This window comes from Bradyrhizobium liaoningense (genome assembly GCF_018130785.1).
Lineage (GTDB): Bacteria > Pseudomonadota > Alphaproteobacteria > Rhizobiales > Xanthobacteraceae > Bradyrhizobium > Bradyrhizobium liaoningense_A.
On the sequence record NZ_JAFCJT010000028.1, the window covers coordinates 1 to 88,181 of the forward strand.

An 88,181-nucleotide genomic window follows, 5' to 3' on the forward strand; every position below is an offset into this window, starting at 1 on the left:
ACGCCTCAAGCTCAAGCGGGCCGGCTGGAACGATGCCTTCCTCTTCGAACTCCTCGGCTACATGCGATAGCCCTGCCCTCCAGGGGAGGGTGAACGAACGCCTACTCCGCCGCCAGCGACTTTTGCTTGAGCGGCAGGCCCAGGCGGTCCCACACCTGCAAGAGCGCTTCGGCGAGCTGATCGATCAAGCCGTCGTCATGATAGGGCGAGGGCGTGATGCGCAGGCGTTCGGTGCCTTTGGCTACCGTCGGATAGTTGATCGGCTGAATGTAGATGCCGTGCTGTTCCAGCAGCAGGTCGGACGCCTGCTTGCATTTCTCGGCATCGCCGATGAACAGCGGCACGATATGGGTGTCGCTCGACATCACCGGCAGGCCGGCGGCATTGAGGATCGCCTTGACGCGGGCGGCGCGGTCCTGGTGGCGCTCACGCTCCCAGTTCGAGGTCTTCAGATGCTTGATCGCGGCGGTTGCGGCCGAGCAGATCGCCGGCGGCAGCGCGGTGGTGAAGATGAAGCCCGGCGCGTAGGAGCGCACGGCGTCGATGATCTGGCCGTTGGCGGCGATGTAGCCGCCGAGGCAGCCGAACGCCTTGGCCAGCGTGCCTTCGAGAATGTCGATGCGATGCATGACGCCGTCACGCTCGGCGATGCCGCCGCCGCGCGGGCCGTACATGCCGACGGCGTGGACCTCGTCGACATAGGTCATCGCGCCATATTTCTCGGCGAGATCGCAGATCTTGGCGAGCGGGGCGACGTCGCCGTCCATCGAATAGAGGCTCTCGCAGGCGATCAGCTTCGGCCGGTTCGGACCTGCCGCCTTCAACTTCTCTTCGAGGTCGGCGAGGTCGTTGTGGCGGAACACCACGCGCTCGCAGCCGGACTGGCGGATGCCCTCGATCATCGAATTGTGGTTGAGCTCGTCCGACAGGATCAGGCAGTTCGGAATGAGCTTCGCGATGGTGGCGATGCCGGTCTGGTTCGAGACATAGCCCGAGGTGAACAGCAGCGACGCTTCCTTGCCGTGGAGATCGGCGAGCTCGGCCTCGAGCTGCACCAGCGGATGATGCGTGCCGGCGATGTTGCGGGTGCCGCCCGCGCCGGTGCCGACTCGGGTCGCGGTTTCGACCATGGCGCCGACCACCTTCGGGTGCTGGCCCATGCCGAGATAATCGTTGGAGCACCAGATCACGACGTCGCGCTTGCCCTTGGGCGAGTGCCAGAGCGCATGCGGGAACCGGCCGGCGATGCGTTCGAGATCGGCGAACACGCGGTAGCGCCGCTCGGTATGGAGACGATCGAGGGCGGTATTGAAGAACTGGGCGTAATCCATCGGCAAAACCTAAGACGGAACTGACCAAAAGGGCGCATCTTCTTAGAGCTTTTCCAGCTCTAATGTCTATGCGGTATCCCACATTTGGGCATGGGGAGCATTTGGGCAAAATGCCCTATCGTGCGATTTGAAACTTGATCCCGATCAAGTGCGCGCGAGAGGCAATGTTGCTTTGCATCATCCGCGGCGGTGCTGACCTGACCGGCCTTTCTTGGCCAACCTTTCTTAGCCAACCCTGGCTTTCTTCCGCGGCTCGGCGCGCGCGTCCTTGACGGCGACTGCCGGCTTCAACCAATCCGAATTGCGCAGGGCATGCGCGACGCAATCGTGGATGTGGGTGTGCAGCACTTTTGCGGCGCCCCTGGCGTCGCGCGTCAGCGCCAGCTCCTTCAGCTCGCGATGTTCGGCCGCCGCCATCTCGCCGCGGAACACCACCGCGATCATCTGGTAGCGCAGATAGCGGTCATAGACCGCGGCATGTGCATCGAGCAGCACCTTCGAACCGCAGGCCGCGACGAGCGCGCGGTGAAACTGGAAGTCGCACTGTTTCCAGCTCTCCGCGTCGGACCGCTCGCCGGACAGCAGCATCCGCTCCATCGCCGCAAGCTTGTGATGCGCGGAGACGATGCGGGCCTCCCAGTCGAGATCGCCGGCCGCAAACGACTTCTCGATCATGTGGCCTTCGAGCAGCTCGCGCAGCTCCGCGATCTCCTGGAATTCGGTCGCCGAGATCGGCGCGACCTCGAAGCCGCGCTGGCCTTCGGCGACGACGAATCCTTCCGAGCACAGCCGGTTCAGCGTCTCGCGCAGCGTGGAGATGCTGGTGCCGTAGGCGCCGCTCATCCGCTCGAGCTTCAGCTTCTGACCCGGCGTCAGCTTGCCGAAGATCAGGTCGGTGCGGATGCGGCGATAGGCGCTGTCGCCCACCGTCTCGGCTGTCGTGTCGGGAAGGGAGTCCATGCCTCATCCTAACGCTTTCGACGTGTATTTTGGCAAATTTCGCAACTTTATCAAGCGTTTCATGTAATATCATAGAAAATCAAAAATGTAGGTTGATTTATAATTCGTCATATAAGACTGTCCCGCCCCTAAGAATGAGATCAACAAGGGAGGGGACGATGCCCGTTGGGTTCAAAGGTCTGGCTTTCGCGGCGGCGGTCGGCGCGATCGCCTTGGGCGGGATGGCGCCGGCGTCGGCGCAGGCCATTCAGGAGCGCACCATCCGCTGGGGGCATCTCAACAACACCGACCATCCCGTCAGCAAAGGCGTGCAGAAATTCGTCGAGATCGTCGCGGCAAAGAGCGGCGGCAAGATCAAGGTGCGCGAATATCCGGCCAATCAGCTCGGCAGCGAGATGCAGCAGCAATCCGCGCTGCGCGCCGGCACCCAGGAGATGCAGTCGCCGGCGACGACGTCGCTGGTCGGCATCGTCAAGGATTTTGGCCTGATCGACTTCCCGTTCATCGTCTCGACGCCGCAGCAGGCTGACGCCCTGCTCGACGGTCCGCTCGGCGCGGCGCTGCTGGCGAAGTTGCCGGAGAAGGGGCTCGTCGGCCTCGCTTACTGGGACCTCGGCTTCCGCAACGTCACCAACAGCAAGCGTGCCATCACGAAGGGCGAGGACCTTAGCGGCATCAAGATCCGCGTGATCCCGAACCCGGTCTATCTGGAGACCTTCAAGGCGTTCAACGCCAACCCGGTGCCGATGAGTTTTTCGGAGCTCTACAGCGCGCTGGAGACGGGCACCGTCGACGGCCAGGAGAATCCGTTCTCGGTGATCCTGTCGAACAAGTTCTTCGAGGTGCAGAAATATCTCAGTGTCACCAACCACACCTATTCGACCAACATCATTCTGATCAGCAAGAAGTTCTGGGACACCCTTTCACCCGACGAGCAGAAGATTTTGCAGGACGCCGCCATCGAGGCCCGCGACTACCAGCGCCAGGTCAGTCGTGAGCAGGCCAAGGCCGCGATCGACGAGCTCAAGGCCAAGGGCATGGCGGTCAACGAGATCGCGCCCGCCGAGCTCGACCGCATGCGCGAAAAGACAAAACCGATCGCGGAAAAATTCTCCGCCGATTACGATCCAGGGATCGTCAAGCTGTTCAACAGCGAGCTCGACCGCGTGCACGCGCTGAAGCCCTGAGCCGTCACGCCCGGAGCAGGCCAGACATGATGAAAGCGATCGTCAACGCATATTTCTGGCTGCTCCGCGCGGTCATCGCCGTGCTGCTCGCCGCTATGGTGGTGCTGGTGTTCGGCAATGTGGTGCTGCGCTACGGCTTCAACTCCGGCATCGCCATCTCGGAAGAGCTGTCGCGCTGGCTGTTCGTCTGGATGGTGTTCCTGGGTGCGATCATCGGCATGAAGGAGCACGCCCATCTCGGCGTCGACAGCCTGGTAAAAGTGCTGCCGCCGCTCGGCCGCAAGCTCTGCTACGGTCTCAGCCACGCGCTGATGCTTTATGCCTCGGTGCTGCTGACGGAAGGCTCGTGGAAGCAAACGGTGCTGAACTGGGACACGGTGGCGCCAGCCTCGGGGCTTTCCGTTGGCTTGTTCTATGCCGCCGGCGTCGTGTTCGGCGCCTCCTCCTGCGTGATCATCGTGTACGAGCTCTGTCGGCTCGTGACCGGACAGATCGCCGACGCCGATCTCATCGCCATCAGCGAGTCCGAGGAGCTTCCTCACGCGCCTGACGCCACGGGCGGAAAGCTTCAGGCATGACCGTCGCGGTCTTCACCTTCTCGTTGCTGGGCGCCATGGCGCTCGGCATGCCGATCGCGTTCGCGCTGATCATCTGCGGCATCGCGCTGATGACGTATCTGGCGATGTTCGATTCCCAGATCATCGCGCAGAACGTCATCAACGGTGTCGATTCCTTTCCGCTGATGGCGGTGCCGTTCTTCATCCTCGCCGGCGAGGTGATGAACACCGGCGGGCTGGCACGCCGCATCCTCAATTTTGCCATCGCGCTGGTCGGGCACTTCCGCGGCGGGCTCGGCTATGTCGCGATCCTGACCTCGTGCATTCTGGCTTCGCTGTCGGGTTCGGCCGTCGCGGATGCCGCGGCGCTCGGTGCACTGCTGGTGCCGATGATGGCCGCCGCCGGTCATAATCGTGCCAGTGCGGCTGGCCTCGTCGCGGCCGGCGGGATCATCGCGCCCGTCATTCCGCCCTCGATCGGTTTCGTCATCTTCGGCGTCGCCGCCAATGTCTCGATCTCGAAGCTGTTTCTGGCCGGCATCGTGCCCGGCCTCATGCTCGGCGTCGGCCTGTGCTTTGCTTGGTGGTGGGTGGTGCGCAAGGAGAATCCAGCGCGCCTGCCGCGCAAGAGTTTTGCGGAGATCTGGCGCACGCTGATCGACGGCTTCTGGGCGCTGATGCTGCCGATGATCATCATCTTCGGCCTGCGCTTCGGTATCTTCACGCCGACGGAAGCGGCCGTCGTCGTCGCGGTCTATTCGCTGGTGGTGGCGATGGGCGTCTATCGCGAGCTCAAGCCGTCGCAACTGCCGGCGCTGCTGGTCTCGACCGCGCAGACCACGGCGGTGGTGATGTTCCTCGTTGCCGCCGCGCTGGTCTCGTCCTGGCTGATCACCGTCGCCGAGATTTCCGACCAGATCGTGGCATTGACAAAACCGTTCGCCGGCAACCAGACGCTCCTGACCATCGTGCTGATGATCATCGTCGTCATCGTCGGCACCGCGCTCGATATGACGCCGACGATCCTGATCCTGACACCGATCCTGATGCCGATTGTCAAGCAGGCCGGCATCGACCCCGTCTATTTCGGCGTGCTCTTCATCATCAACAATGCGATAGGCCTGATCACGCCGCCGGTCGGTGTCGTGCTCAACGTCGTCTGCGGCGTCTCGCGGGTGTCGATGGACGATCTGATCCGCGGGGTCTGGCCCTTCATGATCGCGCAGCTCGTCGTGCTAGCTTTGCTGACGCTGTTTCCCGTTCTCGTCACCGGACCCGCAAAATGGTTCGGTGGCTAACTCCCAGAAGGACCTTCCATGAAGCGCGTGATGATCCTCAACGGTCCCAACCTCAACATGCTCGGCATCCGCGAGCCGCACATTTACGGCACCACGACGCTCGATCAGGTCAATGCGAGCTGCGAGGACGTGGCAGTGAAGCTCGGGCTCAAGCTCGCGTTCCACCAGTCTAACCATGAAGGCGTGCTGGTCGATCTGATCCAGTCAGCACGGCAGGATGCGGACGCGATCGTCATCAATCCGGCCGGCCTCTCCTTCACCTCGGTCTCGATCATGGACGCGATCAAGACATTCGAAGGCCCGGTGCTGGAAGTCCACATTTCCAACATCCACGCCCGCGACGAATATCACCGCCACTCCAAGATCTCGTTCGTGGCGACCGGCGTGATCTGCGGGCTGGGCCCGTTCGGATACATTGCGGCGCTGCACGCGATTGCGAATATGAAGTGAGCCGCTTCCACAAACTCGTCATGCCCGGGCTTGCCCCGCCTGCGCGGCCGAAGCCGCTTCGGCGAGGCGAAGGCCCGGGCATCCACCAACTCGTTTCGACTTGAAAGAACGTGGATGGCCGGGACAAGCCCGGCCATGACGCCGTGGCTCAAGTCGTGCTGAACTGCAGCACGCCGTCCCTTGTCTCCGCCGTCAGCCGGCCTTCCACGAGCATGTAGTTGACATGGGCGACGAGTTCGCCGGCGGCAAAACCCATCTGGTGTTCGTCCAGCACGTGCTTGTTGAACACGACCGGCACCAGGGCGCGCGAGGTTTGCGGCACCTCGCGGCAGGCTTCCGCGATCAGGCGGCAGCGCTCCTCGTGGTGATCGGCGAGCTGCTTGATGCGGGTCTTCAAGCCGTAGAACGGCACGCCGTGGCCGGGCAGTACCAGCAAATCATAGGGCAGGGTGGTGGTGAGGCTCGCGAGCGAGGCCAGATATTCGCCGAGCGAGTTCTGGTCGGGCTCGACCGCCCACACGCTGACATTCGGCGAGATCTTGCTCAGCACCTGGTCGGCGGAGAGGAACAGCTTGTCGTCGGCGCAATACAGCATCACCTGGTCGAGCGCGTGGCCGCCGCCGGTGATCACCTTGAAGCGGCGGGTGCCGATCACGACCTCGTCGCCGTGCGAGATGCGGCGATAGGACGGCGGCAGCACCGAGACGCGCTTGAGATAGTCCTGGCCGCGGCCGAGCAGCTTTTCGGTGAGCGACTCGTCCATGCCGTGGCGGCGGAAGAACAGCCGCTGCGCCTCGCGCCGCTCCTCGGTGCCGCGGTTCTGGTGATAGACCGATTGCAGATATTCGACCTGCGACATCACCAGCGGGCAGTTGAACCGCTCGACGATCCACCCCGCAAGGCCGACGTGATCGGGGTGCGAATGCGTGACGATCAGGCGCGTGATGTTGACGCCTTTCAGCGGCCCCTCGAACAGCTTGGTCCAGGCCTCGATGGTTTCCTCGTTGCCGAAGCCAGCATCGACCATGGCATAGCCGTCGCCATCGGCGAGCAGGTAGATGTTCACGTGGTTGAGGCGGAACGGCAGTTTCAGCCGCGCCCACAACACGCCGGGCCTGATCTCCACGACCTCTTCGGGGCCGGGATGCTGTTCCCAGGGGTAGCGCAGGGCCTCGGCCGAGGACTGCACGGTGTCGGTTTTTGCGTTCATGTTACCGGCTTAAACCCACCGCGGGCGGGGCGCCAGCCGAAAAAGGACGGGCCGTGGCCTCCGCATGGCCGTCATACCGGCAGTTTTCCGTAGCCCGGATTACGCTTCTCGCCATCCGGGCTACGGGCCGGCGTCTTACGCCGCCCGCATGTTGTTGAGGAACGCGTCGATCTCCCCGCGCAGCATGTCGGCCTCGCGGCGCAGTGCGTCGGAGGCGCCCAGCACTTCGCTCGCTGCGGCACCCGCCTCGGCCGAAGCCGTGGAGACGCCGACGATATTGCTGGAGACCTCGCTGGTGCCGCGGGCGGCATGCTGGATGTTGCGGGCGATTTCGCGGGTGGCGGCGCCCTGTTCTTCGACTGCGGCGGCGATTGTGGTGGTGACGTCGTTGATCTCGCCGATGATCCGGCCGATGCCCTGGATGGCGCCGACAGCGGAGGTCGTGACCGACTGCATGCTGGCGATCTGGGTGCGGATCTCTTCCGTCGCTTTCGCGGTCTGGCTTGCGAGGCTCTTCACCTCGGAGGCGACCACGGCGAAGCCGCGGCCGGCCTCGCCCGCGCGCGCCGCCTCGATGGTGGCATTGAGCGCGAGCAGATTGGTCTGCGAGGCGATGGTCTGGATCAGGTCGACCACGACGCTGATGCGGCTCGCGCTGTCGGCGAGGCTCTGCACCGTGGTGTCGGTGGCGCCTGCTTCGTCCACCGCCTTCCTGGCGATCGCGGCCGAGGTGACGACCTGCTTGCTGATCTCCTCGATCGAGGACGACAGCTGCTCGGTGCCTGACGACACGGTCTGCACGTTGACCGAGGTCTCCTCCGCGGCGGAGGCGACCGCGTTCACCAGTGCGTTGGACTGGTCGGCGGTGTTCGACATGCTCTGCGCGGTGGACTGCATCGAATTGGCCGACTGCGCGAGATTGTCGAGCGCGTTGCGAACCGTGCCCTCGAACTCGGCGATCTTGGCTTCCATGCGCGCGGCACGTTCGGCCTTGGCGACACGGTCCTTGTCCTGCTCGCTCGACATCGCGCGGGCCTCGATCATGCTCTCGCGGAACACCTGCAGCGTGTTCGCCATCACCGAGATCTCGTCATTATGGTTCTTGGAGCGGTAGGTTTCGGTCTCGAGGTCGCCGTTCGCGAGCAGTTGCATCGATTGGTGCAGGGCGCCGATCCGTCGCAGAATGTTGCGGCCGACATAGAGCCAGACGAACAGCGCCGAGCCGACCAGCATCAGCGCGCCCAGCGCCAGCATCGCGGTGGTGGCGAGCGAGATCTCCTGGCGCGCCTGGAAGGTCGACGCGTTGGTCTCCTTCTGCACGCCGTCGACCAGCTGCTGCACGCTGATGCCGAGACCGACATTGAGTTTGCGGGTTTCGTCCAGAATGGTCTGTCCGTAGTCGATGGCGTCGAGCTCCTTCTGGCGGATCTTGAACACGCCGGTCTTGCCCTCGCCGAACGCGAACAGTTTTTGCACGGCATCGCGCATGGACTGCATCGAGGCAACCTTCGGCAGGTCCTCGAGGTTCGACTTGACGCGATCGCGCGTCGCCTTGAATTCCTTCTCGATCACCTCAAGCGTGTCGCTGTTGTTGGCCGACAGCGCCGCCATCATGTCGGCGGCCATCAGATTGCCGTTGGCGGAGATCGTCGCGATCTGGGCGACGGTGCGCGCGGCTTCAGTGGCGTCGTCAGCAGAGACGTCCGCCGCGCCGAGGATCGCGTTCAGACGCGTCTGTGCGTCGAGCATCGCTGGGCCGGCCGCGCCGACGAAGGCGAGCTGCGACTTGCGCAACGCCTCATACTGCTTGTCATGCAGCGCGCCGGTCTCAAGCCGCTCGCGCGCGGCCGACACCAGGCTCTGGGTCGCCTCGTCGATACTCTTGGCGGTGTCGCGCAGCGCGGTCGCGATCTGCTTGTCGGCGCCGAGCTCGATGATCTCGCCGAGCTTGGCCATGGCGAGCTGCTGGATGTCCTTCACGCTCTTGGTGCGTTCGTTCAGCGCCTCGTCGGACGGCGATGCCAGCAGGCCCGGACCTTGCGCCGCCAGCGTCGCGCTTTGAGAGGCGAGCTGAAGGCTGGCGGAGAGGCGCGGAATGTCGCGGCCGCTCAGATCCATCATGGTCGCACCGAGATGATTGAACACGAAGCCGGCGCCGGCTGCGATCACGAGGCCCATGCCCGCGATCAATGCGAAGGCGGAGAACAGGCTGCCGCGCACGCCCCATTTCGGCATCTTGAAGCGAGGCCTGAAACGGCCAGGGACGCGGCCAAGCAGGCCACCAAAACGGATCGCCATCGAAATTCCCCCACGTGTGATCTTTATATTTTCGCGGCGGAGTATCCTTCGGCCGGGTTAAAAAATCGCAAGTTGCACAATTGGTTGCGCTCGTTCCGCACAGCGAAAAGAGAAAGGGCCGGCAGAGTTGCCGGCCCTTGATGATGAAGAGATTTTTGAGGCGCGATCAGTAGCGCGCGACCGCCGAATTGGCCCAGTTGAAGCGGTAGTTGACGCCGGCCTTGACGGTGTGGTCGTCGGTGGTGAAGCTGCCGGTGCCCGCCAGCGGACCGCCGGTGAAGCTCGCGTCGCCGAAATTGTAGTACTGGTACTCGGCCTTGGCCGACCAGTTCGGGGCGAACATGTATTCGAGGCCGGCGCCGACGGTGTAGCCGTTGCGGTGATCGCCGGTGATGAGGAAGGCGGTCGGCACGCCGCCGACGGTCACCTTCTCGTTGTTGTCGGAATAGGCGTAGCCGCCCTTCACGTAGAGCAGGCCCGGACCCCAGGTGTAGCCGACGCGGCCGGTGATCGAGCCGAGGCCACGCTGGTCGTTGCTGTAGGCGATGCCGCCCGGAAACACGGCGCCGACGCTGCCGGAAAGCCAGGAATATTGGCCTTCGACGCCGACCACGAAGCTCGGGTTGAACTGCCAGTCCGCACCGACCTGCACGCCGCCGAGGAAACGGCCGTTGCCGTTGTTGCCGGTGGAGAGGCCGTTGAAATTGTTGTCGCTGGAGAACGCGCCGCCGACATGGCCACCGAGATAGAAGCCCGTCCAGTTGTAGATCGGCGCGGCATAGGCCGGCGCGGGCGCCTTGTAATAGTTGCGATTGCCGAGATCGGCGCCGACGGCCGGCGCGGCAGCGCCCACCACGAGCAGCGCAACGGTGGCAAACAGAAACTTCTTCATCGTCTTGAACTCCAGCACTTTGGTCCCCGGCAGGCGCGCTGTCCGCGCCGTCGTTGGTTTTGCAGATAGCTCGCTTTTGACGAAAATGCTGTCACATGCATGGCACAACGGCTGCCAACCTAACTTATTGGGCTGCAAATGATTTTCGTGCTTAATGCCGGCTTAAGAAATGCTGAAGGAAGGCTTAATCTGTCGCCTTCACGGCAAGCTGCGTGCGTCTTGCGCTAACCAAGACGCCGCCGCGCTTCATCGCGCATCTGCTCGCGGAAGGCCGCGCGCTTTGCGGGCCGGTCTTCCTCGCGGACGTCGTGGCGATCGAAGACGTCGAACTTCTCCATGATCGGATAGCGCTCGCTCGCCATCGCGAGCACGCGCAGTACCTTGGTCGCGGACGGCGTCGGCCCGCTCACCTCCCAGCGCCGGATGGTATCAGCGCCGCCCTTCTCCGGCAGTCCGCAAAGCTTCGCCATGTCGGCCGCGGTGAGCTTGCGCTCGAGGGCATCGGAAAGGTCGTTGCGGAGCTGCTTCAGTTCGGGGCCGGTCATGCTGCTTGCGTCCAGGAAAGTCACCGAAGGCAATGCACTAGCGCTGATTCGGGTCCATCCGAAGGCGCGTCATGATCGTGATAGTGTGTCCGTGCCGGTCGAGCGTCAGCGAGGGGAAATCGTATGCCCGTGTTCAAGCTGCCCCTGTCGGGGGATGTCGTCCAGTCCATCTATCCGTCGTTCTTCAGTCCCACCGGCGGCCAGTTCGGCCTCGTCAACATCACGGTGGGGCAATCCTCGGCGCCAGATGTCGAGAAGGACGTGCTGTCGGATGTCGCCGGTTATGGCAAGCAGATCGGACAGATCGCGGACGCGCTGCTCACCGTGGTCGAGCATCTGGAGTCGCGGCCCGACCACGCGCTCGCTGACGATCCGGCGATAGTCGCCTTCAAGGAACTGATGCACTCTGTCGCGACAGTCAAGGAGCGACACGGCCGCAAGGCGTGTCGCCCGAAGCGACGATGACCACGGCGGCGGTGCCGGGGTCAGGCACATTCGGGCGTGCACGAAGTTATGAACGAGTGCCTATGGAAATCTTGCGATGAATGAACACTTGCGACAATGGGCTCGCAGCCAATGAAGGGAACCGCCATGACAAGCATCAAACCCGCCATTGCCGCACTCATCACCGTCGGACTGCTCGCCGCGCCCTTCGCAGCCGAAGCGAAGAAGGTCCGGGCGAGCCGGCATCACAGCACCAGCGTGGTAGCCCCGACTTATGGCGGCGCCGCATCGCCGGTCGCGCAGCCCCGGGCCGCTTACGGGGCGTCCGGACAGACGGTCGGGACGGTCACGGCACCCTCGGTCGGATCGTACAATTGGCCGTCGGTCGGCGTGACCAATTCGGTACCGACCTGGAACAACACCACGAGATAGAGAGCACGTCGCCAAGCCGCGCCGGCGACCGTCAACGCGTACCCGCCGCGAGGCCGGAGAGCAGGTAGAGCGCGACCAGCAATGTCGCGACCGACAGCATCGTCGTGACCGAGACGGTGGCCGCGACCAGCTTCTCCTCGATCTTGTGCTCGTGCGCCAGCACATAGACGGTCTTCGCCGTCGGCACGGCCGCGCATATGACGGCGGCGACCGTGTAGAGCGGATTGAGGCCGGTGACCACGCAAAGTCCGTAGACGATCAGCGGCATCACCACCAGCTTCACGGTCGCAAGCGCGAACGATGCCTTCAGGTTGGATCGCAGGCCGTCGACCGACAGGCCAAGCCCGATGGCAAACAGCGCGCAGGGCGTGAGCGCAGCGGCAATCATGTTCAGATATGCCGCGACCGGCGCCGGAATCGGCAAACCCGAAATCGCCCAGACGAGACCGATGAGCGTCGACAGGACCATCGGATTGAGCAGGATCTGCTTCACCAGTCCGGTGGAATGCTCAGCGCCGCGCACCTCCCTTTCCAGCAGGATGACCGTGAGCGGAAACATCACGCCGGCGACGAACACCGTCGCCACCGCGGCGGGCAGGACGGCGGGCTGGCCGTAGATCGCGTGCAGGATCGGGAGCGCCACGAAGCCGGTATTGGTCATCGCGGCCGCCATGCCTTGGATCGTGCTGCTGGCGAGATCGTGCTTGCCGCCCGCGCGGACCGCCAGGAACACCAGCGCGAAGCAGACGAGGGAGCCGCCGCCGAACGCGAGCAGGAAACGCCATTCCAGCAGGTTGCGCGCCGGCTCCTGGGCGATCGTGACGATCAGCAGCGCCGGCATCGCCACGTTGTAGGCAAAATGCACCAGCGCGTCCGCAAGCGAGCGGGAGAGATAGCCGAGTTCGCCGGCAAGCCAGCCGGTGACGATGATTGCGAACACGGGAAGAACGAGGCTGGCGACCTCCATCCGGCTTCCCCCTCTGCCAAGCAGCGCCGCCATTCTATCCTGGCGATGCATGCTCGTCACGGTTCAACTGGATGGCGCCGTCCTCGACCAGACGGCCGGTGGCCTCAGGCGCCCCTGCCGGCCTGTTGGCCGATCACGCAGCGCCATGCGGCCAGGCGTTCGGCCGGATGCTGGTTCATCCATTCGGCGAGCTGTGGCGCGCCCATCAGGCACGACTGCACCGAGATGTTGGCGAAGTCCGAGGTGGTGACGATCTGCTCGTGGCAATTTGTCGGAGACGAGAGACTGCAGAGCACGGCGATGATCTTGATCACGACAGATTTCCGGCGTCGCCGTTGGCCGCGCGGCCGATCGTTGCGTTGTCATGCTGCTCGCCGCTCGGATCAGCCGGCGGAAAAATGCTGTCGTAGATCGCGCGCGCCTCTTTGATCAGGCGAACGCGCTCGCGCTCGGATTTCGAGACAAACTGAATAACCTGGCCCATATCGGCTCCAATAGTTCGAAAATCCATCATCAGATGATGGAAATCATTCCAAGCGAATGTGGGGTGCCGACTTTGGCTTTGCAGCTGTGCAGGCGGTCACGAAGGATAAAAAGCCCGTGACGATTCTGTTCCTGCGCGGAACGGAATACCGGAGCAATGCGCCGATCTCGCGCCGCCGGTCCGCGCTCCCGTGACCGGCCACCGGCGCAAGCAAGGCGAGTTAAGGTTGCCGCGCGTGCGTCCCTGTCCGGCCGGAGCCGCTTGTGGTGGCATCGTGACGGAGTGTTGAGATCCACCGTATGACCCTGCTGCGGCACATTTTCGCGCACGCGGAGTTGTAAGGTTGCTCAGTGCAGCGGTTCGACAACCGAATGACTGACGCGACTGAGCGACCGCGATCGAAAGGATCACCCATGACAAGAATGAGACGCTCCCTTGCTACACTTATCGCTCTCGGATTGGCGGCGGCGCCATTCGCTGTCAGTGCGCAGACGTCGGGGACGAGCACACAAAACCGCACGAGCGGAAGCTCCGGAGCACCGGCACAGCAGGGCGCGACTTATGGAAGCTCCGGACAGACAGTCGGGACCGTTACGGCGCCGTCGGTCGGAACGTCTAATCAACCCTCGGTCGGCGTGACCAACTCAGTCCCCACCTGGAAGAACACCAACCCTCCGGCCAAGTAGCAGCCGCGATCGGCCGACTCACGCCGCCGGCGCGCGTTCCTTGCGTCCCGGCACCGCCGCCAGCAGCTCGCGCGTATAGGCGTGCTCCGGCGCGGCGAACAGTTGCGCGGTCGGCTTCAACTCGACGATGGCGCCGCGCTGCATCACCGCGATGCGGTCGCAGATTTGCGCGGCGACGCGCAAATCGTGGGTGATGAACAGCATCGAGAGGCCGAGGCGCGCCTTGAGGTCTTCGAGCAGTCGTAGCACCTGCGCCTGAACGGAGACGTCGAGCGCGGAGACGGCTTCGTCGGCGACGATGATCTCGGGTTCGAGCGCGAGCGCACGCGCGATGCCGATGCGCTGACGCTGGCCGCCGGAGAATTCATGCGGGTAGCGGTCGAGCGCGCCGGCGTCCAGCCCGACCATCTTGAGGAGTTCGCGGGCGCGGTCGAATGCGACCTTCGGATCGGTGCCGGCTGCGATCGGACCGTCGGCGATGATGTGACCGACCTTGCGGCGCGGATTGAGCGAGGCGAACGGATCCTGAAAGATCATCTGGATGCGATGGCGCTCGGCGCGCAGCGCCTTGCCAGAGAGCGAGGTGAGATCGGTTTCGCCGATCCGCACGGTGCCGCGATCGGCCTCGATGAGGCGCATCACGAGCCGCGCCACCGACGATTTGCCGGAGCCGGATTCGCCGACGAGGCCGAGCGTCTCGCCCTTGAGGATGCTGAAATTGACCTCGCGTGCGGCATCGACGCGGCGGTCCTCGCGAAACCAGCCGCCTGGCGTGACGTAGGTCTTGTCCAGCCCGATCACCTCGACGGCCCTGGCCTGGTCGTCGAGCGGCTCGCGCGCCGGCGGCTCCACCGACGGCACAGCGGCGAGCAGCGCCTCGGTGTAGTCGTGCTGCGGCTGGTTGAAGACGGTCGCGGCGGGTCCTTCTTCCACGACCTTGCCGTGCCTGAGCACCACGACCTGGTCGGCGATGTCGGCGACCACGCCGAAATCATGGGTGATGAACATCACCGCCATGTTGCGGTTGCGCTGGAGGTTGCGGATCAGTTTCAGGATCTGTGCCTGCGTGGTGACGTCGAGCGCGGTGGTCGGCTCGTCAGCAACCAGCACCGCGGGCTCGAGCGCGAGCGCCATCGCGATCATGGCGCGCTGGCGCTGGCCGCCCGAGAGCTGGTGCGGATAGGCGCGCACGATGCGCTCGGGGTCGGGCAGGCCGACCTCGCGCGCCAGCGACAGTGCCTTTGCGCGGCGCTCCTTCGGCGACAGCAGGCCGTGGGCCTCGAACATCTCCGCCATCTGGTCGCCGATCCGCATCAACGGATTGAGTGCGGTCATCGGCTCCTGAAAAATCATTGCAAGCCGGCGGCCGCGCAAATCGCGCCAGCCGTCGTCATCCAGCTCGAGCAGGTCGCGGCCCTCGAACTGGATCTCGCCGGAGGTGACGGTGACCGTATCAGGCAACAGGCCCATGAGCGCATGCGCGCACATCGACTTGCCGGAGCCGGATTCGCCGACGACGCAGACGATCTTGCCGGGCCGCAAATCGAGCGAGACGCCGTCGACGGCGAACGGACGCTCGGCACCCTTCGGCAGCGCGATCCGCAAGTTCTTGATGGAGACGGCGGGTGGGGCGGTGGTCATCAGCGACCCTCCCGCGACAGGCGCGGATTGAGCGCGTCATTGAGGCCTTCGCCGATCAAATTGAGGCCCAGCACCGAGATCAGGATGGCGACACCGGGAAACACGGTGATCCACCAGGCCTGGCGGATCACGGTGCGGCCGGCGCCCACCATGTAGCCCCAGGAAATCAGGTTGGGATCGCCGAGGCCAAGGAACGCCAGCGAGGATTCCAGCAGGATCGCGGTCGCCACCATCAGCGAGGCCAGCACGATCACCGGCGACAGCGCATTGGGCAGGATCTCGCGCAGGATGATCCAGGTGTTGCTCTGGCCGGTGACGACGGCGGCCTGGACATACTCGCGCGTGCGCAATGACAGCACCTCGCCGCGCACGAGGCGGGCGACCGGCGGCCAGCTCACCACCGCGATCGAGGCCACGATCGAATAGATCGAGGGCTGCAGGATCGCGACCAGCACGATCGCGAGCGCGAAGCTCGGAATGGTCTGGAAGAATTCCGTGAAGCGCATCAGGGCGTCGTCGACCTTGCCGCCGAAATAGCCGGCCATGGCGCCGATGGGAACGCCGACGACCAGCGCGACCAGCGTGGAGACCAGGCCGACCAGCAGCGACACGCGTGCGCCAAAGATCATGCCGGCGAAGACGTCGCGTCCGAGCGCGTCGGTGCCGAGCGGCACGGTCGAGAGCGTGAACGGCGGCAGGAACGGCCGTTGCACCATGCGCCAGGGCGAGTTCGGGAATAGCATCGGCCCGAACACCGCAACCGATATCGCAAGGAGAAGGATGATGAGCCCGATGATGCCGCTGGGGCTCTTCAGCATCGATTTCCAGAACTGTTTCATGAGGCGAATTCGATGCGCGGGTCGACCAGGCGGTAGACGAGGTCGGTGATGAGGTTGAAGATCAGCACCATGGCGGAGCAGATCACGAAGACGCCGAGCAGCAGATTGTAGTCGCGCTGCAGCAGCGCGTCGTACATCAGACGCCCGATGCCGGGCCAGGCGAACACGGTCTCGGTGATGACGGCGCCGCCGATCAGCGTGCCGGAATGCACGCCGGCCAGCGTCACGACCGGCAGCAGCGCGTTGCGCAGCACGTGGCGGCGCTGGATCACGGCGTCGGAAAGGCCTTTCGCGCGCGCCGTCTTGACGAAATCGAGCCGCTTCACTTCCAGCATCGAGGCGCGCGTCATGCGGGTGTAGGTCGCCATGAAGAATAGGCCGAGCGTCATCGCGGGCATGATCAGGTGCGCACCGACGTCGAGCGCGTGGGCGACGCCGGTGAGGTTGGCGCCGACTGTCTCGTAGCCGAAGCTCGGCAGCCAATCCATGGTGACCGAAAACAGCAGGATGCCCATCAGTGCCACCCAGAAGATCGGCATGGCGTAGAAGATCAGAGCGAACACGGTGATGGCCGTGTCGAGAAATGTTCCGGCAAAGCGCGCGGCAAACGTGCCGAAGAGAACGCCGAGCATCAGCGAGATCGCGAATGCCGTCAGCGTCAGCAGCAGTGTGGCCGGTAGCCGCTCGCCGATCAGCTTCGCGACCGGCGCCTGCTGGCGGAAGGAGAAGCCGAGGTCGAGGGTGACGACGCCCTTGACGTAGATGAAGAGCTGCTCCGGCAGCGGCTTGTCGAGGCCGAACTTTTCCCGGAGCTGCTTGACGAAGACCTGGTCACTGGCGCCGGCCTCGCCCGCCATCACGACCGCGGGGTCGCCGGGCGCAAGCCGGATCAGGAAGAAATTGAGGACGACGATCGCGAGCAGGACGATCACGCCCTTCAGGGCACGCTGAGCGACGAAGGAGACCATATCTAGAGCGTCATATCTTGAAGCGTGACCCGTGGCCACGGAGACGGTGGGCTCCCTCGCCCCGCTTGCGGGGTCGAGACGAGCTTCGCTCGCTCTGGGAGGGTTGGGGTGAGGGGGACTCTCCTCGAGGACGGTAGCAGCAGGACTCGCGGTGACTCCCCTTCACCCGAAAATGCGCCATCCGCACTTTCGACCTCTCCCCGCGAGTGGGGAGAGGTGAAGAAACGCCTCGTCACTTGTCGAGCCATGCGTCCTTGAAGCCGTCATTGACCCCGATCCCCGTGGTGATCAGGTTCTTGACCTTGCAGCGCGTGATGGTCGGGAATTGCAGCTCCAGCATCCAGGCCACCGGCACGTCCTCGACCAGGATCTTCTGCGCCTTGTCGTAGATCTCCTTGCGCTTGGAATCCGGGGTCGCGGTCGCGCCGTCGGCGAACAGCTTGTCGATCTCCGGGTTGGAGTAGCCCTCGACGTTGTTGAAGACCTGCCCCTTGGCGATGTTGCTGGAGATATAATTGCGGCCGACGCCGAGCGCGGGATCGCCATACTGGTAGAGATAGGTGAAGGCGATATCGTAATCCCAGTCGCCGATCTTCTGGTTGCCGCCGGCAACGTCGGTGGCGATCGTCTCGATGTTCATGCCGACGTCCTGGAGATTCTGCTTCACGGCTTCACCCCAGCGCTGCCAGGTCTCGCCATAGGCGAGCGGCAGCAGGCGGATCTTCTCGCCCTTGTAGCCGGCTTCCTTCAGTAGCGCCTTGGCCTTGGCCGGATCGTAAGGGTATTTCGGCACGTCGTCGGTGTAGAACCTGATGGTCGAGGCGGACGGGCCTGTCGCCACCTTGCCGAGCCCGTTCCAGATCACGTCCTTGGCGAAATCGCGGTCGATCGCGTACATGATCGCCTGCCGCACCCGCTTGTCGGCGAGTGGCCCCTGGCGGTTGTTCAGCCATAGCCAGGCGAGCGGCGAGAAGAATTCCCAGCCGGCGCCTGTGACGCAGGTGTCCTTCAGCTTGGACAGCCGCGGCACGTCGAAATTCTCGACCGAGCCGCCGGGCAGCACGTCGACCTTGCCGGTCTCATACGCCACCGAGCGCGCGGCCGCGTCGGGAATGATCTGCCAGTAGATCTCGTCGAGATAGGGCTTGCCCTTTTCGTGGTAGTTCGGGTTCTTGACCAGGCGGATGAACGAGCCCTTCTGCCACTCCTTGAACATGAAGGGGCCGGTGCCGACCGGCGCGTTGTTGTAGGGGTTGGTCTTCCAGTCGGTGCCTTCATAGAGATGCTTCGGCACCATCGGCATCGAGCCGACCTCGAAGATGCCGAGGAACGGTCCGAACGGCTGCTTCAGCGTGAACACCACCGTATAGTCGTCCGGCGTCTCGATCTTGTCGACCTGCGCCAGATTGGTGCGGGCACGCGCATGCGTCTGCTTCAGCATCTCCATCGAAAACAGCACGTCGGCGGCGGTGAAGGGCTTGCCGTCATGCCAGGTCACGCCCTTTTTGAGCTTGAAGGTGTAGGTCTTGGCGTCCTCGCTGACGCTCCAGCTTTCGGCAAGTTCCGGCAGCGGCTCGAGCTTGGGGCTGTAGCGCAGCAGGCCCTCGAAGATGTTGCCCGAGACCATTTGAGTCGGGCCGTTCTGGACCTGCGCAAGCATCAGGCCGGGCGGCTCGGGCTGGATCACGGCGTTGATCACGCCCCCCGTCCTCGGCTCTTGCGCCAGCGCCGAGGCCGTGAGGCCGCAAGCCAGGAGGGCACCAAGCAACACTCGTTTTGGCATGTCGTATCTTTCTCAAGCGAGACCGGCCTAAAACGCTTCGCACGTCATGGCGCGCAAAGCTCCGGCCGGCCCATCCCAGTCCCCATCCGATATCGAGGCTCACACAGTCTCGTTCGGCGCCGCAAGATGAAAGTCTCGACAGTGTTCGCACAAAAAATGTACAGCGCGTCCTGTTTTCACTTGATTCATTGTCTTGTCACGGAAGTCGGCATGGACAATGCCAGCCGCTCCGAACGATCCCGCAACGCCGCACTCGAAGCGGCCATCGCGATCATCGCGCGCGACGGACCGGGCCGACTGACGCTGGATGCGATCGCCCGCGAGAGTGGACTCAGCAAGGGCGGCGTGATGCATCAATTCCGCACCAAGGAAGCGGTGCTGAAGGCGTTGCTCGATCGGCAGATGGCGCATTTCGAGGAGTTCGCCACCAGCACGATGGCGAAGGTGAGCGCGACCTCTGCGAATCCCAATTTGGCGACCCAGCTCGCCACCGTGCGCGAAGCGGCGACATCGCCGAATTCCGCCGCGCTGGCGCTGGTTGCGGCCATGGTCGAGAACCCCAGCCTGATGGCGCTGCCGCGCGAGCGCGAGATGGAGAGGATGGCGGCAATCAGGGAAGAGGCCACGGATACTGATCTCGCGGTGCTGCGCTGGGCCGGCGCGATGGGACTGCTGCTGAGCTCGTTGCTCGGCATGTCGCCGCTCAGCAAGGACGAGCACCAGCGACTGTTCGCGCGTCTGCTCGACGACGCACAGTGGACCGGTCTCGAGCAGCCAGCGGCAAAGCGTGCCGCAAAATCCGGAGCGGCAAAGGCTGCAGGCTCGCGCAAGCGCGCCTGATTCATCGTTAACGAATTCCAACCGGCGACTGCCCAAAGCTGCGCCTGCGGCCAAATGCGCCAGGCCGCGCCGACAAGGAATGGGCCGCCGTGCCGGCACCGAAGCCGATGCAGGCCATGGCAAAATAACCGCAGCGCCTCCCGATTTGATCCGGATCAAGGCGCACGCGCCGCTTCCGCGATTTGATGACGGGACGCGCAAGACATGCGCGCCCCTGTCAAACCGCGAGATGCAGCGGCGATGGACGCCCTCTCCACCCTTCCCGAAGCGGATACAGACGATGTCGCGGCGCAGCTCGCGGACGAGGCCGCGGCGCGTTGCGCCCAATTGCTTTGCGATGCCGGCTTGCGGCCGACGCGCCACCGCCTGGCGCTCGGGCGAATGCTTCTCCTCGGCGATCACCGTCACGTCACCGCGGAAGGTCTTTATGACGAGGCGACGGCCGCCAATCTGCGACTGTCGCTTGCGACGGTCTACAACACGCTGAACCAGTTCACCGAGGCCGGCCTGCTGCGCCGGATCGCGGCCGACGGGGTCAAGTCGTTCTTCGACACCAACACGTCCGTGCATCCGCATTTTTATCTGGAGGGCGAGGATGTCCTGGTCGACGTCGCCGGCGGGCTCGCCTTCAGCAAAGTGCCGCAGCCGTTGCCCGGCCATGAGATCGCGCGGCTCGACGTCGTCGTCCATCTGCGCCGCAAGCGCGTGATGTAACGCGGGCCAGCCGGGTCTCTACTGCAACCCCGCGCGCCGGAACCCCTCCAGATAGTGCTCGCGATCGGCGTCACTGGCCCAGGGCAGCTGCGTTGCGATCCAGTGCAGCGAGATGTTGGGCTGGGTACGGCGGAGTTCGCCCAGCGCCATCTCGGCCAGCGCGCTGTCGCCGGTCATGCCGGCGGACACCGCGAGCACGCGGTAGGCGCCGGTGAGGTCGCCGCGATGGCGGATCGCCTCGCGCGCCAGCGCGATCGCCTCGTCGTAGTGCCGTTCGGTGAAGCGCGCATAGCCGGCAATGCCGTAATAGATCGCCAGCGACGGATCGCGCGGCGAGAGCCGGATCGCCCTCTGCGCCGCATCGAACGATTCCCTGGAACGACCGGCGTAGGACAGCGCGAGGGCGTAATAGCCCTGCGCCAGCGAGAAGTTCGGGTTGAGCGCGAGCGCCTGCTCGAACTCGGACAGCGCGTCGGAAAGCCTGCGCGTCGAGAAGAAGACGCTGCCGAGCGCGGCATGCGCCCAGGCATCCTCGTAGTCATGGCGTACCGCGGCGAGCGCGGCGGCCTCCGCAATCGGCGCCATTGTGGCAAGCTCCGCCCAGCCGAGATGGACGCCGAACATGTGGCTTGCCGCGAGCACCGACAGCGCCTGACCGTAGTTCGAGTCGATCGAAATGGCGCGTTCGAGCAATTCCTGCGCGGCCTTATGGTCCTGCTGGGTCACCCGCCAGTAATGCGACAGCGCGCGCATCAGCAGGTCCCAGGCATCAAGGCTCGCGGGCGGCTTGCGGTCGGCGCGAAAATTCTCGGCCGCATGGATCTGCGGCTCGATCGCCGCGACGATCGCGTTGGTGATGTCGTCCTGCACGGCGAAGACGTCGACAAGCTCGCGGTCGTAGCGCTCGGCCCAGAGATGGCTGCCGGTGGTGGCGTCGTTGAGCTGCGCGGTGATGCGCACACGGTTGTCGACCTTGCGCACGCTGCCTTCGACGACGTAGCGGACGCCAAGCTCTTCGGCGATCTGCCTGATATGAACCGAGCGTCCCTTGTAGGTGAAGGACGAATTGCGGGCGATCACCATGAACCAGCGCTGCTTCGACAGCGCGGTGAGAATGTCCTCGCTGATCCCGTCGCCGAAATAGTCCTGCGCGGGATCGCCGCTCATGTTCTCGAAGGCGAGCACCGCGATCGCCGGGCGGTCCGTCACGGCGCGCACCGGGGCAGGGCCGGGTTCCGCCGGCGCAAGCGTCGCTGCCACATCTTCCCGGACGTCGCCGACGAAGCGAAAGCCCTTGCGCGGGATAGTCTTGATCAGCCGCTGCGTCGCGCCGTCGTCGCCAAGCGCCTTGCGCGCGGCATTGATTCGGCTGTTCAGGGCGGAATCCGAGACGATGCGGTCGCTCCAGATCTGGCTGATCAGGTCATCCTTGCTGACCACACGGGCGCGTTGCGCGACCAGATAAAGCAGCAGATCGAACACCTGCGGCTGCAGCGGGACGGCCGCGCCGCCGCAGGTCAGTTCCCGCAGGTCACCGTCGAGCACGTTGTTTTCAAAAAGAAATCGCACGTTTCTGTCGTCTCAAGCAAAAATCAAAGTCGTCTCAGGCGAAAATCAACCGTCCATGAAAGTCAGGGGACCTCCAATCCGGCATGGTGCGAAGACCAAATAGTGCCGATGCCTCGGCACAACGGAGCGTTCTATGACCCAACTTGATCACCAGATTCATTCCATCGGCCCGGAGGTTGCGGGCTCACGCATTTTCAAATTCATCGCCTTTCTGTACGGAATTGCGGCATATCTCGTGTTTTTCGTCACCATTCTCTACGCCATCGGCTTCGTCATGGGGCTGGTGGTGCCGAAGACCATCGACACCGGAGCCGACACGCCGACGGCCGAGGCCGTCATCATCAATCTGCTGCTGATGACGCTGTTCGCGGTTCAGCACAGCGTGATGGCGCGTCAGCAGTTCAAGGCGTGGTGGACGCAATTCGTCCCCAAGCCGGTCGAGCGCTCGACCTACGTGCTGTTCGCGAGCCTGTCATTGCTGCTCCTGTTCTGGCAGTGGCGTCCGCTGCCCGCGGTCATATGGGATGTCGGAAATCCAGATCTTGCCGTGACGCTGGTCACGCTGTCCCTCGCGGGCTGGGTGCTGGTGTTCGCCTCGACCTTCATCATCAATCACTTCGAGCTGTTCGGATTGCACCAGGTGACCAACCATCTCGTGGGCAATGAGCCGGCGCCGCCGCGCTTCAAGACACCGTTGTTCTACAAGTTCGTTCGTCATCCGATCTATCTCGGCTTCATCATCGCGTTCTGGGCGGCGCCGGTCATGACCGCGGGCCATCTGCTGTTCGCCGTCGTGACCACGCTCTACATCTTCGTCGGCATCGCGTTGGAGGAGCACGACCTCGTCGATCTCTTCGGCGACGAATACCGGCAGTACAAACAACGGGTGTCCATGCTTATTCCATGGCGTAGGTCAGTATAATTCACGCGTATTTCCGCGCGCGTCCGCCGAAAGGAGGATGCGCGGCGGAACCGGGACGCGTAACGGACATTGCCGGACTCGAGCCATCAACGCTTTCTCGGGGTTGAGTTCCCCTCACCCCGATGCCTCTCCTGCATCCGCCTTCGCCGGGATTTCGGCGAACGGGAGCGGCGAGAGGGCTTCCAATCCTCATCAACGGAGACGACCAAATGAAACACGTCGGAAACTGCTTCTGTGGCGCGGTCACGATCGAGGTCACGGGCGAGCCGGCGGCGATGGGTTACTGCCATTGCCGCTCCTGCCGCTCGTGGTCGGGCGGACCGGTGAATGCCTTCAGCCTGTGGAAGCCGGAAGCCGTGCGCATCACCGAAGGCGCCCAGCATGTCGAGACCTTTGCCAAGACGCCGCTCAGCCAGCGCAAATATTGCAAGAAGTGCGGCGGCCATCTCATGACCAATCACCCGCCGCTCGACCTGATCGACGTCTTCACCGCCACCATCCCCACGCTCGCGTTTGCGCCGGGCGTTCACGTCAATTACGCCGAAACGGTGCTGCCGATGCGCGACGGCCTGCCCAAGCTGAAGGACTTTCCGGCTGAGTTCGGCGGCAGCGGCGAGATGATGCTGGAGTAGGGGCGCTCTTACCCTCCCCTGGAGGGGGAGGGTGAACCGCCTACCTCATCCCGGCGCGCCGAAACCCCTCCAGATAGTGCTCGCGATCCTCCGCCCGCCGCATCGGCAGCTCGCGCGTGAGCCAGGTGAGCGAGATGCCGGGCTGGGTGCGTTGCAAGCCCCGCAGCGCGGACGCCGCGAGCTGAGGATCACCCAACATGCCGGCGGCCGCCGTCAGCACGCGATGGGCGCCGACGAAATCGGCGCGCTGCCGCATCGACTCCCGCGCCATCTGCACGGCTCCCTCATAGTTGCGACCGATGAACTGGGCATAGGCGGCAACGCCGCAATAGATCGCCGCGAGCGGATCGCGCGGGCTCAGCCGTAGCGCGCGGCGCGCGGCGGCATCGCCGTCTTGCCACCTCCCCGCGTAGCACAGCGTCACGCCGTAGAAAGCGTGCGCCATCGCAAAATTCGGATTGAGTTGCAGCGCCAGCTCGAACTCCGCCAGCGCGTCGTCGAAGCGGCGGCGGAACAAATAAGTATATGCGAGGCCGTGATGGGCCCAGGCGTCCTCGCGATCGGCTTCCACCGCCGCGAGCGCCGCGCGTTCGGCGACCGGCACGGTCATGGCCATCTCGGCCCAGCCCATATGCGCGCCGAAGATATGGCTGGTCGCGAGCAGGCCCAGCGCCTTGCCATAGGCGGGATCGATCGCGGTCGCCTGTTCCAGCAGTCCTTGCGCGGCGGCGTTGTCCTCGCGCGTGATGCGCCAGTAATGCGACAGCGCACGCATCACGAGGTCCCAGGCGTCGAGGCTGCCCGGCGGCTTCTGCTGGGCGCGGAAGCTTTCGGCGGTATAGAGCTGCGGCTCGATCGCCGCGACGATCGCCTCGGTGATCTCGTCCTGCACGGCGAAGATGTCGGCAAGCTCGCGGTCGTAGCGCTCGGCCCAGAGATGGCTGCCGGTCGAGACGTCGTTGAGCTGCGCCGAGATGCGCAGGCGCTCGCCGCTCCGCCGCACGCTGCCTTCGAGGACATAACGTACGCCGAGCTCGCGCGCGACTTCGTGGATGTGCACGGCGCGGCCCTTGTAGACGAAGGAGGAGTTGCGGGCGACGACGAAGAACCAGCGCAGCTTCGACAGCGCCGTGATGATGTCCTCGCTGATGCCGTCGGAGAAATAGTCCTGCTCGCGGTCGCCACTCATGTTGGTGAAGGGCAGCACGGCGATCGCGGGACGGTCGGGCAGTGGGAGCGCCGCCTGCGGCGCCTGGGCGACTCGGCCCGGCTCCGGCGCGGCCGCGCCGCGCTGCGTCTGGACGGCGCCGACGAAACGGAAGCCCTTGCGCGCGATGGTGCGGATCAGCGCCTGGTTCGCGCCGCTGTCGCCGATCGCCTTGCGCGCCGCGTTGATCCGGCTGGTCAGGGTGGATTCGGAGACGCTGCGCCCGTGCCAGATCTTGTCGATCAGCTCGTCCTTGCTGACCACCCGGTCCCGGTTCTCCATGAGGTGGACGACGAGGTCGAAAACCTGCGGCTCCACGGCCACGGGAACCTGCTCGCGGCTCAGCTCGCGCCGGTCGGTGTCGAGAAGGTGGTCCCGGAACATAAACTGCACGTCGAAAACTCAACCCTCGCAATGACATCAGGCAATGATGAAATCAGAATGGATTTCGACTCGAAGTCTGTAAGTCCACTGAGCGGCCTGCCGGGTTCACCACGATCACGTGATGGCTGCTATGCCGTTTTCGGGGAGGAATACAACTTGAATGAGAATGTGGCGGGTCTGGTGGACTGTCGCGGGCTGCGCACCTGGCTCGATCTGCTGCGCGCACAATTTATCCGCGTCACCCTGAAGTGGCCGCCCTTGCCAGGGCCTCCAAAGGCGCCGGCCCGGCTACATCGCGGCCGCTCATTCGGAGGCTCTTCGTTCGCCGCTGCGTGTCGCACGCTTGGCATCTCAGGATGATGGGGTGATAGAGCGATGCGCCGTCGTAATGTCGTCGTACGGCATCGAATGTGTGGCCTGCCATGAATGTCCATTGCCGAACACCGTCACCTGCGTAAGCTGCTCTCGACACAAACACCAATCTTAAAGAAACGCCCATGCCCGCTTTTCCCGCCTCGACTACCGTGCTCGATTCCATGCTGTTCCGGGACGCCTTCGGCACGCCCGAGATGCGCGAGGTGTTTTCCGATGTCGCGCTGGTGGCGCGCTATGCCGAGGTCGAGGTGGCGCTGGCAAAGGCGGAGGCGAGATGCGGCGTGATTCCGCGGGAGGCTGCCGACCAGATCGCGGCGCGGACCAATGTCGCCGCGCTCGATTTCGATCTGCTGCGGCAGGAGACCGACATCGTCGGCTATCCGATCCTGCCGCTGGTGCATCAGATGGTGAAGCAATGCGGCGAGGCCGGCCGCTACGTGCATTGGGGCGCGACCACGCAGGACATCATGGATACCGCCGTGGTGCTGCAATTGCGCGCCGCGCTCGGGATCGTCGAGCGCGACATCGCGGAATTGCGAAACATCCTCGCGGACCTCTCGAAGCGCTACCGCGACACGCCGATGGCCGGCCGCACTCATCTCCAGCAGGCGCTGCCGGTGACGTTCGGCTACAAGACCGCGATCTGGCTCGCGATGTTCGACCGCCACGCCGAGCGTCTGGCGCAATTGAAGCCGCGCGTGCTGGTCGGCCAGTTCGCCGGCGCCGCCGGCACGCTGGCCTCGCTCGGCGACAGGGGGTTCGAGGTGCAGGAGGCGCTCTGCGCCGAACTGAAGCTCGGCGTTCCCGCCTCGACCTGGCACGTCGCGCGCGACGGCTTTGCCGAGGCCGTGAACTTCCTCGCGCTCGTCACTGGCTCGCTCGGCAAGATCGCGCTCGACATCATGATCATGGCCTCGACCGAGTTCGCCGAGGTCTACGAGCCCTTCGTCAAGGGCCGCGGTGCCTCCTCGACCATGCCGCAGAAACGCAACCCGATCTCCTCGGAGCTGATGCTCGCAGTAAGCAAGGCGGTGCGCCAGCATGCCGGCCTGATGCTGGATGCGATGGTGCAGGATTTCGAGCGCGCCACCGGGCCCTGGCATGCCGAATGGATGGCGATCCCGGAAAGCTTCGTGCTGACCGCCGGCGCGCTGCACCAGGCGAAATTCGCGCTCGCAGGCCTCATCGTCGATGAAAAGAAGATGAACGATAATCTCGCCATCAGCCGCGGCCTGATCGTGGCCGAAGCGGTCATGATGGGGCTGGCGCCGCAGATCGGGCGGCAGGAGGCGCATGACGTGGTCTATGATGCCTGCCGGCTCGCCAACGAGAAGGGGCTGACGCTGGCGGACGCGCTCTCGTCCGACGCCCGCGTATCGAGCAGAATCGACCGTGCCACCATCGATGCGCTGACTTCACCGAAAAATTACCTCGGCCTTGCTCCCGCCATGGTCGACCGGGTGCTGAAATCGGCAACGCGTTGAAAACCAAAATGCGTGAAACTGCGTATCTTCTCCGTGTCGCAAGGCGCTCGCGCACTTGCGCCCTGCGATGCTAGACTTAAATTGAACGACAGACGTTCGGCAGAGGGCCCCGCATGATTGATTACCGCAATTCCGCCACTCCCATCGATCCCGCAAAACTCGACCGGCTGGCCGAGGTCGCGGTGAAGGTGGGCCTGGGCTTGCGGCCGGGCCAGGATCTGCTCTTGACGGCGCCTGCGATCGCGTTGCCCCTGGTACGGCGGATCGCCGTGCATGCCTACAAGGCCGGCGCCGGCATCGTGACGCCGATTCTCTCCGACGAAGAGATGACGCTGGCGCGCTACCGTCACGGTCACGACAGCAGCTTCGATCACGCCGCCAACTGGCTCTATGAGGGCATGGCCAAGGCATTCTCCGACAATACCGCGCGGCTCGCCATCGTCGGCGACAATCCGATGCTGCTGTCCGGCGAAGATCCTTCCAAGGTGGCGCGCGCCAGCAAGGCCAATTCGATAGCCTATCAGCCGGCGCTGGAAAAAATCGTCAATTTCGACACCAACTGGAACATCATCGCCTATCCGAGCCCGTCATGGGCCAAGCAGGTCTTCCCTGATGATCCCGAGGACGTTGCGATCGGCAAGCTGGCAGACGCGATCTTCGCGGCGTCCCGCGTCGACCGCGAGGACGCGATAGGTAATTGGGCGAGCCACAACGCGGTGCTGCGCGAGCGCACCAACTGGCTCAACGGCCAGCGTTTTCGCGCGCTGCAATACGCAGGTCCCGGCATCGACCTCACCATCGGGCTTGCCGACGGACACGAGTGGGAAGGCGGCGCCTCGCTGTCCAAGAACGGCATTAGCTGCAACGCCAACATCCCGACCGAAGAGGTTTTCACCACGCCGCACTGCCGGCGCGTCTATGGCCATGTCGTGAGCTCGAAGCCGCTGTCCTACCAGGGCACGCTGATCGACAACATCGCGGTGCGTTTCGAGGACGGCAAGATCGTCGACGCAAAGGCCTCGCGCGGCGCGGAGGTGCTGAACAAGGTGCTCGACACCGACGAAGGCGCGCGGCGTCTCGGCGAGGTGGCGCTGGTGCCGCATTCCTCGCCGATCTCGCAGAGCGGGCTGTTGTTCTACAACACGCTGTTCGACGAGAACGCGGCCTCGCACATCGCGCTCGGGCAGTGCTATTCGAAATGCTTCGTCAACGGCGCGCAGCTGACGCCGCAGCAGATCGCCGCGCAAGGCGGCAATCAGAGCCTGATCCATATCGACTGGATGATCGGCTCTGCCGAGACCGACATCGACGGCATTCTCGCCGACGGCAGCAAGGTACCGGTGTTCCGCAAGGGCGAGTGGGCGAAGTAGCGCGTCGTGTGGCCATCCTTCGAGGCGCCCGCCGCTGGCGGGCTCCTCAGGACGAGGTCTCGTTTCGCGGCGAAATCTCAGACCCTCATGGTGAGGAGCGCCGTTTACGGCGCGTCTCGAACCATGCAGGCCGAACGCGCCCTCTCAGAGCCCCTCACGCCGCTGCGTTGCGCAGCATCGGGTTGTTGTCGATGCTGAAGCGGTTGAACAGCGTCGTGAACGGGCTGCCGTCGGTGGCCCGCACGATGGCGTCGGAAGCGGCCACCGCTTCGTAAAGCGCGCCGACGGGATCGCCCGCTTCAGGCAGGTCGAGCGCGCCACGGATTTCCTCTCTCGCCTCGTTGACATCGTCCTGGTCGTCGAGTGCCGCCTCCAGCGCATCGGCCGCGCGTCGCATCTCCTCGAGATCGCCGCCGGCGGAGCATTTGAGAATGTCGAGCCAGTAGGGGCGGGCGACGACGAGCTGGATGAAGGTCTCGAAACTCTCCGCGATAATTCCTGCGCGGCCCTCGGATGAGACGTAGAGCACATTCTGCGACGGCAGCAGCACGAACGCGCCGCCGGAGCCGTCACTGCCGATCTGGCGGGGACCTTCGACGCCGTCGATGGTGAACCAGGGCTCCTCGTCGGCTGCGAAGGAAACATCCAGGCTGCCGAGCCAGGCGACGACCTCGCCTTGGGCTTTCAGAACCTCCGGGGTGAGGGGCATCGGTGTGGGCTCCTTCGGTTGCTTTCGCGCACTTTGTCGCACCCCGAAAAAGTTGGGTTCATGTGCGCGAATTTGCAGGCAAATCGCGACGTTAACCTCTTCGCATCTGCAACTTGCGGCTGATTGTGGGGGCCTGCGTAAGAAAGAATTAAAAACCGGCTACTAGCGTTCCAACATCTTTCGAAACAATCCGGGCCCAGACCCGGCCATACATATTATATTCCCTGGGGAAGCAGATGTCGCCGTCATTGATTGAAATCAGTAATTGTAACGTGGATCTCGAGCTGCGGCCGATCGAGCCGTCCTGGATCATCGAAGGTAATCCGGTGTCGCGCTCGCACATCCTGTCCACCAGCGCCGACGGCACCGCATCGACCATTATCTGGCACTGCACCGAAGGGCGCTTCAACTGGTACTACGATATCGACGAGACGATCATGATCATGGAAGGATCGATCGTGCTCGAAAGCGACGGCATGCCGCCGAAGCGCTACGGCCCGGGCGACGTCATTTTCTTCCGCGACGGCGCGCATGCCAAATGGCATGTCGAAGGCCACGTCAAGAAGATCGCGTTCTGCCGCAAGACCAATCCCGTGATGATCGGCTTCCTGATCCGCGTCGTCAACAAGCTCAAGCGGATGTTCGTCTCCGCCGGCGAGCGCCGTCCCGCCTCGCTGTTGGGGGCTGGCTAGGGTTTAGACATTTTCAAGGACGCTTCCCAGCGGCCACGACGGAAGAGGGGCCGGGACCGACATCCCGGCCCCTCTTCTCGTCATGACGGCAGTTCGAGCCGGTAGACATCGGTCGCCGTCTGGGAGAACAGCGCCGTCTTCTCGGCCTCGCTCAAGGGCGCCGCGATGCGCTTGAAGGCGTTGAAGATCACCTGGTAGCTGCACTGGCCCTTGTCCGGCGGGAAATTGCTCTCGAACATCGCGCGCTTGGGCCCGAACGCCTCGATGCAGGTCTCGACATAGGGCCGCCAGGCCGCGGCAAGCTCTTCGGATGACGGGGGCCTGGGCCGCAGGTGGAAATCGTAGCCGAGCAGGCACATTGCGAGACCGCCGAGCTTCACCGCGACGTTCTCGCACTTCGCGATCTCCTGGATCGACGCGCGCCACTGCGGGAACACCTCTTCGCGCCTCCCGGCAAAGCGGCCGACGCCAGCCGGACCGCCGCAATGGTCGAGCACGATCTTGGTGTCGGGAAAGGCGCGCGCCAGCTCGGTCAGCTCGCCGATCTGCGGGTGAAACAGCCAGGCATCGAAGCTCAGGTTCAGCGGCGCGAGGCAGGCAAAGCCCTTGCGGAAGGTCGGGTCCTGCAACAATGCCTTGGGCCGATTGGCATACATGCCGGCGACCACAGGGTCCTGGTCCCAGGCCGAGGAATGCCTGATGCCGCGGAAGCGGCCGTTGCCCGCCGCGATCTCGGCTTCCAGCACCGGCTTGGCGGCATCGCCCAGCAGCAGGTTCACGTGGCTGACGATGCCCGCGCAGATCGCGGCCGTACCGTAGCCGCCGCTTGCGCTCATGGCGGCGACGCCGTTGGCGAACTCGACTTCGCCGACCGGCCGGAATGCCTCGGGCCCGTGCGCGCGATACATCGAACGGCAGTCGACATAGACGGTGGCGATGATGCTGTGCCCGGAGCCGATATCGGCCGCCATCTCCTCGATCAGGTAGCGATGCCCGCGATTCCAGAGATGGTGGTGGGGATCGACGATCGGACGGCCCGGATCGATGATCTCTTCCTGATATTGCGCGAGCCAGTCCTCGCGCGGCTCGACGAATAGCCCGCTCGTGTTGGCGGGCAGACCGCTTGCAGCCATCGGCATTCGCTCCCTCGGTGTTTTATGGTGGGAGCCTAGCATCTCGTCTTCGCATCCAGCTGCGCGCGCTGCGCAACGGCGCCCGTCGGCGTGAGCACAGCGGCGCTGCGCTCAGCCCTTGCGCCGCCTCGCTCTCACATCGACCACAAGGCGCCAATCTGTTGCCGTGGCAGGCTTGACCTCGCCAAGCCAATGGAAGGACTCGGCCGTGATCTCTGTAAAACTCCAGCGCGTCAGATCGCCCGCATCGGTCGTGCCTTCCTGCACGATGTCCTCGCCGCGCGGCCGGCCGATCTGCTGGCGGAACACGCAGCGCGCCGGATCGAACCAGCAAATCCGCCACACGGAAATGGAGGGGTCGTAGACCCGCAGCGTCGTGCCGTACCAGTTGCCGGCGATCGGAAAGGCCGGCACGCCGCGCGGGGCGGGGAATAATCCAGACATCCTGGACGGCACGGCCTTCCAGCACCCAGCCGAAATGGATTTCGCCGGGCGCAATGTGCCTGGTTCCATCAGGTCCATGAGCGGTGATCTCGGCATCCCAGTCGCCGACGAAGCGGCCGTAAAGCCGGAGCGCCGCCGCGTGCTCGGGGTTCGGTCCGTCCGCGTGCAAAAGTCTCACAAAGTCGGTCATGTCGATCTCCTGTCGTGAGGAGATCAGCACGAACGAACGGCAATCGACTTGGAGAAAATTGCGCGTCACACGCCGTCGAGGATGATGACCGTCGGCGTCGTCGGCAGCGCGTCCCGCGATATCCGGAAGGAGCGCTCGCTGCGCCGGTCGATCTCGAACTGCCGGCCGATGAGGTGCATGAACTCGTCGAACGGGGTAGCGAAGCGGTGCATCGGCAGCACCACAGAGGCGCGCAGCCGCTTGGTGATCTCGGAGACGCCGTCGAGCGACATGGTGTAGGTGCCGTCGATCGGCACCATCACGATGTCGAGCCGCCCGATCTGGGCGAAATGGGTTTCGTCGAGCTTGTGGTGGAGATGGCCGAGATGGCCGATGCAGAGCCCGGCGACCTCGAAGATGAAGATCGAGTTGCCGTCGCGGATCATGTCGATGCCGGAATCGTCACCGAAATAGCGGCGGATGTCGGTCGTGACGTTGCGGATGAAGGTATCGCCGATGCGCTCCGACACGATGGCCGGCTTGCCGTCCTCACCCCAGCCATGCAGCACATGGGGAATGCGCTTGTCGGGAAATAGAGAGTAGTGGGTACTGTGCGCCCGGTTCATCGTGACGACATCGGGCAGACGTCCGACCTGGTAGGCGCCGCTGTAGTCGGTCGCGATGCGCAGGCCGCCGGGCGTGTCGATGAAATAGGTGGAATGGCCGGCATAGGTGATCTGGACCTCAGCCGCCGCTGCCGCCTGCCGGAACGCCACTGGTATGGCGCGCGGCGCGGCATTCGCCATCGCCAGGCATTCACTGCGCTGAGGTGGCTGCTGAGCGAGTGCAGGAGAGAGGAATGCGCCGAACAGCGCCAGAGCCGCTGAAACCAGTCGCCGCATGAATCCGTCCCCGATGACTTCAGCAGAAGTCTAGCGTGCAATGCAGTGCGTGGCCAAGGGGCCGCGATCAACAGCGCGTCAGTGTCGCAGCCTCACTCCCGGCTTCTAGTTGCGCTTTGGGCTAAACTTCCAGGTGATGGCAACGAGGCTGGCTGTGATCAGGCCGCTGATGAGGCCGGCGATCGGCAAGGCGAGCAGCAGTGCGGCGCTGGCGGCCCAGCCGATCGAGGAAAAGGCTTCTGCGAAGGTCGCAAGCCGGGACGAGGTCTGGCGGCGGCGGAATTGGCTGCGCCGGGCCTGCACGCGGAACCAGAGCTGGATCGCGGTGGCGGAGGCGGCGCTGATGATGATCGCGCCGGCGCTGACCGCGGCCTGGAACGGCGAGGCGAACGCGAGTGCTGCGACCAGCGGGCAGAAGATGACGGCGATTGCGATCAGCACCACCTCGATCTTGGCGCGGATGACGCTGGATGGCGTCAGCGGCGCGGTCGCGACCAGGTCAGGGGCGTCCTCGCCCGAGATCGTCAGCCAGGCGAGTCCGCCGGCGAGCTGTCCCGCGGCCATGACCATCACAGGCGTGATCAGCGTCAGCGCCGCCGAGCTGTCGGCAAAGCTGCGCCAGAGCAGCAGCGCCGGCGGCACCAGATAGAGCAGCTGCATCAGCGTCTGCGAGACCAGCCAGGGATCGCGCCAGAGCAGCGAGAATTCCTTGCGCCGCAGCGCCTGTTGCCGCGATCCGCCGCGGAACGGGCGCTCCTTTGCACGCCTGCGGCCCGAGGTGCCGTAAGCCGCGGCATCGATCGCGGTGTCGGCAAAGCGGCCCGAGAAGATCGCCATCACGCTTCCGAGCAGCACGAGCCCGAGCGCCAGGAGCAGCAGCAACGCCTCGCTATCGCCCATCGTCGCCCGCGCCGGCCACCACCAGATGCTGTCGGCATCGGGCGCGTAGGCGGCGAGGCTGCCGGAGGTCAGGATGGTGAAGCGCGACAGCGTGCCATAGGACATGATCGCGGCGACCTGGAGCGCGATCACGAAACCTGCGCCGATGATCGCGGCGAGGATCTGGGCCACGAAGCGCGTGCGGGCCGGGCCGATCAGGCGGAACAGCAGGATGGTGACGGCGATCGCGATCGCCGCGGCCGACAGGCCCATGGCGACGACGACGCCGAATGCCGCAAGCCATCGCGCGCCGCCGCCGAACACCAGCACGTCGATGAAGGGCGTCGAGAACAAGAGCGCCATCACCGTGACGGTGAGCGCGATCGCGGCGATGCGCACCGAGAAGAGATTGGCCAGCGTCGCGGGCGAGGACATGATGAGGTCGAGGTCAGCGCGGGCGTAGAACACCCGCGTCACCGATTCGATCGCCTGCGACAGCATCAGGGTCCAGGCGAGAAAGATCGTCGCCGAGATCACGATCAGCGAGGATTTGTCGAGCGGCAGTTGCAGGTCGGCGAAGCGGCCGATCACGGCCCAGGCCGGCACGTGCAGCAGTGCCGCGAAGAACAGCAGGCCGATCATTGCGGCGCGCGCCCGCTTGCGCCGGCCGCCGGTCATCATGGCGAACCATTCGCGCCAGGCGAGCCGAAGCTCGTGGCGCGCAAACCAGGACAGAGCGGTTGCCGAGCTCATGCGGCTTCCTGGAGCGTCACCAGCGCGATGAAGAGATCTTCCAGGCTGGTGTCGGCATGGCCGTTCTGCTGGCGCAATTCAGTAAGCGTGCCCTCCGCAACCAGGCGGCCGGAGGCGATCACGCCGATGCGGTCGGCCATGCGCTCGGCAACCTCGAGAATATGCGTGGTCATGATGACGGTGCAGCCGGCGCGGACGCGATCGCTGAGGAGGCCCTTCACGTGACGGGCGGAAACGGCGTCGAGGCCGGTCAGCGGTTCATCGAGGATGATGAGGCGGGGATCGTGCACCAGCGCGCCGGCCAGAGCGACCTTCTGGCGCATGCCCTTGGAAAAGCCTTCGCAGCGTTCGTGCCGGTGCCGCTCGAGCCCGAGCGAGCTCAGCAGCTCCTCGGCGACCGGTTCCGAGACGGATGGCGCGATGCCCCAGAGGCCGGCGACGAATTCGAGATACTCCAGCGGGGTGAGCTTGTCGTAGATCATGGGCTCGTCGGAGACCCACGCCATCACCTGCTTGGCGGCGACGGGATTTGCGAGCGCATCGATGCCGAAGATCGAGACCGCGCCAGCATCGGGCCGCAACAGGCCCGCAACCATGCGCAAAGTGGTGGTCTTGCCGGCGCCGTTGGGGCCGACCAGCGCATAGAATTCGCCGGCGTGGATGGTGAGATCGAGGCTGTCGACCGCCAGACGGTCAAAACGCTTCGTTAACCCCAGCACTTCCAGCGCAGACTTGTCCGGCTTCATGACGGCCACACCATCCGGTTTTGCATCGCTCGCGACCATGATCCCAAGATGTTTCGGCACCGTGAATCTACGGCCCACAAATTCCGCCATCCGGTTGCTACTAATGGCAAGTCACCGTTTGTTGACAGCGCTGGACGGTTCAGGCTGAATTGCCCCGGGACGAATGGCGCTAACGCGGCGAAACGACCGCGTAGCGACTGGACACAAGATGCAGCAACGCGGTCGCGAAGAACCGCCGGTTGTATCGGGAGGATGCGCGGCGATGCTGGATTTCGTTCAGCAGCTGGTCAGCGGTGTTGCCCTCGGCTGCGTCTACGGCCTGATCGCGCTCGGCTTCGTGCTCGTCTACAAGGCCACCGAGGTCGTCAATTTCGCCCAGGGCGACTTGATGATGCTGGGCGGCTTCTTCGCCTTCACCTTCATCGGCATGATGGGACTGAACTACTGGATCGGCTTTGCCGGTGCGGTGGCTGCCATGGCGTTGTTCGGCATGCTGGCGGAGCGCGTGGTGGTGCGGCCGATCCTCGGCTATCCGCAATTCTCCATCATCATGGCGACCATCGGCCTCGGCTATTTCCTGCGCTCGGTCGCCGGGATGATCTGGGGCACCGACGATCTGAAGATCGAGACGCCGTTCAGCCAGGGCGTGCTGCGCGTCGGCTCGCTGGTGCTGGCCTATGACAAGCTCTCGGTGATCGCCGCGACGGTCATCCTCTGCACGCTGCTCTGGCTGTTTTTCAACAAGACCACGCTCGGCACGGCGATGCGCGCCAGTTCGGAGAACATGCTGGCGGCCTATTACATGGGCATCCCGGTCAAGCGCGTGGTGTCGGTCGTCTGGGCGATCAGCGCGGCGGTCGCGACCTGCGCCGGCGTGCTGCTGGCGCCGATCACCTTCATCCATTCCAATGTCGGCCTCGTGCTCGGTCTCAAGGCCTTCCCGGCCGCAGTGCTCGGCGGCTTCGGCTCGATCCCCGGTGCGGTCGTCGGCGGCGTCCTGATCGGCGTGATCGAGAGCATGGCCGGCTTCTATCTGGCGGAGGGCTGGAAGGACGTCGCGCCCTACATCGTGCTGCTGGCCGTGCTGCTCTTGAAGCCTGAAGGCCTGTTCGGCCTCCACGTCCGCAAGAAGGTCTGAACGCCATGCGCTTCCTGTTCAAGACCAGCTACGAAGACGACATCAAGCTGTTTCCGCATTTGGGCTATTTCGTCTCCTACGGCATCCTGCTCGCGCTGCTGCTGATCGCGCCCTATGTGCTCTCCAGCTATCTGATGAGCCAGCTCGTCTTCGTCTGCATCTACGCGACGGTTGGCGTCGGCCTTCTGATCCTGACCGGTTTTACCGGGCAGGCCTCGCTCGGCCACGCCGCGTTCCTCGCGATCGGCGCTTACACCGCGGCGTACTTGCAGAAATACAACGTGCCGTTCCCGGCCTACTTCCTCGCCGCCGGCGCCCTGACCGGGTTGATCGGCGCGATGGTCGGCTTTCCCGCCTTGCGCCTGACCGGCATCTACCTCGTCATCGCCACCATCTCCTTTGCCCTGATCGTCGAGGAGATCCTGGCGCGCTGGGAGAGTGTCACCAACGGCAACGAGGGCATGCGGGTCAAGACGCTGTCGCTGCTCGGCGTCACGGTCCCGCGCGACAGCCCGACCTTCTATTTCCTCTGCCTCGCCGTGCTGGTCTTGACCATCGTCGGCACGCTCAATCTGCTGCGCTCGCCGACGGGGCGCGCCTTCGTCGCGATCCGCGACAGCGAGACCGCGGCGCGCAGCATGGGCGTCAATGTCGCGCTGTACAAGGTGAAGTCGTTTGCCATCTCGGCGGCGATCACCGGCTTTGCCGGCGTGCTGTTCGCGCACAAGCTCTCCTTCATCTCGCCGGAGATGTTCACGCTCCAGCTCTCGATCGAGTTCATCATCGTGGTCCTGATCGGCGGCACCTTCAGCCTGCACGGCGCGGTGCTCGGCGCGATCTTCATCGTGATGATCGACCCGTTCCTGACCTATCTGAAGGACGACATGCCCGGCATCATCGCCGGCATTGCCGCGACGTTCGGGGCGGGCCCGGCGACTGCGGGCAATATCCAGTCCAAGGTCGCGGCGTTCGCCTCGCTCAACGGATTGAAGGGTGCGATCTACGGCATCATCATCGTGCTGTTCGTGCTGTTCGAGCCGCTCGGGCTCTACGGCCGCTGGCTCAAGATCAAGCTCTTCTTCCAGCTGTTTCCGCTCTACAAGCGCGCCACTTTCAAGCGGCAGAAGATCTACGTGAAGTCGGAGCGCAACCGATGAGCTATTTTCGCGCGGAAAACCTGTCGCTGCATTTCGGAGGGCTGAAGGCGGTCGATGCGGTATCCTTCGCGGTCGAGAAGGGCGAGATCCTCTCGATCATCGGACCGAACGGCGCCGGCAAGAGCTCGATCTTCAACCTGATCTCGCGGATCTACCGGCCGACCTCGGGCCGCATCTTCTTCGAGGACCAGGACATCACGGAGCAGCCGCCCTACGACATCGCAAAGCTCGGCATCGCCCGCACCTTCCAGAACATCGAGCTGTTCGAGAACGCGACCGTGCTCTCCAACCTCCTGGTCGGCCGCCACCGTCATTCGACCACCCGGCTCTGGCAGGAGCTGCTGTTCCTGCCGAGCGTGCGGGCGAACGAGAAGGTGCATCGCCGCAGGGTCGAGCAGGTGATCGAGTTCCTCGATCTCGAACCCTATCGCGACAAGCTGATCTCGGGCCTGCCCTACGGCGTGCGCAAGGTCATCGAGCTGGCGCGCGCACTGTGCTCGGAGCCGAAACTGATCCTGCTCGACGAGCCGTCCTCCGGCCTGAATGTCGAGGAGACCGGCGACATGTCGTTCTGGATCCGCGACATGAAGAACGAGCTCGGCGTCACCGTGCTGATGGTCGAACACGACATGTCGCTGGTCAACCGCGTCTCCGATCGCGTCATTGCGCTGAACTATGGCCGGGTGCTGGCGATGGGGTCGCCCGCCGAGGTGCAGCAGCATCCCGATGTCGTCGCCGCGTATCTGGGAGCCTGACGCATGGACGCCGCCGTCACGCCCGATATCATCCTGAAGCTCTCCAACATCGAGAGCTATTACGGGCCGATCATGGCGATCCGCGGCATCTCGCTGGAGGTGCCGCGTGGCCGCATCGTCACCCTGCTCGGCGCCAACGGCGCCGGCAAGACCACGGTGCTGAAGACGATCTCGGGCATTCTCGATCCGCAGAAGGGCGCGATCGAATTCATGGGCAAGTCGATCCAGCGCATGGAGGCGGACCGGATCGTGCGGCTGGGCCTCAGCCATGTGCCGGAGGGGCGCGAGGTGTTCCCGTTCCTCTCGGTGCGCGAGAACCTGATGATGGGGGCGTATCCGCGCAGGGATCGCGATGGCGTTGCGGAGGATCTGGAGCGCGTCTACGGTTATTTCCCGCGGCTGAAGGAGCGCATCAACCAGCCGGCCGGCCAGCTATCCGGCGGCGAGCAGCAGATGCTCGCGATTGGCCGCGCGCTGATGAACCGGCCGACGCTGCTGCTGCTCGACGAGCCCTCGCTAGGCCTGTCGCCGATCCTTGTGAAGGAAATCTTCACGATCATCCGCCGCGTCAACGAGGAGCAGGGCATGTCGATCCTGCTGGTCGAGCAGAATGCCAAAGTAGCGCTGGAGACGGCGCATTACGGTTATGTGCTGGAGATCGGCCGCGTCGTGATGAACGACAGCTGCGACCGCTTGATGCATTCCCAGGACATCCAGGAATTCTACCTTGGCGCCAGGGAAGCGGGCGCACGAGGCGAGCGGCGCTGGAAAAAGAAGAAGACTTGGCGCTGAAGACTTGGCGCTGAAGGCTTGGCGCTGAAGACTTGGTGCCAGGGGAAGGCGTTATATGGATTGGCCCGTCCGCAACAACAGACCGCCGGCAAGGCAGGCAGCGGAAGGAGAAGCGACAAGGAGGAGACGTGCATGGCCCGACCGGCGGTGCTGACGGTCGCTGATACGATCGCGAAGAGCTTCTTGCGCGCCGCCGAGACGCGGGGCGACAGGCCGGCGATCCGCGAGAAGAAATTCGGCATCTGGCAGCCGACCAGCTGGCGCGAATGGCTGGAGATTTCGAAGGAGATCGCCTACGCGCTTCACGCCTCCGGCTTTCTGCCCGGCGACGTCGCGTCCATCATCGCCAATGCCGTACCGGAATGGGTTCATGCCGACATGGGCATTTTGTGCGCCGGCGGTGTTTCCTCCGGAATCTATCCGACCGATGCATCGTCCCAGGTCGAATATCTGGTCAACGATTCCCGGACCAAAGTGATCTTCGCCGAGGACGACGAGCAACTCGACAAGGTGCTTGCCTGCCGCGCGCGCTGTTCGTCCCTGCAAAAGATCATCGTGTTCGACATGGAGGGCCTCAGCGGCTTCTTCGACGACATGGTGATGTCGCTCGACGAGTTCCGCGCGCTCGGCCGCAACCACATGGTCGGCCGCGAGGCGCTGTGGCAGGAGATGATCGACAGCCGCAGCGCCGGCGACCTCGCGGTGCTGGTCTACACCTCGGGCACGACAGGTCCGCCCAAGGGCGCGATGCATGCCAACCGCAGCATCACGCACCAGATGCGGCATGCCAACGACTTCATCTCGGCGCGGGAGGACGAAGACCGGCTGATCTTCCTGCCGCTCTGCCACGTCGCCGAGCGGGTGGCCGGCTACTACATCTCGGTCGCACTCGGCTCGGTGATGAATTTCGCCGAGAGCCCGGAGACGGTGCCGGACAATCTGCGCGAGGTGCAGCCGACCGTCTTCTTTGCGGTGCCCCGCATCTGGGAGAAGTTCTATTCCTCGGTCACGATCGCGCTGAAGGACGCGACGCCGTTCCAGCAATGGGTCTACCGCCGCGCCATCGGCGTCGGTCTCCGCATGACGGATTGCCGGCTCGAGGGAAAGACGCCGCCGCTTCCGCTTCGGATCGCCAACCGCCTCGCGTATCGGCTGGTGTTCCGCAACATCCGCCGCCTGCTCGGGCTCGATCGGTGCCGCATCGCGTTCACCGGTGCGGCACCGATCGCGCCGGATTTAATCCGCTGGTATCTCGCGCTCGGCATCGACATGCACGAGGTCTATGGCCAGACCGAGAATTGCGGCGTCGCGACCATGATGCCGGCGGAGCGCATCAAGCTCGGCTCGGTCGGCACCGCCGTGTCCTGGGGCGAGGTCGCGCTGTCGCCCGATGGTGAGATCCTGATCAAGGGCGACTTCCTGTTCATGGGCTATCTGAATCAGCCCGAGAAGACCGCCGAGACCATCGACCAACGCGGCTGGCTGCACACCGGCGACGTCGGCACCATCGACAACGAAGGCTTTGTCCGCATCACCGACCGGATGAAGGACATCATCATCACCTCCGGCGGAAAGAACGTCACGCCGTCCGAGATCGAGAACCAGCTCAAATTCTCGCCCTACATCTCGGATGCCGTGGTGATCGGCGACAAGCGGCCGTATCTCACCTGCCTCGTGATGATCGACCAGGAGAATGTCGAGAAATTCGCCCAGGACCACGACATCCCCTTCACCAATTATGCGAGCCTGTGCCGCGCGGCGGAGATCCAGGACCTGATCTGGCGCGAGATCGAAGGGGTCAACGGCAATTTCGCCCGCGTCGAGACCATCAAGAGATTTTACCTGATCGAGCGCCAGCTGACCCCGGAGGACGAGGAGCTGACGCCGACCATGAAGCTGAAGCGCGGCTTCGTGAACAAGCGCTACGCCGCCGAGATCGAGACGATGTATCGCCAGCGCGCGGTGGCGTGACGAGCCTGCCAGTTCGAGAAAGCGAAGGAGCTGTGGCCCCCGCCCTTCGTGCCATACGGGCCCCCAAGGAGAGGAGACGTCAATGTCGAAATCGTTCAGCCCGTTCGGCCTTGCTGTGAGTGCCGTGGTGCTCACCAGTCTGCCGGCCGCGGCGCAAACCAAGGTCACCAATGAAGGCATCTCGGCATCCGAGATCGTCATCGGCACGCATCAGGATCTGTCCGGTCCGATCAAGGGCTGGGGCGTGCCGGTCGCAAACGGCATGAAGATGGCGACCGAGGAGGTCAATGCGGCGGGCGGCATCAATGGCCGCAAGATCAAGCTGGTCGTCGAGGACAGCGGCTACGATCCCAAGAAGGCCGTGCTGGCGTCGCAAAAGCTGATCGAGCGCGACAAGATCTTCGCGATGGTGGGGCCGATGGGATCGCCGACCGTGCTCGCCGCGCAGGACATCCTGTTCGACGCCGGCGTGCTGCAGCTCTTCCCGCTGACGGCGGCCGAGTTCACCTTCAAGTTCGATCCGGCCAAGCCGCAGGAACGGCTGAAGTTCAACAATCTGCTGCCCTATGTCGAGAGCACGCGGGCGGCGCTGAAATACATGATGGAGTGGAAGAAATTCCAGAAGCCCTGCATCATGCACCAGGACGACGAGTACGGAAAGAACGTGCTCGACGGCTTCAACCAGCAGCTCACTGCGATGAAGATCCAACCGGCCTCGGTGACGAGCTACAAGCGTGGCGCGTCGGACTTCAGTGCGCAGGTCGCCAAGATGAAGTCGGACGGCTGCGATCTCGTCGTGCTCGGCACCATCCTTCGCGAGACGATCGGCGCGATGACGGAGGCCAAGAAGCTCGGTTGGGACGTCACCTTCCTGGGCGCCTCGCCGACCAACGTGCAGGAAGTGCCAACGTTGGGCAAGGACTCTGTTGAAGGACTCTATGCAGCGAGCCTCTTCGAGATTCCCTACGAGGACAGCGCCAAGGGCAAGGTGAAGGACTGGCTGGTCAACTACAAGAAGATGTTCAACTCCGACGCCAACACGCAGGCGATCATTGGCTACAACGCGATGATGACCTTCGCCTTCTATGCCGACAAGGCGGGCAAGGATCTGACCGGACAGAAGATGCTGGACTCGCTGGAGTCGGGAGAGAAATTCCTCGACATCTTCAACTCGCCGCCGACCAAGTTCTCCAAGACCGACCATCTCGCCAACACCATCACCCAGGTGCAGCAGGTCAAGGGTGGCCGCTGGGTGCTGGTGAAGGACAATCTGATGTTTTGATCGGGCTTACCCTCCCCTGGAGGGGGAGGGTCGATGGCGCAAAGCGCGAGCGGGGTGGGGTGATCTCTCAACACGGGCAGCGCGCGATGTGAAGAGACCGTCACCCCACCCCGCTACGCATTCCGCTTCGCTACATGCGTAACGACCCTCCCCCTCCAGGGGAGGGTAAGAGCCGCTACGACCCCCCGACCGCCGTCCCCGAATTCACCGGCGTGAGCTCGTCTTCCCGGCAGCGCCAGCCGTCGGCGGCTTTCACGAAGGCGAAGGTCCGCTGGATTCTCAGGCGGCGCGTGACGTTGAAGGCCTCGCCGGATCGCTCCTTGTTGCCGACGCCGGGCTGCGGACTGCCTGTCCTGGGGTCCCAGCAGGTGCCGGTGCAGGTGGAAGCGACCTTGCTGCACATGCTGAAGGGCGCCAGCACGACCATCTCGATCTCGCCCGTGACCTGCGCCTCCTGGTCGGTCACCTGGCTGTCGAGCGCGTAGACGCGGTTGATGCGGAGGAAATTGCCGCACGAATTGGCGGCGTGAATCCGCGCGGCGCAGAAATCGACGGCATCGGTGTCGGGCGAGCGGGCCGCGACCTGCCGGCCGAACACTTTCTTCGGATCGCCCTTGGCGGCAGCGATCTCCTCGGTCTTGCGCTTCAGATGGTCGGCGAGACAATCTTCCGCGGACGAAAGCTCGGCAAGCGGCACGTTCTCCTTGCCGACGAGGTTGCACTTGCGATCGCGCTCCCTGGTCCAACGGCCGTATTCGGCGAAGGCAAAGCGTGCCGCAGTCGGGTCCAGCCTGCCGATCAGGCCGAGCACCTGGCGGTTGAGCTCGGTTTCGGTGAGCGCCAGCGACGGGTCCGCGCAGATCAGCGCGCCCGCGGCCGTGTTGGCCGCGAGACAGTCGAAATCGGGATCGCGCACGATTGCGGCGCGCTCTTCGGTGACCTTGAGAAGGCACGCCTTCACGCGATCGAAATCGTCGGTGCGGATCGCGGTCTGGCCGACGATGCCGCAACCGAGGTTGCGCTGTCGGATCCAGATCGCATTCTCCTCGATCGCGGGCAGGCGATCGGGCAGGCGGGCGAGCCGCGCCTCGATCGCCGTGCCGAGCTTCTCGGCAGCAGCGGCCAGCTCGGCGTCACCGCAGAGCAATTGATTGCCGGGATCGCGGATCTGCTGGCAGTTGTTCCTGGCAAACAGCGGCAGTCTGTCGGCGATGGAGCGGTCGGATGGGCCCGATTGCGCGGAGCCTGGTGCCGCCGGCAATACCAGCAGCGCAAGCACAGACAGCACGATGAACCGCATTCCAGTCGCCCCCGCATGGAAGACGCCATGCTAGCGTCCCGGATCGCGCGGCGAAACCGCTTTGTGGCGGGTGGTTGTGCGAGTCAGGTAGCCCGGATGGAGCCAACGGGTCGGCGCAGAGCGCCGCCCGATGACAGGCTCCGCGTAATCCGGGGCCGGTGCTAGTGGTTAGGGTGCGTACTCATAAAGTCGGTTGCTGCGAGGCGGCCACCTGATGCCTGCTTCGCTCCCAACAGCGGCGCAGGAGCGGACATCGCGGCACTTCGCCTTCGGGCCAAAACCGGACTCATGCGGTACAGCAAAACGCCTTGGCCGCATTCGTTTTCAAATGCCGCCTTTATGAGAATGGCGATCGGAATCCCTAGAATTCCTATGCCTTAAAGAATACTCCGTCGCTTCTGGTCAGGCTATCCGCCGAACGCGGGAAGACACATTACGCCTAGAAAGGGCTCCGAAGTGAACATCAAAGCAGTCGCTAAGCCGGCCCGCACCCTTCTTAGCCCGAATGATCACGCGTTGATCCTGATCGACCACCAGTCGCAAATGGCATTCAATACCAAGTCGATTGACATCACTACTCTGCGTGCGAATGTCGCGATGCTCGCTCGCGCGGCAAAAGGCTTCAGGGTTCCGACGATCGTCACGACGATTTCGAAGGATACCTTCGCGGGTCCGCTGTTCAGTGAAATCGCGGATGTCTTTCCGAACGCGGAGGTCATCGACCGCACGACCTCGAACGGCTGGGAAGACGAGGATCTCATCCGCCGCGTCAACGCCATCGGCAAGGACCGCTTGGTTATGTGCGGCCTGTGGACCTCCGTCTGTTGCAATGGTCCCGTGCTGTCGGCACTCGAGCAAGGCTATGAAGTTTATGTCGTCACGGATGCGTGCGGCGACTGCACGATTGAGGCGCATGAGCGGGCGATCGCGCGCATGACACAGGCTGGTGCACGTCCGATAACGTCGCTGGCCTATCTCTTGGAGCTGCAGCGGGACTGGGCGCGTCTTGAGACCTACGAGCTCACTGTCGGCATCGCCAAGCAGTACGGCGGCCCGTTTGGCGTGGGCCTCCAGTACGCTAAGACAATGTTCGAAACCCATGGGGGCCAGAAGGGCTAATTTGCAGAGGGTCTCGCCCGACACGGCAGAGGATTCCCATCCAGCAACTCTTGTGTCGCGTATTCTGAGAACAGAACGAGGTCCGATATGGGTCAGAAGCTACCTTCATACGGACGTAGGGTTCATTAGCGGGGGCTTTTGAACGGCTTCGCCCTCGCGCATCGAGCTTTGATCACCGTCGACCTTTCGAACGCGCCGTCTGGACTGCCAGGCATCTGGCGTCAGGCTTGTGGTGCATATGAAGATGGCGCTCCGGCGTGAGTACCAAAACACCATCGCCCCGATCCTCACCGCCCCAAAAACAGCGCCGCGCCACCCAGGCAACAGCCCTCAACAAGACTTCGGCGGCTGTAGATGATTATTCTTTGCCGCCACAATTGGTTTTCGGTTCGCCCGGCAAAACCCAGCTGCGGTCAGGAGAAAGATCTTCCAAAAGCGAACATGGCGGGAACGACAGGCACAGAGCGATTACTTGCTGTTGCCGTGCCCTTACGGGCATTGATCGCGGCACCCTCGCGTAGGGACCAGCAGCACCAAATTGAACTTCGTTAGAAAATTGACCGTCTTGACCTGGTTCAGGATGCTATTCGGCGCACAAAATTTTCGATGCGGACTCACACGATTTGACTTGGCTCAATGCGCACCATGCCGAATCGTAGATTGTTTCAATGCGAAAGCGGACAGCCGCGATGGGGCTCGATACTCAGTCCGCTTTCGATCGCTCGCGTGCGTCTCGGGCCGGTAAGCACTGATGTCGGTGGATGCGGATAACCTTCAGTCAACTGTGCGCTACGCTTTGTTGACGACGCGAGCTACCACTGTTTGTCCATTTCATCCGGATGTGATCATCCGCGTCGGCGACGACGGTGCCGAGACCCATGCTTATTATCGCGCCCGGCACATCGTCAAAAGCGATGGCACGTGCTGGGACCATGACGATCTGATGGACGAGATTTCGCGCCAACTTGTGCATGCGGCCGATGGCGAGTGCCCCCGGTGTACACAACTCCCCGGTCGTCGTAACTGAAGCCAACAGGCCACATCGGGCGTGCAGCAAGAGACCGCCCGAAGGCGTTCTCGCATTCGGGAGAGAAGGCGTTCTGTCAAATACAACTTGCCGGTCCAGGCGACGAGCGCGCCCAGGTAACCGGCCCACATCAGCCCGATCGAGAAGCCGACCTGGCTGCTGGCCGGGCCGGGCAGGAATTGGCATAGGCCGACGAGATCGGCGTACGCGTGCTCGTCGATCCACTTCCGCCGCACGACGAACTCGTCGCGGAAATAGCCGATGTGGGCGATCGGACCGCCGAAGCACGTCAGTCCCAACTTGAGGAAGATCAGGAGCACTTCGGCTGGCGAGCTCGAAGCCGTTTTTCCCTCAATCCTCTCTAACGTCATGACTTTCCCTTCGCCCCCGGTTCGCCGGCTGCCGTTCTAGGGGCGGCTCTCTCGTGGGTTCCTGAAAAAGCGGGGCCGCCGAACTCAATTTCTTTTGTTGGCATGGACTTGTCGCCCGTCTGTCGCGGAGCAATTGACCGGTGCTACTCCATGGCGTCGGACGGAGAGGTAGAGCGATGACGACGATCCATCGACGTGGAGACGGCCTTCGGATATCACCGCTCGTCAGTCGAAGAACACTGCTTCGCGGCGCACAAGCCGGTGCATTGTCGCTGATGACGGCCAGGGCCCTCCCACTCGTTCGTGCGCAGACGCTGAACAAGACGGCCGTCCACAAGATCAGGATCGCGCCGGTCTCGCTCGAGATCGCGCCCGGAAAGATCATCAAGACCACCGCGTACAACGGGACCGTTCCCGGGCCGGCGCTACGGGTCAAGGAAGGTCAGCCGGTTCGGATCGAGGTTACAAACGATTCCGGTTACCCCAATCTGATCCACTCGCACGGCCTGATGATTCCATCGCAGCAGGATGGAGCCACGGAAGAAGGCTCGCCGATCATCGAGCCCGGCAAATCCTTGACGTACGAATACGTCGCGAAGCCGGCGGGGACACGCTGGTACCACAGCCACGCAATGGCCATGACCGATCTGAACAAGAGCACCTATACGGGCGAGTTCGGATTCCTCATCGTGGAGCCAGCCGGCGGCGAGCCCGGCGACTACGACCGCGAGGTGTTGCTTGCCGCCCATCACTGGGACGGCCACTGGGTGAGCATGCAGGATATCAAGAAGGGACCGCCGCCGGACAACGGACTGGAGGTCATGTATCACGCCGCGACCCTCGGCGATCGCATGCTCGGTCACGGAGAGCCGATCCGCGTACGCGAGGGGGAACGCGTGCTGTTCCGGGTGCTCAACGCGAGCGGCAATATGGGCATCTCGCTGGCGTTACCGGGCCATCGCTTCAAGGTGCTGGCGCTGGACGGCAATCCGGTCCCGACCTCCGCGACGGTCGATATCCTGAAACTCGACGTCGCCGAGCGCGCAGACGTGATCGTGGAGATGAACAATCCGGGAGTCTGGGTTTTCGGCTCGACGGAGGACGAGGACCGCAACATGGGGATGGGCGTGGTCGTCGAATACGCCGGTCGCAGCGGCGAACCGACCTGGGCGCCGGCGACATCCAAATGGGACTACACCGCGTTCGGGCGTCCCGATGTGGCGGCCACCGCACCTGACGAGACGATCGGACTGAAGTTCGAGAAGATCCCCGGCGGGAGAGGCGGCTACAATCGCTGGACCATCAACGGAGAATCCTGGCCGGACACGAATCCGCTTTTCACCGTCGTCAGGGGCAAGCGGTACCGCCTGGTGCTGAACAACGACAGCGGCGACGAGCACCCCGTACACCTGCATCGCCACTCGTTCGAGATCACGAAGGTCGGCGCTAAGCTGACGTCCGGAGTGATCAAGGACACGATCAGCATGCCCAGATACTCGACGGCCGAGGTCGATTTCGTCGCCGAGGATCCCGGACCGACCTTATTCCATTGCCATCACCAAGACCACATGGACGAAGGCTTCGCTGGGCTGATCACCTACGCATGACGCGGCCGGCTATTTCTTGATGGCCTCGCCGGTGAACTCGAGCACACGCAGCTTCACTAGCGCCAATCCGCGCTTGCCGAGCGCCGTTGCCCGGTAGAAGGTGCGCGCGTACGCGGGGTAGCTGATGGCCCAATGCAAACGGGCAGGTCTGAGCTCGCCGGCTTCCTCCCTCCCTCATCGAGCACAAAACGGGCGACCGTCGGACCGACGACTAAACCACTGGGATCAGCCTTCACTGCCCAGTTGCAGGTCCCCGTTTGATGCGCGCTTGCGATCAAAGAGATAACACCGCCGACTAAGGCCCTTCCCAAGGTAGCCATTAAGGCCGCTGGCACTCGGGCTCCATAGCGGGCGGTGTCTGGTCAAGGCTAGTGACGGAAGGAGGCGATGGCAAGATCAACGACGACGAGCGCAGCATCAGGTGAGTCTGGAGCGCCTTGGCCGCGTCCCACGGTGGCGCATCCAAACGTCGCGCTCTTCGTCCGTCGTCAGGATCACGGCATGGCCTTCGGGTGGATCGACAAGACGACACGTTCGGTGACATCGTCAGGAAGCCGCAGCAGCCGCGTGAGGGCGGCTGCATCTCGCTGCCCATAGCGGCAGGTCAGCTAGACTTGTTGCCGAAACACCGCCCCGCATTTATGGGCAGGAACGCCGCCGTCCGTCATAGCCCATGTAAGTTCCGGATGCCGGATCGTAGGTCTGAAAGTGCTGGCAGCCGTAGCCCCCGCGCGGTTTGTGTTCAACGCGAGCTGGATCGCCTGGTTTAATTGCCGATTTCCTGTTCTCCGTGGCCACGTCCGGTTGACCTGCGGTCTGGGCGGGGTTCACGAAGGCGGCGTAGCTGTTTGCCCAGGCAGGCAAGGAGACACCGGGCCTCTCTTCCACAACGGCAGGTTTCTGTTCCATGGAGCGCCGCACGTCCGCCAGTTCTGTTGCAAGCGCTTCGGCCCTGTCGTGCTCCTGCTGCAGAGACTGCCACAGTACCGCCGTCGCGCTGTCGACCGCTTGGCTGAACTGGTGCGCCTCACCGTTGGGCATCGACAGCAGTTTCCCGACGTACCGCCATGCCTTCACAAGTTCTTTTTCGAGCGCCTCAGCCCTGGCGTGCTCTTGTTGCAGAGACTGCCGCAGTTCCGCTGTCGCGCTGTCGACCGCCTGCTTGAGCTGCTTCGCCTCGTCGTCCTTCGACAATGGCGTCTGTTGCGCCATGACCGGCGGGACGATCGTGATGAGCTTAGATAACTCCTGCTGAGTGGCGTATCGCGCCACATAGGCGACGACGTCGGCGTTGAGACAGAACCCGATGAGTGCCGCCGCGACGAGGGTTCGGGCGATCCAGGAAATTGCAAATCCCCGCCGCGCGTGTGACGCCTCGAGGATGACGACGTTTGGTGCGATCTTAAACGTATGGCGCATGTAAACCACCGCCGGGTTATCAGGCCATTGCTTCTTCACTTCGCCGGAAGCCTAATCCCGCCCGTTGTGCGCCTCAAGTTTGGTGTTACTCCTCGGTGATAGTTCCGGCTGCACGCGGCGATGCGCCGCCCCGAGCGGGAGAGGCAAGCCGCTACCGATTGCGGTGGACAACGTGCCGGACACAACGGAGGCCCCCGCGTTGACGCGCTCGCGTCAAGGTCGATGATGGGACGCTTGGTCGACTGCGGATGCGTTGCGCAGGATGGCTGATGGGCACGCAGTGCCGGGTGCGTTTATTTTCGAGTTCCAATCGTACAGAGATAGTCGCGCGGCATGGCTAACCCGACCGGCGAGCGGTGCTTCTCATGCATCGCGATGAAGTCTCGCTGAAGTGCCGTGCGCCTTTCAGGGGCGAGCGACGCGGCCAGCGTTTTTGTCGGACCATAGCCAGTCACAAATATGTCCCATACCGTTTGGCCGCTCGGCATGCGGAGTACCGTGGTGCCAGGTTCAAAGGCCAGATCGAATGTATCGCCAAGCAATTCCCGAACGCGGGCTTCCCGGCCCCACGCGAATGGCGAAGGAGGAGGATTGTCAGGCGGTGGCGGCATGTATGGCCGCATTGTCTGGAATATTTCTTCAACCGCGCTGCCAGGCAGCCAAGTGACCAGCCCCAGTCGCCCGCCCTTGCGCGTGACACGTGCCAACTCGGCAGCCGCAGCCTCGGGGCGCGAGACGAACATGACACCGAACGTCGAAGTCACACAGTCAAAGCTTTGATCCGGAAATTCCAGCGCTTCGGCATCGCCGACCTTGAAGTCGATCTCCGGTTCAATCAGTTTCGCCGCCTCGATAACGCCTTCACCAATATCGATACCAGTCACCTTTGCGCCTCGATTAGATAACCGCCGCGCAGTCCAGCCCGTGCCTGTCGCAACGTCAAGAATGCGCTCTCCCGGTTGCGGCCAGATTCGATTCACGACGTGATCAATGGCGTCCGCTATGCTTTGGCTCACGGTATCGTAGGACGCGCCGCCGGAGCCCCAAGTCGCGGCGGATTTGAGGTTATGAGCAAGAATTTGCGCCATGAAATTTACTCCTCGATCTCGATGGAATAATCAGCTCAGTCGCTTGAGCCCGGCGTGACGAGACATTGGCACGCAGGACGAACCTCAACCACAGTTTACAAATCGGTTGCGGCACAATGTCTCAGTTCAAGGTAGACCGCCTACCGCGATGATATGAGCGCGCGTCCGAAACAGATGCATGTCCTCTGCAACTGCAACCACGGATTTCTCGCGCCAGATATTCTCGATAGGTTCGGTCGCGCGGTCCCCGCACAAATCTACGCTCTCCACAGGACCCTTACCACCGGCCCCAGCTTGCGGAGGGCGGACGTCGGCTTTTGGGGTTAAAGCAAAAATCTTTCGCTCGATCAGAGTATTTCCGGGTTTGACCCGAAGCGGGCTCTAGCTGCAGCTCGTTAAAGCGGAGATGCACTTCTTCGTGTTACGCCACTAGGTTTGTCAGCACACGCCCGTCTGACGAAGCGTAACCCACCAATCGAAATTACGGTGACAGTCATTTAACTCGTCGCGACCAACAGCGTAAATAGGTACACTGTCACTGCGATATTCGAAGAATCTCATCGACGATTGAAGTAATCGGCCTAGTTGTGTCGATCTCGTAGTCAGCAGACTCCCTTAACAGAGGCTCGATGGTCGAGATCAGATGGCAAACCTTCTGCCGCTCCTCCGCGATTTGTCCGTAGCCGCCGGATCGCATCGTGAGCCGCTCCATGATTGTTGCGGCCGGAGCAGAGAGAAGAATTATGGCATCGATCATGGAAAAAAGTCGGCGCATGTTTTCGGCACAGCCGCTAATGAACAACGTCCCGTCTCCTGGCTGGGACAGGAGCGCGCGGACGCGATCTTCTCGCCAGGCCCAGTCCTTTCCTTGAGCTGGAGTCAGCATGTCTGCGGGATCAGTGTCGACCCATTGAGACCATTCGGGTGTGTCGAGGTCGTAAGCCTGATGACCTCGCGCAACCAACCCTTCGATCACGGACGATTTCCCCGTTCCAGACATGCCCGTAATCAAGACGCGCTTCATACATTTTCCTCGCCCTGAAGGAGTCGGCAGGTAGCGTCGAGCTCCGACCGCCGCTGTCCTAATAAACCAGGCTAGTGCCGGGCGACTTCTGTAGAGCGGCGGCCAACGACCGGTACTCCTCGCAGCCAGTCCCGCAAATGGATGCAATCCGGCCGAGGTGATAGAGCGCTTGCTCGCGGTTGCCCCGCTCGAGCTGCCACAGTCCATAATACTGCCACGTCAGCACGTGGTTCGGATCGGCCTTGAGTGCGCGCTCGTACCAGACCTGCGACTGCTCGTAGTCACCGAGCTTGCGGTAGGAGTAGCCGATGAGGTTGGCAACGTTTGGATGGTCGTCGTGGCCGAGCGTCTTTAACTGCTCAATCGCAGAGGCATAGTCAGTGCGGTCGTAGACCGCCGAATATGCTGCTCGGTACCCATGAGCAAAGGCGGGGTCGTCGAACAGGGACTGCTTGGCTTTTTTGGCCCTGGGCGCGTGAGTGGCCTTGTTGCCCGACCGATTCGGGTATGACGAAGGCGGATAAGCGGAGCGTTGCCCCCTCCCGCCATAGTCTGCCTCACTGCCACCTGGCTCAGTGCCCGGGGCCGCAACAGCCGGAGTGACCGAGAACGCAGCGATCAGCGCAATCGAACACGTCGCCAGCGTCGCAATCCTGATTATCAAGTTGGCCATGGAAACCTCCTGCAAGCTACGCCTTCGAGCTTTCAATCCAGCCGAACATGTTAACCCGGCTTACCTCAAACATTCCTGGAAAGGTATTTAGAAAAACGAGATTTGGTGTGACAGCAATGTTGTCTTATGAGTCGGTCAATGTCCGCAGCGGGTCAAAAGTTGGCCCCGGCATCTTGCAGGAGCTTTGTCCGTTCACCGCCTGGCAGCAGACATCGGGGTGCTCGCGGGGATGGTCAGCTACGGGCCACTTCGGGACACATGCTCCGCAAACAAGAACTTACTCGACGAGTAGGCCATTGAACGGTCCCAGTCAGTAACCGCAGCGGTCGTGGTTAAGCGGTTCAAAGCGTCTGGGGAGGTTGCTTTCCACCTCAAGCTCCCCTGCGATCCTGGCTACCAATCACGCAGCGCCATGCGGCCAGGCGCTCTGCCGGATGCTGGTTCATCCACTCGGCGAGCTGCGGCGCGCCCATCAGGCAGGACTGCATCGAGACGTCGGCGAAGTCCGAGGTGGTTACGATCTGCTCGTGGCAATCTGTCGGAGAAGCGAGACTGCAGAGCACGGCGATGACCTTGATCACGACAGTGGCCCCCCGTCGCTGCGATCGCCGCTGACCTTATGACTTATCGATGCCTTGTCATGCTTCTCCCTGACCGGATCAGCCGCCGGGAAGATGCTGTCATATATCGCGAAGGCTTCTCGAATTAAGCGAGCTCGCTCGCGCTCAGACTTTGAGACAAATCGAATAATCTCGCCCATATTGAATGCTCCTGCTACCATCAAGAGGGACAATTCCCTTTGATGTCGAAGAATAGGCGCGGCCTTGCTATTCAAGCTGTGATGCGTCTCACTATGCGCAGCGTGCTCTACTGAACGAGCCGACTGATCGCGAACGCAGCAACGAGAAAAACTCCGATAATTAATTCTGGCATGACGTGATCTTTCATCCTCTGATGTGAGCAACATCTGGTGAAGAGGAAGCCAGTGCCTCCCGCTGCTCGTGTCGATATCGGAGGATGGCCTTTCTATCTGTGACAGAAATCACGAGCGCCCGGCGGTCAGCGTTGGCGACGAAACTCGTTGGCAAGAATGATCTTCGTTTGTGGGATGTCTGCTTTGGGGTCAAAGGCTGACCTCGGCATCTTGCGGAGCTTTGTCCGTTCACCGTCTAGCGGCAGACATCGGGGGGCTCGCAGGGATGGTCAGCTACGGACCGAAAGCGGAAGACTCAGGAGCAATCGGGATGTAGCCGGGTCGGGATGGACGGTTCGTTCCACGAGATCGCCAGGAGCGGTCACATCGGCTTCGTGGGCAACGCGCTGGAGCGTGGCGTGCGGCAGGTGGAGCTGAACGACATTCAGGGGCTGGTAAATGTCCCATCGTGAGCATCGGGCGGCGCTTTGCGCCGACCTGTTGGCTCCATCCGGGCTACAAGAAAATCAGTGCGTCTCGGGCGCGACCATCGACAACCGCACGGGTTCGTCGACATATTTCATCACGGCCGACTGATAGAGCACGAACAGCGGCTGGTAGGTCTGCGCCGCGTCGTCCTCGACCATCGCCATGCGGCGATTGTCGAGCATCAGCCAGTGGCCGTCGAGCTTTGCTGCGGCTACCGCATGCTCTTCGCCGGCCCTGACGTCACGCACCACGACGATGCGGAGGTCCTCATTGGCAACGCCGGCGAGCCGCAGCGCGGCCAGCTTGGCGATGGCATAGTCTTCGCAATCGCCGGCGCCCCGCGCGAAGGTTGCGAGCGGCGAGCTCCAGACGTCGTCGGCGCCGTCATTGGTGGCCCGGATGGCAAGATTGATGGCGCGATTGGTCTCGCCGAGCTTCGCGCGGCCGTCGCGGCTGCGGGCCTGGTCGACGATGGCGATCAGTTTCAGGGCTGCGGGCGACGCGCAATTGTCCCGGTCGCCGTCGCACAGCGCGAGCTGCACCATGTCGTCGTCGAACTTCTGCTTCAGCGCGAACCATTTCTGCTGGAGACTGCCGGACGAGATGGCGAAGGCGAATACGCCGAACGGTTCGGCGGATTTGCGCACGAGGACGCCGGCCCCAGGCGACAGCAGCGTGCCGGCGCGGAGGTCGGCGGCCGATCCGAGCAGGATCAATCCGCACAACACAAGGACAGCGCGCCAGGCGCGCGAGCGAGCAGCGGTCTCCATCTGACATCCCCTTCCGGCTTCGCCAGGTCCCCCTCGACCTGTACGTGCCGGGCTTTGTTGCTTTCGCGGAGATAGTGCGAGACGGGCCGTTTTGTTCTGCTTAACGCGCCCGGCAGGGCTCCCAAAACCGTGGGACAGGCTGAAACGGGACTGTCCAAATTGCGTAAAATTTTACGATTCGCCGGCTAGGAGGGCTTTGGCTGCCGCGAAATGGAACCAATTGCAGGGAGAAGTTGTGGGAGGGCCGATTCTGCCTCCTATGGCTAACAGCCCGCTATTTCACGGGTTTTGTTAATTGGGTCACAGATTCTGCCCCGTATTTGCCGCAGGATGCTGCGCGGCACCACGATTTAAAGATGACACAAGTATCCGTTGTTTGATTTAGGCGCCGGGTTACTTTGGATTACTGGAAATGCGTGAAAAGAAGCCGAAAACCGACCTCGGAATATTTGAAGAATTACTTCGGCTTCTCTGTGAAGGCGCCGCTGTTGGGGGACTCCGCCGAGCAAGTGATACGAATCACACAAGCAATAGATGGTTTCGCTAAGGACTTGGTAATGCTATCCAAGCTTAGGCGGTCGTTACTTACTTAGATTTTAACCCTTTTTACGGTGCCCGGTTGAACTACGCTGGCAAATTTGACGCCACGATTCCCTTGGATGGCGCGGGTTCCCGCTCGGCCGCGGACGTTCATGTCGATCCCTTTACGGCCAAGCCTTTTATCGCCAAGCCCTTTGTCGCAAAGGCACACGGTCATGTGCCCGACGGCACGTTCGTTGTTCCCGATGCTAACCTGATCTTCAATGGCGAGTTGAAGCGCGCAGGTCTCGACCTCGTGCTGTCCCACGAGGGGCACGAATTCGTCGTTCACGACTATTTCAAGGGCGACAAGCGCGCAGCGATCGCCTCGCCCGATGGCGCCCACCTCACCGGCGACGTCGTCAACGCGCTCACCGGCCATGTGCAATATGCGCAGGCCGCGCCCGGCATCGCCGCCGCGCAGGTCATCGGCCACGTCACGAAACTCTCCGGTAGCGCGACAGCGATCCGCAACGGCGTCTCGGTCACCCTGAACAATGGCGACAACGTCGAGAAGGGCGACGTGGTCTCGACCGGCGCGGATTCGACACTCGGCATCACCTTCATCGACGGCACCGTGTTCGGCCTGTCCTCCAATGCGCGGATGGTGCTGAACGAGATGGTCTACGACCCCAACGGGTCGAGCAATTCCTCGCTGCTGAGCCTGGTCGCGGGCACCATCACCTTCGTCGCCGGCGAGACCGCCAAGCACGGCGACATGAAGATCGACACGCCGGTCGCCACCATGGGCATCCGCGGCACGGCGGTGCTGACCCAGATCAACTTCGTCGTTCCCGCCGGCGGCGGCGATCCGCAGCCGCAGGCGAGCTTCCAGGTGTTGGTCGAGCCGAACGGCACGACCGGCTCCTACATCCTGTTCGACAAGGTCACGCTGCTGCCGATCGCGACGGTCAACCAGGCCGGGCAGATGATCCAGATCAGCGGTGGCAACGTCTCGATCACCAACGGTCTGCTGTCGCCGGACGTGCAGAAGCTGATCACGGACGTGTTCACGCTGAAGTTCACCGACAACAACACCAACACCAAGCTGACCACGAACTTCACCGACACGATCACGCAGACCAGCGACGGCCTGGTGATCAAGACGCCGGCCGGCTACATCGCGACCGCGGTCTTCACCAACCTCAATCCGCAGGGAACGCAAGGGTCCGGCGATCACACGGCGCCTTTCAACCGTTACCCCGGCAAGCCTCTGTCTCAAAGCCTCGATCTCAACGGCAATGTGAAGACGGCGTTCGCGCTGACCGAGCGCACGGACACGACCGGCGACACCACGCATTCCGACACGATCTCCGGCCGCATCACCTTCATCGACCAGAACCTGGGCGATCGGCCGACGGTGAGCATAAACCTCGCCGAAGCGCCGAACTACGTCTACATGAGTGCCGGCCTGGACGTCACCGGCACGCTCTCTGCACTCCAGAAGCAGGATATCGCGGCGACGCAGATCCAGATCAGCGTCGTCGCCGATGCTGGCAACAACAACAACGGCTCGGCGGTCTGGACCTACACGGTCCCCGACCACGTCTTCGACTTCCTCGCGGCCGGCGAAACGCTGACGCTGACCTACATGGCCCGCGTCGACAACAATTTCTCGGTCAGCCCCGAGACCGCCTTCATCCCGATCACGATCACGATCACCGGCACCAACGACAAGCCGGTGATCACCACGAGCGTTCCGGTCATCACCTTCGAAGGCGGCACCAGCGTGCCGGGCGGGCCGCTCACCAGCGATGTGCCGACGACGGGAACGCTGAACTTCGACGACGTCGATCTCACCGACAAGCATACGGTGTCGGTGGCGCTGACCAGCGCGACCCTGCCTGATGGCACCGTTCCGCCGGGCCCGCTCGCGGCGTTCCAGAGCGCGATGTCGGTCGCGATCGCGGCGGGCGCCGACAGCACCGGGGACGGCACCGGCACCATCAACTGGTCGCTGGCCGATCTGCCGGTCTATCTCGCCGACTTCATTCCGAAGGGCGAGGTGCTGACGCTGGTCTACACCGTGACGCTGACGGACTCGCAAGGCGCGACCTCGCAGCAGACCATCACCGTCACGATCACGGGCACCGACGCGCCCGCGGTGGTGTGGATCGCGACCGACAAGGCCGGCGCTCCCTCCGGCGGCTTCTGGAAGGACGCGGCGAACTGGGCAACCGGTACGGTCCCGACCATCAATGACGACGTCATCGTCATCACCGATCAGCTGCACGGCCTGACGCCCTCCTATCCGGTGACGATCGACACCGCGGCCTACGCCAAGTCGCTGACGATGAACGATTTCGGTGGCCCACCGCCGAAGGTGATCGTCCAGAGTTCGCTGACGATCGCAGGCGCGCTCAACATGGGCGCCGATTCGATCCTCACGACCGCCACGACTGGAACGATGTCGGTCGGCGGCAAGGCCGAGATTTTGGGCACGAGCGTGCTCACCAATGCTGGCTATCTGACGCTCGCAGGTGGCGGCGATTTCGCTGGCGGTACCACGATCACCAATTCCGGCACGATCGAGCTGTCCGGCGGCACGCTGAAGACGCTGGCGGAGATCCACAATGCCGGCGGCCTGCTGAGAGCCGATGTCGGCTCGACGCTGATCGTCGATACCGCGACGATCGATGGTGGCACCGTCAGCATTCTGGGCACGCTGGAGCTCGATGGCATCAGCCTGATCGAGAACGGCACGCTGAACAATTCCGGCACCGTCAACGTCAAGGGCACGGTGGAGTTCGCCCACGAGACCGTGTCCAACACCGCGGCCGGTGTGATCGAGGTGCTGGCCAACGGCTGGCTGACGATCCATCAGGGCTCCAGCGTTATCAATGACGGCCAGATCACGGTCGATGCCAGCGGCAAGCTGATCGTCAGCAATGCGACCATCGACGGAGCTGGTGCGGTGATCGGCACCGTCGACGGTGATGACGAGGGGGGGCCCGTCCTCAACGCCGGCATTCGCGGCGCAGGCACGATTACCAACAACGGTGAGGTCGATCTGACCGGCGATGCCGTCCTGAGCGGCGGCATTCTGAATAACAACGCCGTCTTCAAGGTAAGCGGTGCGGGCAATGCGCTCAGCGATGAGACCGTCACCAATGCCGGCATCATCGAGGTGCTCGCCAACGGCGCGCTCGCGATCGATCTGGGCTCGACCGTCGACAATGCGAGTGGCGACGTCATCATCGACGGCAATGCCGCGCTGACGCTGGACCAGGCCACGATCAGCGGCGGCGCCATCAAGGGCGCCGGGACGATCGACGTCACCGGCGCCAGCAAGATCGACAACGCGGCCACGCTCAGCGTCAGCGCGGTGACGGTCGAGAGTGGCGTCACGCTGACGCTGGACGACACGACCGTTGTGGGCACCGCGATCGCCAATCACGGCACCGTCAAGGTCGATGCCAACACGACGCTGACGTTGAACGGTGCGAGCCTGGCCGGCGGCACGCTCTCCATCGCCGGCACGCTGGAATCGACCGGCGCCAGCGCCATCGACAACGCCGACATCGGCAACACCGGCACGATCTCGGTCACCAGCGGCACGCTGACGATCGATCCCGGCATCCTTCACGCCATCACCAATCACGGTCTGATCGAGGCGGTCGGCGGCGGCACGCTGAAGCTCACGGCCGCCACCATCGCCAACGCCGGCGGCTCGATCTCGGTCGACGGCACCTCGAAGCTCTATCTGTCCGGCGTCTCGATCAACGGAGGCAGCCTCGGCAATGCCGGCAGTCTCTACAGCGTCGCCGGCCTCAACACGATCACGGGCGGCGTCACCAATACCGGCACCATCGAAGTCCAGGGCGGCACGCTCAACCTGTCCGGCGGCATCACCGGTGTCGGCGCGCTGATCATCGACAATAACGCGACGCTCGAGCTCGGTGGCGCGGACGCGCAAACCGTCAGCTTCGCCGGCGGCACCAATACGCTCAAGCTCGACAAGGTTGGCGGCCAGAGCTTCAACGGCACCATCAGTGGTGAAGCGTCGACACCCGGCACCTTCACCGTCACCGGCAATGCCGACATCGCCTCGTCCAAGGGCGACGCACTCGATTTTACCGCGTCGGGCGGAACCAGCGGCAGCCACGGCAACATCGTTCTGACGCCGACCGGCACGTTGACCGGCGCGACCAACGGCATCGTCGTCACCCAGAACGGCATCGGCCACATCTCGCTGACGACGTCAGGCGACGTCACCGGCCAGACCGGCAACGGCATCGTGCTGCATGACGGCGCGAATGGCGCAGGCGATATCACGACAACCATCGGCGGCGGCGTTTCCGGCGCGGTTGGTCTCGATGTCGTGTCGCATGGCGATGGCGACGTCATCATCACGAATAATGGGCACATCACCGGCACGTCCTCGTTCGGCGTCAACATCGACCAGGACGATGCCGGCGCCACCGGCTCGACGCACATCACCAACACCGGCTCCGTGGTCGGCGCCGATGGCGTCGCTGCGATCTCCATCCAGGAGAACGGCACCGGCACGGCGACGATTGACAATTCCGGCACCATCGGGCCCGACGATGCCGGCTCGGTGACGTCCTCGACCTACGCGATTGTCGAGACCGGCGGTGCCATTACCATCAACAACAGCGGCGAGATCAACGGCAACATTTCGGTCGCCACCGCCACGTTCAACAACGAGTCGGGCGGTACCTGGACCGTCGCCGGCACGAGCGTGTTTGGCAACGCGTCGACGATCATCAATCATGGTGACATCGATCTGCTGGACGGGGCTTCGATTTCCGGGGCGGGGCTGAGCATCGAGAACGACAGCCACATCAACAGCTACGGCACGGCTTCGATCTCAGGCACCATCGCCAATACCGGCACCATCGAGATCCACGACGGGAACCTGACCCTGTTCGGCTCGCTGTCGGGCACCGGCTCGGTCACCGTCGATGAAGGCGCGTTGCTGAAGCTCGAGGGCACGGTTTCGCAAACGATCACGCTCGCCGGCGACGGCGCCCACCTTCAGATTGATACGTCGACGTTTGGCGGATCGATCGCGGCGCTGTCCGCGACCGACACGATCGACCTGTCCACCATCAAGTACGGGCTCGGCACCAGCGCCGTCTATGTCGCCAATGCCGATCCTACGACCGGCGGTGTGCTGACGGTCACCGGTGACGACGGCCAGAGCATCAGCCTGAAGCTGACCGGCGCCGACTACAGCCACGCGCATTTCGCCGGCAGCGATGACGGCACCGGCCACACGCTGATCACGATCCATGCGGACGACGATGCGCCGACATTCACCACCACGGATGCGGCGCAGCTGACCGCAAGCTTCTCCGAGCAGCCCGATACCACCGCGTCCTCGACGCTCGACCCGTCGCCGGCCGCGACCGGCTCGATCGACTTCAAGGACATCGACCTGACCGACCGGCCGACGGCGGAGATTACGGGCCAATCCGTGACCTGGTTCGATACCGATGGCACGACCCACCTGGCGCTGACCGGCCAGGAAGCCGGGCTCGAGCACGCCCTGACACTGCTGCCGCAGACCGGCAACAAGAACAACGGCGCGATCGGCTGGAGCTATTCGGTCGCCGACGGCGCGCTGGATTTCCTCGGCAGGGACCAGACCGCGAAAATCGTCTCCACCATCACGCTCGATGACCACGCGGGCCAGAAGACCACGGCCGACGTCACCATCACGATCACCGGCACGAACGACGCGCCGGTCATCAACACCGACCAGATCAGCGTCACGCAGGAAGGCGACAAGGTCTTCGTCCACGGCCTCTCAGTCACCGACGTCGATGCCGGCGCCCATGAAACGTTCACGCTCGCCGCGACGGCGGCCTCCCGTAGCTGTGTCGATCTCCCATCGGCGGGCGACACGTTGGCCGACGTCAACTCGGCACTCCAGGCGCTGGCCTATGCCGAGCCGAACGGGCCCGCGACCGACCAGGTTGCGGTGACGGTGACCGACGGCCATGGCGCGAGCGACAAGGTCAATCTGATCTTCAACCTGACCGGTGAAGGTCCGGTGACTCTCGCCGGCACGGCCGACAAGGACGTGTTCTTCGGCACCGGCTATCAGGACCAGTTCGTATTCGCGGCCGGTTCGAACCACGATACGATCCTGAACTTCACCTCCGGTACGGACAAGATCGACCTGTCGGCCGTGGTGACGACTTCCGATCCTCAGAGCTGGATCAATCAGCACGTGACCGCGTCAGGGGCGGTGGACACCCTGATCACGATCAACGCGACGGACAGCATCCTCCTGAAGGGCGTCGCCCACGTCCAGGCGAGTGACTTCATCGTCCATGCCTGATGGCCGCTTCATGCGCCGCGACCGCCTGCAGATACGCTGCCGTTCGCCGCGAAAGCGTGATATCCAAGCCGAATGAAACGTCTCAAGATCCTGCGGCGGTGGTTTGCGCGGAAGCTCGGCTTCGCGCGGCTGATGTGCCTTGCGCTGCTGGTCTTGTTCGCCGGCGCGCGCCTGTGGGATCCGCCGCCGATCCAGGAGTTGCGGCTGCGCACCTTCGACATGTTCCAGTTGATCGATCCGCGCCACAAGGCGGCGCGGCCGGTCACCATCGTCGACATCGACGACAAGAGCCTCGCCAGGCTCGGCCAGTGGCCGTGGCCGCGCACGCGGATCGCGGACCTGATCCAGAACCTCACCAATAGCGGTGCGGTGACGATCGGCTTCGACATGGTGTTCTCCGAAGCCGACCGGCTCAACCCCGATCTGGTCGCGAGCCAGATGCGCGATCTGGACGATGCCACCCGCGCCAGGTTGCGCGAACTGCCGACCAATGACCAGGTCCTCTCCGAAGCGATCAAGCGCTCGCGCGTGGTGCTGGGCGAAACGGGCCAGCCGGCCATTTCGTCCGAGATCGACAAGTCGCTGCCCTTCACCGGTGTGGCGACGGTCGGCGAGGAGGGCGCCGAACGCTTCCTGTTCGAGTTTCCCGGCCTGCTGCGCAACGTGCCCGTCATCGAGAAGGTCGCCGCCGGCCGGGGCCTGTTCTCGATCAAGACCGAGCGCGACGGCCTGATCCGCCGCGTGCCGTTGATCATGCGCGCCCAGGGCAACATCATGCCCTCGCTCAGCCTCGAGATTTTGCGCGTCGTCACGGGAACGCCGACGCTGCTGGTCCGGACCGACAAGACCGGCGTGCGGGCCGTGCGCCTCAAAGGCGTGGAGATTCCGACCGACAAGAACGGCCAGCTCTGGGTGCACTATGCCCGCCAGGATCCCTCGATCTACATCTCGGCGGCCGATGTGCTCGACAACACTGTGCCGCCGAACAGGATCGCCGGCAAGCTGGTGCTGGTCGGCACGTCCGCGGTCGGGTTGAACGACATCAAGACCACGCCGGTGTCATCGACCATGCCGGGTGTCGAGATCCATGCCCAGGTGCTGGAGAGTGTGCTCAGCGGCGCGGTGATCTCGCAGCCGAACTATGCGCTCGGCGTCGAGCTGATCGCCGCGCTCGTGATCGGCCTGCTCGTCATCATCTTCACGCCGAATCTCGGACCTGTCCGTCTGGTGCTCGCGGGCGCGATGTTCGCCGCCATCCTGGTCGGCGTCTCCTGGTTCTTCTATGCGCAGTACCGCTATCTCATCGACTTCACCTATCCGCTGCTCTCGACCACCGCGATCTATCTGACACTGATCTTCGCCAGCTTCGTGCGCGAGCAGCGTCAGCGCGTGCAGATCCGCGGCATGTTCGCGCAATACATGTCGCCCGTCCTGGTCGAGCAGCTCGCGCAGTCGCCCGAAAAGCTCGTGCTCGGCGGCGAGGAGCGCGAGATGACGATCATGTTCTCCGACGTGCGCGGCTTCACCACGATCTCGGAGAGCTACAAGCAAGATCCGCAAGGCCTGATCGCGCTGATGAACCGCTTCCTGACGCCGCTGACCGACGTCATCATCGATCAGAAGGGCTACATCGACAAGTACATGGGCGACGCCATCATGGCGTTCTGGAACGCGCCGCTCGATGACGCCGATCACGAGGTCAACGCCTGCGAGGCCGCGATCCAGATGCTGGAGCAGATCGACGCCGTCAACAAGGAGCGCGAGCGGGAGGCCGCCGACGGCGGTCACGTCTACATCCCGCTCAATGTCGGCATCGGCCTCAACACCGGCATCGGGGTCGTCGGCAACATGGGCTCCGACCTGAAGAAGAACTATTCGGTGCTCGGCGACAGCGTCAACCTCGCCTCGCGCCTGGAAGGACAGTCGAAGGAATACGGTTTCCCGATCATCGTCGGCTCCAGGACCGCGCTCGCCGCCAAGGACAAGTTCGCGATCCTCGAACTCGACTTCATCATGGTCAAGGGCAAGACCGAGCCCGAGGTGATCTACGCCATCGCCGGCCGCGAGGACGTGATGCATTCGGGCGCCTTCCAGCGTCTGCGCAACGTCACCATCGAGATGCTCGGCTGCTACCGCGGCCGCGACTGGCAGGGTGCGCTGGACGCGATCGAGCGCGGCCGCCGCAGCGAGGACGCCGACACGCTGGAAAAGCTGTTCAAGCTGTACGAGGCGCGCATCAAGGAATTCCAGATCAATCCGCCGGCGGAGGGATGGACCGGGGCGTATGCGCTGCTGACGAAGTAGCGGTGCGAGTGTGGGGCCATCGCTGGCGCTGCACTGAAAGTGTCGCCCCCGCGTATACCCCCAGGGAGATGTTATCGCGCGAGCCGGTAACCCCGAGTCTTCGCCAAGCTCTTCCCGGTGGTTATGCGTCCCGGGTCTGCGTTGCGCTTGCCCGGGACGACGGTTGAGTTCGACGCGCCAGCCTGCGTCAAACATCAACTCCCGTAGGGTGGGCAAAGGCGCGCAAGCGCTGTGCCCACCATATCTCCTCGTGTCGGCTTAAGGTGGTGGGCACGCTTCCGCTTTGCCCACCTTACGACGCCGGCGTTTGCCGCCGCCTCACTCCGTTCCGATCGTCGTCAGATCCTGGAACCAGTGCTGCGCCTGTACGAACTGCTTGATCTTCGGCGACAGCGCGTGCGGGTTGGTGTCGTGGACGACCCAGACCAGCACGGCATCGTCGACGATCAGCGCGTGCGCCTGGGCAATCAGATCGTCCTGCTTGGCGGTATCGAACGTCTGCTTGGCCTCGCTGATCAGCGCGTCGACCTTCGGGTTCTTGTAGCCGCCCCAGTTCACGCCGACCGGCGCGATCTGGTCTGAGGCGAAGAAGCGGACGATGGCGTAGAGCGGGTCGGAGGTGACATAGGCGATGTTGTTGGCGGTGATGCCGGCGTTCATCTCGTCGGCCGCGCCCTTGCGCCAATGCGTATATAATGTCTCGAGCTCGACCACCTTGAAGTCGATGTCGATGCCGATCTCCTTGAAGCTTTGCTGCAAAAATTCGTTCATCGGCAGCGACAGCATCTGGCCGGTGCCGCCCTGGGCGATGATGAAAGTGGCCTTCAGCGGCTTCGCCTTGGAGTAGCCGGCCTCTTCGACCAGTTTCTTGGCCGCGGCCAGATCATATTTCAGCTCGAAGCTCGGCTTGCCGAACCACGGGCTCGACGGGTCTACCTGGCCCTTGGCCGGCTTTGCCAGACCGTTCATCAGGCCCACCACCGCCTCGCGATCGATCGCAAGGTTCAGCGCCTTGCGCAGGCGGATGTCGGTCCAGGGCGAGCCCGGAAGTACGCTAAGATGATAGTTCCAGACATGCGGCGTGACGTTGTCGACGATCTTCATGCCGGCAGCTTTCAGCTGCGGCACGGCGTCCGGCGCCGGCGTCTCGATCAGGTCCACCTGGCCTGCGAGCAGCGCATTGGTGCGCGTCAGCGCTTCCGGCATCGGCACCAGCACGATCTTGTCGGCCTTCGGAATCCGCTTCGTGTTCCAGTAGTCCGGATTCTTCGTGAGCTCCGCAAGCTCGCGCGGCACGAGCTTGGTCAATTTGAACGGACCGGTGCCGGAGGGCTGGCTCGCGAACTTGTCCCAATCCTTGCCGAGCTTCTCGTACTGCGCCGGGCTCGAGACCAGGAACCACAGCATCTGATAGGGAAAGAAGGAATCGACCGTCTTGGTCGTGATCTCCACCGTGAAATCGTCGATCTTGGCGTAGCTCGCGACCGAAGGCAGGCGGGTCTTCACCTGCGCGCTCTGCCGCTTGTCGAATTGCGGCGCCTTGTCGTTGAGCACCTTGTCCAGATTCCAGATCACCGCATCGGCGTTGAACTCGCTGCCGTCGTGAAACTTCACGCCCTTGCGAAGCGTGAAGCGCCATTTGGTCTTGTCGGCATCGTCCACCTTCCATTCGGTGGCGAGCCCGGGCACCAGCTTGCCGGGGCGGTCGGCGACGTCCATCTCCCAGGCGACCAGCGGATCGTAGATCGTGTAGGCCGTGAACTGATAGGCGCCCGCGCCGCGATCGGGCTGGCCGGTCGTCAGCGGGATGTCCGCCATCGAGATGCCGTAGCGCACCACCGTTTCGGCGCGTGCGGCGATTGCGGACAGCGTCAGTGCAAGCACGGCGAGGCTGGTCGATAAGCGGATACGCATGGCCCAAGGCTCCCAGGAAGAAATCCGGGCCAAACCTGCAATCTTGATGCCAGAATAGGCAGCGCGGGGCTCGCGCCAGTGCGCGACAACATGGACTTGTCGCCGCAGGGCCAATCTGCAGAATAAATTAGCCTGCTGGCATAGCCATTGCATACGATTGCATCAAAATTAATCATCGGAAGCCGGAAAGGGACTGAGGCTATGCTTATGAAGACAACGACACGCGCGGCGCTGATTGCGGCGCTGGCCCTGGCGAGTGCGGCCGCATGGCCGCGCGCGGCCAGTGCAGAGACCGTGCTGCGGATCGGCATGACCGCTGCCGATATTCCGCGCACATTGGGCCAGCCCGATCAGGGTTTTGAAGGCAACCGCTTCACCGGCCTCACCATGTATGACGCGCTCACCGGCTGGGACCTGTCCTCGGCCGACAAGGCGAGCGTGGTGATCCCCGGCCTTGCGACCGAGTGGAAGGTCGACGATGCCGACAAGACCAAGTGGATCTTCAAGCTGCGCCCCGGCGTCACCTTCCATGACGGCTCGCCGTTCAACGCCGATGCGGTGGTGTGGAATGTCGAGAAGGTGCTGAAGCAAGACGCGCCGCAGTTCGACGCCAGCCAGGTCGGCGTCACCGCATCGCGCATGCCGACGCTGGCCTCCGCCAAGAAGATCGACGACATGACGGTCGAGCTCACCACCAAGGAGCCCGACAGCTTCCTGCCGATCAACCTCACCAATTTGTTCATGGCGAGCCCGGTGAAGTGGCAGGCCTTCTATGACAAGGCCGAAGGCGCTGACGCCAAGGCGAAGTCGCAGGCAGCCTGGACCGCGTTCGCCAAGGACGCCTCGGGCACCGGCCCGTGGAAGATGGCGAGCTTCACGCCGCGCGAGCGGCTCGAGCTGGTCAAGAACGCGGCCTATTGGGACAAGGCGCGCGTGCCCAAGGTCGACAAGATGGTGCTCTTGCCGATGCCGGAGGCGAACGCGCGCACCGCGGCACTGCTCTCCGGACAGGTCGATTGGGTCGAGGCGCCGGCGCCGGACGCGCTGCCCGAGCTCAAGCAGCGCGGCTTCAAGCTCTACGCCAATGAGCAGCCGCACGTCTGGCCGTGGCAGTTCTCGCGCGTCGAGGGCTCGCCCTGGAACGACATCCGCGTCCGCAAGGCCGCCAACCTCTGCGTCGATCGCGAAGGTCTCAAGGACGGCCTGCTCGCCGGCCTGATGGTGGCGGCGACCGGCACCTTCGAGCCCGGCCATCCCTGGCGCGGCAAGCCGGCTTTCGAGATCAAATACGACAAGGCGGCTGCGCAAAAGCTGATGCAGGAGGCCGGCTTTGGTCCGAGCAAAAAGTTGACGGTGAAGATCCAGACGTCGGCGTCGGGCTCGGGCCAGATGCAGCCACTGCCGATGAACGAATATCTCCAGCAGGCGCTCGCCGAATGCTATTTCGACGTGAAGCTCGACGTCATCGAGTGGAACACGCTGTTCACCAACTGGCGCCGCGGCGCCAAGGATCCCAGCGCCAACGGCTCGAACGCGACCAACGTCACCTATGCGGCGATGGACCCGTTCTTCGCGCTGGTGCGCTTCCTGCAATCGGGCATGGCGCCGCCGGTCTCGAACAATTGGGGCTTCATCAACGAACCCAAGTTCGACGATCTCGTGAAGAAGGCACGCCAGACCTTCGACCCCGCCGCGCGTGACGCAGCGCTCGCCGAGCTGCATGCGGCCTCGGTCGACGACGCCGCCTTCCTCTACGTCGCCCACGATGTCGGCCCCCGCGCCATCAGCCCGAAGGTGACGGGCGTCGTGCAGCCCAAGAGCTGGTTCATCGACTTCTCGCTGGTGTCGATGACGCCGTGAGGCGAGCACGCTGGTAGGGCTCCCCTCCCCCTTGCGGGGAGGGGTTGGGGAAGGGGGTTCACACGGGCGGTCCCTGTGTGGCCACCCCTCTCCCTAACCCTCCCCCGCAAGGGGGGAGGGAACCCTCGCATCGCGCGTCCCTTACTCAAGCCCGCGCACCCAATCGTGCGACATCACGTTAGGTCAATCAGTGCTCGCCTATATCGCTCGCCGCATCGTCTACGTCATCCCGATCGTCATCAGCGTGGCGCTGGTGTGCTTTCTGCTCGTGCACATCACGCCGGGCGATCCGCTCGTTGCGGTGCTGCCGGCCGACGCGTCGCAGGAGCTCGCCGCGCAGCTCCGCGCCGCCTATGGTTTTGATCGCCCGCTGCCCGTGCAGTTCGGGCTTTGGCTGCTTCGTGCCCTTCATGGCGATCTCGGCAATTCCATCGCGACCGGGCGTCCTGTGCTCGCCGAGGTCATGCGCGCGGTCAGCAATACTGTCACGCTCGCGGTTGCGGCCGCCATTATCGGCTTCACGATGGGCATCCTGCTCGGCCTGATCGCCGGCTATTTCCGCGAGACCTGGATCGACAAGGTCGCGACCTCCTTCGCCATCGCCGGCGTCTCCGTGCCGCATTACTGGCTCGGCATGGTGCTCGTCATCATCTTCTCGGTCCAGCTCAACTGGCTGCCCGCGGTCGGCGCCGGACCGAACGGCTCCAACTCCTGGGCCTGGGACTGGGCGCATCTGAAATATCTGGTGCTGCCGGCGATCACGACATCGGTGATCCCGATGGGCATCGTCACCCGCACCGTGCGTGCGTTGACCGGCGACATCCTCAGCCAGGATTTTGTCGAGGCATTGCGCGCAAAAGGCCTGTACGAAACCGGCGTGTTCCGTCACGTCATCAAGAACGCTGCGCCCACTGCGCTCGCGGTGATGGGGCTTCAGCTCGGCTACATGCTTGGCGGCTCGATCCTGATCGAGACCGTGTTCTCCTGGCCGGGCTCGGGCTTCCTGCTCAACTCGGCGATCTTCCAGCGCGACCTCCCGCTGCTGCAGGGCACGATCCTGATCCTGGCGCTGTTCTTCGTCTTCCTCAATCTGCTGGTCGACATCGCGCAAGCCGCGATCGACCCGCGCATCAAGCGGGGCTAGCCGATGAGCGAGCTTCCGTTGTCCGCCACCGCCGATGCCGCGCTCCAGGCCGCGCCCGCGACCAAGGCGCGCGGCTATTGGGCGACCGTCGGCCGCCGCATCACCCGCGACAAGGTCAGCATGGCCTGCGCGCTGGTGCTGCTGCTGATTTTCCTGTCCGCGGTGCTCGCGCCGTGGCTCGGACTTGAGGATCCCTACAAGGGCTCGATGATCCGCCGCCTCCGCCACATCGGCACAGCAGGCTACCCGCTCGGCACCGACGAGCTCGGCCGCGATATGCTGGCGCGGCTGATCTATGGCGGGCGGCTGTCACTGGTCATCGGCATCCTGCCTGTGATCCTTGCCTTTTGCATCGGCACCTCGCTCGGCCTCGTCGCCGGCTATGTCGGCGGCAAGCTCAACACCGCGATCATGCGCACGATTGACGTGTTTTATGCCTTTCCCTCCGTGCTGCTGGCGATCGCGATCTCCGGCGCTCTCGGGGCCGGCATTCTGAACTCCATCGTGTCGCTGACCGTCGTGTTCGTGCCGCAGATCACCCGCGTCGCCGAGAGCGTCACCACCGGCGTGCGCAACATGGATTTCGTCGAGGCCGCGCGCGCCTCCGGCGCGGGGCCCTTCACCATCATGCGGGTGCACATCCTCGGCAACGTCCTGGGTGCGATCTTCGTCTATGCCACCAGTCTCATTTCGGTTTCGATGATCCTTGCCGCCGGTCTCTCTTTCCTCGGCCTCGGCACCAAGCCGCCCGAGCCGGAATGGGGCCTGATGCTGAACACGCTCCGCACCGCGATCTACGTCAATCCCTGGGTCGCGGCACTTCCCGGTGCGATGATCTTCGCGGTGTCGATCTGCTTCAACCTGCTCTCGGACGGCCTGCGCAGCGCCATGGACATCAGGAACTAGCCATGAGCGAGAGCAACACATCCGTAGAAATGCTGGAGCCGGTCGAGGACGTCGGCGGCGTCGCGCAGCCGTTGCTTCAGGTCAACGGCCTGACCAAACACTTCCCCGTGCGCGGCGGGCTGTTCGCCCCAAAGCGTACCGTGCGCGCTGTCGATAACGTCTCCTTTTCCGTCGCGAAGGGCGAGACTGTCGGCATCGTCGGCGAATCCGGCTGCGGCAAGTCGACCACCGCGCGGCTGCTGATGCATCTGATGCCGCGCGATACCGGCGACATCATCTATGACGGCATGACCGTCGGCCAGTCGCTGTCGCTGCGCGAGCTGCGCCGCGGCATGCAGATGGTGTTCCAGGACTCTTACGCCTCGCTCAATCCGCGCCTCACCATCGAGGAATCCATCGCCTTCGGCCCGAAGGTGCATGGCATGGCCGATGGCACGGCGCGGGCGCTGGCGCGCGAGCTGCTCGGCAAGGTCGGCCTGCGCCCGGAAAACTTCGCCAACCGCTATCCGCACGAGATTTCCGGCGGCCAGCGCCAGCGCGTCAACATCGCGCGTGCGCTCGCTCTGTCACCGCGCTTGGTTATCCTCGACGAAGCCGTCTCCGCGCTCGACAAATCCGTCGAGGCGCAGGTGCTCAATCTGCTGGCCGATCTCAAGCGCGAGTTCGGCCTGACCTATCTCTTCATCAGCCACGACCTCAACGTCGTCCGTTACATCTCAGACCGCGTACTCGTCATGTATCTCGGCGAGGTCGTCGAGCTCGGTCCGGTCGACCAGGTCTGGGACAACCCTGCGCATCCCTATACCCGCGCGCTGCTTGCCGCGATGCCGTCGTCGGACCCGGATCGTCGCACCGAAAAACCGCCGATCACGGGCGATCCGCCCAATCCGATCGACCCGCCCCCGGGTTGCCGCTTCCACACCCGCTGCGCGTTTGCGGAGCCGCTCTGCGCAAATGCAGCACCAAAGCTCACGGCCGTCGATAGAATGGGCCATGAGGCCGCGTGCTACATGGCAATTCCGGGTTCAGGCCATAGCCGCGCGCCCGCAGAGGAAACAGCATGACAAGACCGACACCTAAAGAGATCAAGCCGATCGCGCAGATCGCCGGCGTCCCCGTGGATGACGAGATCGCGACGCGCATCTCCAATTCCATCGGGCCCGCCTTCGAAGGCTTTGCGGCCATCGCCGGCACGCTGCCGTTCGATCTCGAGCCCGCACTCTATCCGATCGCGCAGACGCAGAAGGTGTCGAAATGAGCACCGAGCCTGCATTGATGACGCTCACGGAGGTCGCGCGCGCGATCGCGATGAAGCAGGTGTCCTCACAGGAGGTGACGCGCGCGCTTCTGCATCGCATTGCGCAGTGGCAGCCGCAACTCAACGCCTTCATGTCGATTGAGGCCGAGCCCGCGCTGAAGGCCGCCAATGCCGCCGACGCCGAGCTCGCCAAGGGCAACGTCCGCGGTCCCCTGCATGGCGTGCCGCTCGCGCACAAGGACATGTATTACGACGCAGGCCACGTCTCGACCTGCGGCTCGCTGATCCGCCGCGATTTCGTGCCGACCGTGACGTCGACGGCCTTGCAGCGGCTGAAGGATGCCGGCCAGGTCCGCCTCGGCACGCTGCATCTGGCCGAATTCGCCTATGGCCCGACGGGGCACAACGCCCATTATGGCCCGGTTCGCAACCCCTGGAACGTCGCGCACATCACCGGCGGCTCCTCGTCGGGCTCCGGCTCGTCGGTCGCGGCGCGCCTGACGTTCGCGGCGCTCGGCTCCGACACCGGCGGCTCGATCCGCATGCCCGCGCATTTCTGCGGCGTCACGGGGCTGAAGACCACGGTCGGCCGCGTCAGCCGCGCCGGCGCGATGCCGCTGTCGCAATCGCTCGATACCGTCGGTCCGCTCGCGCGAACTGCTGAAGATTGCGCTCTGCTGCTGGCGCTGATGGCCGGCGCCGATCCTGCGGATTCGACTTGTAGCCATGAGCCGCTCTCGGACTACGTTGCTGCGACCAAGGGCTCGCTGAAGGGTCTGAAAATCGGCGTGCCCGCCTCGTTCTATGTCGACGATCTCGACGGCGAGGTCGCGCGCGTGCTGGATGAGACCATCGCCGTGCTCAAGCGCGAGGGCGCCGACATCCTCACAGTCGAGCTGCCGGACCAGCGGCAATTGTCTTCCGCAAGCCAGCTCGTGCTCGCCGCGGAAGCTGCCGCCTTTCACAAGCGCTGGATGATCGAGCGTCCGCAGGATTATGGGCCGCAGGTGCTGATGCGGCTCCAGAACGGTCTCGCCGTCCCCGCCATCACTTATCTGGAGGCGATGCGCTGGCGCGGTCCGGCACTCGCCGCACACAATGCAGCGACGGCCGGTGTTGATGCGATCATCGCACCGGCGTCGCCCGTGCCGGCGCCGACGATCGAGGAGAGCGATGTCGGCGGCGGTCCGAACGCGCCGGCCATGGTGCAGCGCCTGACACTGTTCACCCGTCCGGTGAATTTTTTGGGCCTGCCGTCGCTCACCATTCCGTCCGGCTTCACCACGAGCGGCCTGCCGATCGGCATGCAGCTGATCGGCCGCTCCTTCGATGAAGCGACCCTGCTCACCATCGGCGCGGCATTCCAGCGCGTCACCGACTATCACGACCGGGTACCCAAACTTCCGTCATGACAAAGCTCGTCGAGATCTCAGGCCTCAACATCCGCTTCACCGGGGAGCGCACGGTCTATGCCGTGAACGATCTCAGTCTCTCGCTTGGTGACGGCGAGGTGCTGGGCCTGCTCGGCGAGTCCGGTTCGGGCAAGAGCGTGACATTGCGTGCGCTGATGCGGCTGTTGCCGCGCAAGCGCACGCAGATTTCGGGCAAGGTCAACGTGATGGGCCGCGACGTGCTGGCCATGAACGACGAGGAGCTGTCGTCGTTTCGTGGCCAGACCGTCTCGATGATCTTCCAGGAGCCCGCGCTGGCGCTCGATCCGGTCTACACCATCGGCGCGCAGATCGCCGAAAGCGTCGTGCGTCACGAGGGCAAGAGCTTTGCGGAAGGGCGGGCGAGGGCGCTCGAAATGCTCGAGGTCGTGCGCATTCCCTCCGCAAAGCGCAGGCTCGATGCCTATCCGCACGAGATGTCCGGCGGCATGCGCCAGCGCGCGATGATCGCACTCGCGCTCGCCTGCCGTCCGAAGATCTTGCTCGCGGACGAGCCGACCACTGCGCTCGATGCCACCGTGCAGATCCAGATCCTGCTGCTGCTGCGCGAGCTGCAGCGCGAGTTCGGCATGTCCGTCATCTTCGTCACCCACGACATCGGCGTCGCGATCGAGATCTGCGACCGCGTTGCGGTGATGTATGCCGGCCAGATCGTGGAGCAGGGCACGCTCCGCGACATCGTCCGCACGCCGGTGCACCCCTACGCCAGGGGCCTGCTCGCCTCCACCATCCACGGTGCCAAGCGGGGAGCGCGGCTGGAAACCATCCCGGGCACCCCGCCGTCGCTGGCCGAAAAGCCCCACAACTGCTCCTTCGCCCCCCGCTGCAAGGTCGCCCAGCCGCGCTGTCTGGAGCAATTGCCTGCCAATGTGGAGGTTGGGCCGGGTAGGGCGGCGAGATGCGTGCTGGCGGAGTCGGTGGCGGCGACGTAGCGCCGACGACAGTTCTCTTCATAGCGGCCAATTCTCGCAAAATGAGCGAGCGGTGGGCCGCTCACTTCCGAAATGCGCGCCACGTCAGAATTCCTCTACGGCAACACCGAGTTGTCACAGTTCACCGGCCGCCAATCGCCGGGGCCGCTTCTACTGTGCATGGGGTTGTTTTCGACATTTTTGTCTCCGCACGCGCAACTCGGTCGCGGGGAACAGCATTCAGACCCCATTCATCCCGGTTCCCGTTCCATGCGGGGCATTCACGGAAGAGGGGACCTCACTTATGCACATTTCCAACGAAGGCCTGCTCGTCATCCTGTTCGTCGGCCTGGTTGCCGGCTGGCTGGCCGGAAAGATCGTGCGGGGCGCCGGGTTCGGCATCATCGGCGACATCGTGATCGGCATCTGCGGCGCGCTGGTGGCGAGCCTCTTGTTTCCGAAACTCGGCATCCGCCTTGGCACCGGCCTCGTCTCCGAGATCGTCTATTCCGCCATCGGCGCCGTCATTCTGCTCCTGGTGGTGCGGCTGGTGCGCGGCGGCGGCCGGTTCTAGCGTCACATTGGCTCAGTGAGCTTTTTCGCCTCTCCCCCGCTGGGGAGAGGCCGCGATGTCTGCTATAAAAAGCCGCAAAGACTGTGAAATACCGGACTTGCGTGCTGGGCCGTCAGGAGTTGATGTGGCCCATCAGGGTTCTGGATTAAATCGGCTGCGCTGGTTGCAGGGGAATACGATGTTAATCCGGGTCGAGTACCCCTGAACCGCCTGTGAAATCGGGGGCTCCGGCCCCTCATCTGGAAAGAGATCAGACTGATGGCAGCCGTACCTGGCGTTCGCCGTTCAGAGCTCGGTGACGCCTTGCGCGCTTGTCGCACGGCGTTCGTCGGCGTGGGCTTGATGAGCTGCATGATCAACCTGCTCTATCTGACCGGGTCGATCTTCATGCTGGAGGTCTACGATCGGGTGCTGCCGAGCCGCAGCGTTCCGACGCTCGTCGGCCTGATCATCCTCGCCAGCTTCCTCTATATGGCGCAGGGCGTGCTCGACATGATCCGAAACCGGATCCTCGGGCGCGTGGGCACCGCGCTGGACGAGGCCCTCAACAAGCGCGTGTTCGACACCATCGTGCGCCTGCCGCTCCTGGTCGGCAGCCGCAACGAAGGCCTGCAGCCGCTGCGCGACCTCGACAATGTCCGGTCCTTCCTCGGTGGCATGGGCCCGAGCGCGTTCTTCGACCTGCCCTGGCTGCCGCTCTATCTCGCCATCTGCTTCGCCTTCCACGTCCTGATCGGCGTGACCGCTTTGATCGGCGCCATCATCCTGGTCGGGCTGACTCTGGTCACCGAGTTCCTGTCTCGCCAGCCGGCGAAGGAGGCGATGGGCCTTGCCGCCCAGCGCAACGATCTCGCCGCCTCCAGCCGGCGCAACGCCGAAGTCATGGTGTCGATGGGCATGACCGGCCGGATGAACCAGCGCTGGAGCGAGGCCAACGAAAAATACCTCGATGGCAACCAGCGTGCGAGCGACGTCGCCGGCGGTCTCGGCGCGGTCGCAAAAGTGCTGCGCATGATGCTGCAATCGGCCGTGCTCGCGGTCGGCGCCTATCTCGTCATCCACCAGGAGGCAACCGCCGGCATCATCATCGCCGGCTCGATCCTCTCCGCCCGCGCGCTTGCGCCGGTCGATCTCGCCATCGCGCATTGGAAATCCTTTGTCGCGGCACGTCAGAGCTGGCAGCGCCTCACGCGTCTGCTGGAGCAGATGCCGGCGCAGACGATGCCGACCCAGTTGCAGGCGCCCACCAGCCGGCTCTCGGTCGAAGGCATCGCCATGGTGCCGCCGGGCGATCAGCGCCTCATCGTGCAGGACGTCACCTTCGCGCTCGCCGCCGGCAATGGCCTCGGCGTGATCGGGCCGAGCGGCTCCGGCAAATCGTCGCTGATCCGGGCGCTGGTCGGCGTCTGGCATCCGGTCCGCGGCAAGGTGCGGCTTGACGGCGCGGCGCTTGACCAATGGTCATCCGACATGCTCGGCCGCCATATCGGCTATCTGCCGCAGGACGTCGAATTGTTCGGCGGCACCATCGCGCAGAATATCAGCCGTTTCGATCCCGAGGCCACCTCTGATGGCATCATTTCCGCGGCCAAGGAAGCCGGCGTGCACGAGATGATCATCAAGATGCGTGAGGGTTACAACACGCAGGTCGGCGAGCAGGGCACCGCGCTCTCCGCAGGCCAGGCGCAGCGCGTGGCGCTGGCGCGCGCGCTCTACGGCAACCCGTTCCTGATCGTGCTCGACGAGCCGAATTCCAATCTCGACACCGAAGGCGACGAGGCGCTGACCCGCGCCATCCGTGCCGCCCGCGAACGCGGTGCCATCGTCATCGTGGTCGCGCACCGCCCGATCGGCGTCGAGGCGGTCGACCAGATCCTGGTGCTGCGCGACGGACGTATGCAGGCCTTTGGGCCTAAGGAGCAGGTGCTTGCCCAGGTGCTCCAGCCGCGCGTGACGCCGCCGGCACCGATCAAGATCGTCAGCGAAGGCGGAGTGCCCAAGTCATGAGCACGATGGCTATCGGCGGCGGAAAGCCAGCCGCGAAGAGGACCGTGCGGGATTCGATCAGGTTTCACCTGATGCTCGGACTGGTCATCGTGGCGGCCCTCGTCATCGGCCTCGGCGGCTGGGCCTCGACGGTGCAGATCTCGGGGGCCCTGATCGCGCCGGGCCAGGTCGTGGTCGAATCCAACGTCAAGAAGGTGCAGCATCCGACCGGCGGCGTGGTCGGCGAGCTGCGCGCCCGCGACGGCGACGTGGTCAAGGCCGGCGACATCGTGGTGCGGCTCGACGACACCGTCACCAAGGCGAACCTCGCCATCGTCACCAAGAATCTCGACGCAGCACTGGCGCGCACGGCGCGGCTCCAGGCCGAGCAGCGCGGTGTCGACAAGATCGAGTTCCCGCAATCGCTGCTCGATCGCGGCGACGATCCCGACGTCAAGAACCTGCTCTCCGCCGAAACCAAGCTGTTCGACGTCCGCGTCAACGGCCGCGCCGGGCAGAAGGCGCAGCTCCGCGAGCGCATCCAGCAGCTCAACGAGGAGATCGAGGGCCTCTCCGCGCAGGAGAAGGCCAAGGACAGGGAAATCGCCCTGGTGCAGCAGGAGCTCACAGGCGTGCGCGATCTCTACGAGAAGCACCTGGTGCAGATCTCGCGCCTGACCGCGCTCGAGCGCGACAGCGCCCGCCTCAATGGCGAGCGCGCGCAATACATCGCATCGCGCGCGCAGGCCAAGGGCAAGATCACCGAGACCGAGCTTCAGATCATCCAGGTCGACAAGGACATGGTGAGCGAGGTCTCCAAGGATCTGCGCGAGACCAACGACAAGACCGGCGAGCTGATCGAGCGCAAGGTCGCGGCCGAAGACCAGCTCCGCCGCGTCGATATCCGTGCGCCGCAGGATGGCATGGTGCTGCAATCGACGGTGCATACCGTCGGCGGCGTCGTCACCGCCGGCGATGCCCTTATGTTGATTGTGCCGCAGGCGGACGATCTCCAGGTCGAGGCCAAGGTCAATCCCGTCGATATCGACAAGCTCCAGATCGGCCAGAAGACGCTGCTGCGCCTGTCCGCGTTCAACCAGCGCACCACGCCCGAGCTCAACGGCGTCGTCAGCCGCGTTTCACCCGACGTCACGACCGACCAGCGCACCGGCCAGAGCTACTACACCATCCGCGTGTCGATGTCCCCGGAAGAGGTCGCCAAGCTCGGCGACTCCAAGCTGATCCCCGGCATGCCGGCGGAAGCCTTCGTCCAGACCGGCGACCGCACCATGTTGTCCTATCTGATGAAGCCGCTGCACGACCAGCTGATGCGGGCATTCCGCGAGAAGTGACGCGCGAGAGCGCGTCATCCCGGAGCGCGCCGCACACTCACTGTCATCGCCCGGCTTGACCGGGCGATCCAGTATTCCAGAAGCGGCTGTGATTGAACCCGGGCGCCGCGGCGTACTGGATGCCCCGGTCAAGCCGGGGCATGACGGCGGAGCGTGATGCGCAAGCCGTCCTTCGCTGACGATCACCACCGTTCTTTGCTATAGTTCGACTCAAGCCCAGCAACCCGGCGGTCGAACAATGCAATCCCCACCCTCCATCGCCACCAAATCCTTCACCGACGCCGTCCTCGCCGTCGCCCGCCTCGAGGAAATCTACGAGCGCAACACGAAATTCCTGCGCGACCGGTTCGAGGCCTACGTCAACGGCGAGGCGATCACGACGCGGGTGCGGGCCTATTATCCCTTCGTTCGCCTCACCACCGCGACGCATGCGCGGCTGGACTCGCGTCTCGCCTACGGCTTCGTCGCCGGCCCCGGCGTGCACGAGACCAGCGTCACGCGGCCGGATCTGTTCCGCGCCTATCTCACCGAGCAGATCGGATTGTTGATCCAGAACCACGGCGTTCCCGTCGAGATCGGCGAATCTGCCGAGCCGATCCCGATCCACTTCGCCTATCGCCGCGACATCAACATCGAAGCCGCCATCACCACCAGCGAGAATTCCCTTGTGACGCGATCGCTGCGCGATGCGTTCGACGTGCCTGATCTCGCCACCATGGACGATTCCATCGCCGACGGTACCTTCGAGCTTCAGCCGGGCGCGCCCGAGCCGCTGTCCCTGTTCCGGGCTGCCCGCGTCGATTATTCGCTGCGGCGGCTCTATCACTACACCGGCACAGATCCCGAGCATTTCCAGAACTTTGTCATTTTCACCAACTATCAGTTTTACGTCGACGCCTTCGCGCAGCTCTGCCAGCAGCGGCTCCAGTCCGGCGAAGCCGGCCTCGACGCCTTCGTCGCGCCCGGCAATGTGATCACGCGCGGCGGTGGCGCAACGAGCGGAGTGGCGCCCGTCCGCGCGCCGCAGATGCCGGCCTTTCATCTTGTCACATCAGGCTATCGCGGCATCACGCTGATCAACATCGGCACCGGCCCGTCGAACGCGCGCAATGTCACCGACCACGTCGCTGTGCTGCGCCCGCACGCCTGGCTGATGCTCGGCCATTGCGCGGGCCTGCGCAACACGCAGCGGCTCGGCGACTACGTGCTCGCCCACGGCTATGTGCGCGAGGACCACGTGCTCGACCGCGAGCTGCCGCTGTGGGTGCCGATCCCGGCGCTGGCCGAGATGCAGGTCGCGCTCGAGCAGGCGGTCGAGGACGTCACCGGCCTCGAAGGTTTCGAGCTGAAACGGCTGATGCGCACGGGCACTGTCGCGAGCGTCGACAACCGCAACTGGGAGATCTCGGGGCCCGAGGTGATCCGCCGCATGTCGCAGTCACGCGCGGTCGCGCTCGACATGGAATCGGCCGCGATCGCCGCCAACGGCTACCGCTTCCGCGTCCCCTACGGCACGCTGCTGTGCGTTTCCGACAAGCCGCTCCACGGCGAGATCAAGCTCGCGGGCATGGCCAGCGAATTCTACCGCCGCCGCGTCGGCCAGCATCTCGAGATCGGGTTGAAGGCGCTGGAGCGGCTCAAGCAGCAGGAATCGGAACGGCTGCATTCGCGAAAGCTTCGCAGCTTCGCCGAAGTCGCGTTCCAGTAAAGGACAACAGAACTGCCGTACGAATGCTGACGTCTCCGTGAGCGCAGTGCCCCGGAATATCGCTGCCAAGGCAGGGTTATCACGTTGTCAGGGGCCGCTTGAACAGCACAGGAGACGGAGATGTTCACGAAGATGATCAAGCTCGTCACGCTGGGTACGTTTGCGGCGGCGCTGCTGGGCTCGCCGGTGTTTGCCGCGGGCGGAGGAGGCGGGGGAGGCGGCGGTAACGGCTCCACTGATCCCTATGCCGGCGCCTATTCGGATCAGAGGCCGCAGCCAACCTATCCGAAGCGCCCGGGCACCAAGGCAACCCAGAAAGGCAAGAAGCCGAACAACCAGTCCAGCATCGGCGATCCCGCATTCGCGGCCGGCTACCGCGTCGCCTATGACACCATCTACGAGCGCAACGACTATGCGGCTGCGATCGCGCAATTGAAGTCGCTTGGCCATGACGACCATCCGAACGTCGCCAACCTCATCGGCTACTCCTACCGCAAGCTTGGCGACTACGAGCAGTCGCAGGTCTGGTACGAGCGCGCATTGAAGGCCGATCCGAACCATGTGCTGACGTGGCAGTACTATGGACTGTGGCAGCTCGAGCGGGGCAATCGCGAGCAGGCGCTCTATCATCTCAGCCGGATTGCTGCCATCTGCGGGACGGATTGTGAGGAGTATCGATCGCTGGCCGCGGCGCTCGACAAGCCGACCGGCACGGCGCTCGCCTACTGAAGCTGGAGAGCAGCCGGCTGATGGGGGCCGTATGGCCGCCATGTTCTTCGGCGCGGATGGTGACAAGGCGTCAGATTTTCAGCATTGTCCGGTTCGGGGGCGCGAACGGGACAATTGGATGCCGCTGACGCGCGACAAAATCATCGGCCATGACCTTGAACGGCTGGCCTTTCGCTTCACCATGACCAGTGAAGACGGCGCCGTGCAGTGCCAGATCAGCGACGCCGCGATGGACGAGCTCGCAGGCATGCAAGGTACCGAAAGCAGCGCGCGGCAGGCGCAGTTTCTGTCCCTGCGCGAAACCATCGAGCGGATCGCATCGGACCTCTATGATGAGGCGCCGCGGGTGCAGGGATATGTCGTGCGGATTTTCATGCGGAATTTGGGGAGGTAGGCGCCGCCCCATGTTCCGCTGTCATGCCCCGGCTTGACCGGGGCATGACAGCAACGATATGGCAGGACTGTCCGATTCACTTGACCGGCGGCAGCTCACCCCTCCAATTTCCTCAACAACAACTTCAGCGCCGTCGCCGCAAACATCTGCATGTTCGCAAACCTGTCATTGTTGCCCGTCTCCAGCGTGATCACCTCCGTTGCGGGCCCGGACACTGCCATGCAACTGTGCCCGGCCGCATCGCCGTAGCGGTTGCCGGTGGGGCCGGCGGCGCCGGTCTCAGAGAGGCCCCAGTCGCAGCCGAAGCGGCCGCGCATCTGTTCGGCGAGGAGTTTCGCATACGGCTCCGACGAGGAGCGAAAGCCCTTCATTCCTTCGTCCGAAATATCCATCAGCACACGCCTCGCATCGCGGGTGTAGACCACCGCGCCGCCGAGGAAGTAGGCGGAGGCGCCGGGCACCGCGAGCAGGCTGGCCGAGATCAGGCCGCCGGTCGAGGATTCAGCCACTGCAATCGTCTGTTTGCGCGCGATCAGTTTGGCCGCGACCTGTTCCGCAATGCCGACGAGCTCTTTCATCCCTAAAACCCCTTATTCCTTCGCAACTGAGCCCAGCCTTCCTAGCATACGACAGAAGCCTTGGCCGAGTTGCGGGCGGCGGGCAGGCCTGCTTGAATGGCGGGACAGAAGACGGCAGCCGCGAAGCGCTGCCCCACAAGACGAGGAAATGTGAAGGAGACGTCATGGCGTCCCTGATCGCCGGCGGGGTGGATTGCGACGTGCATCCCGCCGTGCCGCATCTGACCAGCCTGCTGCCATACCTGAACGACTATTGGCGCGATCAGGTGACGACGCGCGGCATGGTCGATCTTGTCTCGCAATCCTATCCGCAGAATTCGCCGATCGTCGCGCGTCCCGATTGGCGGCCGGAAACCGGCAAGTCCGGCGAAAGCCTGAAGGACATGCAGCGTCATCTGCTCGATCCGTTCCAGCTCACGCACGCCATCTGCAATCCGCTCTACGGCGTGCAGATGGTGTTCTCGGAAGATTTGCAGGCCGCCTTCTGCCGCGCGTTGAACGAGTGGCTCGTGAAGGAATGGCTCGATCGCGATCAACGGCTGCGCGGCTCGATCGTGATTCCGACGCAAAGTGTGGAAAAGGCCGTGACCGAGATCGAGCGCTGCGCACAGGACCGGCGCTTCGTGCAAGTGCTGATGCTGGTGATGGGCGACACGCCGCTCGGCAAGCGCGCGTGGTGGCCGATCTACGAGGCCGCAGAACGGCTCGATTTGCCGGTCGGCATCCATGCGGGTTCCGCTTATCACAATCCGCCGACTGCCGTGGGCTGGGGTTCCTACCACATCGAGGATTATGTCGGTCAGGCGCAGGCGTTCCAGACCCAGCTCACCAGCCTGATCGTCGAGGGCGTGTTCGCCAAATATCCGCGGCTGAAAATGGTGATGCTCGAATCCGGCGTCTCCTGGATCTCGCCCTATCTCTGGCGCCTGCACAAGTTCTGGCGCGGGGTGCGTATGGAGACGCCCTGGGTCGATCGCGCGCCGCTGGACATTGTGCGCAGCAACATCCGGTTCTCGTTACAGCCATTTGATGTGCCGCCGGAACCCGAGACATTAATTCGCCTGTTTGATCATATGCAGTCGGACGAATTGGTTCTATTCTCCACCGACTATCCGCACTGGCAGTTCGACGGCCAGGACGCGCTGCCCGAAGGTCTGTCCCCCGATCTCGTGCGCAAGATCATGATCGACAATCCGCATGCAACCTATCCCCGCCTGACGTGAGCCCGCTGCCAAAGGAGGCAAGGCGATGAATGTCCAATTCCGCGAGAGCCTAGAAGCTGCTTCCCCACAGACCGTCAAAACCGCGATCGCGGACTGCGACATCCATCCGGCACGCGCGACCCGGACCGAGCTTTATCCGTACCTCGCCAAACGCTGGCAGCATCATCTCGAAGTCTACGGTGTCCATGCCTATCAAGGCATGATGGAAGGGCCGCCCTATCCGAAGGCCCAGCCCAACGCCTCGCGCCGCGACGCCTATCCGCCGGAAGGCGGGCCGCAGGGCTCTTCGTTGCCTTTCATGCAGAAGCAGCTGCTCGATCCCAACAACGTGCAATTCGGCGTGCTCAATCCGCTCAACACGGGGCAAGGCATCCGTAATCACGAGCTCTCGGCGGCGCTGTGCTCGGCCATCAACGACTGGCAGATCGACAAATGGACCTCGAAGGACAGGCGGCTCAAGGCCTCGATCGTCGTCGGCAATGAGGACGGCCTGTCGGCCGCCGCCGAGATCCGTGAGCGCGCCGGCGACAAGAATTTCGTGCAGGTGCTCCTGCTCAGCCGCAACGTCGAGCCGCTCGGCCAGCGCCGTTACTGGCCGATCTATCAGGCTGCGGAAGAGGCGGGGCTTCCCGTCGGCGTGCATGCTTTCGGCTTCGGCGGCAATCCGATCACGCCGTCCGGATGGCCTTCCTATTACATCGAGGAAATGGTGGGCCACTCGCAGTGCCAGCAATCGGCGCTGGCGAGCCTTGTTCTGGAAGGTGTGTTCGAGCGCTTTCCGAAGCTGAAGATGGTGATGATCGAGGCCGGCTTCGGCTGGGCCCCGTCGCTTGCCTGGCGGCTCGACAAGGTCTGGCAGCGGCTGCGCAGCGAAGTGCCGCATGTGAAGCGGCCGCCGTCGGAATATATCCGCGAGCAGGTGTGGTGGACCACGCAGCCGATGGAGGACCCGGAGCGGCGCGAGGATCTTTTCGACGTCATCAAATGGATCGGCTGGGACCGTCTTCTGTTCGCGACCGATTATCCGCATTGGGACTATGACGAGCCGTCGCGCGTGCTGCCGGCGGGCGTAAGCGAGGCCAATCGCGAGGCGTTCTACCTCGGCAATGCGCAGAAGCTCTACGGAATAGCCGCATGATCCGAAAAAGTGTGAAGCGGTTTTTCGATCAGATCATGCGGAAGACATAAAGCATGGCGCGGCATGTGATTGCGCCCGTCGACGAGCTTCCGCCGGGCACGCGAAAATTTCTGGAGATCGACGGGCGGCCGATCGCGGTCTTCAACATCAAGGGCGAGTATTTCGGCCTGATGAACCGCTGCCCGCATCAGGGCGCGGCGCTGTGCGAGGGCCCGCTCATCGGGCTGGCCCAATCAAAGGATCCCGGCGAGATCGAGTACACCAAGCTCGGCGAGATCATCCGCTGTCCCTGGCACGGCTGGGAGTTCGACGTCCGCACCGGCCAGTCCTATTGCGACCCCCGCCGCTTCCGCGTGAAGGCCTATCCGGCGCATGCCGAGCCGGGTGCGAACGTTGTGAAGGGGCCGTATGTCGCCGAGACCGTCACGGTGAAGGTCGAGAGCGACTACGTGGTGGTGGAGCTGTAGCTGCACCTTTCACCCTCCCCTGGAGGGGGAGGGTGATCGCGCGCAGCGCGAGCGGGGTGGGGTGAACTCTCCCCACGGGCAGCGTTCGACGCGGAGGGACCTTCACCCCACCCCGTCTCACATTTTCGCTGCGCTCAATGTGAGCCGACCCTCCCCCTCCAGGGGAGGGTAAGAGGCGACGATGATCGAAGTGACTATCAATGCCCCGCAACCGGCTCCGCCGCCGTATCGTACGTCGGCACCGCCTTGCCGCCGCCGCGATAGACGACCGACGCGGCGATGATGCCGAGCACGGCCGCGAACATCAGCCAGAACCCGGGCGATGCCTTGTCGCCGGTATGCTCGATCAGCAAGGTCGAGGCGAACGGGGTGAAGGTGCCGAACAGCGCGGCGGCGAGCGCGAACGCAAGCGAGAAGCATGTGGTGCGCACATGCGCCGGCACGATCTCGACCAGCGCGCCGAGCATGGTGCCGCTGTAGACGCCGAAATAGAACGAAAACATCATCTCGACCGCGAGCAGTTTGCCAAACGTCGGCGCGGCTACCAGCCAGTGCAGCGCCGGGTAGGCGGTGACGAGCGTCAGGCAGGCGATGGCCAGTAGCACCGGCTTGCGGCCGATGCGGTCGGACAGCGCGCCGCCGACCGGATTCCAGAAGAAGTTGGTCACGGCGACGAGCAGCGTCACGAGCAGTGCGTCCTGCGTCGAGAGCTTCAGCACGGTCTTGCCGAAGGTCGGCGTGTACACGGTGACGAAGTAGAACGTCGTCGTGGTCAGGACCGCGATCATCATGCCGAGGACGACGATGCGCCAGTTGGCGAAGGCGGAGGCGAACACCTCGCTTGCGGTCGGATGCTTCTTCATGGCGAGGAAGGCCGGTGTCTCCTCGAGCGTCCGCCGCAGGACGAAGATCAAGGGAATGATCAGGCAGCCGACGAAGAACGGAATGCGCCAGCCCCAGGCGGCAACGGTGTCGGCCGGCATCACCTCGGAGAGGATGAAGCCGAGGATCGAGGCCACGAAGATCGCGACCTGCTGGCTCGACGACTGGAACGAGGTGTAGAAGCCGCGATTGCCGGGCGTGGAGATCTCCGCGAGATAGACCGACACGCCGCCGAGCTCGACGCCGGCGGAGAAGCCTTGCAGCAAACGACCGACCAGCACGATGATTGGCGCGGCGATGCCGATGGTCGCGTAGCTCGGGCAGAACGCGATCACGACGGTGCCGATGGCCATGATGCCGAGCGTGACGATCAGGCCCTGGCGGCGGCCGATGCGGTCGATGTAGGCGCCGAGCACGATCGCGCCGACGGGGCGCATCAAGGCGCCAAGCCAGAACACGCCGAAAGTGTTGAGCAGCGAGGCGGTCTCGTTGGTGGAGGGAAAGAACGCCTTGCCGATGGCGGCGGCATAGAAGCCGAACAGGAAGAAATCGAACTGCTCGAGGAAATTGCCTGAGGTGGCGCGCAGGATTGCGCCGATGCGCGACTTGATCTCGGGCGGATTGGTTGCTGGTCCAGCCATGACGTTACTCCCTGGAAGACGTGGCCGGACCGGAACTCATTTCACGGCAAGGCAACAGATTGATGCTGCGACAATCTGTCCTACCCCTCCCGCGCGGGGCGCGGCGAGTCAACCAATTTCACCGCGGAAGCTGATGATTTTTCAGGCTTTATTCTGCGTTGCAGCGATCATCCATTCGCGGAACGCCGCCAGCTTCGGCGCTTCGCGCCGGCCCTCCGGGGCGACCAGATAGAAGCCGGCATCGGCCGGCAGCGCGATCTTGAAGGGCACCACGAGCCGGCCCTTGGCGATGTCGTCCTGGACGTAGGAGGTCCGCCCCATCGCCACGCCGATGCCGTCGATTGCGGCCTGGATGGTCATGAAGATCATGTCGAAGGTGATGCCGGGCTGCCTGGCGATGTCGCCCGGAAGGCCGGCCGCCGTCAGCCATAGCCGCCAGTCGTCGCTGTTGGCATTGGAGGTGTGCAGCAGCGGATAGCCCCGGAGATCCTCGGGCTGGCGCAGCGGCTTGTCGCCGCGCAGCAGCGACGGACTGCACACCGGAAACAGCTCGTCCGCCATCAGCCAGTCGGCGCGCAGGCCCGGCCACTGACCGCGGCCATAGCGAATCGCGGCATCGACATTGTCGCGCTGGAAATCGACGAGGCTGGTCGAGGTGGTGATGCGGACGTCGATGCCGGGATGCTGCTCCTGGAAATCGGTCAGCCGCGGCAGCAGCCATTTCGCGGCGAGCGATGCCAACGTCGAGACGGTCAGCACCTTGTCATCGTCCTTGCGCAGCAGCCGGTCGGTCGCGAGGCGGAGGTCGTTGAAGGCGGCGCGGACGCCGGGGAGGTAGTCGCGCGCCTCAGGCGTCAGCGCCAGCGCGCGGTTCTGCCGGACGAACAGGCGGATGCCCAGCTCCTCCTCGAGCCGCCGGATCTGATGGCTGATCGCGGTCTGGGTCACGTTCAGCTCGGACGCGGCCAGCGTGAAGCTGAGATGGCGCGCGGCGGCCTCAAAGGCCCGCAATCCGTTCAGGGAGGGCAATCTGGCAGTCATCTGGCAGCAGGATGCATGACGTTATTTCATGCGAAGGGGTACAAATTGTCGTTTGTCGCAGCGCGGTGGCAAGCAGATATTAGCGGTCAAGTTAGCTCAAGGAGCTGAAAATGTCTACTTTGACCCACAATTCGATGACAAATCATCATGCACCCGGCCTCATCCAGCAAATCGGCGAGACGCTTCACGTCTGGCACGAGCGCTACCGGACCCGCCGCGAACTGACCAACTGGACGGCCCGCGATCTCCACGACGTCGGCCTGTCCTGGACCGACATCGCCTACGAGGCTGACAAACCCTTCTGGCGGGCCTGATTGGCCGCCAGGCCGGCGCCGCCTGATCACAGGGGCGCCGGCGGTCCCTCTTTCTGTAGGGCTCGTGTCATGAGCATCCTCCGCCTGGAAGATCTGAAGCAATATTCGGACGTGCTGCGCACCCGGCAGGGCGAGGCGATCAACGTTCGCTTCGTCGAGCCGCGCGACACCGAGGAACTCCAGCACTATTTCCGGTCGCTCTCGACCCGCTCCCGCTACAACCGTTTCTTCGGTGCGATCAGCGAATTGCCGAAGGGGCTGCTGGGTGAATTCCTCGACGTTGGAGCGCGTGAGCGCTTCACTGTCGTCGCGACCAAGATAGTCGACGGCTTCGAGACCATCGTCGCCGAAGCGCGCTACGCCTTCCATGCCGAGACTTCTACCCTCGAGTTCGGCCTGTCGGTCGACGACCGCTGGCACGGCCACGGCATCGCGACCGCGCTGATGAAGAATCTCGAATGCCGCGCGGCAGCTCTTGGTGCCGAGCACATGTTCGGCGACACGCTGCGCTCCAACGAGACCATGATCTCGCTCGCCCGCAAATCCGGTTTCGCTTTCGTCAATCATCCCGACGACTGGAAGCTGGTGCGCTTCGACAAGGAGATCGTGGTCGCGCCGAAAGACATTCCCTGCGCGAGCTGGCGCCTCGCCGCCCTTTCCCGTCAGGCCGACAGCCCCTCAGCCTCGGCCTGACATCACTCCGAGCCCGGCCTGGTCAAAACCAGAGCCGGGCCTTTTTTTGCCCTCACTTAAGCGCGGTCGTCGGTGAAGTCGGTCGAGGTCGCGACCGACCGCCAGCCCGCCAGCTCCCTCGCAACGAAGATGTGTTTCGCCTCGATCCGCTCCACGGTGTCGCTGCCGAGCGGCAGCCGCAGCGGCGGGTTCTTGGCGTCAACCAACTTCAGGAAGGCCTGTGCCAGCTTGCGCGGATCGCCGCGCTGGCCGCCATTGACGTCGGCCGTGTGCGCGCGGGTCTTGCCGACGCTCTCGTGATAGTCGTCGATCACCTGCGCGGTGCGCGACAGCGAGGTCTCGTCGAGGAAGTCGGTGCGGAAGAAGCCCGGCTCGACCACGGTCACCTTGATGCCGAACGGCGCGACTTCGCCGGCCAGCGCCTCGCTGAGGCCCTCGACCGCGAACTTCGTCGCGCCATAGACGCCCCAGCCGGGATACCCGGTGTAGCCGCCGACCGACGAGATGTTGATGACGTGGCCGGAGCGCTGCCGGCGCATATGCGGCAGCACTGCGCGGGTGACGCCGAGCAGGCCAAATACGTTCGTGCCGAACAGCTTTTGCGTCTCCGCGCCGCTGGCTTCCTCGATCGCGCCCAACAGGCCATAGCCGGCATTGTTGACGAGGATGTCGATGCGCCCGAAGCGCTTCACCGCCTGGCCTGCCGCTTCATGCGCCTGCGCCTCGCTGGTGACGTCGAGCCGGGTGGCCAGCAGGCGCTCGTGAGAGCCGAGCCGTGCGGTGACGGTTGAAGGATCGCGCGCCGTCGCGACCACGGTGTCGCCGGCCTTCAACGCCGCTTCGGCGATCAGCGCGCCAAATCCGCGGGACGCTCCTGTGATGAACCAGACACGCATGATGTTGCCCTTTCCGTATTGGCCCGGCGATGTGCCGAGCCGATGGGCAAGGTGTAGCGGCTCGCCATAGCTGAGATAATCCGCTATAAATTTTGCGACCTGCTGAGAAAAATTCATCAATGCGGATCGACCCGTCCGACCTCGCGACCTTCCTCGCCATCGCTCGCCACCGCAGTTTTCGCGCGGCGGCGACGGGGCTTGGCGTCACGCCATCGGCCCTGTCTCATGCCCTGCGCAATATCGAGGAGCGGCTGGGCCTGCGCCTCGTCAACCGCACCACCCGCAGCGTCGCGCTCACCGAGGCCGGCGAACGCCTCTTTGCCCGCATCACCCCGGCCTTCCGCGACATCGACGACGCGCTCGAGGACCTCAACAATTTTCGCGGCAAGCCGGCCGGCACGCTGCGCTTCACCGCCGCGCGCCAGTCGGCGCAGCTCGTGCTGCTGCCGATCGTGACGCGCTTCCTGAAATCGTTCCCCGACGTCAGCGTCGAGATCGTGATCAACGACGCCCTGATCGACGTGGTCGCCGCCGGTTTCGACGCCGGCGTGCGCTTTGGCGAGACCATCGCGGCCGACATGATCGCGGTGCCGATCGGCCCGCGTCACCGTTTTGCGGTGGTGGGCTCGCCTGCCTTCTTCAAGACGCACAAGCCACCCGCCACGCCGCGCGACCTGAAAGGCCTGCCCTGCATCCGCTACCGCTTCACCTCTGGCGCGCTTTATCACTGGGAATTCGAGCGCGGCGGCATCGAGCTCGCGATCGATGTCACGGGGCCTCTCACGATGAACGACCAGGACCTGATGGTCGACGCGGCGCTCGACGGGGCTGGCCTTGCCTATGTGTTCGAAGCGCAGGTGGAAGCGTTGTTGGCGAAACGCAAGTTGGCTCGCGTGCTCGCCGACTGGTGCCCGGCCTATCCCGGCTTCTTCCTGTATTATCCGAGCCGCCGCCAGTTACCCGCGGCGCTGCGGGCGTTTGTGGATTTTGCAAGGGCGCCTGCGAAGTAGCCTGGAGGGAGCGGCTGTATCCCGTCATCCTTGTAAGTCATGTTGCGCCGGATTGCGCCGGATCGGCTAGAGTGTCCGGTGCGGTAACGGACGGGAGACCGCTTCATCCAAGGGCTTTGAAGCCCGT

At 63.9% G+C, this 88,181-nt stretch carries 77 protein-coding genes and 2 pseudogenes; 44 read left to right on the forward strand and 35 right to left on the reverse strand.

Annotated elements, in window-relative coordinates; all coding sequences use genetic code 11:
- Positions 1-101: 101 nt before the first annotated feature.
- Both hemA and JQ627_RS33575 read right to left on the reverse strand, forming a co-directional pair.
- The gene (gene hemA / locus JQ627_RS33570) at positions 102-1,331 is read right to left on the reverse strand and encodes a 5-aminolevulinate synthase (RefSeq protein ID WP_028148697.1); all 1,230 of its coding nucleotides are present in this window, start codon (positions 1,329-1,331) and stop codon (positions 102-104) included.
- 225 nt (positions 1,332-1,556) lie between these two features.
- Positions 1,557-2,291 (reverse strand): GntR family transcriptional regulator, encoded by a 735-nt coding sequence (locus JQ627_RS33575; RefSeq protein ID WP_212488644.1) that lies wholly within the window; start codon positions 2,289-2,291, stop codon positions 1,557-1,559.
- 158 nt (positions 2,292-2,449) lie between these two features.
- Here JQ627_RS33575 and JQ627_RS33580 point away from each other — a divergent pair, with 158 nt between their 5' ends.
- Genes JQ627_RS33580 through aroQ form a run of 4 tightly spaced genes read left to right on the forward strand, consistent with a single transcriptional unit; the run spans position 2,450 to position 5,783 of the window.
- Positions 2,450-3,478: a TRAP transporter substrate-binding protein gene (locus tag JQ627_RS33580; protein WP_249143611.1), complete on the forward strand. Its 1,029-nt coding sequence runs from the start codon at positions 2,450-2,452 to the stop codon at positions 3,476-3,478.
- Positions 3,479-3,507: 29 nt separating this feature from the next.
- Positions 3,508-4,056, forward strand: a complete 549-nt coding sequence (locus JQ627_RS33585; RefSeq protein WP_212488711.1) for a TRAP transporter small permease — start codon at positions 3,508-3,510, stop codon at positions 4,054-4,056.
- Positions 4,053-5,333 carry a TRAP transporter large permease gene (locus tag JQ627_RS33590; protein ID WP_212488645.1) on the forward strand — a complete coding sequence of 427 codons (1,281 nt, stop codon included), beginning with the start codon at positions 4,053-4,055 and terminating at the stop codon, positions 5,331-5,333. Before JQ627_RS33585 ends, JQ627_RS33590 begins: the two co-directional genes overlap by 4 nt.
- An 18-nt stretch (positions 5,334-5,351) precedes the next feature.
- Positions 5,352-5,783: a type II 3-dehydroquinate dehydratase gene (aroQ, locus tag JQ627_RS33595; protein ID WP_212488646.1), complete on the forward strand. Its 432-nt coding sequence runs from the start codon at positions 5,352-5,354 to the stop codon at positions 5,781-5,783.
- A gap of 148 nt (positions 5,784-5,931) precedes the next feature.
- On the opposite strand, the gene JQ627_RS33600 is transcribed toward aroQ, so the two are convergent.
- The 4 genes from JQ627_RS33600 to JQ627_RS33615 form a co-directional block, all read right to left on the reverse strand.
- Complete coding sequence (locus JQ627_RS33600) at positions 5,932-6,993, reverse strand: MBL fold metallo-hydrolase (protein ID WP_212488647.1); 1,062 nt, start codon at positions 6,991-6,993, stop codon at positions 5,932-5,934.
- 135 nt (positions 6,994-7,128) lie between these two features.
- A complete protein-coding gene (locus JQ627_RS33605; RefSeq protein ID WP_212488648.1) occupies positions 7,129-9,291 on the reverse strand; it encodes a methyl-accepting chemotaxis protein in 2,163 nt (720 codons plus the stop codon).
- A gap of 166 nt (positions 9,292-9,457) precedes the next feature.
- Positions 9,458-10,183 (reverse strand): outer membrane protein, encoded by a 726-nt coding sequence (locus JQ627_RS33610; RefSeq protein WP_212488649.1) that lies wholly within the window; start codon positions 10,181-10,183, stop codon positions 9,458-9,460.
- Positions 10,184-10,407: 224 nt separating this feature from the next.
- Positions 10,408-10,728, reverse strand: a complete 321-nt coding sequence (locus tag JQ627_RS33615) for a hypothetical protein (RefSeq protein WP_212488650.1) — start codon at positions 10,726-10,728, stop codon at positions 10,408-10,410.
- A gap of 123 nt (positions 10,729-10,851) precedes the next feature.
- Between JQ627_RS33615 and JQ627_RS33620 the strand changes: the two genes are divergently transcribed.
- Both JQ627_RS33620 and JQ627_RS33625 read left to right on the forward strand, forming a co-directional pair.
- On the forward strand, positions 10,852-11,193 hold the full coding sequence (locus tag JQ627_RS33620) for a hypothetical protein (protein ID WP_212488651.1): 342 nt from the start codon (positions 10,852-10,854) through the stop codon (positions 11,191-11,193).
- Positions 11,194-11,319: 126 nt separating this feature from the next.
- Entirely contained in the window at positions 11,320-11,604 is a 285-nt protein-coding gene (locus JQ627_RS33625; protein WP_212488652.1) for a hypothetical protein, read from the forward strand.
- Positions 11,605-11,635: 31 nt separating this feature from the next.
- Here the strand turns inward: JQ627_RS33625 and JQ627_RS33630 are convergent, their stop codons facing one another.
- The 3 genes from JQ627_RS33630 to JQ627_RS33640 all read right to left on the reverse strand — a co-directional run bounded on the left by JQ627_RS33630 (position 11,636) and on the right by JQ627_RS33640 (position 13,055).
- Positions 11,636-12,571 (reverse strand): AEC family transporter, encoded by a 936-nt coding sequence (locus JQ627_RS33630; RefSeq protein ID WP_212488653.1) that lies wholly within the window; start codon positions 12,569-12,571, stop codon positions 11,636-11,638.
- Between the two features lie 104 nt (positions 12,572-12,675).
- The gene (locus JQ627_RS33635) at positions 12,676-12,885 is read right to left on the reverse strand and encodes a hypothetical protein (RefSeq protein WP_212488654.1); all 210 of its coding nucleotides are present in this window, start codon (positions 12,883-12,885) and stop codon (positions 12,676-12,678) included.
- Positions 12,882-13,055, reverse strand: coding sequence for a hypothetical protein (locus JQ627_RS33640; protein WP_212488655.1), 174 nt, complete (start codon positions 13,053-13,055; stop codon positions 12,882-12,884). The genes JQ627_RS33635 and JQ627_RS33640 overlap by 4 nt, the downstream gene beginning before the upstream one ends.
- 413 nt (positions 13,056-13,468) lie before the next feature.
- Here JQ627_RS33640 and JQ627_RS39315 point away from each other — a divergent pair, with 413 nt between their 5' ends.
- Positions 13,469-13,741, forward strand: coding sequence for a hypothetical protein (locus tag JQ627_RS39315; protein ID WP_249143613.1), 273 nt, complete (start codon positions 13,469-13,471; stop codon positions 13,739-13,741).
- An 18-nt stretch (positions 13,742-13,759) separates the two neighbouring features.
- Here the strand turns inward: JQ627_RS39315 and JQ627_RS33645 are convergent, their stop codons facing one another.
- From JQ627_RS33645 to JQ627_RS33660, 4 genes are all read right to left on the reverse strand, one after another.
- Positions 13,760-15,382: an ABC transporter ATP-binding protein gene (locus JQ627_RS33645; RefSeq protein ID WP_212488656.1), complete on the reverse strand. Its 1,623-nt coding sequence runs from the start codon at positions 15,380-15,382 to the stop codon at positions 13,760-13,762.
- Positions 15,382-16,221, reverse strand: a complete 840-nt coding sequence (locus JQ627_RS33650) for an ABC transporter permease (protein ID WP_212488657.1) — start codon at positions 16,219-16,221, stop codon at positions 15,382-15,384. The genes JQ627_RS33645 and JQ627_RS33650 overlap by 1 nt, the downstream gene beginning before the upstream one ends.
- A complete protein-coding gene (locus JQ627_RS33655) occupies positions 16,218-17,189 on the reverse strand; it encodes an ABC transporter permease (RefSeq protein ID WP_212488658.1) in 972 nt (323 codons plus the stop codon). Before JQ627_RS33655 ends, JQ627_RS33650 begins: the two co-directional genes overlap by 4 nt.
- Positions 17,190-17,421: 232 nt before the next feature.
- A complete protein-coding gene (locus JQ627_RS33660) occupies positions 17,422-18,972 on the reverse strand; it encodes an ABC transporter substrate-binding protein (RefSeq protein ID WP_212488659.1) in 1,551 nt (516 codons plus the stop codon).
- A 210-nt stretch (positions 18,973-19,182) separates the two neighbouring features.
- On the opposite strand from JQ627_RS33660, the gene JQ627_RS33665 reads away from it, so the two are divergent.
- Positions 19,183-19,812 (forward strand): TetR/AcrR family transcriptional regulator, encoded by a 630-nt coding sequence (locus JQ627_RS33665; RefSeq protein WP_212488660.1) that lies wholly within the window; start codon positions 19,183-19,185, stop codon positions 19,810-19,812.
- A 240-nt stretch (positions 19,813-20,052) separates the two neighbouring features.
- On the forward strand, positions 20,053-20,526 hold the full coding sequence (gene irr / locus JQ627_RS33670) for a Fur family transcriptional regulator Irr (protein WP_249143614.1): 474 nt from the start codon (positions 20,053-20,055) through the stop codon (positions 20,524-20,526).
- 18 nt (positions 20,527-20,544) lie between these two features.
- Here the strand turns inward: irr and JQ627_RS33675 are convergent, their stop codons facing one another.
- Positions 20,545-22,095 (reverse strand): winged helix-turn-helix domain-containing tetratricopeptide repeat protein, encoded by a 1,551-nt coding sequence (locus JQ627_RS33675; protein WP_212488661.1) that lies wholly within the window; start codon positions 22,093-22,095, stop codon positions 20,545-20,547.
- Between the two features lie 133 nt (positions 22,096-22,228).
- On the opposite strand from JQ627_RS33675, the gene mddA reads away from it, so the two are divergent.
- On the forward strand, positions 22,229-23,017 hold the full coding sequence (gene mddA, locus JQ627_RS33680) for a methanethiol S-methyltransferase (RefSeq protein ID WP_212488662.1): 789 nt from the start codon (positions 22,229-22,231) through the stop codon (positions 23,015-23,017).
- A gap of 209 nt (positions 23,018-23,226) precedes the next feature.
- Positions 23,227-23,649: a GFA family protein gene (locus JQ627_RS33685; protein WP_212488663.1), complete on the forward strand. Its 423-nt coding sequence runs from the start codon at positions 23,227-23,229 to the stop codon at positions 23,647-23,649.
- Positions 23,650-23,689: 40 nt separating this feature from the next.
- On the opposite strand, the gene JQ627_RS33690 is transcribed toward JQ627_RS33685, so the two are convergent.
- Positions 23,690-25,249, reverse strand: a complete 1,560-nt coding sequence (locus JQ627_RS33690) for a winged helix-turn-helix domain-containing protein (protein ID WP_212488664.1) — start codon at positions 25,247-25,249, stop codon at positions 23,690-23,692.
- Positions 25,250-25,737: 488 nt separating this feature from the next.
- Here JQ627_RS33690 and pcaB point away from each other — a divergent pair, with 488 nt between their 5' ends.
- Together pcaB and JQ627_RS33700 are read left to right on the forward strand one after the other, a co-directional pair.
- Complete coding sequence (pcaB, locus tag JQ627_RS33695) at positions 25,738-27,099, forward strand: 3-carboxy-cis,cis-muconate cycloisomerase (RefSeq protein ID WP_212488665.1); 1,362 nt, start codon at positions 25,738-25,740, stop codon at positions 27,097-27,099.
- 113 nt (positions 27,100-27,212) lie between these two features.
- On the forward strand, positions 27,213-28,469 hold the full coding sequence (locus tag JQ627_RS33700) for an aminopeptidase (protein WP_212488666.1): 1,257 nt from the start codon (positions 27,213-27,215) through the stop codon (positions 28,467-28,469).
- A gap of 154 nt (positions 28,470-28,623) precedes the next feature.
- Here JQ627_RS33700 and JQ627_RS33705 read toward each other — a convergent pair whose 3' ends face one another.
- Positions 28,624-29,178, reverse strand: coding sequence for a hypothetical protein (locus JQ627_RS33705; protein WP_212488667.1), 555 nt, complete (start codon positions 29,176-29,178; stop codon positions 28,624-28,626).
- A 236-nt stretch (positions 29,179-29,414) separates the two neighbouring features.
- Between JQ627_RS33705 and JQ627_RS33710 the strand changes: the two genes are divergently transcribed.
- Positions 29,415-29,870: a cupin domain-containing protein gene (locus JQ627_RS33710; protein WP_212488668.1), complete on the forward strand. Its 456-nt coding sequence runs from the start codon at positions 29,415-29,417 to the stop codon at positions 29,868-29,870.
- Between the two features lie 80 nt (positions 29,871-29,950).
- Here the strand turns inward: JQ627_RS33710 and JQ627_RS33715 are convergent, their stop codons facing one another.
- From JQ627_RS33715 to JQ627_RS33735, 5 genes and pseudogenes are all read right to left on the reverse strand, one after another.
- Complete coding sequence (locus tag JQ627_RS33715; RefSeq protein ID WP_212488669.1) at positions 29,951-31,003, reverse strand: amidohydrolase; 1,053 nt, start codon at positions 31,001-31,003, stop codon at positions 29,951-29,953.
- A gap of 111 nt (positions 31,004-31,114) precedes the next feature.
- Positions 31,115-31,637, reverse strand: a pseudogene (locus tag JQ627_RS33720) (hypothetical protein).
- Between the two features lie 65 nt (positions 31,638-31,702).
- Positions 31,703-32,518: an MBL fold metallo-hydrolase gene (locus tag JQ627_RS33725; protein ID WP_212488670.1), complete on the reverse strand. Its 816-nt coding sequence runs from the start codon at positions 32,516-32,518 to the stop codon at positions 31,703-31,705.
- Positions 32,519-32,623: 105 nt separating this feature from the next.
- Positions 32,624-34,150: a permease gene (locus tag JQ627_RS33730; RefSeq protein WP_212488671.1), complete on the reverse strand. Its 1,527-nt coding sequence runs from the start codon at positions 34,148-34,150 to the stop codon at positions 32,624-32,626.
- On the reverse strand, positions 34,147-34,896 hold the full coding sequence (locus JQ627_RS33735; RefSeq protein ID WP_212488713.1) for an ABC transporter ATP-binding protein: 750 nt from the start codon (positions 34,894-34,896) through the stop codon (positions 34,147-34,149). The genes JQ627_RS33730 and JQ627_RS33735 overlap by 4 nt, the downstream gene beginning before the upstream one ends.
- A 262-nt stretch (positions 34,897-35,158) precedes the next feature.
- On the opposite strand from JQ627_RS33735, the gene JQ627_RS33740 reads away from it, so the two are divergent.
- The 6 genes from JQ627_RS33740 to JQ627_RS33765 all read left to right on the forward strand — a co-directional run bounded on the left by JQ627_RS33740 (position 35,159) and on the right by JQ627_RS33765 (position 41,991).
- Positions 35,159-36,034 (forward strand): branched-chain amino acid ABC transporter permease, encoded by an 876-nt coding sequence (locus tag JQ627_RS33740; RefSeq protein WP_212488672.1) that lies wholly within the window; start codon positions 35,159-35,161, stop codon positions 36,032-36,034.
- 5 nt (positions 36,035-36,039) lie between these two features.
- Positions 36,040-37,191 carry a branched-chain amino acid ABC transporter permease gene (locus JQ627_RS33745; RefSeq protein ID WP_212488673.1) on the forward strand — a complete coding sequence of 384 codons (1,152 nt, stop codon included), beginning with the start codon at positions 36,040-36,042 and terminating at the stop codon, positions 37,189-37,191.
- On the forward strand, positions 37,188-37,946 hold the full coding sequence (locus tag JQ627_RS33750; RefSeq protein WP_212488674.1) for an ABC transporter ATP-binding protein: 759 nt from the start codon (positions 37,188-37,190) through the stop codon (positions 37,944-37,946). The genes JQ627_RS33745 and JQ627_RS33750 overlap by 4 nt, the downstream gene beginning before the upstream one ends.
- Before the next feature lie 3 nt (positions 37,947-37,949).
- Positions 37,950-38,738 carry an ABC transporter ATP-binding protein gene (locus tag JQ627_RS33755; RefSeq protein WP_212488675.1) on the forward strand — a complete coding sequence of 263 codons (789 nt, stop codon included), beginning with the start codon at positions 37,950-37,952 and terminating at the stop codon, positions 38,736-38,738.
- A gap of 132 nt (positions 38,739-38,870) precedes the next feature.
- Positions 38,871-40,709, forward strand: coding sequence for a long-chain fatty acid--CoA ligase (locus JQ627_RS33760; RefSeq protein WP_212488676.1), 1,839 nt, complete (start codon positions 38,871-38,873; stop codon positions 40,707-40,709).
- Positions 40,710-40,791: 82 nt separating this feature from the next.
- Positions 40,792-41,991 (forward strand): ABC transporter substrate-binding protein, encoded by a 1,200-nt coding sequence (locus JQ627_RS33765; RefSeq protein WP_212488677.1) that lies wholly within the window; start codon positions 40,792-40,794, stop codon positions 41,989-41,991.
- 175 nt (positions 41,992-42,166) lie between these two features.
- Here the strand turns inward: JQ627_RS33765 and JQ627_RS33770 are convergent, their stop codons facing one another.
- The gene (locus tag JQ627_RS33770; protein ID WP_212488678.1) at positions 42,167-43,291 is read right to left on the reverse strand and encodes a lysozyme inhibitor LprI family protein; all 1,125 of its coding nucleotides are present in this window, start codon (positions 43,289-43,291) and stop codon (positions 42,167-42,169) included.
- A 456-nt stretch (positions 43,292-43,747) separates the two neighbouring features.
- Here JQ627_RS33770 and JQ627_RS33775 point away from each other — a divergent pair, with 456 nt between their 5' ends.
- On the forward strand, positions 43,748-44,410 hold the full coding sequence (locus tag JQ627_RS33775; protein ID WP_212488679.1) for a hydrolase: 663 nt from the start codon (positions 43,748-43,750) through the stop codon (positions 44,408-44,410).
- A 1,119-nt stretch (positions 44,411-45,529) separates the two neighbouring features.
- On the opposite strand, the pseudogene JQ627_RS33780 reads toward JQ627_RS33775, so the two are convergent.
- Positions 45,530-45,808, reverse strand: a pseudogene (locus tag JQ627_RS33780) (chromate transporter); the annotation flags it as partial.
- Positions 45,809-46,083: 275 nt separating this feature from the next.
- Here JQ627_RS33780 and JQ627_RS33785 point away from each other — a divergent pair.
- Complete coding sequence (locus JQ627_RS33785; RefSeq protein ID WP_249143615.1) at positions 46,084-47,415, forward strand: multicopper oxidase family protein; 1,332 nt, start codon at positions 46,084-46,086, stop codon at positions 47,413-47,415.
- A 639-nt stretch (positions 47,416-48,054) separates the two neighbouring features.
- Here JQ627_RS33785 and JQ627_RS33790 read toward each other — a convergent pair.
- From JQ627_RS33790 to JQ627_RS33815, 6 genes are all read right to left on the reverse strand, one after another.
- A complete protein-coding gene (locus JQ627_RS33790) occupies positions 48,055-48,873 on the reverse strand; it encodes a BA14K family protein (RefSeq protein ID WP_212488681.1) in 819 nt (272 codons plus the stop codon).
- A gap of 254 nt (positions 48,874-49,127) precedes the next feature.
- Positions 49,128-49,922, reverse strand: a complete 795-nt coding sequence (locus JQ627_RS33795; RefSeq protein ID WP_212488682.1) for a class I SAM-dependent methyltransferase — start codon at positions 49,920-49,922, stop codon at positions 49,128-49,130.
- Positions 49,923-50,457: 535 nt separating this feature from the next.
- Positions 50,458-50,946, reverse strand: a complete 489-nt coding sequence (locus JQ627_RS33800) for an AAA family ATPase (protein ID WP_212488683.1) — start codon at positions 50,944-50,946, stop codon at positions 50,458-50,460.
- A gap of 58 nt (positions 50,947-51,004) precedes the next feature.
- Positions 51,005-51,619: a lipopolysaccharide assembly protein LapB gene (locus tag JQ627_RS33805; RefSeq protein WP_212488684.1), complete on the reverse strand. Its 615-nt coding sequence runs from the start codon at positions 51,617-51,619 to the stop codon at positions 51,005-51,007.
- Between the two features lie 371 nt (positions 51,620-51,990).
- Positions 51,991-52,200 (reverse strand): hypothetical protein, encoded by a 210-nt coding sequence (locus JQ627_RS33810; RefSeq protein ID WP_212488685.1) that lies wholly within the window; start codon positions 52,198-52,200, stop codon positions 51,991-51,993.
- Positions 52,197-52,379: a hypothetical protein gene (locus JQ627_RS33815; protein ID WP_212488686.1), complete on the reverse strand. Its 183-nt coding sequence runs from the start codon at positions 52,377-52,379 to the stop codon at positions 52,197-52,199. Before JQ627_RS33815 ends, JQ627_RS33810 begins: the two co-directional genes overlap by 4 nt.
- Before the next feature lie 500 nt (positions 52,380-52,879).
- Here JQ627_RS33815 and JQ627_RS39850 point away from each other — a divergent pair, with 500 nt between their 5' ends.
- Positions 52,880-53,005 (forward strand): hypothetical protein, encoded by a 126-nt coding sequence (locus tag JQ627_RS39850; RefSeq protein WP_409363833.1) that lies wholly within the window; start codon positions 52,880-52,882, stop codon positions 53,003-53,005.
- 54 nt (positions 53,006-53,059) lie between these two features.
- Here the strand turns inward: JQ627_RS39850 and JQ627_RS33820 are convergent, their stop codons facing one another.
- On the reverse strand, positions 53,060-53,791 hold the full coding sequence (locus JQ627_RS33820; RefSeq protein ID WP_212488687.1) for a transglutaminase-like cysteine peptidase: 732 nt from the start codon (positions 53,789-53,791) through the stop codon (positions 53,060-53,062).
- A gap of 619 nt (positions 53,792-54,410) precedes the next feature.
- Here JQ627_RS33820 and JQ627_RS33825 point away from each other — a divergent pair.
- Complete coding sequence (locus tag JQ627_RS33825; RefSeq protein ID WP_212488688.1) at positions 54,411-60,680, forward strand: VCBS domain-containing protein; 6,270 nt, start codon at positions 54,411-54,413, stop codon at positions 60,678-60,680.
- 72 nt (positions 60,681-60,752) lie between these two features.
- The gene (locus tag JQ627_RS33830) at positions 60,753-62,984 is read left to right on the forward strand and encodes a CHASE2 domain-containing protein (protein WP_212488689.1); all 2,232 of its coding nucleotides are present in this window, start codon (positions 60,753-60,755) and stop codon (positions 62,982-62,984) included.
- Positions 62,985-63,302: 318 nt separating this feature from the next.
- On the opposite strand, the gene JQ627_RS33835 is transcribed toward JQ627_RS33830, so the two are convergent.
- Entirely contained in the window at positions 63,303-64,898 is a 1,596-nt protein-coding gene (locus JQ627_RS33835) for an ABC transporter substrate-binding protein (protein WP_212488690.1), read from the reverse strand.
- A gap of 201 nt (positions 64,899-65,099) precedes the next feature.
- Between JQ627_RS33835 and JQ627_RS33840 the strand changes: the two genes are divergently transcribed.
- The 13 genes from JQ627_RS33840 to JQ627_RS33900 all read left to right on the forward strand — a co-directional run bounded on the left by JQ627_RS33840 (position 65,100) and on the right by JQ627_RS33900 (position 79,171).
- Positions 65,100-66,758 carry an ABC transporter substrate-binding protein gene (locus JQ627_RS33840; protein ID WP_212488691.1) on the forward strand — a complete coding sequence of 553 codons (1,659 nt, stop codon included), beginning with the start codon at positions 65,100-65,102 and terminating at the stop codon, positions 66,756-66,758.
- Between the two features lie 190 nt (positions 66,759-66,948).
- The gene (locus tag JQ627_RS33845) at positions 66,949-67,902 is read left to right on the forward strand and encodes an ABC transporter permease (protein WP_212488692.1); all 954 of its coding nucleotides are present in this window, start codon (positions 66,949-66,951) and stop codon (positions 67,900-67,902) included.
- 3 nt (positions 67,903-67,905) lie between these two features.
- Positions 67,906-68,808, forward strand: coding sequence for an ABC transporter permease (locus JQ627_RS33850; protein WP_212488693.1), 903 nt, complete (start codon positions 67,906-67,908; stop codon positions 68,806-68,808).
- Between the two features lie 2 nt (positions 68,809-68,810).
- Entirely contained in the window at positions 68,811-69,872 is a 1,062-nt protein-coding gene (locus JQ627_RS33855; protein ID WP_212488694.1) for an ABC transporter ATP-binding protein, read from the forward strand.
- Positions 69,869-70,066, forward strand: coding sequence for a hypothetical protein (locus JQ627_RS33860; RefSeq protein WP_018321359.1), 198 nt, complete (start codon positions 69,869-69,871; stop codon positions 70,064-70,066). The genes JQ627_RS33855 and JQ627_RS33860 overlap by 4 nt, the downstream gene beginning before the upstream one ends.
- Positions 70,063-71,478, forward strand: coding sequence for an amidase (locus JQ627_RS33865; RefSeq protein WP_212488695.1), 1,416 nt, complete (start codon positions 70,063-70,065; stop codon positions 71,476-71,478). The genes JQ627_RS33860 and JQ627_RS33865 overlap by 4 nt, the downstream gene beginning before the upstream one ends.
- Positions 71,475-72,449: an ABC transporter ATP-binding protein gene (locus JQ627_RS33870; protein WP_212488696.1), complete on the forward strand. Its 975-nt coding sequence runs from the start codon at positions 71,475-71,477 to the stop codon at positions 72,447-72,449. The genes JQ627_RS33865 and JQ627_RS33870 overlap by 4 nt, the downstream gene beginning before the upstream one ends.
- A gap of 283 nt (positions 72,450-72,732) precedes the next feature.
- Positions 72,733-73,002 (forward strand): GlsB/YeaQ/YmgE family stress response membrane protein, encoded by a 270-nt coding sequence (locus tag JQ627_RS33875; RefSeq protein ID WP_212488697.1) that lies wholly within the window; start codon positions 72,733-72,735, stop codon positions 73,000-73,002.
- A gap of 258 nt (positions 73,003-73,260) precedes the next feature.
- Entirely contained in the window at positions 73,261-75,009 is a 1,749-nt protein-coding gene (locus tag JQ627_RS33880; protein WP_212488698.1) for a type I secretion system permease/ATPase, read from the forward strand.
- Positions 75,006-76,340, forward strand: a complete 1,335-nt coding sequence (locus JQ627_RS33885; protein ID WP_212488699.1) for an HlyD family type I secretion periplasmic adaptor subunit — start codon at positions 75,006-75,008, stop codon at positions 76,338-76,340. The genes JQ627_RS33880 and JQ627_RS33885 overlap by 4 nt, the downstream gene beginning before the upstream one ends.
- A 238-nt stretch (positions 76,341-76,578) precedes the next feature.
- On the forward strand, positions 76,579-78,048 hold the full coding sequence (locus tag JQ627_RS33890; protein WP_212488700.1) for an AMP nucleosidase: 1,470 nt from the start codon (positions 76,579-76,581) through the stop codon (positions 78,046-78,048).
- A 120-nt stretch (positions 78,049-78,168) separates the two neighbouring features.
- On the forward strand, positions 78,169-78,777 hold the full coding sequence (locus JQ627_RS33895) for a lipopolysaccharide assembly protein LapB (protein ID WP_212488701.1): 609 nt from the start codon (positions 78,169-78,171) through the stop codon (positions 78,775-78,777).
- Positions 78,778-78,895: 118 nt separating this feature from the next.
- On the forward strand, positions 78,896-79,171 hold the full coding sequence (locus tag JQ627_RS33900) for a DUF1488 family protein (RefSeq protein ID WP_212488714.1): 276 nt from the start codon (positions 78,896-78,898) through the stop codon (positions 79,169-79,171).
- A 95-nt stretch (positions 79,172-79,266) separates the two neighbouring features.
- On the opposite strand, the gene JQ627_RS33905 is transcribed toward JQ627_RS33900, so the two are convergent.
- Positions 79,267-79,749: a CinA family protein gene (locus JQ627_RS33905; protein WP_212488702.1), complete on the reverse strand. Its 483-nt coding sequence runs from the start codon at positions 79,747-79,749 to the stop codon at positions 79,267-79,269.
- Between the two features lie 164 nt (positions 79,750-79,913).
- Between JQ627_RS33905 and JQ627_RS33910 the strand changes: the two genes are divergently transcribed.
- The 3 genes from JQ627_RS33910 to JQ627_RS33920 are packed head-to-tail and all read left to right on the forward strand — an operon-like array spanning position 79,914 to position 82,577.
- Entirely contained in the window at positions 79,914-80,972 is a 1,059-nt protein-coding gene (locus tag JQ627_RS33910; RefSeq protein ID WP_212488703.1) for an amidohydrolase family protein, read from the forward strand.
- Between the two features lie 25 nt (positions 80,973-80,997).
- On the forward strand, positions 80,998-82,110 hold the full coding sequence (locus tag JQ627_RS33915) for an amidohydrolase family protein (protein WP_212488704.1): 1,113 nt from the start codon (positions 80,998-81,000) through the stop codon (positions 82,108-82,110).
- A gap of 53 nt (positions 82,111-82,163) precedes the next feature.
- Positions 82,164-82,577 carry a Rieske (2Fe-2S) protein gene (locus tag JQ627_RS33920; RefSeq protein ID WP_212488705.1) on the forward strand — a complete coding sequence of 138 codons (414 nt, stop codon included), beginning with the start codon at positions 82,164-82,166 and terminating at the stop codon, positions 82,575-82,577.
- Positions 82,578-82,774: 197 nt separating this feature from the next.
- On the opposite strand, the gene JQ627_RS33925 is transcribed toward JQ627_RS33920, so the two are convergent.
- Entirely contained in the window at positions 82,775-84,100 is a 1,326-nt protein-coding gene (locus JQ627_RS33925; protein WP_212488706.1) for an MFS transporter, read from the reverse strand.
- Between the two features lie 141 nt (positions 84,101-84,241).
- Positions 84,242-85,141, reverse strand: a complete 900-nt coding sequence (locus JQ627_RS33930) for a transcriptional regulator GcvA (RefSeq protein ID WP_212488707.1) — start codon at positions 85,139-85,141, stop codon at positions 84,242-84,244.
- A gap of 110 nt (positions 85,142-85,251) precedes the next feature.
- On the opposite strand from JQ627_RS33930, the gene JQ627_RS33935 reads away from it, so the two are divergent.
- Together JQ627_RS33935 and JQ627_RS33940 are read left to right on the forward strand one after the other, a co-directional pair.
- Positions 85,252-85,455, forward strand: coding sequence for a DUF1127 domain-containing protein (locus tag JQ627_RS33935; RefSeq protein ID WP_014498412.1), 204 nt, complete (start codon positions 85,252-85,254; stop codon positions 85,453-85,455).
- A gap of 69 nt (positions 85,456-85,524) precedes the next feature.
- Positions 85,525-86,148 carry a GNAT family N-acetyltransferase gene (locus JQ627_RS33940; protein ID WP_212488708.1) on the forward strand — a complete coding sequence of 208 codons (624 nt, stop codon included), beginning with the start codon at positions 85,525-85,527 and terminating at the stop codon, positions 86,146-86,148.
- A 56-nt stretch (positions 86,149-86,204) separates the two neighbouring features.
- Here JQ627_RS33940 and JQ627_RS33945 read toward each other — a convergent pair whose 3' ends face one another.
- Positions 86,205-87,044 (reverse strand): oxidoreductase, encoded by an 840-nt coding sequence (locus tag JQ627_RS33945; protein WP_212488715.1) that lies wholly within the window; start codon positions 87,042-87,044, stop codon positions 86,205-86,207.
- 119 nt (positions 87,045-87,163) lie between these two features.
- On the opposite strand from JQ627_RS33945, the gene JQ627_RS33950 reads away from it, so the two are divergent.
- The gene (locus JQ627_RS33950; protein WP_212488709.1) at positions 87,164-88,054 is read left to right on the forward strand and encodes a LysR family transcriptional regulator; all 891 of its coding nucleotides are present in this window, start codon (positions 87,164-87,166) and stop codon (positions 88,052-88,054) included.
- Positions 88,055-88,181 lie beyond the last annotated feature (127 nt).

Excerpts from the sequence above, each read along its gene's own strand:
- hemA (WP_028148697.1), bottom strand. The coding sequence starts at position 1,331 with ATGGATTACGCCCAGTTCTTCAATACCGCCCTCGATCGTCTCCATACC.
- JQ627_RS33575 (WP_212488644.1), bottom strand. The coding sequence starts at position 2,291 with ATGGACTCCCTTCCCGACACGACAGCCGAGACGGTGGGCGACAGCGCC.
- JQ627_RS33580 (WP_249143611.1), top strand. The coding sequence starts at position 2,450 with ATGCCCGTTGGGTTCAAAGGTCTGGCTTTCGCGGCGGCGGTCGGCGCG.
- JQ627_RS33585 (WP_212488711.1), top strand. The coding sequence starts at position 3,508 with ATGAAAGCGATCGTCAACGCATATTTCTGGCTGCTCCGCGCGGTCATC.
- JQ627_RS33590 (WP_212488645.1), top strand. The coding sequence starts at position 4,053 with ATGACCGTCGCGGTCTTCACCTTCTCGTTGCTGGGCGCCATGGCGCTC.
- aroQ (WP_212488646.1), top strand. The coding sequence starts at position 5,352 with ATGAAGCGCGTGATGATCCTCAACGGTCCCAACCTCAACATGCTCGGC.
- JQ627_RS33600 (WP_212488647.1), bottom strand. The coding sequence starts at position 6,993 with ATGAACGCAAAAACCGACACCGTGCAGTCCTCGGCCGAGGCCCTGCGC.
- JQ627_RS33605 (WP_212488648.1), bottom strand. The coding sequence starts at position 9,291 with ATGGCGATCCGTTTTGGTGGCCTGCTTGGCCGCGTCCCTGGCCGTTTC.
- JQ627_RS33610 (WP_212488649.1), bottom strand. The coding sequence starts at position 10,183 with ATGAAGAAGTTTCTGTTTGCCACCGTTGCGCTGCTCGTGGTGGGCGCT.
- JQ627_RS33615 (WP_212488650.1), bottom strand. The coding sequence starts at position 10,728 with ATGACCGGCCCCGAACTGAAGCAGCTCCGCAACGACCTTTCCGATGCC.
- JQ627_RS33620 (WP_212488651.1), top strand. The coding sequence starts at position 10,852 with ATGCCCGTGTTCAAGCTGCCCCTGTCGGGGGATGTCGTCCAGTCCATC.
- JQ627_RS33625 (WP_212488652.1), top strand. The coding sequence starts at position 11,320 with ATGACAAGCATCAAACCCGCCATTGCCGCACTCATCACCGTCGGACTG.
- JQ627_RS33630 (WP_212488653.1), bottom strand. The coding sequence starts at position 12,571 with ATGGAGGTCGCCAGCCTCGTTCTTCCCGTGTTCGCAATCATCGTCACC.
- JQ627_RS33640 (WP_212488655.1), bottom strand. The coding sequence starts at position 13,055 with ATGGGCCAGGTTATTCAGTTTGTCTCGAAATCCGAGCGCGAGCGCGTT.
- JQ627_RS39315 (WP_249143613.1), top strand. The coding sequence starts at position 13,469 with ATGACAAGAATGAGACGCTCCCTTGCTACACTTATCGCTCTCGGATTG.
- JQ627_RS33645 (WP_212488656.1), bottom strand. The coding sequence starts at position 15,382 with ATGACCACCGCCCCACCCGCCGTCTCCATCAAGAACTTGCGGATCGCG.
- JQ627_RS33650 (WP_212488657.1), bottom strand. The coding sequence starts at position 16,221 with ATGAAACAGTTCTGGAAATCGATGCTGAAGAGCCCCAGCGGCATCATC.
- JQ627_RS33655 (WP_212488658.1), bottom strand. The coding sequence starts at position 17,189 with ATGGTCTCCTTCGTCGCTCAGCGTGCCCTGAAGGGCGTGATCGTCCTG.
- JQ627_RS33660 (WP_212488659.1), bottom strand. The coding sequence starts at position 18,972 with ATGCCAAAACGAGTGTTGCTTGGTGCCCTCCTGGCTTGCGGCCTCACG.
- JQ627_RS33665 (WP_212488660.1), top strand. The coding sequence starts at position 19,183 with ATGGACAATGCCAGCCGCTCCGAACGATCCCGCAACGCCGCACTCGAA.
- irr (WP_249143614.1), top strand. The coding sequence starts at position 20,053 with ATGGACGCCCTCTCCACCCTTCCCGAAGCGGATACAGACGATGTCGCG.
- mddA (WP_212488662.1), top strand. The coding sequence starts at position 22,229 with ATGACCCAACTTGATCACCAGATTCATTCCATCGGCCCGGAGGTTGCG.
- JQ627_RS33685 (WP_212488663.1), top strand. The coding sequence starts at position 23,227 with ATGAAACACGTCGGAAACTGCTTCTGTGGCGCGGTCACGATCGAGGTC.
- pcaB (WP_212488665.1), top strand. The coding sequence starts at position 25,738 with ATGCCCGCTTTTCCCGCCTCGACTACCGTGCTCGATTCCATGCTGTTC.
- JQ627_RS33700 (WP_212488666.1), top strand. The coding sequence starts at position 27,213 with ATGATTGATTACCGCAATTCCGCCACTCCCATCGATCCCGCAAAACTC.
- JQ627_RS33705 (WP_212488667.1), bottom strand. The coding sequence starts at position 29,178 with ATGCCCCTCACCCCGGAGGTTCTGAAAGCCCAAGGCGAGGTCGTCGCC.
- JQ627_RS33710 (WP_212488668.1), top strand. The coding sequence starts at position 29,415 with ATGTCGCCGTCATTGATTGAAATCAGTAATTGTAACGTGGATCTCGAG.
- JQ627_RS33715 (WP_212488669.1), bottom strand. The coding sequence starts at position 31,003 with ATGGCTGCAAGCGGTCTGCCCGCCAACACGAGCGGGCTATTCGTCGAG.
- JQ627_RS33725 (WP_212488670.1), bottom strand. The coding sequence starts at position 32,518 with ATGCGGCGACTGGTTTCAGCGGCTCTGGCGCTGTTCGGCGCATTCCTC.
- JQ627_RS33730 (WP_212488671.1), bottom strand. The coding sequence starts at position 34,150 with ATGAGCTCGGCAACCGCTCTGTCCTGGTTTGCGCGCCACGAGCTTCGG.
- JQ627_RS33735 (WP_212488713.1), bottom strand. The coding sequence starts at position 34,896 with ATGAAGCCGGACAAGTCTGCGCTGGAAGTGCTGGGGTTAACGAAGCGT.
- JQ627_RS33740 (WP_212488672.1), top strand. The coding sequence starts at position 35,159 with ATGCTGGATTTCGTTCAGCAGCTGGTCAGCGGTGTTGCCCTCGGCTGC.
- JQ627_RS33745 (WP_212488673.1), top strand. The coding sequence starts at position 36,040 with ATGCGCTTCCTGTTCAAGACCAGCTACGAAGACGACATCAAGCTGTTT.
- JQ627_RS33750 (WP_212488674.1), top strand. The coding sequence starts at position 37,188 with ATGAGCTATTTTCGCGCGGAAAACCTGTCGCTGCATTTCGGAGGGCTG.
- JQ627_RS33755 (WP_212488675.1), top strand. The coding sequence starts at position 37,950 with ATGGACGCCGCCGTCACGCCCGATATCATCCTGAAGCTCTCCAACATC.
- JQ627_RS33760 (WP_212488676.1), top strand. The coding sequence starts at position 38,871 with ATGGCCCGACCGGCGGTGCTGACGGTCGCTGATACGATCGCGAAGAGC.
- JQ627_RS33765 (WP_212488677.1), top strand. The coding sequence starts at position 40,792 with ATGTCGAAATCGTTCAGCCCGTTCGGCCTTGCTGTGAGTGCCGTGGTG.
- JQ627_RS33770 (WP_212488678.1), bottom strand. The coding sequence starts at position 43,291 with ATGCGGTTCATCGTGCTGTCTGTGCTTGCGCTGCTGGTATTGCCGGCG.
- JQ627_RS33785 (WP_249143615.1), top strand. The coding sequence starts at position 46,084 with ATGACGGCCAGGGCCCTCCCACTCGTTCGTGCGCAGACGCTGAACAAG.
- JQ627_RS33795 (WP_212488682.1), bottom strand. The coding sequence starts at position 49,922 with ATGGCGCAAATTCTTGCTCATAACCTCAAATCCGCCGCGACTTGGGGC.
- JQ627_RS33800 (WP_212488683.1), bottom strand. The coding sequence starts at position 50,946 with ATGAAGCGCGTCTTGATTACGGGCATGTCTGGAACGGGGAAATCGTCC.
- JQ627_RS33805 (WP_212488684.1), bottom strand. The coding sequence starts at position 51,619 with ATGGCCAACTTGATAATCAGGATTGCGACGCTGGCGACGTGTTCGATT.
- JQ627_RS33815 (WP_212488686.1), bottom strand. The coding sequence starts at position 52,379 with ATGGGCGAGATTATTCGATTTGTCTCAAAGTCTGAGCGCGAGCGAGCT.
- JQ627_RS39850 (WP_409363833.1), top strand. The coding sequence starts at position 52,880 with ATGGACGGTTCGTTCCACGAGATCGCCAGGAGCGGTCACATCGGCTTC.
- JQ627_RS33820 (WP_212488687.1), bottom strand. The coding sequence starts at position 53,791 with ATGGAGACCGCTGCTCGCTCGCGCGCCTGGCGCGCTGTCCTTGTGTTG.
- JQ627_RS33830 (WP_212488689.1), top strand. The coding sequence starts at position 60,753 with ATGAAACGTCTCAAGATCCTGCGGCGGTGGTTTGCGCGGAAGCTCGGC.
- JQ627_RS33835 (WP_212488690.1), bottom strand. The coding sequence starts at position 64,898 with ATGCGTATCCGCTTATCGACCAGCCTCGCCGTGCTTGCACTGACGCTG.
- JQ627_RS33840 (WP_212488691.1), top strand. The coding sequence starts at position 65,100 with ATGCTTATGAAGACAACGACACGCGCGGCGCTGATTGCGGCGCTGGCC.
- JQ627_RS33850 (WP_212488693.1), top strand. The coding sequence starts at position 67,906 with ATGAGCGAGCTTCCGTTGTCCGCCACCGCCGATGCCGCGCTCCAGGCC.
- JQ627_RS33855 (WP_212488694.1), top strand. The coding sequence starts at position 68,811 with ATGAGCGAGAGCAACACATCCGTAGAAATGCTGGAGCCGGTCGAGGAC.
- JQ627_RS33860 (WP_018321359.1), top strand. The coding sequence starts at position 69,869 with ATGACAAGACCGACACCTAAAGAGATCAAGCCGATCGCGCAGATCGCC.
- JQ627_RS33865 (WP_212488695.1), top strand. The coding sequence starts at position 70,063 with ATGAGCACCGAGCCTGCATTGATGACGCTCACGGAGGTCGCGCGCGCG.
- JQ627_RS33870 (WP_212488696.1), top strand. The coding sequence starts at position 71,475 with ATGACAAAGCTCGTCGAGATCTCAGGCCTCAACATCCGCTTCACCGGG.
- JQ627_RS33875 (WP_212488697.1), top strand. The coding sequence starts at position 72,733 with ATGCACATTTCCAACGAAGGCCTGCTCGTCATCCTGTTCGTCGGCCTG.
- JQ627_RS33880 (WP_212488698.1), top strand. The coding sequence starts at position 73,261 with ATGGCAGCCGTACCTGGCGTTCGCCGTTCAGAGCTCGGTGACGCCTTG.
- JQ627_RS33885 (WP_212488699.1), top strand. The coding sequence starts at position 75,006 with ATGAGCACGATGGCTATCGGCGGCGGAAAGCCAGCCGCGAAGAGGACC.
- JQ627_RS33890 (WP_212488700.1), top strand. The coding sequence starts at position 76,579 with ATGCAATCCCCACCCTCCATCGCCACCAAATCCTTCACCGACGCCGTC.
- JQ627_RS33895 (WP_212488701.1), top strand. The coding sequence starts at position 78,169 with ATGTTCACGAAGATGATCAAGCTCGTCACGCTGGGTACGTTTGCGGCG.
- JQ627_RS33900 (WP_212488714.1), top strand. The coding sequence starts at position 78,896 with ATGCCGCTGACGCGCGACAAAATCATCGGCCATGACCTTGAACGGCTG.
- JQ627_RS33905 (WP_212488702.1), bottom strand. The coding sequence starts at position 79,749 with ATGAAAGAGCTCGTCGGCATTGCGGAACAGGTCGCGGCCAAACTGATC.
- JQ627_RS33910 (WP_212488703.1), top strand. The coding sequence starts at position 79,914 with ATGGCGTCCCTGATCGCCGGCGGGGTGGATTGCGACGTGCATCCCGCC.
- JQ627_RS33915 (WP_212488704.1), top strand. The coding sequence starts at position 80,998 with ATGAATGTCCAATTCCGCGAGAGCCTAGAAGCTGCTTCCCCACAGACC.
- JQ627_RS33920 (WP_212488705.1), top strand. The coding sequence starts at position 82,164 with ATGGCGCGGCATGTGATTGCGCCCGTCGACGAGCTTCCGCCGGGCACG.
- JQ627_RS33925 (WP_212488706.1), bottom strand. The coding sequence starts at position 84,100 with ATGGCTGGACCAGCAACCAATCCGCCCGAGATCAAGTCGCGCATCGGC.
- JQ627_RS33930 (WP_212488707.1), bottom strand. The coding sequence starts at position 85,141 with ATGACTGCCAGATTGCCCTCCCTGAACGGATTGCGGGCCTTTGAGGCC.
- JQ627_RS33935 (WP_014498412.1), top strand. The coding sequence starts at position 85,252 with ATGTCTACTTTGACCCACAATTCGATGACAAATCATCATGCACCCGGC.
- JQ627_RS33940 (WP_212488708.1), top strand. The coding sequence starts at position 85,525 with ATGAGCATCCTCCGCCTGGAAGATCTGAAGCAATATTCGGACGTGCTG.
- JQ627_RS33945 (WP_212488715.1), bottom strand. The coding sequence starts at position 87,044 with ATGCGTGTCTGGTTCATCACAGGAGCGTCCCGCGGATTTGGCGCGCTG.
- JQ627_RS33950 (WP_212488709.1), top strand. The coding sequence starts at position 87,164 with ATGCGGATCGACCCGTCCGACCTCGCGACCTTCCTCGCCATCGCTCGC.